The following is an 88776-nucleotide window of genomic DNA, read 5'->3' on the forward strand; positions in this document are numbered from 1 at the left end:
CGGCGCGTAGCGCCAGCGCGGGAGGAACCGCTGGGCGTACCGTACTTCCGCCAGCAGCTGTTCCGCTCTCAAGCCCGGCAGCGACCCCTCGTCCAGCAGCGAGTCCGCGTCCGGGCCCAGGGCCGCCCGGTAACCTGCCAGGAATCCCCGGCCGGCCCGTTCGGCATGGGCGAACAACGACGGCTCCGCCCGGCCGAGCCGCTTCTGCGCCACGGCCGCGACCAGGTCGAGCGAGACCAGCATATGTGCCACGTCCCGGGCGGCGGGCTCGGCGCGCCAGCGCGTGGCGGAGTCCAGCTGCGGATCCCCGTCGAAGTCGATGAGCGCGATCCGGCCGGCGGGATCCCGCAGCACCTGCCCGATGTGCAGATCCCCGTGCAGCGGGAACGCCAGACCTGGAGGCCGGTCCGCCAGGGAGGTCAGCGCCTCGCGGAGCGGTCCCACGCGGTTCTGCAGGCGAGCCGCCGCGGCGGAACCGGCCGCCGGGTCCGCCCCAGCATCATCACGGTTGTCGTCACGAGTGGCCTCCGCCAGCAGCCGTTCGGCTCGCCGGCGACGCTCTAGCGGCGCATCCTCAGGCTCCGGCCGGGCGCCGGCACCCGCGGACCCGCGGCCGGCCAGGATCGCGTGCACGCGTCCCACCGCGCGGCCCAGTTCCACCGCCCAGGCCGGTTCCGGGCCGGCAACGCCACCGGAACCGCCAGCGCCATCGGTGCCGCCGGTCCGGTGAGCGGCCAGCAGCTCATCGACCGCCCACGTCCAGCCGTCGGTGGTGCCGGGCAGGAACTCGCTGACCAGCGCGAGGGTGCCGGTGCCGTGGACCGGGTGCTCCCAGCCCACCTGCCCCGCCAGCGCGGGGACGTCGCGGCAGCCGGCATCGGCCAGGCGCGACAACAGCACCGTCGCGCGGTCGCATGCGCCCCAGTGGCCGGCGATCTTCACGACGTACCTGCCGTCCACGATCACCGAGGTCTGGGTCTGATCCACGTCGATGGCGTTCTCCGGCGCCGCGGCGCCCACAGCCGGGTCCACCCTCCTGGCGAGTTCGCGGGCGAGGCCGTCACCGGCACGGGGCCGCCGGCCGCCCGCGGTGACGCGTCCATCGACGACCTCCAGGCGGACGCCCGCGACGGAGGGGGAACTGCCGTGCAGCACGGGCTGGGAAGTGGTGGCGTGGGTCACATTCGCATACTATCGGCGTCACGACCTCGCCGCCCGTAGAGGACACCGCGCCGCTGCCACGGGCACGCACTCGCAGCGGCCCTCGCGTGCCCCCCTGCGAGGGCGCGCAGATATGGAGACATCGATGGCCGGTGAGTCCCGCACCTTCCTCTTCCTGCCCGAGAGCGCCTACGGCCCGACCAACAACTGCATCGGCATCGGCAACGAGCTCCTCAAGCGCGGACACCGGCTCGTCTTCGCGGCCGAGCGCTCCTGGGACGGCAAACTCGCCGCCCTCGGCTTCGAGGAGGCGCTCGTGGACCTCGCTCCGCCGGCGGAACCCGCCGATGGCCAGGAAGAGGAGCAGGACGCCGGGCAGTTCTGGAAGGACTACATCAAGGAGATCTCCCCGGAATTCGCCAAGCCCACCATCGACCAGCTCGAGACGGTCTCCAAACCGATCATGCAGGAGCTGATCGACGGCGCCATCCATGCCGAACCGCAGCTGAAGGAGATCATCGCGCAGCTCCGGCCCGATGTCGTGGTGGAGGACAATGTGGTCGCCTTCCCCGCGCTGGTCACGGCACCGGCGCCGTTCGTGCGGATCGTCTCCTGCAATCCGCTGGAGATCCGCGGCCAGGGCATCGCCCCGGTGCTCTCGGGCCTGCCCGAGGACGATGCGCAGGCCCACGCGGAGTTCCGCGCGCGTTACGACCAGACCCACCGCCCGATGTGGGCGGACTTCAACCGCTGGGTGCAGGAACAGGGGGCGCCGGCACTGCCCGAACTGGAGTTCATGCACCCCGGCGATGTGAACCTCTACATCTATCCCGAGGAGCTCGACTACCTCGGCCGGCGTCCTCTGCCGGGGCTGAACGAGCCCGGATCGGTCTGGCAGCGGGTGGAGTCATCCGTCCGCGAGACCGAAGCCGACGCCCAGCTGCCGCCGGGGTTCGCCGACGGCTCCCTTCCGCTGATCTACTTCAGCCTCGGCTCGCTCGGCTCGGCGGACGTGGGGCTGATGCGCAGGGTGGTCAGTGCCCTGGCCGATCAGCCCTATCGCGTGATCGTCTCCAAGGGACCCCTGCACGAGGAGATCGAACTGCCGGAGAACATGTGGGGCGAGGAATTCCTGCCGCAGACCACCATCCTCCCGCTGGTGGACCTGGTCATCACCCACGGCGGGAACAACACCACCACGGAGGCTTTCCACTTCGGCAAGCCCATGGTGCTGCTGCCGCTGTTCTGGGACCAGTACGACAACGCCCAGCGGGTCCACGAGAAGGGTTTCGGGGTGCGGCTGGACACCTACGGCTTCACGCCGGAGCAGCTGCGCGCGGCGGTGGACGGCCTCCTGGCCGACACCGCCCTCCGGGAGCGCATGGCAGGGATCGGCGAGCGGATCCGCGCCGGCCGCGGGGTGACCAGAGCCGCGGACGTGATCGAGGCGGCGGCCGGTTCCGCTGCCGGCCGCGCGGCGTGAGCGGGCGGTCCGGCATTCCGGCAGGGGATGTTTCCGTCAGATGACGGCAGGTATCTTTTTGGTTTCTTTTGCACTTCCGCCCGCCGCCGGGGCCTGCCGGCTGCGTCACAAAACGTAGGATAAAGCGCACCGCGCCTGCTGGCGCGAATCCGCACCGCTGACCCGCCCCGCCGGCCCGCACCCGAGAGTGCGGGCGTTGCACGGGACGCGCTTACCATTCAGGAGAGACACACATGATGAGGTCGATGTGGACCAAGAGGTCCCTGACCGCGGCCGGCGTCGCCGCCGCCGGAGCACTCGTTCTGTCCGGCTGCGGGCAGGCTCCCGACGAGGCCCCGGAGGCAGCCGGCGGCGAGGAGAGCGTCGATTACAAGGCGTGCATCGTCTCCGACGCCGGCGGCTGGGACGACCAGTCCTTCAACCAGTCCGGCTACGAGGGCCTGATGGCCGCCGTCGACGAGTTCGGCATCGAGCACGCCGAGGCGCAGTCCCAGTCCGACGCGGACTTCGGCCCCAATGTGGACAGCATGGTCCAGCAGGGCTGCAACGTCGTCTTCGGCGTCGGCTTCCTCCTGGAGGAGGCTCTGCACGATGCCGCGGAGGCCAACCCGGAGACCGACTTCGCGCTGATCGACTCGACCTTCTCCGACGCCGACGGCAACCCGGCCGAGCTGGAGAACGGCAAGCCGCTGGTCTTCAACACCGCCGAGGCCGCCTACCTGGCCGGCTACGTGGCCGCCGCCATGAGCGAGACCGGCACCGTCGCCACCTTCGGCGGCATGCAGATCCCCTCGGTGACCATCTTCATGGACGGTTTCGCCGACGGCGTCGACCGCTACAACGAGGACAACGGCGAGGACGTCCAGCTGCTCGGCTGGAACAAGGAGAGCCAGCAGGGCTCCTTCTCCGGCGACTTCGACAACCAGAGCCAGGGCCGCACCATCGCCGAGCAGTTCCTCTCCCAGGACGCCGATGTCATCATGCCGGTCGCCGGTCCGGTCGGCCTGGGTGCCGCCGCCGCCATCGACGAGGTCGACGACGCCAAGCTGATCTGGGTCGACTCCGACGGCTACGAGTCCACCGAGCACGGCGACATCATCCTCACCTCGGTGCTCAAGCAGATCTCCCAGGCCGTGTACGACACGGTCGAGGAGGGCGTGAACGACCAGTTCGACGCCACCCCGTACGTCGGCACGCTGGAGAACGAAGGCGTCGGCCTGGCACCGTTCCACGATTTCGAGGACGAGGTTCCCCAGGAGGTCAAGGACAAGGTCGATGAGCTCCGCCAGGAGATCATCAGCGGCGAGACCGTCGTCGAGACGGAGAACGCCCCGTAACAGGCGCCCGGCGCCTTTACTATGGTCCCGTGACGGTGGCCCGCCCCGCATGCCGGGTGCGGGCCACCGGCGGGTACAGCTATCCGACGGGCGGGGACCCCGACGCGACCACGGCGTCGCGCGGCCCGGCTCTGGTATGAAAGGGAGCACGGGCAGTGAAACTGGAGCTCAAGGGGGTCACCAAGCGGTTCGGCTCCTTCACCGCCAACGACCGGATCAGCCTCACCGTCGAACCCGGCGAGATCCACGCCCTGCTGGGTGAGAACGGTGCGGGCAAGTCCACCCTGATGAACACCATCTACGGACTGTACGCGCCGGACGAAGGCGAGATCCTGCTGGACGACGAGCCTGCGCGGTTCGATGGCCCCGGCGATGCGGTGGCCGCCGGCATCGGCATGGTGCACCAGCACTTCATGCTCATCCCCGTCTTCACCGTCACCGAGTCGGTGGCGCTCGGCTACGAGCCCACCAAGGGGCCGGGCCTGCTCGACTTCACCCAGGCGCGCGAGCGGGTGCGGGAGATCTCCGCGCGGTTCGGCTTCGACGTCGATCCCGACGCCGTGATCGAGGAACTGCCGGTCGGCGCGCAGCAGCGCGTGGAGATCATCAAGGCGCTCTCCCGCGACGCCAAGGTCCTCATCCTGGACGAGCCCACCGCCGTGCTCACGCCCCAGGAGACCGACGAGCTCATCGCCATCATGCGCCAGCTCAAGGACAACGGCACCAGCATCGTCTTCATCACCCACAAGCTCCGCGAGGTGCGCGCCATCGCGGACCGGATCACCGTGATCCGCCGGGGCAAGGTGGTCGGGCAGGCCACGCCGGACGCCTCCGAGACCGAGCTGGCCAGCCTCATGGTCGGCCGCGCGGTCAGCCTGACCACGGACAAGGAGCCGGCCCGGCCCGGCGAGGTGACCTTCGCCATCGACGGCCTGACCGTCCTGGACTCCGCAGACAAGGTCGTCGTCGACGATGTGGACCTGACGGTGCGCCGGGGCGAGATCCTGGCGGTGGCCGGCGTGCAGGGAAACGGCCAGACCGAGCTGGCCGAGGCGATCCTGGGGGTGCGGGAGGCCGTCGCCGGGACGATCGAGCTCGACGGCAAGGACCTGGGGCCGCTGAGCGTGAAGGAACGCCTGCGGGCCGGACTCGGCTTCGTTCCCGAGGACCGTTCCACCGACGGCGTCATCCCCGGCTTCTCCATCACCGAGAATTTCGTGCTGGACATGTACGACCAGCCCCCTTACGCCAAAGGCCTGGCCATGCGCCCGGCCGCCCTGCGGGAGGCCGCGACGACGCAGACCGAGCGCTTCGACGTGCGGCTGGGGACCGTCGACGATCCCATCTCCACGCTGTCCGGCGGCAATCAGCAGAAGGTCGTCCTGGCCCGGGAGATGAGCCGCGAGCTGCGCCTGTTCGTCGCCAGCCAGCCGACCCGCGGCCTGGACGTGGGTTCCATCGAGTTCGTCCATCGCACCATCGTGGAGGAACGGGACAAGGGCACGCCGTGCATCATCGTGTCCACCGAACTCGATGAGGTCATCAACCTGGCGGACCGGATCGCCGTGATGTACCGCGGCAGGATCGTCGGGATCGTCCCGGCGGACACCCCGCGCGACGTCCTGGGCCTGATGATGGCCGGCGTGCCCGCCGAGGAGGCCGTGCAGGAGGCCAGCCGGCACCAGACCGCCCTGAGCGAGGCGGACGACGCCGCCGAGGAGGAGAACCGATGAGCGCCGGTGGGACCGGGGAGAACGAACCGCGCGACGAAGCGCGCGCAGGCGCGCTCGCGCAGGCCGAGGGACGTGTGGCGCGTGCCCTGCGGGAGATGGGGCAGAGCTCCTGGCTGGTCTCCGTCCTGGCGGTGGTGCTGGCGCTGATCGCCGGTGGCGTGCTGATCCTGGCCGCCAACCGCGAGGTCCAGGCCACCCTCGGCTACTTCTTCGCCCGTCCGGTGGATTTCTTCGCCGTGTCCTGGCAGGTGCTCACCGACGCCTACTCGGCGCTGTTCCGCGGCGCGGTGTTCGACTGGCAGGCCCCCAGCGCCGTGCGCACCATCCGGCCGATCACCGAGACCATGGTCTATTCCGTGCCGCTGATCCTCTCAGGCCTGGGCATCGCCATCGGGTTCCGCTCGGGCATGCTCAACATCGGCGGTCAGGGCCAGATCATCCTGGGCGCCTCCTTCGCCGGCTTCATCGGCTACTGGATGCAGCTGCCGGTGGGCCTGCACCTGCTGCTGGCCCTCCTGGGCGGCGCGCTGGGCGGAGCCATCTGGGGCGGCATCGCCGGCGTGCTCAAAGCGCGCACCGGCGCCAATGAGGTGATCGTGACGATCATGCTCAACAACATCGCCATCTACCTGCTGGCGTGGCTGCTGCAGCAGCGCTGGTTCACCCAGACCGATTCGAACCAGCCGCAGTCGGCGGCGGTGGCCGAGTCCGCGCAGCTCTTCGGCCTGCTCGGCCCGCAGTTCCGGCTGCACGCCGGGTTCATCCTGGCGATCCTGGCCACCCTCGCGGTGTGGTGGCTGATGGAGCGCTCGACCCTGGGCTTCGAGTTCCGCGCCATCGGGGAGAACCCCGAGGCCGCGCGGACCGCGGGCATCTCCGTGGTCAAAGCCACCGCCCTCGTGCTCATCATCGCTGGTGCGCTGTCCGGGCTGGGCGGCGCCGCCCATGTGCTGGGCACAGAGCACCGGCTGACCGGAGGGATCGCCGGAACGCTCGGCTTCGACGCCATCACGGTGGCGCTGCTGGGACGCTCCCGGCCGCTGGGGACCTTCCTGGCCGGCCTGCTGTTCGGCGGCCTGAAGGCCGGCGGCGTCCTGATGCAGTCCCAGACCGGCACGCCCATCGACATCGTGCTGGTGCTGCAGTCCGTGATCGTCCTGCTGATCGCCGCGCCGCCCCTGGTGCGGGCCATCTTCTTCCTGCCCCGTCCCGGCGGCAGGCCCCCTGCGTCCTCACGGCGCGCCCGGCGACAGCGATCCGCCGCGAAGAAGGAGGTGGCGGCATGAGTACCACGCAGACAGCCGTCCATGCCGAACCACGCGAAGAGGCCGCCCACGGCACCCGGCCGATCGCGTGGAAGTTCCCGGTGACCTATGCGGCGCTCGCGCTGCTCTCGCTCCTGGTCTTCGCGCTGTTCTCCCCGGCCGGAGCGCGCACCCGCTTCCAGCTGTCCACCGGCAGCGACTTCATCGCCATCCCGGTCCTCGACCTGCCCTCGCGGCCGGCCACCTGGACGCTTGGCCTGGTGCTTGCCGCCCTGGCGGCGTTCGCCATCTGGCGCGCCGTGCAGCGGGCCCGCACCGGAGTGTGGCTCCCGGTGCTGTTCGGCACGCTCTTCGTCCTGGCGTTCCTGGTCTGGGCCGGCGCTGACCGCAACGCCGTCATCCCCCTGGTCACCGTGCTCACCGGCGCCCTGGCGCTGTCGGTGCCGCTCATCTTCGGCGCGATGTGCGGCCTGGTGGGTGAACGCTCGGGCATCATCAACATCGCCATCGAGGGTCAGCTCCTGGCCGGCGCGTTCCTGGCCGCCGTCGTCGCCTCGGTGTTCACCAGCGCTTACGCAGGCCTCTTCGCCGCGCCCGTCGCCGGGGCCCTCGTGGCGGTCCTGCTGACCTTCTTCGCGGTGAAGTACCAGGTCAACCAGATCATCATCGGCGTCGTGCTGAACGTGCTGGTGGTGGGCCTGACGAGCTTCCTGTTCTCCACCGTGCTCACCCAGAACGCGGAGCTGTGGAACGCACGCCAGCAGCTGCCCCGGCTGCCGATCCCGGTGCTCTCCCAGATCCCCGTGATCGGCCCGGTCCTGTTCAATCAGACGATCCTGGTCTACCTGATGTACGTGATCGTCGCGCTGCTGCACGTCTTCGTCTTCAAGTCCCGCTGGGGCCTGCGGATGCGCGCGGTCGGCGAGCACCCGAAGGCCGCCGACACGGTCGGCATCAACGTCAACCGCACCCGGGTGGTGAACACGATCATGGCCGGTGCCATCGCGGGTCTGGGCGGCGCGTTCTTCACCATCGGCCAAGGCCTGGCCTTCGGCAAGGAGATGTCCGCCGGGCAGGGGTTCATCGCCCTGGCGGCGATGATCCTGGGCCGCTGGAACCCGGTCGGAGCGCTGTTCGCCGCGCTGCTGTTCGGCTTCTCCACCAGCATCGGCAATGTCCTGGCCACCATCGGCACCCCCGTGCCCAGCGAGGTGCTGCTGATGCTGCCGTACATCATCACGATCTTCGCCGTCGCCGGCTTCGTCGGCCGGGTGCGGCCCCCGGCGGCGGAGGGCGTGCCCTATGAGAAATGACGAGCAGGCTGTGACCGTCCTGCGGGCATTCGGTGACGAGCAGACCGGGACCGGTGACGGGAACCCGGATCAGGTCCCACCGGCATCGGCGCCCCGTGCCGGCGGCGAGGCCGGCTTGGCCTCAGCGGTCGACTGGGAGGGGCTGCGCGCCCTCGCCCGGGAGGCCATGGCCCGCGCCTATGTGCCCTACTCGCAGTATCCGGTCGGTGCTGCCGCGCTCGTCGACGATGGCCGGCTGGTGTCAGGCTGCAATGTGGAGAACGCCTCCTACGGGCTGACCCTGTGCGCCGAATGCGGCCTGGTCTCCGAGCTGGCGCGCACCGGCGGGGGCAGGTTGCTGGCCTTCGCCTGCGTTGATGCGGACGGGCGGGCGCTCGTGCCGTGCGGACGCTGCCGGCAGCTGCTGTTCGAGTTCGGCGGCCCGGAGCTGCTGCTGGACATGCCCTCCGGCATCCGTCCGCTCAGCGAGGTGCTTCCGGAGGCCTTCGGTCCCGGTCATCTGGCCTGAGCGTCCACAGCTGCGGGGCACTGCTGCTCCGCCGGCCACGACTGCTCTGGCGCGCATCACTGACATACTGGTCGGACGGGCGCTCACGCCCTCCGGCGATCCCATCTGTTCGCGAACAGGAAGCGAGAACTCCCATGGAAGCGTTCGACGCCGTCGACATCATCCGCACCAAGCGGGACCGGGCCGAGCTCAGCGAGGAGCAGATCGACTGGGTGATCGACGCGTACACCCGCGGCGCCGTCGGGGATGAGCAGATGTCCGCCTTGGCCATGGCGATCCTGCTCAACGGCATGGGCTCCCGGGAGATCGCCCGGTGGACGCGTGCGATGATCGCCTCGGGCGAGCGGATGGACTTCTCCTCGCTGTCGCGGCCCACGGCGGACAAGCACTCCACCGGCGGGGTGGGGGACAAGATCACCCTGCCGCTGGCCCCGCTCGTCGCGGTCTTCGGCGTGGCCGTGCCGCAGCTCTCCGGCCGCGGTCTGGGCCACACCGGCGGGACGCTGGACAAGCTGGAGTCCATTCCCGGCTGGCGCGCCTCCTTGAGCAATGAGGAGATCATCGCCCAGCTGGAGGACATCGGCGCGGTCATCTGCGCGGCCGGTTCCGGTCTGGCGCCGGCGGACAAGAAGCTCTATGCGCTGCGGGACACCACCGGGACGGTGGAGTCCATCCCGCTGATCGCCTCGTCCATCATGAGCAAGAAGATCGCCGAGGGCACCGGCGCCCTCGTGCTCGACGTCAAGGTGGGCTCCGGCGCCTTCATGAAGGACCTGGACTCGGCCCGGCAGCTGGCCCGCACGATGGTCGAGCTGGGCACCGATGCCGGGGTGGCTACCTCGGCGTTGCTGACGGACATGTCGGTGCCGCTGGGGCTCACGGCGGGCAACGCCCTGGAGGTCCGCGAGGCGGTGGAGGTGCTCGCCGGCGGCGGGCCGGCAGATGTCGTGGAACTCACCGTGGCACTGGCTCGTGAGATGCTCACGGCGGCGGGCGTGCCGGACGTGGATCCGGCTGCCGCGCTGGTCGACGGCCGGGCGATGGACGTGTGGCGCAGGATGATCGCCGCCCAGGGCGGCGATCCGGATGCGGCGCTGCCGCAGGCACGGGAGACCGAGGTGCTGAGGGCAGAGACCGACGGCGTGCTCTGCCGGCTGGATGCCTACGGCGTCGGCGTGGCCGCGTGGCGGCTGGGGGCGGGCCGGGCTCGCAAGGAGGACGCCGTGCAGGCCGGTGCCGGCGTGGAGATCCACGTCAAGCCGGGGGAGACGGTGACGGCCGGCCAGCCGCTGCTGACTCTGCACACCGATGAGCCGGAGCGCTTCGGCCGTGCCCTGGAGGTTCTGCGGGACGCCGTCACGGTGCAAGGCGCCGGGGCCGGTGAGACGGGTTCAGGCGATGCCTCTGCTGGCCATGGTTCCATCATCCTCGACCGGATCGGCGCCTGAACCAGGTGCCGCGTCGCCGTGCGAAGGATGGATCCCGGGCCGGCCGGGTGCCAGCACCGGCCTGGGACGCCGTCAGTACGCCGGTCAGGACTCAGCGAGCATGCGGCCTCATCCCGGCAGGTGCACGATGAAGGGACACGGCTCGCCCCGCGTACGAGACACATTGCATATTCACACTATGAGGACGGACGACATGACCGACTACACTCGCGCCGATGTGGCCAGCCTGATCGATCACACGCTGCTCAAGCCGGAGGCGACCGCTGAGCAGGTCGGCGCCCTCGTTTCCGAGGCCAAGGAGCTCGGCGTGCTGGCCGTGTGCGTCTCGCCCAGCGCGCTGCCGCTGGTCGCGCCGGGGAACCTGATCGTCGCCACGGTGTGCGGTTTCCCGTCCGGCGCGCATGCCAGCGCGGTGAAGGCGGAGGAGGCGGCCGATGCGGCTGCCAAGGGCGCGGCGGAGATCGACATGGTCGTCAACCTGGGAGCGGTGAAGGCCGGGGACTTCGACGCGGTGGAAGCCGATATCGCCGCCGTGCGGGAGGCAGCGCCGGCACCGGTCGTGCTGAAGGTGATCATCGAGTCGGCGGCGCTGACGGACGAGGAGATCGTGGAGTGCTGCCGCCGCGCGGAGGCCGCCGGCGCGGACTTCGTGAAGACCTCCACCGGGTTCCATCCCTCCGGCGGGGCATCGGCGCATGCCGTGCGGCTGATGCGGCAGACCGTGGGTGAGCGCCTGGGCGTGAAGGCGTCCGGCGGGATCCGCACCGCCGAGGCCGCCCGGCAGATGCTCGATGCCGGCGCCAGCCGCCTTGGGCTCTCCGGTTCCGCCACGGTCCTGGAGGGCTTCCCCCAGGCGTGAGCCGTTTCCGTCACGGTGCACTTGGCGCACCGTCCGCTTCTCACGCCGCTGGAATCTACTCCGTGCGGATGAGACCCGTCCGGACTCATCCGGGATAGCGTCGCTCCAGCTGAAGGTCTCAGCGATATGGGCGTGCGGGAGCCGTGAGGATCGCGATGCGCAAAACGACCCCGCTCATGGTCGTTCTCGGCATCTCGATGTGTATCGTTTTCACGATCATGCCGGGCATTGAGCACCAGATCGCAGAGTTGCGAGGGCCAGGAGCCGCTTCCCCGGTGTGACAGGTCCCGGAAATCGCCTATTCGTACAACCCTCTCAAGGCGTATTCGAGATCGGCGGCGAGATCTTCTCGACTGGGTGTCTAACCCATGAGCCCCTCTGGATAATAGCGCTCGGAGATTCCGATGGCATCGTGTGGGGTTCGGATGCCACATGCGCGAAGGAGTATCGGTATATCAGCTGCGTCGCGGTGCCGAAGGTTGCCAAGGCTACGGGTAGGAAGCTCCATATCGGGCTCCTGTGAGCTGACCGCCCGCTCGTGCGGCGCCGGCTCATTCGAACCAGCCGGTCTCCATGTCGATGAGCCAGTGGTTCCGCAGGGTGATCGCCCGTTCGAACGCCGCCAGCACAGCCGCTGCCGTCACGGCGGTGTTCGCCCATCCCGGGAGGTTGATGGGCGAGGTGAAGGTGCCGGTGTACTGCGCCACCGCGTCGAACCCGGTGACGAACTGCACCAGCTGCGGGATGCCCACCGTCAGGGAGACCAGCAGGACGACGATGGCCGCCGCGCCGATGAGGCGGCTGGCCCGCGGGAACCGGCGGCCGAACCGGGCCCGCATCCCTTCGGTCGTCCGCGGATGTGGCTGGAGCTGCTGCGATTCGCCGTCGTCGCCGATGTAATGCATCCGCTTCAGGCCGTACGCGCTCGCGGCCACTTCGATCACGCCACCCGGTACGGGGAAGGCCGCCGGCAGCGTCGAGCCGGCGTGGTGACGTCCATCCAGGTAGAGATCGGCACGGTATTCCTCCGCGAAGTAGTTCACGTCCACCGCGTATTGGGCAGGTGCCTCACCGGCAGGTTGCGGCAGATCCAGGTGGAAGCGAGTGCCCAGCAGCGCCCTCCACCAGCGGAAGGGTCTGAGCGGCTTGCCGGTACCCGGCTGGACCTTCTTCATGGTGCGCTGCCTGCGCCAACGGCGCCACATCCTGCCCTCCTCGCCGACTGTGCCGGCCTGTACTCATCTGCCTCTGTCCCTATGCGGGGTTGTACCGGCCCGCACCCTCGTATCGAGCATGGCAGGCCGGCCGGGGACTGCGGCAGTGCGATCTGTCATCGATCCGGGGTGTGGTTCACCACGATGCGCGGTCCGCGTCGCTGCTTATCCCAGCACCCGGGCCAGTGCGGTGGCGAAGCGGTCGGCCTCCGCCGCCGTCAGCGAGGCATAGCCTACGACCAGGCCGGTGCGCGGTGGCCCGTCCGGGTGGGCGGGGTACGAGGACAGCGACGCCACCTCCCAGCCCTGCTGCCGCAGAGCGCCTTGAACCTGGCGATCGTCCAGGTCCGGCAGGGGGACCGTCACGTGCAGCCCGGCCTCGACGCCGACGGGTTCCAGGTCTGGGCAGTGCCGGGCGAGCGCGTCGATGAGCCGGTTGCGCCGGTCGTGATACACCCGCCCGGCGCGCGCCAGATGACGTGCCATGTCCCCGGAGTCCAGGAACCGGGCCATCGCCTCGCCGGTCACCGCCGGCACAGCGAGGTGCTGATCCAGGACGTAGTCCCGCGCCGGTGCCGCCAGTGGCCGGGGCGGTATGAGCCAGGCCAGGCCGAGACTGGGAGCCAGCGCCTTCGAGGCGGTACCGACGTAAGCGACGACGTCCTCGGCTCCCGGGACCGAGGCGACGGCCGGCAGGGGAGCGACGCCGTAGCGGAACTCCCCGTCGTAGTCGTCCTCGATCACGACCGAGCCTGTCCGGCGCGCCCAGGCGACCAGCAGAGCCCGCCGCTCGGCGGAAAGGCGGTGCCCGAGCGGGTACTGGTGCGCTGGGGTCAGGTACACCAGACCAGGCTCGTCCGGGAGCGATTCGACCACCAGGCCATCGGCGTCCACCGGGATGAAGCAGACCTCCATGCCTGCGCGCTGGAACTCCCGGTGCGCGGAGGGATAACACGGGGATTCCAGATAGCACCGGCGCATACCGGCGCACGCGGCGACCGTCCGGAACGCCGCATTGGAACCGGGCAGCGGCAGGATGTCACCGGCTGCCAGCCCGCGGTGACGCCGCAGATGCGTCCGCAGGGCGGCGATGAGGGCCTCGTGCCCGCTTCTCCGTGCGGCGGTTCCCGGTACCGGCAGCCGGGCGGCCTCCCGCCAGGCCCGTGACCAGGCGCGGGCGTCGATGAGCGTGGTGTCCGGGGTGCCGGGGGACAGGTCGACCGGGCGGCCGTCACCACCCCGAGCGCTCTCCGGTCCCTGCGCCGGGCCATCGGCGGCCTCCAGGGCATGTGCGGCACCGGCGCGAGTGCGCACTCCGGCCGCGGCCGCCATCGACGCCCCGGAGAGCACCCGGGTTCCCGAACCCGGGATCCCCTCGAAGAAGCCAGCGGCGATCAGCTCCTCGTAGGCACCCTCGACAAGGGAACGGGAGCAGCCGAGGTCCGAGGCCAGCGCCCGGGTGGAAGGCAGCCAGTCGCCATCGGCGAGCCGGCCGGTGGCGAGCAGGTCGACCAGGGCGGAAGCCAGCTGCCGGCCGCTGGGTCTGGTGAGACGCAGCGGAAGATGGACAGGCCGGGCGGTACGAGGCATGAACCAAGAATAGTGGCCGCTGTGAAGGGAATAAACTGGAACTTCGTCACAGGCCGGTTTGATCACGGGCTGAAGCCATGGAGACACTGCGACGCAAGCCAGGGCGCGGCCAGACTTGACAGAACGGGGCGGAACCACCGCTCAGTGACAGGACACCACCGTCTACGGTGGTGTCCTGTCACTAACCTGTCGTCCTGTCACGAACCTGTCGTTCTGTCACGAAGCGCGTCACCGGGCTCATCGCATCGCGATGCTCGCGCCGCCAGGCCGGACGACCGCCTGATCAGGTGGTCTCGGTCAGGTCCAGCTTGGGTGCGGGCCGGCGGAAACCGCGGGTGAGGACCAGCAGCCAGATGAAGCCGACCACCACCCAGCCGATGCCGACGCGGAAGGTCTCGGCGGTCAGCGAGGTCCACAGCCACAGGCACAGGCCCACGCCGATGAGCGGCAGCACGACGTACTTGACGGCGTCGTACCCGCGGTAGCGCTTCTTGTCGATGGCGTAGTGCTTGAGCACGCTCAGGTTCACGAAGGTGAAGGCGATGAGCGCGCCGAAGCTCACCATCGAGGACGCGAGTTCCAGCGGGAAGACGAGCGCCAGCAGGGACACGCCGCCGACGATGAGGGCCGCCACGTACGGCGTGCGGAACCGCTTGTGGACGACGGCGAACACGCCGCGCGGCAGCACGCCGTCGCGTCCCATCGAGAACAGGATCCGCGAGACCGAGACCTGCGAGGCGATCGCGGAGGCGGTGGCGCCGGCGACGTACGCGGCGGTGAAGAACGCCGTGAGGAACGCCCCGCCGGCCTGGCTCATGACGTCCACGGCGGCGGTGTCCGCGTCCGTGAAGGTACCCCAGTCGGGGAAGACCAGATGGCCCAGCCAGGACAGGAAGACGAACATCGCGCCGGCACCGAGCGTGCAGATGACGATGGCCCGGGGGATGGTCTTCTGCGGGTCCTTCGTCTCCTCGGACAGGGTCGAGACGGCATCGAAGCCCAGGAACGACAGGCACAGGATGGCGGCACCCGCGGCGATGGCGCCGAACTCGAAGTCCCCGCCGATGAAGGGGTCCAGCGGGCTGATCGGCTGGGCCTGGCCGAAGATCGCCAGGAAGCCCATCACGGCGAACACCACGATGAACACCGCCTGGATCGCCACCAGGGCGGCGTTCAAGCTGGCGGCCACCCGGATGCCGAGGACGTTCATCGCCGTGACCAGGACGATGGTCGCGATGATGATCGCCCAGGTGGGCACCGCAGGCAGCGCGGCGTTGAGGTACAGGCCGATCACCATGAAGTTGATCATCGGCAGGAACAGGTAGTCCAGCAGCAGCGCCCAGCCGGCCATGAAGCCCGGGCTCGCGCCGAAGGACTGCTGCGTGTAGGTGTACGCCGAGCCGGCGACCGGGAAGGCCTTCACCATGTTCGCGTAGGCGATGGCCGTGACCAGCATCGCCGCGAGGGTGAAGATGTATGCCATCGGCAGATGGCCGGCCGTGACGGTGGTGACGATGCCATACGTGGTGAACACGGTCAGCGGGACCATGTACGCCAGGCCGAAGAACACGGTGGCCGGCAGGCCGAGTGTCCGCTTGAGCGAGCGCGTGCCGGCGGCGTCAACTGCGCTGCCGGCGGGGGAATCTGTCATCCGAGGTGGTCCTCTCTATGCACCGGCTGGCCGCCGATGGTCGTCAACAGCACGCGGATTCCGGTCAGCTCATCGCCGCCGGCCTCCACGGGGTCCTGTGCCCACAGCGCCAGGTCCGCCGCGGCACCGGGGGCGATCACGCCCAGGTCGTCGCGGCCGAGCGCTTCGGCGGCCCAGCGGGTGTACCCCAGCAGGGCCTGTTCTCCGCTGAGCCTCTGATCCGGCTCGAACACCGGCGCCTGCGGGTCGCCCGGGGTGCGCCGCAGGCGGGCCCAGGCCAGCCCTAAGCGCACGTCGTTCTGCGCCACCGGCCAGTCGGAGCCCAGGGCGATGGGCGCCCCGGCCCGCAGCACGTCCCGCACCCGGAATGCGTGGGCGGCGCGCTTGGGTCCCAGCCGGACCGTCCAGGAGTCCGAGTGGTCGCCCTCGCGCCACTGCATGTGCAGGGGCTGCATGGAGGCGACGGTGCCGCTCTCGGCCAGGGCGCGGACGTCCTCATCGGTCAGCGTCTCCAGATGCTCGATCCGGTGCGGTGCGCCGTTCGCCGCCTTGCCCAGCGTGCGGTACACCTGCACGGCCTGCGCGACTCCGGCGTCGCCGCAGGAGTGCGTGGTCAGCTGGTATCCGGCGTCGTGGTAGGCGCGGCAGACCTCGGCGTAGCGGTCGAGGGAGTGCCAGAACGGTTCGGCGGAGGCGCCCTGCGTATCGGGCTCGTGCAGCCAGGCGGTGCCGGTGTCGATGACGCCGTCGATGAACATCTTGATCAGCGCGACCCGGTAGCGGTCCCCGCCGCGGCCCAGCAGGCCGATCCGCTCGGCGACGGCGGCGTCGTCGTCGCCGGGCTGGTGCCACATCGCGATGTGCAGCCGGACGGGCAGCCCGCCGGGCATGCGCTCGACCTCGTCCAGGACCTCCAGGGTGGACAGCCGCCCGTCCATCACGGCGGCGCCGGTCACGCCGGTGGCGGCCATGCCGGCCAGCTCGTCGCGGGTCCTGCGGGCGAGGGTGGCGGCGTCCTGACCGGGCGCGGCGTCCAGGAGCTTCATATAGGCCGGGATCTCCCGCAGCTCGCCGGTGGGGCGGCCCTCGGCGTCGACCACGATCTCGCTGGCATCGGCGAAGGTCTCGGTGCCGTCGATGCCCGCGGCGGCCAGGGCGGCGGCGTTGCCGACGCCGGTGTGCAGGTCGTAGAGGACGAGTGCGACGGGCCGTCCGCCGGCGGCCTCGTCGAAGAGCTCGCCGCGGATGTCGAGGGTGTCCGTGTCCTGGCGGGCGAAGACCTTGTAGTCGAGGTTCCAGCCGCGGACCCAGGCGCCTTCCGGCAGCCGGGCGGCCTCCTCGGCGATGACAGCGCGCACCTCGTCGAGGTCCGTGATCCCGCCCAGGTCCAGCCCGACGGTCAGCTCCGCACCCCAGACCGGGTGCAGGTGCGAGTCGATGAGCCCGGGAGTGAGGGTGGCGCCGCGGGCATCGACGATCTCGGTGCCGTCTCCGGCGAGGGCGAGGATCTCCGCGTCCGTGCCGAGCCGGGAGATCCTCCCCTCGCTGATCGCGAGCGCGGTCTGCGAAGCGACTCCAGGTTCGCCGGCGGTCATGGTGCGGATGCGTGCGCCGTGGATGATGAGGTCGGTCATGGTGCCTTCCGGGCTGCGTGCTGTCGTGGTCCGGTGCCCGTGCGGCGACGCGCGCGGGTGTTTCCGCGCAGGTGCGCGGCTGCCTCTCAGAGTGGCGAGTGATTCGTGTCACTGTCAAGTGAGAGACGGTGTATCCGCCATTGTTAACGGGTCATTACGCCTGAATCAGTGGAAAGTACTCCGCAGAGAAACGAAATCGGCAATGCTGGGCGTGCCCTGGCGTGCTGGCACCTGCCTCGCGGGGGCCGGACGGAAACCGCGGGCATCGTCTGGCTGCGATTTCGGTACCCTTGGGGCGTGCCGAGTTTCCGTGAGCGCCGTGAGAGCGACAGTCCCCGGGGCCCCTTCCCCGCACCCCTCATCGCCGCGGGAATCGCCGTGCTCGCCGTGGCCGGGGTGCTGCTCTTCAACGCGCTGCGTCCGCCGGCGCAGCTGACGGTGGAATCGCTGACGCCGCCGGCCGTCGCCGCCGAGCACGGCGGGTACGATGTCTTCCCCCCGCATTCGCTCGAGGCCTTCGTGGAGGACGCCAAGTTCGGTTACCTTCCGGCGCCGGCGCTGATGTCGCTCGCCGACGGGACGGTCGTCGTGGCCGACGAGGAGGACTTCGCCGCGTTTCCCGGCACTCCCGGTCCCGTGGCCGAGCTGACGCCGGAGGAGTTCGCCGGCATCGAGATCCCCTCCCCGCGACCGGGACCGCCACCCGGGCAGACCACGACCTGGGACGGGCTGCTGGACGAACTCGGCGGCGCGACCGTCTATGTGGCGCGCATCGACGATGCGGAGGTGCTCGCCGCGGCGCTCGACGCCGTCGCCGAACGCGAACTGGAGGACTCCGTCATCGTCCGCACCGAGGACGCCGGGGTGCTCCAGGCGGCCGCGGAGCGCGGCGTCGCGGTGATGGCGGCCGGCACGCTGCCGGACAGCCTCCTGGAGGGAGGCGGGCTGGAGGGCGTGCACGCGCTGATCCCCGCCGATGCCGGTGCCGAGCAGATCGGCCACTACACCGGCGCCGGTGCTCAGGTGTGGATCAGCGAGCCGGAGACCGAGGCCGCCCTCGCCGAGGCCGCCGAGCACGGCGCGTTCGGCGCCGTCGCCGGCAACCCCTTCACCGTCCTGCCGCAAGAGACCCGCTGAGAGAGGAAACCATGTCACAGCCCATCGGAAATCCATCACGCATCGGCGATCTCGATCCTTCCCGCCTGGGTCCGCAGCCAACGCTGCTGCCGGAGGACCATCCGGACGTCGAGGCCGCCGCCCGGCTGGAGCAGGGCGAGGAGGCCATCGACATCGCCGCGGCGTTGCCGGCTTCCAGCCTGGCCTGGGCGGTCCTGGCGGACGAGGCCTATGAAGAGGGCCGCAACGTCGACTCCTACGCCTACGCCCGCGTCGGCTACCACCGCGGCCTCGACGCGCTGCGGAAGGCCGGCTGGCGCGGCGCCGGCCCGATTCCCTGGTCCCACGAGGTCAACCGAGGCTTCCTGCGAGCCCTGTACGCACTGGGCCGGGCCGCGGGAGCGATCGGCGAGGCGGAGGAGGCCGACCGCGTGCGGCAGTTCCTGCACGACTCGGACCCGGAGGCGAAGGGCGCCATCGAAGCGCGTTGAAGCCGATGCGGGACCTGACTGGGCGCTCTCGCTGCGTGTGCCGCGCTGGCGATCGGCGGGCCGCCGGAGGGCATGTCGATTAGAATGGGGTGGCACGGGGCCGCGTTTCGTTCCATGCGAAGCGCGGCTTTCCCATGCGGACTGATCGACAGCGCCCGCCGGTGCGTGCCGTCGTCCCCGGTGAACCGGGACGTGGCGGCGTACGGGCGTGCCGATGTGAGGAGTACAGCGCGCTATGCCAGCAATCATCGTGGTCGGGGCTCAGTGGGGCGACGAGGGCAAGGGAAAGACCACGGATATCCTGGGCGGCCGCGTCGACTACGTGGTCAAGCCCAACGGCGGCAACAACGCCGGCCACACCGTCGTCGTCGGTGGCGAGAAGTACGAGCTCAAGCTGCTCCCTGCCGGCATCCTCAGCCCCAACGTGGTACCCGTCATCGGCAACGGCGTGGTCATCAACCTGGAGGCCCTTTTCGGTGAGATCGACGGCCTCGAGGCGCGTGGCGCCAGCACCGAGAAGCTCCGCATCTCCGCCAACGCCCACATCGTGGCGCCCTTCCATCAGGTGGTGGACAAGGTCTCGGAGCGGTTCCTGGGTAAACGCGCCATCGGCACCACCGGCCGCGGCATCGGCCCGGCCTACATCGACAAGGTCGGCCGCCTGGGCATCCGCGTGCAGGACCTCTTCGACGAGTCCATCCTCCGGCAGAAGGTCGAAGGCTCGCTGCGGTCGAAGAACGAGCTGCTCGTGAAGGTCTACAACCGCCGCGACATCGGCGTGGAGGAGACCGTCGAGCACCTGCTGTCCTACGCCGAGCGGATGCGCCCCTATGTGGTCGACACCGCCACCATGCTCAACCAGGCGCTGGACCGCGGCGAGCTCGTCCTGATGGAGGGCGGGCAGGCCACGATGCTCGACGTCGACCACGGCACCTATCCCTTCGTGACCTCCTCCAACCCGACCGCCGGCGGTGCCTGCATCGGCTCGGGTATCGGGCCCACCCGGATCGACCGGGTGATCGGCATCGTGAAGGCGTACACCACCCGGGTCGGCGCCGGCCCGTTCCCCACCGAGCTGTTCGACGAATGGGGCGAGTACCTGCAGAAGACCGGCGGCGAGTTCGGCGTGAACACCGGCCGGCCGCGTCGCTGCGGCTGGTACGACGCCGTCGTGGCGCGCTACGCCTCCCGCGTCAACGGCTTCACCGACTACGTCCTGACCAAGCTCGACGTGCTCACCGGCATCGAGCGGATCCCGGTGTGCGTGGCCTACGAGGTCGACGGCGTGCGGCAGGACGAGATGCCCATGACCCAGACCGACTTCCATCACGCCAAGCCGGTGTACGAGTACTTCGACGGCTGGACCGAGGACATCTCCGCCGCGCGGACGTTCGAGGAGCTTCCAGTCAACGCGCAGAACTATGTGCTGGCCTTGGAGAAGCTCTCCGGCACCCGGATCTCCGTCATCGGCGTGGGCCCGGACCGGGAGCAGTCCATCGTCCGGCACGAACTGATCGACTAGAAGAGAACGGCGTGATCACACCACCGCTCCAGCAGACCCCCCATCCGAGCCGCAAGCCCCCGGTCACCCCGCTCTCGGTGACCGGGAACCTCGGCCGAGGTTTCGTCATCGGCAGCGTGGAGTCGATGCCCGGCGTCAGCGGCGGCACCGCGGCGCTGGTCGTCGGCATCTACGAGCGGCTCATCGGTTCCGCCGGAAGCTTCGTCTCCGGGATCGTGCGGGTCGTGCTCGGAGGATCGGCGCCCGGGCGGACCAGGAAGGACGGGCGGGCGCGGCTGAAGCAGGTCGAATGGGGCATGCTGATCCCGCTGGCGGTGGGCATGCTGCTGGGGTTGCTCACGCTGGCCCGTGTGATGGAGACCGCCATCGAGGAGTACCCGGTCCTGACCCGGGCGGCCTTCTTCGGGATGGTGCTGGTCACCTTGTACATCCCCTTCACCCTGGCTGGCCGGTGGCGGGTGCGTGACGTGATCTATGCGCTCGCCGCCGCAGCGGTCGCCTACGTCGCCGTCTCGCTCCCGCCGCAGTCGCTGGAACCCTCGCCCCCGGTGATCGCGGTGTCGGCCGCGGTGGCCGTGTGCGCGCTGCTCATCCCCGGTGTCTCCGGCTCGTTCCTGCTGTTGTCCATCGGCATGTACCAGCCGGCCCTGCAAGCGCTCAACGACCGTGACTTCGCCTTCATCGGCTGGTTCATCCTCGGCGCCGTCGCGGGAGGCGCGACCATGCTGCGACTCCTGGAGTGGCTCCTGGAACACCGGCACCACATGGTCATGGTGCTGGCGACCGGCGTGATGGCCGGGGCACTGCGGGCGCTGTGGCCGTGGCAGGACGAGCACCGGACGCTGCAGGCACCGGCCGCCGATGCGCCGGTGGCGCTGCTGTTCTTCCTCGCCGGTGCCGCGATCGTCGTCGGCACGATCGTGCTGGAGTACCGCCTGAGCCGTTCTCGTCGTTCCTGACCGCCTCATCGCCTGATCGGCCGTCCGCCAGGCCGGCAGTTCGCGCCCGAGGCGAGGCTGGATCCTCTCCTGATCTGCCTCGGGGGGGTCCATGCCCTCTCACGGCCCGGGCTGTCTGTGCCGGGTTCCTGACGGCTCGTGCGGGTGACACTCCCGCCGCGGGCGCGTGTTCTCGTTCGGCACGTGGGCTGGCAGCGGCGCGGGAGGCACCCGTCGGCGGAGCCGGGCAGTGCGCACCGGCATCGCGGGCTTTCCGCGGTGCCCGCTGTTGACATGAAGCTCCCGCTGGTATGGGCGTATGGTGCCCGGGCTGAAAACGGGCAGCGGCGGAACGCGGCCAGGTCTGCGCAGAACGCGGTGTTGACGATAAAGCTTGTTTTGTAAATCATCTGCGTGGAGTTTACTGGCTGGGCACTGGCTAGCTCCCACCGTGTGACGCTCAGAGGGGTGGGTGGTCCTTCGGGGTGTCCGTGAGGGCGCCCTCCGGCGCGAGAGGCGAATGTGCGGATCCAGTCACCTAGTGCGCGTGAATCGTATTCTCATCAGGTGTGAGGTACCGATTCCGTATGGTTCAGGCATCATCATCACGTAATATGAAATGGATTACAGATAATCCATTTCCAGGTAAATATCTTTCGTTATCGAAGCGTGATCTTACTTCCATTTCTTGGGCACCATATGTACCCCTAATGTCAGGATCGGGAGCTCCCTTGGAAGCGCCTGGGAGCAGTATGGGTTCTTCATGACTGCGCGCGAAAGGAACCCTGCTGCCTCAGGTGTCCGTGTGACACGAGTTAGGTGGGACATGTTGACTGATGAACGAAGACTGCGTCGTGGCCGACGCATGGCCACGAGATCCCTCGCGGCCTTCGGCGCCGCGGCGCTCGTAGTTGCGTCTGGGCATGCCGCAGTCGCGCTGCCGGACGATGACTCCGAGGCGCTGGGTGAGGTGCTGGCCCTCGATGTTGCTGGTCTTGACCTGGCAGGTCTGGCCTCAACGGCAAGTGGGAACCCGAGTAGCCCGGGTCCCCATCACAACCCGATCAATGCCGACATCCTCGGGATCGGCGTGAACGCTCCGGGTCTGGAAATTCCCCTCTTCAGCGAGCCGGGAGCCGGAGGTTTGATCGAACTCGGCGAGCTGGGCCTGCTCGGCAGCTATGCCTCGTCCCCGTCGGAGACCGAATCGACGGCGAGCGCGGGTGTGATCTCCGACGATGGCGGGATCAGCGTCACCCCCGGTGACGATTCCATCAGCCCGGCGAGCGTCAACCTCACCGATCTGCTCGCTCAGCTCGGTATTGACGGCCTGACGGACGAGATCCTGGATCAGGCCAGCCTTGAACTCGGTGCCTTCGCGTCTCAGGCGGAGATCTCCGGCGAGGACGTCGAGAGCGAGTACGCGCTCGCCGACGCCCGCCTGGTGCTGAACTCGCCGGCGGTCGGAGAGATCTCCACGGGCGTGGATGGTGCGGTGACCGAACTGGGCAGCCAGCTCAACGATCTGGCGGGCGAGGGCGGCACCGTCACGGAACTGATCGAGGGACTGGCCAGCGCTCTGTCACTCTCGATCCCGACGCCCCTCGGCAGCGTGGGTACCGACTTCGAGGGCACAACGGTCTCGCTGACCGGTCTCGATGCGGCACTGGATGAGCTCAGCAACGAGCTGTTGAACGAGCCGCTGGTCGACGCCAATGGCATCGTGTCGATCGATCTTTCCACCGGCAACATCACGGTCGATCTGGATAACGCGGTCGAAGGCGGCCTCAACGGTCAGCCGGCGAACACCGAGGTGCTCACCACCGAGACGATCCAGAACATCACCGGTGCCGTGGAGGAGGCGCTCAGCTCTCTGACCACGAAGGCCTCGGACGCGGTGCAGGCGCTCGTGAACAACGTGGGCCTGAACATCGAGATCGACCTGGAAGCCAGCGCCCTGTTCCTTAGCGGCGGTATCAACGTCACCATCAATGGAACCCTTGGCGACTTCGCAGGTACCACTGATGAGGACCCGACTGTCGAACTCAGCGCGAGCGGTCTCGGACAGGTCCTGACTCCGGTCCTGAGCGCGGTCGAGGCCGTCGTGGACAGCACTGTGGTCCCGGCTGTACAGGAGCTCGTCGGTCCCATCGTCACAGAACTCGTCCCCGGCTTCGGTGACATCATCGGCAACATCATCGATCCGGTGCTCGTGCCGCTGACCGATCTCCTCGAGCCGGTTCTGGCGCAGCTGCTGAGCATCACGCTGAACCAGCAGCCGGAGGACACTCACCTGGAGAACAACGAGAACGCCTTCACGGTGTCGGCGCTGTCGGTCACGCTCCTTCCGGCTCTCAGCTCGCCGCTGCTCACTCTGGATCTGGCCAGCTCGTCGGTCCGCGCGCTCGCTGAGGCGGCGCTGGATCCGTCCATCACGGTCGATCCCACTGAGGTCGAGGCCGGCGGGTCCACCACGGTCACCGGTGCGGACTTCGCCCCGGAGTCCGAGGTGACTGTTCAGCTGACCGACGCCGCCGGTGATCCGGTGGGTGAGCCGGTCACGGCGACGACCGACGCTGAGGGCGGTTTCACGGTGGATCTCCCGATCGGGGAGGGCACCGCCGCGGGCGAGTACACCGTGGTCGCCACCGACGAGGATGCCAACTCCGCCGAGACGCCGCTGTCTGTCACGGAAGCGCCTGATGAGGGGGATGTGAACGCCTCGGCGTCCGCAGCCGCCTCGGCGAGCGCCACAGCGGACGGCGACCCGGCGGCTCAGGCCGCTGCTGAGGCTGCTGCTCTGGCAGATGCCACCACGACTGCCTCCGCCGCTGCCGATGCCACCGCTGCCGCCGCTGCGGAGACCGCCGCTGATGAAGACGCATCCTCGGATGCCTCGGCGGATGTCAGCTCTGAGGCGAACGCATCGGCCGCTGCTGCTGCTGCTCAGGCGGCGGCGAACTCGCAGGCGGATTCCGATGAGAACGCCGATGCCTCCGCTGCCGCGGAAGCCAACGCCGCCGCTGCCGCTCAGGCCGCTGCCACGGCTGACTCCTCCGCGGACGCTTCGGCAGCCGCGGCCGCGGACGCCGATGCGGCGGCTGATCCCGATGCCACCGCGACGGCTGACGATGACAGCACCGCGGATGCCACGGCCACGGCTGATGTGGACGCGACTGCGACGGCTGATGACGATGCGACTGCGACGGCTGATGTGGACGCGACTGCGACGGCTGATGACGATGCGACTGCGACGGCTGATGTGGACGCTACAGCGACGGCTGATGACGACGCCACCGCTACGGCTGATGACGACGCGACTGCGACGGCTGATGTGGACGCGACTGCGACCGTTGACGATGACGCCACCGCTACGGCTGACGACGACGCTACGGCGGACGCTGACAGCAATGTGAACGCCTCGGCGTCGGCTGCGGCATCGGCGAGCGCTACGGCTGATGGCGATCCCGCGGCTCAGGCTGCTGCGGAGGCCGCCGCCACAGCGGATGCGGACACGACAGCCTCGGCTGCCGCGGACGTGACGGCCTCGGCCGCTGCTGAGTCGGCTGCAAACGAGGATGCATCCTCGGATGCATCGGCAGATGTCAGCGCTGATGTGAACGCCTCGGCTGCGGCTGCCGCTCAGGCGGCGGCGAACTCGCAGGCGGACTCGGATGAGAACGCCGACACCAGCGCGGCTGCCCAGGGTGACTCCTCGGCTGCGGCCCAAGCGGCTGCGATCGCTGATGCGTCTTCGGACGCCTCGGCCTCCGCCGCTGCGGATGCTGATGCGGCAGCCGATCCCGATGCCACGGCGACGGCTGATGTGGATGCCACGGCGACGGCTGACGACGATGCGACCGCGACGGCTGATGTGGATGCCACCGCGACCGCTGATGACGACAGCACCGCCGATGCCACCGCGACCGCTGACGACGATGCGACTGCGACGGCTGACGCCACCGCCACGGCGGATGACGACGCCACGGCAGACGCGTCCGCCAGCGCCGACGCCGATGGCGAACCGGGGACCGAGGCTTCCATCACGGTGGAGCCGGAGACGGTTGAGGCCGGCGCAACCGTGACGGTCTACGGCGCGAACTTCGCGCCGGAGTCCACGGTGCGGGTGACGCTCGGCGATGAGCCGATCGCACCGGATGCCGAGTCCATCCCGGCGTCGTTCTCCGTCGACTCGTTCGTGGAGGTCTTCGTCGAGACGGACGAGGAGGGCGCGTTCCAGACCCTCCTCGACATCCCGGAGGATGCCGTGCCAGGCGTCTACGTGGTCGACGGCACCGACGAGGAAGGGAACAGCGACACCACCTTCGTCACGGTCGTGGCCGCATCGGATGCCGACGCAGGCTCGGATGCCGGCGCAGCCGCCGATGCGGGAGCCGGTTCGCAGGCCAACGGCAGCGCTTCCGCTGCCGGCGGTCCCGGTGACGGCAAACCGCTGCCGCGTACCGGATCCGAGGGTCTCTGGACGCTCGGCGGGCTGGGAGCGCTGCTCCTTGCGGCCGGTACTGCCGCGCTCCTGACGGTGCGCAAGCGGAACCGGATGGACGAATCGGTCTAGGGTGAAACTGCCCTAGAGCCGGATACAGCGGACGAGGTCCGGGCGCCCTGCAGGGGCGTCCGGACCTCCTCCCGTTCCTTCCCCACTATGAGGACGGCGACGATGAGCAAGAACACCACCGAGCGAACCTCCGCGAAAGACCCCGAGGCCACGGACGCGACCACCGGTGACGGCGGCTCGGCTCGGCCCGTCTGGCGCACGGTCAAACGTGTCGCCATCTACGCGGCGGCGCTCATCACCGCCTGGCACCTGTTCGCGACGTTCCTGTGGGTGGCGCCGGCGTCCCAGCTGCGGACTATCGTCCCAGGACAGGCGCTTGAACGTTACATGATCCCGATGTTCGGCCAGTCGTGGAGCGTCTTCGCCCCCGAGCCGATCAACGGGGACTATTACTTTGACGTGCGCGCCGTGCTCGATCCAGGAGACGGAACGGAGCCGGAAGTGACCGAATGGGTCCGCGCCTCGGATGTGGAGCAGTCCCACTCCCGGTACCGGCTGTTCCCGCCGCGCTCGTCCAATCTCGCGGTCTCGCAGGCGTCCGCGCTCAAGAGCGAATGGGACAGCATCAGCGAGGACCATCGCGTGATCGTGGCATTGAACTATTTCGACGGCGACGACTGGGAGCAGCGCCTGGAAGAGAAATTGCGCGAGTATCCGGACGAGGAGAACTCCCTCGACGCCTATCTCCGTGAGGAGCGCAGGGCCACGGCATACGCGACGCAGGTCGCGCTGGCGGTGTGGGGCGAGGACGTGATCCGGGTGCAGTACCAGGCTGCCCGGCAGAACGTCGTCCCGTTCGGCCAGCGGAACAACCCCCATGCCGAACGACCGGCCGTGCAGCCGGTGGAGACCGGGTGGCGCGGGCTCGTCGTGGAAGAGGGCCAGTCCCAGGAACTCTTCGCCGACTACTTCTGCAACTCGCCGGTGGAGGTGTGCGTCGAGCGATGACCGAGACACTGAGCACGCAGAAGAAAGCCGCCCCCGCTGATACCGCGGCGACGAAGGACAGCGGCCAGCCGGGTTCCTCTGAACTGGCAGCGCTCCTGGGAGAGCGCGCACGCAGGCTCGCCCGACGGATCGGCGCGGGCTTCGAACGCTTCGAGCACACGCTGACCGGCAGCTACAAAGCCACCTACGGCATCGCCGTCACCCGCATGCTCATCGGCTTCACCGGGCTGGGCCTGCTGATGACGAACTTCCTGGCGCGCCACTACGCGTTCGGCGCGGGTTCGGCCTGGAACGGGGAGCTGGCGGAACCGCGCAGCGATTTTCCCCGGATCTGGCTGTTCTCCCTGTTCCACGCGGTTGCCGGTACCCCGTGGCTGTTCACCCTGCTGTACATCCTCCTGGGCGTCCTGGCCGTGCTGGTCATACTGGGCTGGCGCACGCGGTGGGTCCTGCCGGTCTACCTGGTGGCGTGGGTGAGCTTCATCGAGCTCAACGACACCGCCGGGGACCAAGGGGACAACGCCTACCGGATGTTCCTGCTGGCGATGCTGTTCACGAACTCGTCGCTGAGGTGGTCCCTGGATGCCCGCCGGGCGCGCAGGCAGGGGCAGGAACGCACCGCCGAGGGGCACTGGATCCCCGTCACCGCCCACAACCTCGCACTCGTGGTCCTCGCTTTCCAGGTGTGCGCGATCTACATGTCCGGGGGCCTCTACAAGGCCGGCGGCGACCCGTGGAAACACGGGTACGCCATCTACAACCCGCTGCAAACCGCGCAGTTCGGCACCTGGCCGGTGCTGTCCGATCTCCTCACCGCCTGGGGGCCAGGCGTCGTCGTGGTCACGTGGGGCTCGCTGCTGTTCCAGATCGCGTTCCCGTTCATGCTGTTCAACCGGTACACCAGGATCATCGCACTGCTGGGCATCCTGTCCTTCCACCTGGGCATCGCCCTGCTGATGGGCCTGCCGTGGTTCTCGCTGACCATGATCGCCGTGGACGCGATCTTCATCCGGGACCGCAGCTACCGTAAGGTGGCGCGCGGCGCCCGGCTGGTCCGGGATGCCGTCCGGCCGCCCCGCCCGTCCTGACCTCCGCCGGCAGCGGCCCGGCGCCGATGCCGGCGTCGCCGCCGTCCTGAAGCGCTCCCGGGCCGCTCGCGTACACTTAGGGGCCGGCACGCCGATGCCGGTTCCGGCGCTCCTGACGCAGCGCGGTTCACCGGAGACTTCGTCGGCTCGCCTCAGCACGGTACCGGTAGCCGGCCGGTGCCCCGGAGACCGGAAGATCGTAGGGGACGGAAGATGAAACTTGTTGTCACGGGCGGCGCCGGATACATCGGGTCCGTGGTGACCTCGCAGCTGCTGGACGAGGGCCATCGCGTGACCGTCGTCGACGATCTGTCCACCGGGCACCGGGACGCGGTCCCCGAGGGCGCCGAGTTCGTCCAGGCCCGCATCCACGAGTGCGGTGAGCTGCTGGCCCAGAGCGGATTCGACGGCGTGCTGCACTTCGCCGCCAAATCGCTGGTCTCCGAGTCGGTCCGGGCCCCGGAACTCTACTGGGAGAACAACGTCTCCGGTACGCTCGCCCTGCTGGAGGCGGTGCGTGCCGCCGGCATCCCGCGCCTGGTGTTCTCCTCCACCGCCGCGACCTACGGCGAGCCCCAGGTGTCCCCGATCACGGAGGAGACGCCGGCGGTGCCGGTGAACTCCTACGGCTCGTCGAAGCTCGCCGTGGACGCCATGCTCAGCTCCTACAGCCGGGCCCACGGGATCGCGGCGACCTCGCTGCGCTACTTCAACGTCGGTGGCGCGCGCGGGCGGTTCGGCGAGCGGCACTCCCCGGAAACCCACCTGATCCCGAATCTGCTCCGCGTGGCCGCGGGCCTGGAGGAATCCGCCAAGATCTTCGGCACCGACTACGACACCCCGGACGGGACGGCCCTGCGCGACTATCTGCACGTGACCGACCTCGGCCGGGCGCACCTGCTCGCGCTGGAGACCTCCGTGCCGGGCACGCACCGCATCGTCAACCTCGGCACCGGGAACGGCTACACCGTCCGGCAGGTGCTCGACACCTGCCGGGCCGTCACGGGGCAGCCCATCCCGGCCGAGGAGCATCCGCGGCGTCCTGGCGACCCGACCTCCCTGGTCGCCTCCAACCAGCGCGCCCGCGAACTGCTGGGCTGGGAGCCGGAACTGAGCCTGGAGCAGATCGTCGCCGACGCCTGGGCGTTCATGCGTTCGGCAGAGTCTTCCTGAGACGTCCGCTTCCGCCCCGGGCACCCTTCTCCGGCGGCACCTGCGCATCCCTTAGTCTGGGGACATGCCTCCCCATGAGACCCAGCCGCCGCGTGCCGCGAAGAAGCCGGTCGTCCGGCGCCACCATGGACACGAGTTCATAGACGACTACGAGTGGCTCCGGCAGAAGGACGCCCCCGAGGTCCGCGCGCACCTGGAGGCCGAGAACGCCTACGCCACCGCGAGGCTGGCCGATCAGGAGGAGCTGCGGCAGGCGATCTTCACCGAGATCAAGGAGCGCACGCAGGAAACCGATATGTCCGTGCCGGTCCGGCAGGGCGACTGGTGGTACTTCTCCCGCACCGAGGAGGGCAAGGACTACCCGCTCAGCTGCCGCGTGCCCGCAGACGCCTCGGGCACCGGCGCGTGGGTTCCACCGAGCATCCGTCAGAGCGAGTCACTTCCCGGCGAGCAGGTGATGCTGGACCTCAACGCCGAGGCAGAAGGGCACGACTTCTTCCAGCTGGGGTCCTTCGACGTGTCACCGGACGGCGGGCTCCTCGCCTACGCCGTCGACACGACCGGCGATGAGCGCTACGAACTGCGGGTCCGCGATCTGACCACGGGCCAGGACCTTCCCGATGTCATCCCGGACACCTTCGCCGGTGCATGCTGGGAGCCCAGCGGGCAGTACCTGTTCTACAGCACGGTCGACGAGGCCTGGCGGCCGGACAAGATCTGGCGGCACCGGCTGGGAACCTCCCCCGAGGAGGACATCGTGGTCTTCCACCAGCCGGACGAGCGGTACTGGACCGGCCTGGACGTGACCCGGAGCCAGCGCTACCTGCTGATCTACACCGGTTCCAAGGTGACCAGCACTGTCTACGTCCTCGACGCGGCCGACCCGTGCGGGCCGTTCACCGAGGTGTGGCCGCAGCGAGAAGGAGTGGAATACGGCGTCGAGCATGCCGTCGTGGACGGTGAGGACCGTTTCCTCATCACGCACAACCGCGACCGCGCCGACTTCGATGTGGTGGACGTCGACGCCGCGGATCCGCGGGACGAGTCCCGCTGGCGCCCCGTGCTCGGTGACGTGACCGGTATGCGCATCGAAGGCATCGACGCTTTCGCGGGATATCTCGCGCTCAGCTACCGCCAGGACGGCCTTCCCCGAGCCGGCCTCATCCGGTTGCGCGCGGCCGGGCTCTACGGCGCACTCGAACCGGTGGCGATCGAGGAGGAACTCGGCAGCCTGGCCCTGGGCACGAACCCGGAGTTCCACCAGCCGGCAGTCCGGCTGCTGTACGTGTCGATGGCAACCCCCGCTGTGGTGTTCGACCTGGACGTCGCCACCGGGGAGCGCCGCGTGCTTAAGCGCCAGCAGGTGCTCGGTGACTTCGATCCCTCCCGCTACGAGCAGCGGCGGCTCTGGGCCGTCGCTGCCGATGGCACGCGGATACCGGTTTCCCTCGTCTGGTCCCCGCAGGCGGTGGGCGCCATCGCCGCCGAGGGCGCGGATGACGCCGGTACCGCCCACGCCGCCGATGCTCTGGCCGGGACAGCCCAGGGGGAATCCGCCCGGAAGCCTGCCGCGCCGGCACCGCTCCTGCTGTACGGCTACGGCTCCTACGAGGCCAGCATGGACCCGTACTTCTCCGTGGCCCGGCTCTCCCTGCTGGACCGCGGGATGGTGTACGCCGTCGCGCACGTCCGCGGCGGCGGAGAGATGGGCCGTGCCTGGTATGAGCAGGGCCGGCTGCTGGAGAAGAAGAACACCTTCACGGACTTCATCGCCGCAGCCGAGCATCTGATCGCCGAGGGCTGGACCGCGCCGGACCGGCTCGTCGCTCAGGGCGGCTCGGCCGGCGGACTGCTGATGGGCGCGGTGGCGAACATGGCGCCAGGGCTGTTCGCCGGTATCAGCGCGGAGGTGCCGTTCGTCGATCCGCTCACCACGATCCTGGACCCGAGCCTGCCGCTCACGGTCACGGAATGGGACGAATGGGGCGATCCGCTGCACGACCCGCACGTGTACGCCTATATGCGGGAGTACACGCCGTACGAGAACATCGGCCAGGTGGCACCGGGACACGAGTACCCGGCGATCCTGGCGCTGACCTCCCTGCACGACACCCGCGTGCTGTACGTGGAGCCGGCCAAATGGGTGGCGCGGCTGCGCGAGGCCGGCGCCGATGCGATCCTCAAGGTCGAGATGAGCGCCGGGCACGGCGGTGTCTCCGGCCGCTACCAGGGCTGGCGGGAGACCGCGCTCGAGTTCGCCTGGCTGCTCCGCACCGCAGGCGCCGCCTAGCCTGCCGGGGCACATCCCCGCCGCGGTGCCGCCTGGACCGGCACCGTATCTGATCAGCACCGGATAGCGAGGGGCGCCCCCGGAATCCGGTGGCGCCCCTCGGCCGTGGTGTCTGTCCGCTTCAGACGTCCTGGCGTGCCCGCGCACGGATGCGTCCGGCGATGGAGATCGCCAGGGCGATCGCCAGCAGGACGTAGATGACCACCGGGATCGGTCCCGCGACGAACACGCCGTAGTCCCCGCCCGAACTCAGCAGCGCGTCCCGCAGGCTGGTCTCCGCCAGCGGGCCGAGCACCATGCCGATCAGCAGCGGTGCCAGCGGCACCTTGTAGCGGCGCATCACGAAACCGAGCAGACCGATCGTCAGCAGCATGAACAGATCGAAGGTGGACGAGGACGTGGCGTAGACGCCGAGCCCGCAGAACACCGCGATGCCGCCGTACAGGTACGGGCGGGGGATGAGCAGCAGCTTGGCCCACAGCGGCGCGAACGGCAGGTTCAGGATGAGCAGCACGATCATCGCCAGGAAGAAGCTCGCCAGCAGGCCCCAGACCAGTTCCGGGGCGCGCTCGAACAGCAGCGGTCCCGGCTGCAGGCCGTACTGCTGGAAGGCGGCGAGCATGATCGCAGCCGTCGCCGAGACCGGCAGGCCCAGGGCCAGCAGCGCGCCCATCGCGGTGCCCGTGGTGGCGTTGCCGGCGGCTTCGGGCGCTGCCAGACCGCGGATGGCGCCCTTGCCGAACTGCGGGTCCTTCCGCCGTCGGTCCAGGGAGCGCTCCGTGCCGTAGGCGATGAACGTCGGCACATCGGCGCCGCCGACCGGCACGACACCGAAGGGCAGGCCGATCCCGGTGCCGCGCAACCACGCCGGCAGCGCTTCGCGGAACTCCGCCCGGCTCAGGAATGGCCGGCCGGCGGGACGCATCGCCCGCGCCGCCGGATCCCGGCGGATGCGTGAGGCGATGTGGAACACCTCGCCCAGCGCGAGCACCGCCACCGTGACCGTCACGAGCGAGATGCCGTCGAACAGCTGCGGCACGCCGAAGCTGAACCTCTCGGTGCCGGAGACCGAGTCGATGCCGACGGTGGCGATGCCCAGTCCCAGCACGAGCGAGGCCAGGCCCTTGAGCACCGAGTCGGCGACCACGGAGGAGGTCGCGACGAAGGCGAACAGGGCCAGGGCGAAGAACTCGGCCGGGCCGAAGTTGGCGGAGAAGTCCGCCAGCGCCGGCGCCAGGAACACCACCAGGATGCAGGAGACCATGCCGCCGATGAACGCGCCGATCGCCGCGGTCGCGAGCGCTTGGGGTGCGCGGCCGGCCCGGGCCATCTTGTGCCCCTCGAAGGTGGAGGCGATGGCGGAGGCCTGACCGGGCGTGTTCATCAGGATGGCCATCGTGGAGTCGCCGAACAGGCCGCCGAAGTACACGCCCGCGAACATGATGAACGCCGCCGTCGGGTCCAGCGCGAATGTCATCGGCAGCAGCAGTGCCACCGCCATCGACGAACCCAGGCCCGGCAGCACGCCCACCGCGGTGCCCAGCAGGCAGCCGATCATGACGAACAGCAGGTTCAGCGGGGTGAAGGCATGAGCGAAGCCCTCGAAGAGCAGACCGAGCGCTTCCATCAGAAACCGCCCCCCAGGATGCCGGAGGGCAGATTCAGGCCGAGCGCCACGGCGAAGGCCAGGTAGACGATGCTGCTGACCGTGAGCGCCACGGTGAGATCCATCAGGGGCCGGGTCGAGCCCATCCCCCGTGCCACGCACCAGAACAGGAGCGCCGCCGCGAGGATCCAGCCGAGCACGGTCAGCAGCGCCGCGAAGGCGAAGAAGCCCCCGGCGGCCCACGCCACGCAACGCCAGTCGGAGAACGTCCGGTAGGGCACCCGGGCGGCCTCCTCGGCCGCACGGCGCTCCTCATCCGAGACGTCCTCGTGCTCGGCGTAGGTCGCCGGGTGCGCCGGCTCGGGGCTGCGCAGATAGGAGACCGCCAGGAGCACGGAGATCACGTATCCGGCGATCGCGATGAGCGCGGGGAAGAACGCCGGGCCCGGCGGATCGGTGCCTTCGGGCACCCGCATGGTCAGGATGCCCACCAGCAGATAGGTGGAGAAGCCGGCCAGGATGAGCGGGACGACGAGTCCCGAGCGTCCATGCCACCAGGAGCCGGCCGCGCCCCGCGCGCCCGGGTGCCCGTCGTGTCCTTCGCCGCCGGCGGTCCGGGCCGGGGCATGCGTGCTGTTCGGATTCACAGTCCCAGCTCCTCGATCAGCGCGGTCGTGCGTGCCTGGTCCTCGTCGATGAACTCCAGCAGTTCCGGCCCCGTGAGGAATGAGTCCTCCCAGCGGTTGCGCTGCAGGGACTCCTGCCATTCGGCGGACTCGCGCGTCTCGGCGACGATGGCCTCCAGTTCCGCGAACTCCTCGTCGGTGATGCCCGGCGGCGCCAGCAGCCCTCGCCAGTTCACCAGATCGACGGCATAGCCCAGCTCGCTCAGCGTGGGGATGTCCACGCCCTCGAGGCGTTCGGGCGAGGAGACGGCCAGGGCCTTGACCCGCCCGGCGGCGATCTGATCCTCGACCTCGTTGTATCCGGTCACGGCGACATCGGTCGTGCCGGCCAGCAGGGTCTGGATGGCCTCGCCGCCGCCGGACTTCGGGATGAACGTGATCTCACTGGCCGGAAGGTCCTGGTCCAGGGCCAGCTGCGCGATGATGAGATGGTCGATCGAACCGGCCGAGCCGCCGGTCCACACGATGCCGTCGGGATCCTCGCTCCAGGCGGCGATGAGGTCCTCCATCGAGTCATAAGGGGCGTCCGCGGAAACGACGAGGGCGTTGTAGTCCTCGGCGATGCGGGCGATGGGCCGGGTGTCGCTCAAGTCCACGGGGGAGTCGTTGAGCGCGATGCCGCCGAGCATGACCGCGCCGGTGGCCATGATGGTGTTGGCCTGGCCGTGCATAGTGCTGAAGGTGCTCAGGCCGATGGTGCCGCCCGCGCCGGGGATGTTGACCACCTGGACGTTGTTCACGATGCCGGCGCCGCGCATGGCCTGCTGCTGTTCGCGGGCGAAGGAGTCCCAGCCGCCGCCCACGCCCGCGGGGGCGATCACGGTCAGCGCGGCGCGCAGGTCGTTCCCTGCGCTGGCGGACTGGAAGGAGAACACGGTGGCGGCCGTGATCGAGACCGCCGCGACCACCGCGTAGACGGCCATGCCGATCCGCCGGCCGGGGCGGCGGTTCCCGGGTGGCGCGGCCGGTTCGGCCGGGGCTGCACCGCCAGGAGGAGGCTGGTCATGCTGAGGGGACATCGATGTACTCTCACTTCCGGTTGTCACATCGTCGTGCCAGGGTGTGAATCACATCATAAGGCGCCGGACGGACGATGAGGCGCGTTCCTGCCCGGCGGCTTGGGCAGGCCGTGGGCGCGCCCGGCGCGCACATGGCGCCCTGCCGGCGGGTTAGGCTCAGGGCAGATGGCGGTCGCACGCTGTTCCGGCGTGCCGTGAGACAGGAGGGACCATGACAGTTCTGGTGGGCCGCACGACCACGCGGGAAAGCGAGGCGGCGGTGCAGGAAGCACTCGCCGAGGCGAAGCGGCGCGGGACGGATCTGGTGATCTTCGACCTCGACGGGCCGCCGGTGGAGGGAAGCCGCGAGGAGGCGGTGGACATCGACGGCGTGGCGGTGCGCTACCGCGGCAGGGACGAGCGCAACAACGATCCGGCCGGAGAGCTCCTGGACGCCGCCGTGGCACTCGGGGCCGACGTGATCGTGATCGGCATCCGGCACCGCTCGCCGGTGGGCAAGCTGCTGCTGGGCTCCAACGCCCAGGAGATCCTGCTGGAGGCGGACGTGCCGGTGCTGGCGGTCAAAGCGCCCAAAGAGTGACCGGTTCCCCGGGGCCGGGCGGAGCCGGCCGTCACTGGCTGTGGTACCTGGTCGGCGCCGCAGTGCTGACCCAGACGGCGCTCAACCTGGTCCGCCCGGTGACGAGCTATCTGCTGCTCGAACTCGGCGCCGATGCCGGGGTGATCGGCCTGACCACCGCGGCCTACGCGTTGCTGCCGGTGGTCGCGGTCATGTGGCTCGGCAGGCTGGCCGAACGGACCCGGCGCCTGTCCCGGCTCATGCTGGCCGCCGGCGCGGTGCTGGCGGCCGGCTGCGCGCTGCTGGGCCTGGCCGCGTCCATCCCGGTCGTGGTCCTGGCCAGTGTCGTCCTGGGCTGCGGGCATCTGCTGTTCACGATCGCGGGTCAGTCCTCGGTAGCGCGGTACTCCCCGCCGGAAGCGCTCGATCGGGGTTTCGGCTGGTTCACGGCGGCATTCGCCTTCGGCCAGTTCGCCGGGCCGCTGCTGGGCGGCTTGCTGCTGGGCAGCGCGCTGGCGCCGGGGGAGCGGCTGGAGCACATCGCCGGGGCGATGTGGCTCGGTGCCGGGCTCTCACTCCTGATGGTGCCCCTGATGATCCCGCTGCTGCGTGCACAGCGGCCACGTCGCGGCGCCGGTTCCGATGCGGGCGCCTCCGCCGCTACGGCCGGCGCCGGCCCTGAACGAGCGGCCGGGCAGGAGAAGCCGACGGCCTGGCGGATCCTGCGCCGTCCCGGGATCCCCTCGCACATGGCGGCCTCACTGGCGCTGCTGGCGATGGCCGATCTGCTCATCGCGTTCCTGCCGCTGGTCGGCGAGGAACGCGGGGTCTCGCCGATGTGGGTCGGCGTGCTGCTGGCGATCCGCGCCGGCGCGTCCATCGTCTCGCGCGTGCTGCTGGGCTGGCTGGTGGCCCGCCTGGGCCGGCCGCTGCTGGTCACGCTGAGCCTGCTGGGTGCCGGGACCGCGTTCGTCCTGGTGCCGCCCATGCTTGCGCAGCTCATCGTGGCGGCGGTGCTGATGGCGATCGGCGGGTTCTTCCTGGGGCTGGGCCAGCCGCTGACGATGACGCTGGTGACGAAGGACGTCCCGGGCAGCTGGCGCAGCGCCGCCCTGGCGCTGCGGCTGATGGGCAACCGGGTCGGGCAGGTCGTGCTGCCCTTGGCCGCGGGCGCGCTGGCGGCGCCCCTGGGCCCGGCCGGCGCCATCTGGTTCGGCTGCGGCCTGCTGGCGATCTGCGGCACGGAGAAACTGCTGCGCCGGTGACCGCTCGCCCGCCCGCCCGTGCTCACCGTTCGCGGTACGAACCCTCCGCCGGCAGCACGTCCGGGGAAGGGGCGCCGCGTCGGCGCGCGCTCCAGCGGCCTGCGGCGAACAGGATCACCGCCACGGTGACCGCGATCGCCGGCCAGTAGGTGTAGCGGAAATGCGTGGCCGGGATGATGGGGAAGTAGCCCACCATGTACACCGCGGCGGAGGATGTCAGCAGCGCGACCTCGGCGCGGAACGCGGGCATGAGGCGAGGCCGTGCGGCGGCGATCAGCAGGGCCACGGCGCCGGCCAGCCAGAACCACGGCTTGAACAGCCAGGGAAGCCCCTCGACGCCGATGCCGACGACGTAGAACCGCTGAGTGCGATCCGCCAGCCTGTCCTGCGCCCCCAGGCCCACCGGCTCGGCGTCGGCGCTGCCCCAGGAGAGTTCCCAGTACTCGACGCTGGAATCGGCCAGGTACTCGGCGAAGGTCGCCGCGCGGTAGCTGAGGTACCGTCCCGGCGAGGTGATGACGGTCTCCAGCCAGAGGGCGCGCAACTCCTGTTGATAGTCGATCGGGGAGAACGGACGGCCGTCCGCGCCGCGGCCGTAGCACGCCCAGTAGGCATTCCAGATCTGATTGCGCTCCCGGCAGCCTGGCCTGGCCTCGTTGATCTTGTCTTTGAGCTCCTGCGGGGCGCTGCTGGCATTCAGCTCCGAGGGCGGCACGGAGAACATGACGTCGTCCAGCAGGACCTGGGAGAGCTGGTCCGTGGGCTGGACGTCGTAGGCGCGGTCGACGGCGCTGCCAGTCAGCTGCACCCCGGCCAGGAATGCCAGCCCGGTGCCGGCCACGGCGGTGGCGTAACGCCACAGCGGCACCCGCGGCGCCCCCGCTCCCGCGGCGTTCCCGGCCCCGCTGCGTCGTCGATGCCTCTCCCGGCGGGCCTGCCACAGCTGCGCGAGCTGCCAGGCCAGGTAGAACACGACCGGCAGCACCGCGAACAGCGCGTTCTTGCGCACCGCAGCGGCATAGATCAGGAACAGCAGGCTCGGGGCGAGCAGGAGGAACGTCCACGGCCGCCGCCAGCGCACCCAGAACAGCAGGATCACGCCGCACAGCAGCGCGACGGCCATCTGGGTGTCCTTCCAGAGCGTGCCGGCCTGGGAGAGCACATGCGGCAGCAGAGGGAAGACGACGCCGGCTAAGGACCATGCCCGGCTGCCGGTGCGGTCCACGACGTAGCACGAGAGCAGCCAGCCGCCAGCGAACAACAGGAACACCTGGAGCAGCAGCAGCCCCTCCAGCGAACCGGTGGTGTCGTAGATGAGCTTCCACAGCGCGCTCATCACCGGCGGATGCCAGTCGTCGAAGGGGATCTCGCCCAGGGCCTGGCGGGCTTGGTGCGTGATGTCGACGTTCGCCCGGCCGGGCGCATTCGCCTTGACCACGAACGCCGCGCCGGGCAGCTGGAGCACCGCCAGCAGGATCAGCCAGGGCAGGCTCGGCCCGGGCGCACGCACGAAACCCGCCACCGCACGCGCCGGCCGGGAGATCCAGCCGGGCCAGATGAGACGCCCCTCAGCGCTCATCGGCGTCGCCTCCTTCGGATCGTGCGGTCCGCGCCGGCCGGCGGCTGTTTCCCCTGGGTCCCGTTCGCCCCGCCGCCTGGATGCAGTGGTTCAGGCCCGGTATCCGAACCAGGCACTACCACCGTCCGGTCGCTCGGGCGGGAGACCGGCGCAGCGGCAGCGGACTCGTCCCTCGCTTCGGCGTCATCGGCCGCGGCGTCCGGCGGTGCGGGCCGCTCCTTGAACACCCAGCTGCGGTAGGCGAAGAACCGGAACGACATGGCCAGCGCGGTGCCCAGGACGTTCGCGGAGATGTTGTAGCTGATGGGATCGCGCAGACCGAGGAGATACCAGGTCACGCCGAGCGGCAGCAGCGCCAGCCCCATGGACAGGATGTTCACCAGCACGAAGAGCGCCAGCCCGCGCAGATTCGAGCCGGTGTCCCGGTGCCCGTACGTGAACAGCCGGTTGCCCACCCACGCGACGCCGATCGCCACCACGGTCGCGATGCCACGGGCCAGCAGGGGGCCGTCGGGCATCGCGGGGCCCAGCAGGCCGGGGATGCCGTAGACGAGGAGATTGGAGATGCCCACCTCCACCACGAAGGCGATGCCGCCGACCAGCAGGAAACTTGTCACCTCATGGCCGAGGCCGCGCCGCTTCCGGGGCGGGCGGTGGGTGACGGCGGTCTGAGCGGCGGCGTCCTCGACCCCGCCGGTGTGCTCCTGTGCGCTCATGGACGTGCCTTGCGCCGGCCTCAGCCGATGCCGTGCCCGCCGGCAGCCGGACGGGTCGTCACACCGGGAACGGGCACCTGCGCGGCCGGGGTCGGCACCGGCGGCTCCAGGTTCAGGTAGTGCAGCCGGGCGCTCTCGCGGCGGGCGCGGCGCAGCCCGTCCAGGATGAGACCGACCCCGCCCATCAGGAAGGCCAGTCCCATCAGGGCGGCCGCCAGGATCGCGGTCGGCAGCCGCGGGACCAGCCCGGTCTGGAAGAACTCCACCACGACCGGTAGTCCCAGCGCCAGGGAGAGCAGCGCGAACAGCAGCGTGAGCGCGCCGTAGAACGCCGTCGGCCGCTCATGCCGCAGCAGCTGGGCGAGCAGCCCCAGGATGCGGAACCCGTCCTTGAAGGTGGACAGCTTGCTCTCGCTGCCCGGCGGGCGGTCCCGGAAGCCCACGGGATGCTCGGCGCACGGGAGCCGCAACGCCATCATGTGCACGGTCAGCTCGGTCTCGATCTCGAACTGCTTGGAGATGGCGGGGAAGGATTTCACGAAGCGCCGGGAGAACACCCGGTACCCGGAGAGCATGTCAGTGACCTCGGACTTGAACAGCCAGCCGGTGAGGCGGTTGAACATCCGGTTGCCGAACTCGTGGCCGGGACGGTAGGAACTCGTCTCGCCAGTGTCCTGCCGCACGCCGAGCACATGATCGTAGGGGCCCTCGAGCAGCAGCTGGATCATCGCCGGCAGGTCCGCCGCTTCGTAGGTGTCGTCGCCGTCGATGGTGACGTAGACGTCGGCGTCGATGTCCGCGAAGGCGCGGCGGACGACGTTCCCCTTGCCCTTGAAGGTCTCCCGGCGCAGCACCGCCCCGGCCGCGAGGGCCACCTCGGCGGTCCGATCGGTGCTGTTGTTGTCGTAGACGTAGACCGTCATCCCGGGAACGGCGGCCTTCAGATCGGCCACGACCTTCCCGATCGTCACTTCCTCGTTGTGGCACGGGACGATCGCGGCGATGCGCAGGCCGCCCTGAGCGGGCGCGTGAGGGGAAGCCTCCTGGCTAGCGGACAAGCGTTCACCTTTCCTCATGTAATACGACCGCCGCGTTGATGCTCGCTGTTGGGCATCAAGCATCTCTCTAGGCTGGGCACTTGGCATACCCGCGTAGAGCTTACCGGAGCATGATGTGCTGGGCACCGTGAAGACTCGGCCAGCGGGCACCTAGGAGAAAGACCGGCCGTGGCGGAGGGTCAGGCGCAGGGTCAGACCCGCGCCGCCGATAGTTCCGGGGGCGTGCACTAATTCCGCGTGAGTTCACCGGGAATTAGTGCACACCCTCGGAAACACGTCCGGTGGCTCTGCCATGTGAGGGCACGAAGAAGCCGCGGCCGGGAAGAATCCCGGCCGCGGCTCTGGTTCGCGTGGAAGGGGGCGCAGGACCGGACGCAAACCGGTCCGGTGACGCGCAGGAGGCTCTAGAAGGCCTGGCGAGGAGAATCTAGAAGCGCGTGGACGCCAGTTCGGCGCCGGCGACGAGCGTCTCCAGTTTGGCGTGGGCGATCTGCGGGTGGATGCGGCCGCCCAGCCCGCAGTCGGTGGAGGCGACGACGTTCTCCGGCCCCACCAGCCGGGCGAAGCGCTCGATCCGGTCGGCGACCAGCTCGGGATGCTCCACCACATTGGTGGCGTGGGAGACGATGCCCGGGATGATGTGCTTGCCCTCCGGCAGGGTGGTGTCCTCCCAGATGCGCCACTCGTGCTCGTGCCGGACGTTGGCCGCTTCGAAGGTGTAACCGGCGGCGTTGATCTGCAGCACCAGGTCGACGATGTCCGCGAAGGGAAGATCGGTGACGTGCGGGCCGTGCCAGGAACCCCAGCAGGTGTGGAAGCGCACCTGCTCCTCGGGGATGCCGCGCAGGGCGTGATTGAGCGCCTCGATGCGGATCTGGGTGAACGCCCGGTACTCCTCGACCGTGGGTTCCGGGTTGATCTGGTCCCAGTTCTCCGCGATGGAGGGATCGTCGATCTGCACGGTCAGGCCGGCCTCGGTGATGGCGAGGTACTCCTCGCGCAGCACATCGGCCCATGCCCAGATGAACTCCTCCTCGCTGGCGTAGTGCTTGTTCTCGATCCGGGCGGCCGAACCGGGCGCCAGCGAGTTGAGGTAGCCGTCGCTGATGGCGTACCCGGCGGCCTCCAGGCCCGCCTTCACATTGGCGATGTCCCGCTGCACCTGCTCCTGGCCGGTGTAGCTGATCGGGCCGGTGGCGGCGGGGAACTGCGCGGGCGGACCAGTGGTGATGCCGGAGTTCGGGTCCGTGTACGCGTCCTCGAACAGCCGGCGGTCCCGGCGGTCGCCGAAGCTGGTCAGCTTGATGTTGCCGGGCTCGGAGCGGACGGCCGGCTGCTCCCACAGCTCGGCGCCGGTCAGCTCCAGACCGCCGGTGCGGGCGAAGACGTAGTGCCACCAGGCGCCGTAGTCGATCTCATTGGCCATGGCGTGCCCGTACTCCCCGTCGTTGGGGATCGAGATGCCGAGGTCCTTCTGCCGCTTCACCAGGTCGATGACGGAGTCGCGCAGCAGCGCCTCATAACCCGGGACGTCCTGCGGGTTCTCCTTGCGCGCCGCGGTCGCGGCGATGAGCTCCTTGGTGCGCGGCAGGGAGCCGGCGTGACTGGTGCGGATGGGTGTGGCCATGTTCTAGCGCTCCTCGTGATACGTCGTCGTGCGGGGGAAAAGGGCGTTCGCGCGAGGGTCCCGGCCGGTAGCGGCCCGGTCGCGCACTCGTGTGAAGTCAATCCTCTCAGCAGTCACACGCGCACGCTCACCGTCATAAACGGCAATGCATCCACCGTGCCGACGGGTAAGCGAACGGCCGCCGGCGGCAGGGCTCCCGAAGAGTTCCCGTGCCACCGGCGGCCGTAGGCCTCGCATGCCAGCTGCCCGCTTCAGGCGGCGCCGAACGTGGCCGGCAGGGTCCGCTCGGACAGGTCCTTCAACTCGGCCAGAGGCAGGGTGAAGCGGTCCACGAACTCCAGGGCCGCATCGGCGCCGCCCGCTGTGCCCGTGCCGCCGTCCGCGGCGGCGGTGCCGGCGTCGGTGACGCCGATCCGCAGGTGAGGGAACCTGCGGGCGGTGCACATGTCGGTGAACCTGACCTCCTCGCTGCGCGGCACCGCGACGATGGCGCGGGCGGTGGACTCGGAGAACAGGGCGGTGCCGAAGCCGATGCCGTCGCGCTCCTGCAGCTCGTCCAGCCAGACCCGGGCGCCGACGCCGAAGCGCAGGCATGCCTCGACCAGCGCCTGCGCCAGGCCGCCCTCGGAGAGGTCATGCGCGGCGTCGATCATGCCGTCGCGCGAGGCGTTGATCAGGATGTCCGCGAGCTCCTTCTCGGTCTCCAGCCGGACCTTCGGCGGGCGGCCACCCAGGTGGTCCTTCAGCCCGGCCCAGGCGGAGCCGTCCAGCTCGTCCTCGGTGGTGCCCAGCAGGTAGATCGTCTGGCCGGACTCCAGCCAGCCGGCCGGGGTGCGGCGGGCGACGTCGTCGAAGACGCCCAGCACGCCGACGACCGGGGTGGGGTGGATGGCCACCCCGCCGGTCTGGTTGTAGAGCGAGACATTGCCGCCGGTGACCGGGATGCCGAGTTCCTTGCAGCCGGCCGCAAGGCCCTCCACGGTCTGGGCGAACTGCCACATGATCTCCGGGTCCTCGGGGGAACCGAAGTTCAGGCAGTCGGTCACGGCGCGCGGGCGGGCGCCCGTGGTGGCGACGTTCCGGTAGGCCTCGGCCAGGGCAAGCTGCGCGCCGGCGGCGGGATCCAGGTAGCAGTAGCGGCCATTGGCGTCGGTGGAGATCGCGATGCCCAGCCCGGACTCCTCGTCGACGCGGATGACGCCGGCGTCATCGGGCTGGGACAGCGCCGTGTTGCCGCGCACGTAACGGTCGTACTGATCGGTCACCCAGTCCTTGGCGGCGAGGTTGGGCGAGGCGACGAGCGCCCGGAGGTCGGCGGCGACGGCCTCGTTCTCCTCCGGGACGGCGAGGCCGGCCGCGGCGACGGTATCGGCCTGCGTGGCGTCCTGCCAGCTGGGCCGGGTGTAGGGGCGCTCGTAGACCGGCCCGTCGTGCGCGACGGAGCGGGGCGGCACGTCGACGATGACATCGCCGTGCCATTCGATCACCAGCCGACCGGTGTCGGTCACCTCGCCGAGCACGGAGGACTCGACCTCCCACTTGCCGGTGATCTGAAGGAACCGGTCCAGGTTCTCCGGCGAGACCACGGCCATCATGCGTTCCTGTGACTCCGACATGAGGATCTCCTCGGGAGTCAGGCTGGGATCGCGCAGCAGGACGTCGTCCAGGGCGATGTGCATGCCGCCGTCGCCGTTGGAGGCCAGCTCGGAGGTGGCGCAGGAGATGCCGGCGGCGCCCAGGTCCTGGATGCCCTCCACGATGCCGGCGCCGAACAGCTCGAGACAGCATTCGATGAGCACCTTCTCGGCGAAGGGATCGCCGACCTGCACGGCCGGCCGCTTGGAGGGCTTGCTGTCGTCGAACGACTCAGACGCCAGGATGGAGGCGCCGCCGATGCCGTCCCCGCCGGTGCGGGCGCCGAACAGCACCACCTTGTTTCCCTTGCCGGAGGCGTTGGCCAGGCGGATGTCCTCGTGCCGGAGGACGCCCACGGCCAGGGCGTTGACCAGCGGGTTGCCCTGGTAGACGGAGTCGAAGACGACCTCCCCGCCGATGTTCGGCAGGCCCAGGCAGTTGCCGTAGCCGCCGATGCCTGCCACGACGCCCGGAGCAACCCGGGAGGTGTCGGGGTGGTCGAGGGCGCCGAACCGCAGCTGGTCCATCACGGCCACGGGGCGCGCGCCCATCGAGATGATGTCGCGGACGATGCCGCCCACGCCGGTGGCGGCGCCCTGGTAGGGCTCCACGAAGCTGGGGTGATTGTGGGACTCCACCTTGAAGGTGACGGCCCAGCCGTCGCCGATGTCGACCACGCCGGCGTTCTCGCCCATGCCGACCAGGAGGTGCTTCTTCATCTCGTCGGTGACCTGCTCGCCGAACTTGCGCAGATGCACCTTGGAGGACTTGTAGGAGCAGTGCTCGGACCACATCACCGAGTACATCGCCAGCTCGGCGGAGGTGGGGCGGCGGTCCAGGATCTCCTTGATCCGCTCGTACTCGTTCTCTTTCAGCCCCAGCTCGGCATAGGGCTGATCCACCTCGGGCGTCGCCTGGGCGAACTCGACCGTTTCCTTGACCCGCTTGGTCTCGGCGGTGCTGCCCGGGGCCTGCGGCGGCTGCGTGGCGCCGCTGTCCGTGCCGGACCCTGATGCGGGCGTGCTGCCGTGTGCGGCCGTGTCAGTCATAGTGCGTGCGAGCCCTTTCTGGCGTGTGTGACAACCCCGGTCCATCCTACCGCCGGGCGCGTTGTCGTCTCGTACGGCTTCTGGGCGGTGCGCTGCCGGGCGCGCTCGGGCACGGACATCGACGGCACGGTTCGTAGAATCGTTCCATGCCCTCGACGCCCCTGAACAAGATCGTGCTGTTCTACGTGTTCACGCCCCTGGCCGATCCGGACGCGGTCATGCTGTGGCAGCGCAATCTGGCCGAGCGGCTGGGCCTCAAAGGCCGGGTGATCGTCTCGGGGCACGGCATCAACGCAACCGTCGGCGGCCCCATCGACCAGGTCAAGCAGTACGTGCGCGGCACCAAAGAGTATGCGCCGTTCCGGGGCGCGGACATCAAGTGGTCGGCCGGGGCCGGAGACGACTTTCCCAGGCTCAGCGTCAAGGTCCGCCCGGAGCTGGTGACCTTCGGGGTGCCGGATGAGATCGAGGTGGGTCCCGAGGGGATCGTCGGGGGCGGCGCGCATCTGACGCCGGGCGGCCTGCATCGGCTGATCGGAGAGCGGGACGATGTCGTGCTCTTCGACGGCCGGAACACGATGGAGGCGGAGATCGGGCGGTTCAAGGGCGCCGTGGTGCCGCAGGCTCAGACCACGCGGGACCTCGTCGCCGAGCTGGACTCTGGCAAGTACGACCATCTGAAGGACAAGCCCGTGGTGACATACTGCACCGGCGGGATCCGCTGCGAGGTGCTCACCGCGCTGATGCGCAATCGCGGCTTCCAGAACGTCTATCAGCTTGAGGGCGGGATCGTCCGCTACGGCGAGACGTTCGGCGACAAGGGGCTGTGGGAGGGTTCGCTCTACGTGTTCGACAAGCGGATGCACGTGGAGTTCGGCGAGGGCGTCGAATCCCTGGGCCGCTGCACGGTCTGCCGGAAGCCCACGGCGGACTATGTGAACTGCGCCGATGAGAGGTGCCGGCAGCAGCGGCTCCTGTGCCCGGAGTGCGCGGCGTCCGGCACCGCGGAGCTGTGCTCGGCGCACGCTGCCTGAGTTCCCTGTGGGCCGGCCGCCCTGTGCCCGGCCGAGGCGGTGCGGGTGCGCGGCAGGCGGGATCACGGGGTGCGGAGGATCTTCTCCATCGCCTTGCCCCGGGCCAGTTCGTCGATGAGCTTGTCGAGGTACCGGATCTCCCGCATCGTCGGTTCCTCGATCTCTTCGACCCGCACGCCGCAGATCACGCCGGTGATGAGGGTCCGGGACGGGTTCATCGCCGGGGCCTGGGCGAAGAAGGTCTCGAAGTCGGTGCCGTCGGAGAGGCGGGCGTCGAGTTCCTGCTGGCTGTAGCCGGTGAGCCAGCGGATGATCTGGTCGACCTCGTCCTTGGTCCGTCCCTTTCGCTCCGCCTTGGTGATGTAGTGCGGGTAGACGCTGCCGACGCTCATCGCGTAGATCTTGTGCCCGGCCATGGTGATCTCCTCGGATCGCGATGTCGCAGTCGCTGTGAAAAGCAGACGCTGCGGGTGGTGTGAAAAGCATAGGGCGCGCCCGGTTGTCGCGCGCAGAATGGAGCCGCCCAGCGCGCACCTCGCGCCTGGACGCACCGTACTGTTCCGTGGCGCAGGCGTCTAGCGCCCGAACAGTCGCGAGAACAGCCCGCGCTTCTCCTGCTTCGGCTCGTCCCGTGCGGACTCTCCGGAACCTTCGGCCGGCTGGTCCTCTGCCGGGGAGGACTCCGGCCGCTCGCCGGCGGAGTGCGCGGGAACGGACTGGTCTGCCGTCTGCTCCGGGAACTGCTCGCCCTGCCGGTCAGCCGTGCTCGGCCGCGCGGCGGTGCCCGGCGATGCTTCAGGACGGGTTTCCGCGGGCGCGCCGGTGCTTTCCGCCCTCCCGTCGTGGCTCGCCGGAGGCGTGGACGGAGCGGTCCCGGCCGGCTCGTGGGACTGCGACGCCGATGACGGGCCGCGCTCGGGTTCTACGGGCGCGGCTGCCGCCGGACTCACCGTGACGTGCAAGGGTTGCAGCGCGACCGGTGCCGCTTCGGCCAGCAGCGCACGGTCCTCGGGATCCAGCTCCACCTTGGTGAAGCTCGTGATCCGGTTCAGCTCGTCGAACTCGACGTCCGCGCCACCGTCGGCCGCGATCAGCCGCAGGCCGCCCTCGCTGCCGGGCAGCGGCCGGCTGGCCAGGCCGCGCAGCCGGATGTACGACTCCAGCGCGGCCCGGTGGTCGCTGATCTCCGTGGCCTGCAGCGACTGCGCCACGAGCGGCACGATGCGCATGATGCTCGGCTCGGACAGCGCCAGTTCCGGGGCTTCCACCAGGAGCCAGGCCTGGGTGCCGCCGCCGGCCGGCGCGGCATAGTGCGCGTACACGCCGGTGAGCGCTTTGGCTGCCAGGGTCAGGCGGAACGGCAGCTCGGAGTCGCGGGGAACCTCGATCTCGTCCTGGTTCGCCTCCGGCAGCCCGGCGCCGGCGGCCAGGGTCTTCAGCTGGCCGGCCAGCTCGACCGCGGCCGGCGGGAAGCCGTTGATGTTGTCCCAGCCCCAGTGCCAGCTGCGGGAAGGCTGCTGGGCGTAGCTGCCCAGGAAGTGCGGGCGCAGCTCCAGCGCCGGGGAGCCGTCTCCGGCGGCGAAGCGCAGCACGGGCCGCTGGAAGTCCACGTCCCAGTCGCGCTCGCCGACCAGGGTGGCGAAATGCGCCTGGTACTCGGCGGACAGGAACACGGCCTGGTCGACCAGGCGCTCCAGCGGGCCGGGGTCAGCGGACATCTGCGGCTCCCGGCGTCAGGACCCGACGAGGGCCGCGATGGCGGAGGTGAAGATCCGCTGCCCGTCCACGCCCATGCGGACGCCGGCGCGGGTGTCCGGCCCGTAGCCGGGCTCCACGGCGTGCTCCGGGTGGGGCATGAGGCCGACGACGTTGCCGCGTTCGTTCGTCACGCCGGCGATGTCGCGGCGGGAACCGTTGGGGTTGACGTCCAGGTAGCGGAACACCACCCGGCCGGACTGCTCCAGTTCGTCGAGCACGTGCTCGGGCGCGATGAAGCCGCCCTCGCCGTTCTTCAGCGGGATGACGATCTCCTCGCCCTGCTCGAACTGGCTCGTCCAGGAGGTCGAGGTGTTCTCCACCCGGAGCTTCTGATCGCGGCAGATGAACTTCTGGTGGTCGTTGCGCACCAGGGCGCCCGGGAGCAGATGTGACTCGCAGAGCACCTGGAAGCCGTTGCAGATCCCCAGCACGGGCAGGCCGCCCTTGGCGGCGTCGATGACGGCGTCCATGATCGCTGAGAACCGGGCGATGGCGCCGGCGCGGAGGTAGTCGCCGTAGGAGAATCCGCCGGGCAGGACGACCGCGTCGACCCCGCCGAGGGAGGTGTCCCCGTGCCACAGCGGGACCGCCTGACCGCCGGCCAGGGTCACAGCGCGCTGAGCGTCGTGGTCGTCCAGGCTTCCGGGGAAGGTGACCACGCCGATGCGTGGGCCCTGCCCGGAGGCCGTGCCCGGCACGGTCTCTGCGACGGGGGCGCTCATACCTGCCCCACCTGCTGCGCGCTGTGCTCGGCGCTGGCGTCGCGGATGCTGACGACGTCCTCGATGACGGGATTGGAGAGCAGCTGCGTGGCAGCCTCGGCGGCGGCGTCCAGCACCTCCTGGGTCACCGGCCCGTCCACCTCCAGCTCGAATCGCTTGCCCTGGCGGGCGCCGGTGAAACCGGTGAAGCCCAGCCGGCCCAGGCCCGTGGCGATGGCCTTGCCCTGCGGATCGAGGATCTCCGGCTTGGGCATGACCTCGACGATGACACGACCCATGGACACTCTCCTAGGAATACGAAGGGAGGGAAACCTACGCGGGCAAGTCTACCCGGCACCACGGACAGCGGCCGAAGCCAGCCCGACCACGAGGCTCTGCTCATGAGACTTCGCTCACGAGGCACCGCCCACCAGGCACTGGGCGCTCAGCGGTCTCGTGGTTCCCCCGGTTCCCCGGCGATCTCGCGGAGTTCCGCGAAGACGGCGCGCTGTTCACCGTGGTGCAGGCGCGCTCACCGTGGTCGGCGCGAGAACGGGCGGCGTGGCGCGCATGTGAGGACTTCTGCGCGCGGGTTCACCCCGGGCTCAGGACGAGCGCGGCACGTAGCCGCGTACCGGGTCGACCAGGTTCCGCAGCGGCGCGCCGGAGGTGAAGCGGCGCAGATTGTCCAGGAAGATGTCCGCCAGGCCGTCCTGCCAGCCGCGGACATCGCCGCTCATGTGCGCCGAGACGTGCGCGTTGTCCAGATCCCAGAGCGGGCTCTCCGGCGGGAGCGGCTCGGTGGCGAAGACATCCAGGGACGCCGCGGCGATCTGCCCGCCGCGCAGCGCTTCGATCAGCGCTTCCTCGTCCACATGCGCGCCCCTGCCGATGTTCACCAGATGCGCGTGCGGTTCCATCGCCGCGAGCACCCCGGCATCGATCAGGCCCCGGGTCTGCGGGGTCAGCGGCGCCGCCATCACGACGTGGTCCATCCCGGCGACGTGCTCGGCCAGCCGGGCGCTGTCCACCACAGTGCCGAAGTCGGGGTCGTCCTGCCGGGTGCGGCGGCCCGCACCGGTCACGTCCAGTCCCGCGGCCCGCAGCAGCCGCGCGGTGGCCCGGCCGATGCCGCCGGTGCCGATCACGAGGACACGCTGGCCCGCGGCCCGCCCGGTCTCCCGGTGCCGCCAGACGCGGGCCCGCTGGAGCTCCTTGCTGCCGTGCAGATCCTTCACGTGCGCCAGCACGCTGGCGAGCACGAACTCCGCGATGGGCTGGTCGAAGAAGCCGTGCGCATTGGTGATCGGCAGCCCTGAGGCGACCAGCTCGTCGAAGAGCACATGATCCACGCCGGCGGAGGAGACGTGCAGCCAGCGCAGCCGGGATGCCCGCGGCCAGGCGTCCGGAAGGGCCCGGGAGAAGAAGTCCCACAGCAGCAGGGCGTCGGCGTCGGCGATGGCATCCGGCAGGCCGTCGGCGTCGGTGAGGACGACATCGGCGAGGGCCTGGATCTCCTCAAGGTTGTACGGGTCCGCGCGCTTGTCGGAGGTCAGGATGACCAGCCTCGGTCGTCGCGTCGTGGAGAGATCCATCCTCGCGTCCTCCTCGTCGTATGGCGCGCGATCCCGGCGCCGGGTGGGGCTTCCCTGGGTCTTGTGCAGCTGCTAGAACTGTTCGCCGGTGATCCGCTCGTAGGCCTCGAGGTAGCGTTCCCGCGTCCGGTCCACGATCTCCTGGGGCAGTGGCGGGGGCGGGACGTCCGAGGCGCGGTCCCAGCCGGACTCGGCAGAGGTGAGCCAGTCGCGCACGAACTGCTTGTCGAAGCTCGGCTGCACCCGGCCCGGCTGCCACGCGGCGGCGTCCCAGAATCTGGAGGAGTCCGGGGTGAGCACCTCGTCGCCGAGCACGACGGCGCCGCCGGCATCGCCCGGCCTGCGGCCGAACTCGAATTTGGTGTCGGCCAGGATGATGCCCTGTTCCCGGGCGATCTCCTCGGCCCGGGAGTAGATGTCGAGGGTGAGGTCCCGCAGCGTCTCCGCGTCCGTCTGCCCGATGATCTCCGCAGTGCGGGAGAAGTCGATGTTCTCGTCGTGGGAGCCCAGCTCGGCTTTCGTCGCCGGGGTGAAGATGGGGGAGGGGAGCCGGTCGGCCTCACCGAGGCCCGGCGGTAGCGGATTGCCGCACACGGCGCCGGTCGCGCGGTAGTCCGCCAGCCCGGAGCCGGTCAGATAGCCGCGGGCGACGCACTCGACGGGGAACATCTCCAGGCGGGAGCAGATCATGGCGCGGCCGGCCACCGGCGCCGGGACCTCTTCGGAGACGACGTGGTTGTCCACCACATCGGCCAGCTGCGCGAACCACCACAGGCTCAGCCGGGTGAGCACCTCGCCCTTCTGGGGGATCTCGGTGCTCAGCACGTGGTCGTAGGCGGAGATGCGATCAGAGGCGACCACCAGGACGGTGCCCTCCAGCCCGGGGCGGGCTGCCACCGTCGCCGGCTCCGGCTCGTACAGGTCCCGGACCTTCCCGGAGTAGACGTGCCGCCAGCCGGGAACCGTGACCGGGTTTCCCGCCGCGAAAGCGCTCACGAGGCGTCCCCCGCCTCACCGGCATAGCCGGGCGGCACCGCGATGCCGCCCGAGGCGGCGCGTTCAGCGATGTCCCCGCGGTGCTGCTCTCCCGGCCAGTCGATCAGCGCCGTCCCGGCGTAGGCGCGCTCCCGCGCCGCGGCCAGGTCCTCGCCCAGCGCGACGACGGAGAGCACGCGCCCGCCGGCGGTGACGGTCTCGCCTTCGGCGTTGCTGGCGGTGCCGGCATGCAGCACGTCCAGGCAGGCCATCGCGGCGGCCTCCTCCAGGCCGGCGATGGGATCGCCGGTGCGGGGCGAGGCGGGGTAGCCCTCGGCGGCCATGACGACCGTGACGGCGTGCTCGTCCCGCCACTGCAGCGGGGGAACCTCGTCCAGCCGTCCCTGCGCGGCCGCCAGGAGCACCTGGGCCAGGGGAGAGGCGAGCCGTGCCAGCACGGCCTGGGTCTCCGGGTCGCCGAAGCGGACGTTGAACTCCACGACCTTCAGTCCCCGCGAGGTGAGCGCCAGGCCACAGTAGAGCACCCCGGTGAACGGCGTGCCGCGGCGGGCGAGCTCGTCGACGGTGGGCTGCGCCACCCGGGCGACGATCTCCTCCACCAGGCCCTCCGGGGCCCACGGCAGCGGAGAGTAGGCGCCCATGCCGCCGGTGTTGGGGCCGGTGTCACCCTCGCCGATGCGCTTGAAATCCTGCGCCGGAGCCAGCGGGACGGCCGTGCGGCCGTCGCAGAGCACGAACAGGGAGACCTCGGGGCCGTCCAGATAGGCCTCGATCACCACCTGCGGTGCGCCGTCGAGGCAGGACCGGGCGTGCGCCAGAGCCTCCTCGCGGTCCTCGGTGACCACGACGCCCTTCCCCGCGGCCAGCCCGTCGGCCTTGACCACATAGGGGGCGCCGAACCGGTCCAGGGCGGCGGCGGCCTCTTCCTCTGTGCGGGCGGCGACGGCCTCCGCCGTCGGCACGCCGGCGGCGGCCATGACCTCTTTGGCGAACGCCTTCGAACCCTCCAGCCGGGCGGCCTCGGCGCCGGGACCGAACACCGGGATGCCAGCCTCGCGCAGGGCATCGGCGACGCCGGCCACGAGCGGTGCCTCCGGGCCGATCACCACGAGATCGGCTGCCAGCTCCTTCGCGAGCGCGACGACCGCGGCGCCGTCACCGGCGTCGACCGGCCGGACGTCCGCTTCGAGCGCGATGCCGGGATTGCCGGGGACGGCGATGACGGCGGAGACTTCCGGGTCCTGGGCAAGTGCCTTCACGAGCGCGTGTTCCCTGGCGCCCGAACCAAGTACGAGTGTCTTCACGGTCCCCAAGCCTACTGGTGGCGCTGCGATGCGCCATCCGGACGCCGTCGAGCTCCTGCGGCTGCGGTTGTCCGCGCCGCTCGCTACTGTGGTCTCATGTCCCAGGCACTCCCCGCCACTTTCACCGCGGCGCAGGCCGCGGAACTGGCCGTCGTCACCCGCAGCGGTTTCATCGAGTCGCGCCATCTGGGTGCCGGCGTCGCGCTCTCACCGGCTCAGCCGGACGCCCCGGCGCTGACGCTGGGCGATCCGGCGGCCGCGACCGCGACGCCGGTCTTCGCCCGCTCCTGCCTCAAACCCGTCCAGGCCCTCGCGGTGCTCCGCGCCGGCGTGCCCCTCCGCGGGGAGGAGGCCGCACTGGCGATGGCCTCGCACATCGCGCAGGACGAGCACATCGCCGTGGTCCGGCGGATGCTCGCCTCCTCGGGCCTGGCCGCGGAGCAGCTGCAGTGCCCGGCCGTGCTGCCGCAGCACGGCCCGGCACGGGCACGGGCGCTCGCTGCGGGCGAGAAGCCGTCCCCGCTGTACTTCAACTGCTCCGGGAAGCACACCGCCTTCCTCATGGCGTGCCGCGCCAACGGCTGGGACGAGGACACCTACTTGGACCCCGGGCATCCGCTGCAGCAGCTCATCGCCGAGACCGTCGCGGAACTCGCCGGGCTGCCCGGGGGCGTGAGCGCGGACCACATCGGCGTGGACGGGTGCGGGGCCCCGGTCTTCGCGCTGCCGCTGGCCGGGCTGGCCCGCGCCGTCTCCGCCGTGGTGGCCGGCACGGACGAGCACACCGCGGAACTCACCCGCGCCGCGCTGGAGCACCCCTGGGGCATCGAGGGGCACGGCCGGCCGAACAGCGTCGCGATCGAGCGCCTCGGCATCCTGGCAAAGTTCGGCGCCGAGGGCGTGATGGTGATGGCCCGCCCCGGCGGGCCGGCCGTCGCACTCAAATGCCTGGACGGCTCCAGCCGCGCCACCACCCTGGCGGGCCTCGTCATGCTGCACGCCGCCGGCGGCGCCGAGCCGCAGGCCGTGGCCGAGGTCTGGGAACGGGTCGCCCCCGCCATCACCGGCGGGAACGCGGTGGTCGGGGCGGTCCTGCCCGGCGCCGGGCTGCGCTCCCTGCTCGCGCCGGAGCTGGCTGGGCTGCTGGGCGCGGATCCGGATCCGGCCGGGTCCGCGGGCGGGAAGACCGGAGAGCAGCCCGGGGCGGGCCGGCGATGATGGCCCGCCGCCGCATCGACCCCGAGGCGGGCTGGCACGCCCTGGAGACGTGGCTGGCCGGGGAAGACCAGAGCGCCGCCGCGCCGGACCGCGGCACCCTCGCCACCGCCGTGCGCTACACCCTGGAGGTCCTCGCCGAGACCGCGCCGGGCAACAGCGTGGAGGTGCGGGTGCCGCCGTTCGGGGTGACCCAGTGCGTGGAAGGCCCCCGGCACACCCGTGGCACCCCGCCCAATGTGGTCGAGACCGACCCCCTGACCTGGCTGCGCCTGGCCACCGGCCGGCTCGGCTGGGACGAGGCGAAAGACGGCGGCACTGTCCACGCTTCGGGCACGCGTGCGGAACTGGGCGCGGTGCTGCCATTGTGGACCCTGTGACCCGTACCACGGGAACAGCCCGGCCCGGCCCGGTGACACCGGACCGGTGTCCTCGAAGCACGCGGTACCGGCGGCCAGCCCGCCGCGCCGGCGGCACACGATCCGACAGATGCAGGAGTGAGCATGGGCGCTGATCAGCAGACCCTGAAGCAGACCACCTCGTACGTGCACGGACGGCATCTGCCGTCCACCCAGACCTACGACAACGTCGATCCCTCGACCGGGGCCGTGCTCGGCCAGGTCGGCCGTTCCGGCGCAGATGAGGTCGACCAGGCCGTCACCTCCGCCCGCCAGGCGCAGCGCGAATGGCGGCGCACCACGCCGGCGCAGCGTTCGGCGCTGCTGGTCGCGATCGCCGATGCCGTGCTCGGCCACCGCGACGAACTCGCCCGCCTGGAGTCCGAGGACACCGGAAAACCGCTCACGCAGGCCTACGCCGACGTCGACGTCGCCGCCCGTTACTTCCGCTTCTACGGGCAGGCGATCGAGTCCTACTACGGCCGGACGATCCCGCTCGGCCCGGACACCCACGCCTATACGAAGCGCGAGCCGTACGGCGTCACCGGGCACATCGTGGCCTGGAACTATCCGCTGCAGCTCATCTCCCGCGCCGTGGCCACATCGCTGGCCACCGGCAACACCGCCGTGGCCAAGCCCGCCGACGAGACTCCCCGCTCGACCGTGCGCCTGGCGGAGATCATCACGGAGGCAGGGGCCCCGGCCGGTGCCTTCAACGTCGTGACCGGGCTCGGCGCCGAGGCCGGCCAGGCGCTCGCGGCGCATCCGGGCATCGACCACCTGGGCTTCGTCGGCTCCACCCAGACCGGCTCGCTCATCGCTCACGCCGCTGCCGACCGCGTCATCCCGACCGTCCTCGAACTCGGCGGGAAGTCCGCCAATGTGGTGTTCCCGGACGCCGACATCGACGCGGCACTGCCGAGCCTGGTGCGCTCCGTCGTGCAGAACGCCGGCCAGACCTGCTCGGCTGGCTCCAGGCTGCTGGTGCACGCCAGCATCCGCGAGGAGGTCACCCACAAGATCGTCGGCGCCTTCGAGCAGATCACCATCGGCGCCGGCGTCGACGACCCGCAGCTGGGCCCCCTGGTCTCCGCCAAGCAGCGCGAGCGGGTCGCCGGTTTCCTCGCCGAGGTCGACTCCTCTCAGGTGCTCACCGGCGGGACCGCGCCGGACAGCCTGGACGGCCCCCTGGCCGGCGGAAGCTACTTCCTGCCCACCGTCGTCGACCGGGTGGACCCGGCCAGCCGGATCGCCCAGGAGGAGGTCTTCGGCCCGGTCGTCGCGGTCCTCTCCTTCGAGGACGAGGAGGAGGCGGCCGCGCTCGCCAACGGCACCGACTACGGCCTGGTGTCCGCGGTGTGGACGCAGAACCTGGGCACCGCGCATCGCATGGTCGACGCCATCGAAGCGGGACAGATCTTCGTGAACACCTATGGCGCCGGCGGCGGCGTGGAGCTGCCCTTCGGCGGTTTCAAGAAGTCCGGCTACGGCCGGGAGAAGGGCCTGGAGGCGCTCGACGAGTACACCCAGACCAAGACGGTCGTCATGAAGCTCTGACCGTGCCCCGAGCATCCCGCTCAAGGAATGCGCGGGGCGGACGCGAGAAGCAGACCCGGGGGACGTGAGATCGCACTGCGGACCGTCCCCCGGGCTGCTGTCTGAGCGCGGCGCCGGCCCGGCGAAGGGCGGACCGGCGGCGGCTTCCGGGTGTGCGTAGAATGTGCAGGTAGGTCCGACGCACTCGCAGCAGGGAATTCATGAGTCACACCATTGACGTCCGCGTCCGCCGGAGGCCGAAGTACTCGGTCTTCATGGGCGCGGGTGCTCTCCTCGGCCTGATCGCCGCACCGCTCGTCGCGGCCCAGCCGGTGCAACCGCTCAACCCCGCCGAGGAGTACTCCTTCTTCGCCACCGCGGGGTTCTTCGCGGCTCTGCTGGGAACCATCGGCCTCTTCCTGGGCGGGGGTGTCGCCCTTCTCGTGGAGCGGGTGACCGCCCGCCGGGAGCGGCGTTACACGGTGGGCGCCTACTACCAGCGGATGTCCGGCGACGCCCCCGCCCCGGAGGCAGCGGCTGCCGGCGACTCAGAGGGTGCCGGCGACGCGGAGAACGACAGCGTGCAGGCGACGCCGGATCCGGCGGTCCCAGCGGAGGACTCCGGGGCGCGGGACAGCGCTCCGGCGAGTGATCCCTCCAGCGGCGACGGCCCCTCGGTTCCCGGCCGGACCGCGCGGCAGGCCGACGGCCGCGATTCATAACGACAGCTAGGGAGGGCAGCCGTGGCACGGCCCGACGGACGTCTCACGCACGACATCGACCCCCAGGAGAAGGGACCGCAGGACGCCTGCGGCGTCTTCGGGGTCTGGGCTCCGGGCGAGGAGGTCGCCAAGCTCGCCTACTTCGGGCTCTACGCCCTGCAGCACCGCGGTCAGGAATCGGCCGGGATCGCCGCCTCCAACGGCAAGCAGATCCTGGTCTACCGGGACATGGGCCTGGTCTCCCAGGTGTTCAACGAGCAGGACCTGGAGACGCTGACCGGCCATATCGCGGTCGGCCACACCCGGTATTCCACCACCGGCAGCTCCACCTGGGACAACGCGCAGCCGACGCTCGGGCCCACGCCGTACGGCACGGTCGCCCTGGCGCACAACGGCAACATCACGAACTACGAGGAACTCCAGACCATGGTGGAGCAGGCCCGGGAGGACACCCGGGACCAGCGCACCGAGCGCGAGGAGCGGCGCTTGAGCCGGTCCCGGCAGCGCCGGGACTCCAGCAACGACACCTCCCTGGTGACGCAGCTGCTGCGCACCCAGCCGGGGGAGAACCTGCGCGAGAGCGCCATGCAGCTGTTCCCCCGGCTGCAGGGCGCCTTCAGCTTCGTGTTCATGGACGAGGACACCCTCTACGCGGCACGCGATCCGCACGGCGTGCGGCCGCTCATGCTCGGCCGCCTCGAAGGGGGCTGGGTGGTGGCGTCCGAGTCGGCCGCTCTGGACATCGTCGGCGCCTCCCTGGTCCGTGAGGTCGAGCCGGGTGAGCTGATCGCGATCGACTCCGACGGCCTGCACAGCTATCACTTCGCGGAGCCCCAGCCGGCCCGCTGCGTCTTCGAGTACGTCTATCTGGCCCGGCCCGATTCGGTCATCAACGACCAGGTGGTGCACTCCGCGCGCACCGAGATGGGCCGCGTCCTGGCCCGTGAGCACCCGGTGGACGCGGACCTGGTGATCCCGACGCCGGAATCCGGCACACCCGCCGCCGTCGGCTACGCGGAGGAATCCGGCATCCCCTTCGGCCAGGGACTGATGAAGAACGCCTACGTCGGCCGGACCTTCATCCAGCCCTCTCAGACGCTGCGGCAGCTGGGCATCCGCCTCAAGCTGAACCCGCTCAAGGAGAACATCGCCGGCAAACGCCTCGTCGTGGTGGACGACTCCATCGTCCGGGGCAACACCCAGCGGGCCCTGGTGCGGATGCTGCGCGAGGCCGGAGCGAAAGAGGTCCACATCCGGATCTCCTCCCCGCCGGTCAAATGGCCGTGTTTCTACGGCATCGACTTCGCCACCCGCGCCGAGCTGATCGCCAACGGCCTCGGGGTGGAGGAGATCGGGCGCTCGCTCGGTGCGGACTCGCTCGGTTACATCTCCACCAAGGGTATGATCGCCGCCACCCGCCAGAACCCCAAGGAGCTGTGCAGCGCCTGCTTCACCGGCGTCTACCCGATCCCGGTGCCCCGGGCGGAGGACCCCGGCGTCGTCTCCACCGGCTGCGGCACCCGCAGCCGGGTCGAGCCGGGCCCGGTGCCGGTGGAACTGGTCACGGGACGCGAGGCACACGAGGGCTACCAGCAAGGGGAGAGCGCATGAGCGAGGGAGTCACCTACGCCGCCGCCGGCGTCGACGTCGAGGCCGGCGACCGGGCGGTCGAGCTGATGAAGACCGCCGTAGCGGCCACGCATCCGGCGCAGGTACTCGGCGGAGTGGGAGGCTTCGCCGGACTCTGGGACGCCTCCGCGCTGAAGGACTACCGGCGGCCGCTGCTGGCCACCTCCACCGATGGCGTGGGCACCAAAGTGGCGCTGGCGCAACGGATGGACATCCACGACACCATCGGCTTCGATCTGGTCGGCATGGTGATCGACGACATCGCGGTCTCCGGCGCCACTCCGCTGTTCATGACCGATTACATCGCCTGCGGCAAGGTCGTGCCCGAGCGGATCGCGGATATCGTCCGGGGCATCGCCGCCGCCTGCAAGCAGGCCGGTACGGCACTCGTCGGCGGGGAGACCGCGGAGCACCCGGGACTGCTCGCAGAGCACGAGTACGACGTCGCCGGCGCCGCCACCGGCGTCGTCGAGGCCGACCGGCTGCTGGGACCCGAGCGGGTCCGCGCCGGTGACGTGGTCCTGGGACTGGCCTCCTCGGGGCTGCACTCGAACGGTTACTCCCTGGTCCGGCGCATCATCGCCGACCTCGGCTGGGAGCTGGACCGGCAGGTGACGGAGTTCGGCCGCACTCTGGGCGAGGAACTGCTGGAACCGACGCGCGTGTACAGCGCCGATCTGCTGGCCCTCATCGAGGAGCTGGGGCTCGGCGCGGACGGCAAGGACCGCGTGCATTCGATCTCGCACGTCACCGGCGGAGGCCTCGCAGCGAATGTCGCGCGCGTACTGCCCAAGGGACTCACCGCCGTGATGCGCCGGGACAGCTGGGAGATCCCCCCGGTGTTCCAGGTGCTCGGCGATGCCGGGAAGGTGCCTCAGGAGGATCGCGAGCGAACCTGGAATCTGGGCGTGGGCATGGTCGTGATCGCCGATGCCGGTGCCGCCGATGCCGCGCTGACAGCGCTCTCCCAGCGCGGCATCCCCGCCTGGGTGCTGGGCGAGATCGCGCCGGCGGCAGGTCCCGGCTCAGTGCCGGAGGCGCAGGGCGCCGACCTGGTGCAGGGTGCCAAGGGCGTCGACGGCGGCGCCGCGATCCTGCTCTGAGCGCTCAGGCCCGTCGCTGCGCGGGACCCCGTCGGGCACGCAAAGCCCGCCGGGACGCAAAACCCACTTCTGTTTCCAATTCCCACGGGGGTTTTTCGAAACAGCCGTGGCTTTTCCTCCGGTGGAACCGGTCGCAGGCGGCCGCTGCGGAGTGCGGGACGGCGGATCGGATGCGGGTGGCGTAGAGCTCAGGACGAGCGACCGGCATTCGGCAGCCGCGTCCGCAGACGTTCGCTCTTGACCGGTTGGCGTCACCGTCATGCGTGCACGCGGAACGACCGGCCATGTAGGGCCGCGAAGCTGGCTCACCGAGGGGTGGCGTAGCTGGCTGGTCCGCTATGACTCGCTACGCACGCACGCGAAACGGGCCTGGAGGAGCGGTGGCTCCTCCAGGCCCGTTTCGCATTTCCTGACGTTCTCTCCAGGAGAAGGGGAGGTCAGCGCTCGCCTTCGTCCTCGTACTCCGAGTTGTACCTGGCGGCGATGTCGCTGTAATCGTCATCCCCGTCGCCCGAACCCCGACGGGAGGCCAGTTCGCGCTCCAGCGCGGTGAGGTCCGTCTCAGGGGTGGAGTACTTCAACTTCCGGGCGACTTTGGTCTGCTTCGCCTTTGCACGGCCGCGACCCACAGGCGTCGACCCCCCTCGTGCTCAGTCCGGGCGGGCGCGGCCCGGAATTCACCATTGCATCGTCGACCAGTCTACGTGATGTCTACGGGGTGTTCCATTATGGACGGATACCCGTGGGCAGTATCACCCCTTCACCGGCCCCGTTCCGTGCCTGCGGGCGCCGCGCGCCGTCGTCGCACGGTCCCATCGCGTGCCTGGCCTGGGCTGCCTGCCGCGCACCCGGCTGAAGAAGGCCCGCCGCCGGGTCTACAGTGGAGGCATGTCCTATGCGCGCAGTTACCAGACCCATCTGCGGGTGTTCGAACCGCTCGCGGCGCACCCGGAGTACGACGGGATGGACGTCACGGACAACCGGGCCAGGCTGTTCGCCATGCGGGACGCCGATGCCGACCGCCGTCTGCTCGGACTGCCGGTGAACCCGGTCCCGGCGGGGATGCGTGATGCTCCGCTGTTCCTGCCGGCCGGCAAGGTGGGCGACGGCATCGACCGGGTGTGCCCGATGCAGGAGGACGTGCGCAGCTGGCTGGCCCTCGAGCAGCTGGCGGAGGACTGGCAGGACTGGTCCGCCGCCGCGATGCGCATGGTGCTGCCCGAGCGTGCGCGGCGCCGGGCCGCCTCCGCCAAGACCGCCTGGCTGCAGGAGAACGCCGATGCACGGGTCTTCACCCGCACCGCGGCCTGGGAAGTGCCCCCGACCTGGCTCGTGGCGGTCGTCGCGGATCAGGACATGGTGGGGCACGAGGGCGATGCGGTGGTCGTGCGCACGCCGATCCTGGCGGCCTCCGGCCGGGCGGAGTGGGCCGCCGAGGTTCTGGAACGCCGGATGCCCGATGACATCATCACCGCCAAGATGCGCGGCCTGGCCGAATGGCTCGACGACTTCGACCTCAATGCGGTGGTCGAACTCGACTACGGCGGGCTGACCGAGCGGATATGGCCGGATGACACCCCGGCGCTCGTGGACCACTGGATCGAAGCGGTGGACTCTGGCGACGACGAGCTGGCGCAGTCCGTGCGGCACCACTACGCCGGCCGCTGGAACGAGGTCTCGGCGCTGGCCACCAGCTCCTGAGCAGTGCGATGCAGGTCACAGTTCCCGAGGCCAAGAATATCTTGACATCAAGGTAAATCGGGAGGATCGTGGAGAGTGCAAGCAAGGTCGACCATACCTAAGGCCTGAGAGCGCGCAAGGCCCCGAACGCACCGCGATCGGAGGTCCACCATGACCGAAGTACAGCAGCTGGCCGCCTTCGCCGAGGCGGCCGACGAATCCTGGCTCAGCGACGAGGCACGCGAACAGCTCCTCGTCCGCGTCCTCGACACCATCGGCGTGGCGATCGGCGCCATCGACGCCGCGCCCGTCCGCGCCATCCGCGAGCTCACCGCCGAACTCGGCGGCAGTCCCGCCGCCACCCTCATCGGCGGCGGGCGCACCTCACCGGAACGTGCCGCGTTCTACAACGGCGCGCTCAGCCGCTATCTGGACTACATGGACTCCTACCTGGCGCCAGGGGAGACGAATCACCCCTCCGACAACCTCGGTGCCGTCCTGGCGGCGACCGAGTACGCCGGAGGCACGGGACGCGACTTCCTCTCGGCGCTGGCGGTGGCGTACCAGATCCACACCCGGCTGTCCGATGTCGCGCCCGTCCGGGCGAAGGGATTCGACCACACCACCCAGGGCGCCTATGCGGCTGCCGCGGCCTGCGCCAAGGCGCTCGGCCTGGACGCCGGGCGCATCGCCAACGCCGTCGCCATCGCCGGGACCGCGAACAACGCACTGCGCGTCACCCGCACCGGAAACCTGAGCCACTGGAAGGGCCTGGCCTATCCGAACACGGCCAAGGAGGGCATGTTCGCGGCGCTCCTGGCCAGCAAGGGGATCACCGGGCCCGAGGCCGTCTTCGAAGGCAACAAGGGCTTCAAGGAGACCATCGCGGGTGACTTCACGATCGACTGGTCCGCCGAGGACCTGGAGCAGGTGCGTCGCACCATCGTGAAGAAGCACAACGCGGAGATCCACTCGCAGTCCGCGCTCGACGCCGCGCTGGACATCCGCGCTCAGGACGGCTTCACGCCACGGGCCATCGCCGCGGTGCGGCTGAAGACGTTCGACGTGGCCTTCTCCATCATCGGCGGCGGTGAGGAGGGCGATAAGCGGATCGTCCGCACCAAGGAGGAAGCCGACCATTCGCTGCCGTACATGCTCGCCGCAGCGCTGCTGGACGGGCAGGTGGGTGTGGAACAGTACGCGCCGGAGCGGATCGTCGCCGACGACGTGCAGGATCTGCTCAAGAAGGTGGAGATCACCCCGGACGCAACGTTCTCGGCCAGGTTCCCGGAGCAGATGCCGGCAGATCTGGAGGTCGAACTCGCCGACGGCACCGTGTTCCGTTCCAGCCAGAACTCCTACGAGGGATTCCACGACGACCCGCTCAGCTGGGATCGGGCACGGGAGAAGTTCGACCGTCTCGCAGCGCCGTTCACCAGTGACGATCTGCGCGACGAGATCGCCGGGCAGATCCGCCAGCTGGGGGACGGGCCGATCACCGGCCTGACCCATGCGCTCGCCCGGGTCAGCACCGAGCGCGGGTAAGACAGAACACAGGGTCCGGCGTGCAGAGCACAACGCGATGAGCACCGAGCGAAGTGCGCAGGTGCGGCTCCCGGCAGCTACCGCAATGCGGGAGAACCCATCTACCGAAAGAACAATCAAGGAGGATCACATGTCCACCGACACCACCCAGCACGATGTCAGCTTCGACTTCGTCCCCCGGGCGCACCGCCCGGCCAAACCGCGGTCGATCGGCCTGACTGAGATCCGCGCACCGTACTACTCCACGTTCGGCACCCGGCATCTGCAGGACGTCTTCGACGTCGCCGGCCAGTGGGTGGACGGCATCAAATGGGCTGGCGGCTCGTTCGCGCTGCTGCCGCGCGAGCAGGTCCGCGCGTTCAGCGACATCGCCCACGAGCACGACGCCTATGTCTCCTCGGGCGGCTGGATCGAGACGGTCCTGCGCTACGGGCCCGATGCCGTCGACGCGTACCTGAAGGAGGCCAAGGAGGCCGGCTTCGACGTGATCGAGATCTCCACCGGTTTCATCATGCTCCCCACCTCCGGCCTGCTGCGGCTGGTGGAGAAGGTCACCAAGGCGGGCCTGAAGGCCAAGCCCGAACTCGGCATCCAGATCGGCTCCGGCGGTGACTCCACGGAAGCGGAACTCGCGGCGGAGGGGAAGAAGGACATCGGCGATCTGATCGACCGGGCGCAGAAGGCGCTCGACGCCGGTGCCGAGATCATCATGATCGAATCCGAGGGCATCACGGAGAACGTCGTGGAGTGGAACACCGGGGCCGCGGCGTCCATCATCAACGGCGTGGGCCTGGAGAACGTGATGTTCGAGGCGGCCGACCCCCTGGTGTTCGAGTGGTACGTGAAGAACTATGGCAACGAGGTGAACCTCTTCGTCGACCACTCGCAGGTGCTGCAGCTGGAGGGGCTGCGGCAGAACATCTGGGGCAATAAGAGCACCTGGGGCCGGATCATCAACCCGGCCTGAGGAGCGCTCCTCGCCGGTGAGGCCGGCGGGCAGCCCAGGTAGGCCGCCGATGCCTGCGGGCGGCGCCCGTGACGAGGGCCGGAACACCCGTGTTCCCGCTCTGTCACGGGCGTCTTCCATGCCCTGGTGGCCGTTATCCTGGACGCATGGGACGACGACCGCTGCTGGGCGGCGCCAAGCGCGAGCGGGAACGCAAGGAACGCGAGGCCGCCGAACGCCAGTGGCTCAAGCGGGTGCGACCGCCCGGAACAGGCGCCGATGCCCCTGAGCCTGCCGTGCCGGGTGACGGCTCGGGTCCGTCCGTGGGCAATCCGGGCGACCCCGGCGATCCGGTTCGGCCTGCCAGCCCTGATGGTCTTGCCGGTCATTCTGGTCCTGCTGGATCCGCCGGTCCTACCGGTCCCGGCATCGCGGACCCGAGCCGTCAGCCCGCCCAGGAGGAATCCCTGCCTCCACGCCCAGGGCAGGGACCGTCTGTATCACGCACACCGAGCCGCACATCGGCCCCGGCCCCTCCCGCGATGACGGGCGTGCCGACGGCGCCACCTGAGCCGCCACGGTCGGCCCCGGCGAAGGCAGTTCAGACAGGCTCCTCGCCCGCGCAGGGCGGGCAGCAGGAACGGCACGGAGCAGAGGCCGCGTCCGCCGCCCCGGGTCCTTGGGCGCTGGCGGATGTGCCCGCGGGCCCGCGGACTGACCCCGCTGCGCCGCCGCCCCTTCCCTCCGGCCCGCCTGGTACCCCGTCCGGGCAGTCTGGTGCCGAGACGACCCTGCCGTGGACATCATCGTCGCCGGATCCATCGAGCGGCCGGGACTCTCACGCGCAGACTCCTCCGGCAGAGCCGCCTGGCGGCCCGGGCCTGTCCTGGGTGACGGGGACCTCGGCGTTCGTGCCGGAATACGCCGCGGACGCAAGTTCAGAGGTGACAGGTGCAACGGCGCCGGATGCCGGCCCGGAACGCGCGACGGACGCAGGTTCAGAGGCGACAGGTGCATCGGCACGCGGCGCAGGTCCGGAGGCCGCCCCGGACGCCGCGATGCCCCAGCGGCGGCGGGACCGGCGCGAGGCTGAGGCGCCGAAGCGTGAGAGGCGGCGCAAGGCGAAGGGACGGAACTCCCGCCATGACGTCATGCGGGCCGGAGATGGAGACGTAGGAGCGCCGGAACACGCGCCGGAGGGCGGGAAACCGGACCGTTCGGCACGCATGGCGACGGCCGGCTGGGCGCTGCTCATCCTTGTGTGCGTGGCGGCGGCCGTCATCGCACTCGGCGGCGGACTGCGCCCTTGAAACCCCAGCGCTGAAGCCCCGCGCGAGTACAAAGCGCGAGGCACAATGCGGGAGTGTCATGCCAGGACACGACCGTCGACGGTCGTAATGCGGCGCATGATCTCGGTGCCCGGCGAAGAAGGTCGTGTCTTGTGGGCGCCAGTGCGGATCGCGCTGGTCCGCCCGGTGAAATTCCGATGCGGGGGATTCTGCTGGCTCAGCCTGCGAGCCCTGTGCGCGGGACGCTATCCCAGCTCCCGAGCGGCGGGTGAGCGCTATGACGCCGTTTCCCGCCGCTGGGCCGGTGGATGGACTGACCGCACTGTCGTGAATCACGCTGATTCAGTCGGTTCAGTCGACCAGCCGGATGTCAAAGAACTTGGCGAAGTCGTCGGGATCGTACGAAGCGGACATCGGGACCGGACCGATGTACCCGACGGTGGCCGAGCCCACACCCGGCGCGCTGCAGATGACTTCCCAGCTGATCACGGTAGGGCTTTTGGGAGGCCATATAACGTTCTGCTTCCGGCAGATGATCCCCGCCTTTGCGCGGACTTCGGCTGTCGCGGTTGCTTCGGCCTGAGGGGTACCGACCAGCCGGTCCGCGGTGCCGGAAACGTCAGTTTTCTCTGCCAGGGTGTCCACGGTGACCCGGTGCACCGATGTCCCGGACGGGAATTGCCGGTAGCTCGTCACGCTGGAGTTGTCGTTCTGCGCGGCGTATTCGTTCGCGGCTCCGCGTCCCGCGTTCATGCTCGGCGTGGAAGACGACGGGCCACGCGCCGGGCCCCAGTCGACCGGGGATTTCGGAGGCGGCTGGGTTCGCAGCCACCACCCGATCCAGCTGTATCTCATCTCTGTGGCGGCGGCGAGGGCGGCGGCGTCGGCGGCCTTCTGGGCTTTGCCGCGGGAATCGCTTGCCTGGCCGAAGATCATCAGGCCGACGCCGACCATCAGGACCACGAGAGCAAGCGAGACGACGGCCAGGGACATCTGACCGTCGTCTCGCTTGAGCGGGGATCGCATCACGGGGATCTCAAGGGGTGGGGATGATGTGCGTGAGGGACTCGATCAGCCTGCGGTCTTGCCGAAGATGCTGTCGATGACGCCCTGGATGCCGGTGCTGATCGCGTTGTTACCGCTGGTGCTGAACCAGGTGACCAGACCGGCGATGATGACGGTGATGACCACGGCGATGCCGACGTACTCGATGGTGCCCTGACCGGCCTCGCGACGCTCCTGCAGCGCGGTGGAGACGGCCTGGACGTTCTCGTCGATGCGGTTCTTCATCTTGAGCAGCTGGACCATTGTTCTACTTCCTTTACGTTTCGAAGGGGAGCTTGCGATCACCACGATGCCAGCGCCGGCCAGGCCGGACGAGGGCACCTGGGCCCATCACCAGGCCCAATCGCGGGAGTGGGCCCGCAGGCCTATGTCCGGCTCCGGAACCAGACGCTGACGGCCTCCGCTCGGGACGTCACCGCCATCTTGGCGAAGATGCGGTTGACGTGGTTCTTCACCGTTTTCTCGCTCAGGAACAGACGTTCGGCGATCTCACCATTGGCCAGGCCGTCGGCGATGAGCCCCATGACCTCGGCCTCGCGGGTACTCAGGCCGAAGGGGGAAGAACCACGCGGGGGCAGTTCGGTGACGGCGGTGACCTGGTGGGGTTCACCGGCGAGCGCCACTCCGGGTGCACCGGCGCCCTCGGGGACCGGCGCGCCACCCGGTAGCCGCGCACTGTGCTGTGCCCCTGTTCCGCCGGGGGCTTGACCGCCGGACGCGGCGAGCTGCACGGCCGGCGGAGATGCAGGAGCTGCGGCCGCAAGCCCGCTGAGCACGGCGGATGAGGCGCTGGGCGACATGAGCATGGAGCCGGCCATCACCGAGCGCAGCGCCTGGGAGAGGTATTCCACTTCCAGCTCGCTGTAGACCACATAGCCCCTGGCCCCCGCCTGGACGGCGGCGGTCACGATCTCGGCCTCCTCGCTGTGGGTGAGCATCACGACGGCACAGCCCGGAGAGATGAGGCGGGCCGCCTCGATGCCGTTCATCTCCGGCATGCGCACGTCCAGCAGGCAGACATCCGGGGACAGCTCGGCGGCCATGTCCACGGCCTGGCGGCCGTTCTCGGCGGCGCCGACGAGTTCCACATCGGGCGTGTTCGTCAGGATCTGCTCCAGGCCGAGACGGACGACGCTATTGTCATCGGCGATCAGCACGCGCAGGGGCGTCATGCGTTTCCTCCTCGGAGGCGATGGGGACTGAGAGGAGTACCCGGGTACCCGAGCCCTCCTCGGAATCAAGGGTCAGGGTGCCGCCGATCTCCTCGGCGCGCTCCCGCATGCCGGCCAGCCCGTAGTGCCCCGGCTTGCGGCGGCGCCGCAGCCGGAATCCGGCGCCGTCATCGGCGATCTCCAGACGCAGCCAGCCGCCTTCACAGCGGGCCGTGCACCTGATCTCCTCGGCGCCGGAATGCTTGGCGGCGTTCACCAGCGCTTCCTCGGCGACCTTCACCGCGGTGTAGCGCACATCCGCCGGCAGCCGGCAGCAACCGGCGGTCTCCAGGCGGACCCGGACCGGGTGGAAGGCCTGAAGCTCGGCGGCGATGTTCTCCAGCGCGCGCTCCAGCGGCGGATTGGAGGCGCTGCGCAGATCGGTCAGGAGCGTCCTGGACTCGCGGATGGCCTGCTGCGCAGATTCGCTGATGCTCCTTGCGCCCTCCGCGGGCCCGCCGGCCATCGCGAGCGCCTTCGCCTGCAGGTCGATCCCGACCAGCGTCTTCACCAGGGAATCGTGAAGCTCCCGGGCGATCCGTGAGCGTTCCTCGCCCAGGGCGGCATCGCCGGCGGCGTTCCGCACGGCTTCCATCGAGGCGTTCACCCTGTCCTGCAATGCACGCATGGAGCCGCCGACATAGGCGAGCGCGGCGAAGAGCATGAGCGCGCCGAGCACCGCCGTGGCCCCGGCGGGACCCGGCAGCGTCTCCATCACCGCCCGGTACACCTGGACGGCGGCGTAGCCGGCGCCCAGCAGCGCTGTCAGCAGCACCCGGCCCACCGCGTCGAAGAACAGCCCGATCAGCAGCGCGGTCGAGCCCAGGTAGGCCAGATAGGCTCCGTGCGCGGAGGTGCTGGCGAAGATCAGCAGCGCGACGATGATGTCCACGCCCATGATCGCCGGATGCCGGGTGATGAGCGGGGCCAGCCGATGCCATCCCAGCAGGAGGACCAGAGAGCCGAGCATGGTGGCGCCCAGCAGGATGAGCTCCAGAACGCCCGGGTGGCGGGGCCAGCTGAGCACCACCGGGTAGGCACAGAGCAGCCGGAGGATCAGCGCGATCTTCCCGCACTGCACCAGGACGTAGCCCGCCTTGGGCGGCGCGAGCCGCCTCATGGCGCGCTCCCGAACAGCTCGCCGAAGTCCAGTCCGGCGACGAAGTACATGCTCACGATGATGAGCACCATGGTGCCGGGCACCATCACGATGGTGACCACGCCGGCGATCTTGGGGGAGGCCTTCGACGCTTCCTGGCGTGCCTTCTGGGCCCGTGCCCGGCGCATGTCCAGGGCGATCTGCTCCAGCGCGTCGACCAGCGGCGACCCGAGCTCCTCCGCCTGCAGCATGGAGGTGATGAAGGCATCCATCGACGGGGACTGCGTGCGTTCCCGGAGCGCCCGGAACGCCTCGTAGCGGGAAGTGCCGACGTCCATCTGCCGCATCGCGGTGCGCATCTCCTCGGCCAGCGGTCCCTCGGTCCGTTCGGTGACCCTTTGCAGCGCACCACGGAACGAAAGGCCCGCGGAGACGGTGACGGCGAGGATGTCGAGGAAGTCCGGAAGGGCGTCCTCGATGGCCGCCTGTCGTTTGCGGCCACCTGAGATGAGCGCCAGATCGGGGACGAAGAACCCGATGGCGAGCAGCAGGAGAGGCAGATACGGTGACTGCAGCATCAGCCCCAGACCGATGGCGCCCAGACCGCAGATGAGCAGCAGCCGGGCTTTCATGGCGAAGAAGTCGCCGATGGTGGGGAACTGCGGATCCTGGGCGTACAGGACCTGGCGCGCGATGAGGTCCCGGTAGCCGGGGCCGGCCAGACCGGCAACCTCGGGCCCGAAGCGGCGTCCGAACCTGGTCAGCAGGCTTTCCCGGCGGCGGCGCTGTGCCGAGTCCTTGATCAGCGCACGGTCCTCCTGCGCCAGATGCCCCAGGGGATCGGAACGGACCAGGACGAAGCCGCGGATCGCGAAGAGCAGGATCAACGCTGCGACCAGGCCGAAGAGCAGTGCCGCCATCAGATCTTCACCCGCGTCATCCGCCCGATGAGCACCAGCCCGATCAGATAGCACACCGCGGTGAAGACCAGACCGATCTGCCCCAACACGGTGCTGGTCAGGTCGTAGAGGAGTCCCGGGGAGATCGCGTTGAGCATCAACACGATACCGACCCCGAAGCCGACCACCAGATAGCCGGTGTAGCTGGACTGCGTCATGAGGGTCTTCACCTCGCGGGCGCTCTCCTTGCGGTCCTCCAGGGCGCCCGCCATGCCGCGCAGCGCGGAGATGAGCGAGCCACCCGAGCGCTGGGAGATCACGAGCGTGCCCACCAGGACGCTGAGGTCCCGTCCGGGGACCCGCTGTTCCAGCCGCTCCAGGGCGACGTCGATGGGCGTGCCGATATTGAGCTCGTGGTTCAGCAGGGCCAGTTCCCGGCCCGCTGGATCTGACAGTTCAGTGGCCGCGATCTTCAGCGCGGTCCGGATGGACAGGCCGGCGTTCGTCGCATTGGCCAGGATGCGGGCCAGTTCCGGCAGCTGGGCCAGGAAGAGCCGGTGCTGCCGCTCCCTGAGCTTGCGCAGCACGATCAGCATGCCCCAGGCCACGCCGAAGGCGAGCGCCGCGGCGTAGAACCAGGTGATCTGCGTCAGGGCGATCAGGAAGACCAGGACGACGACGAGCAGGCCCGCCAGGGCGTATTCCACCGCGTAGACGGAGCGCAGATTCGCCTCGGTGAGCGACGTGGCCAGCCAACGGCCGAGCGGAAGGCGCTGGAAGGCACGGTCCACCGGCCGGATGACGGCGCCCCGGAAGCTGCCGCGCAGGCCACCGGACTCGGAGCGCACGATCGCGGCCTGCTCGGCGGAGCCGGCGGTGAAGAGCAGGAACCCGACCACCGCGACGACCAGCACGCCGGCCAGCAGCAGGAGGAGCAGCTCCGGGCTCATCAGGCCACTCCCGGCTGCCGGCAGGAAGCGCCGGCCTCCACGGGGATGTGCCGCGGCAGGGGGTGACCTGCCAGCCACAGCCGGTCGGCCAGAACCGCCGGGACCTCGTACTGCCGGACCCTGCCGCGTACGACGCGGTCCGGTCCCGGCGGTTCCTGCTCGAAGCGCATCAGCGGACGCAGGGTGAACTCTTCGCGCCGCTTCGAGGTCACCGTCGCGATCTCCGTCACCCGGCGTGAACCATCGGCGCCGCGGGTGAGCTGGACGATCAGGTCCACGGCGCTGTTGATCTGGTCGCGCAGCGCCTCGTACGGCACTTTCAGCTCGCTCATGCTCGCCAGGGTCTCCAGGCGGGAGACGGCGTCCTCGGTGCTGTTCGCGTGCACCGTCACGAGGGAGCCGTCATGACCGGTGTTCATGGCCTGGAGCATGTCCAGGGTCTCCCCGCCGCGGACCTCGCCGACGATGATCCGGTCCGGGCGCATGCGGAGGCTGTTGCGCACCAGGTCGCGGATCGTGACCTGGCCTTTGCCCTCGATGTTCGGCGGACGGGACTCCAGCCGGATCACATGCGGCTGCTGGAGCTGCAGCTCCGCTGAGTCCTCGATGGTGACGATGCGGTCCCGGTCGGGGATCTGCCCGGAGAGAGCGTTGAGCAGGGTCGTCTTACCGGTGCCGGTACCGCCGGAGACGACGATGTTCAGGCGCGCGCGGACGCAGGCGACCAGGAGTTCGGCGGTGGCCGCGTCGAAGCTGCCCTTGCCGACCAGATCCTGCATGGTGAACGGCGTGGGGAAGCGGCGGATGGTCAGCGCGGCGCCGTCCAGGGCGAGCGGCGGGACGATGACGTTGACGCGCTCTCCGGTGGGCAGCCGGGCGTCGACCATGGGGGAGGACTCGTCGACGCGGCGGTTGACCCCGGCGACGATCCGGTCGATCGTCTGCATCAGCTGATCGTTGCTGGAGAACCCGTACTCGAGCTTCTCCAGCTTGCCGGCGCGCTCGACGAAGATGTCGTCCGGTCCGTTGACCATGATCTCGGTGACGGACTGGTCGGCGAGCAGGGGCTCCAGGATGCCCAGGCCGAGGGCTTCGTCGACGACCCGGCGGATGATGTTCTGCCGTTCCCGGGTGGAGAGCACGGGGCCCTGGCGGGAGATGAGGTGGCTCATCACCCGTTCGAGCCGGACCCGCTGCTGGGTCGGGTCGAGCTTGGAGAGCTCGTCGAGGTCGATCTCGTCCAGCAGCAGCTTGCGGTAGTCCGCGGCGGCGCGTTCGGCGGCGCTGACCGGCTGGTTCGCGGTGGTGGCCGGCCGTGGCGCGCGCCCGTTCCCGGACGGCGCCTCGGGGGCGGGAGCGCCCTGGGTCAGGCGGTGGCTTTCGACTCTGCGGAGCAGCGGCATCAGCGGACCTCGGTCTGCGGCATCGTCGCGGAGCGGGAGACGGACATCGGCGGCATCAGCTCGGTGAGCCAGCCGATCGCGAACATGGGCACCTGGACGCGGGCCTCGCAGGTGACGTCGCTGCTCCTGTTCGTGCAGCGGACGCTGGAGCCCGCGCGCAGCGAGGAGGACAGCGCGGCCAGTCCCTCGGCCTGCCCGCTGCCGGTGGAGAGGGTCTCGGCCCGGGCGGCGTTCCGAGCGGCGGAGTTCGCCTGGCTCAGCGCGTGCATGGCCAGCAGACCCTGGAGCGCGATGAGCAGCATCACCAGGACGATCCCGATGGTGCCGACGAACTCGATGCTGATGGATCCGCGCTCGCGCGTGGTCCTGCGAAATGCGCTCATGGTTCCCTCACGACTCCTGCGCTGGCGGGGATCTTGATGGTGAAGTCCTCGGTGAACTTCACCAGCATGGGCGTGTCGAGGGTGACGCTCACGCGGTCGCCGCTGTGCTGGACGGACATGCCGTCCCGCCAGGCGCCGGGCGTCCGGTCCCGGGCCGCCGCCTCGGCGGATTTGCCCACGGCGGCGGCCCGGGCGCCCTCCGCCGCCGAATGCGAGGCGAACACCCAGGTGGCGCCAGTGAGCAGAAGCTGGAAGGCGATGACGGCCAGCGCCAGGAACAGCGTCACCAGCCCGACGAACTCGATGCTCGACTGACCGCGTTCACCGCCAGGTGTTCCCGCGCCGCTGAGCGCCGGGGTCTCCTCCGGCGCCGGGCCGGCCGCGGCGGCTTTGTCCTTCTTGCTCTTCTTGCTGCCGCGTGCGGGCTTGGTCCGCGTGCTGCGGCGCTTGCGGGGGCCATCGGCGAGCGACTCCGGGGGCACGATGTCCAGCTCGCGGCCGAGCTGCTGAACGCGCTGGGACCATTCCGGTCCCGCGGCGAGGGGATCGCGTCGGTTGACCGCCTGCTCCAGGGGCCGGTCCATCCGAGGGATGACCGCCCGGGCGGCGGAGAGGCCCACGATCTTCTTGGCCGCTTCGGGCTGGATGTCCGAGCGCTTGTCGACGGCGTTGAGGATGACCTGCACATGCTCGGACCGCCGGGCGCCGATGCGCTCCCACAGGGCGGTGAGGCGCCGTACCCCGCGCAGGGCCAGGACATTGGCCTGGGTGACCACGCAGACCTCGTCCGCCATTTCCGCCGCGGTGGCGTTCGCCTCGCCCATCACGGAGCCGATGTCGACGATGACGGTGTCGAAGCGGGAGCGCAGCATGCCGAGGATCTTCTTCGCGGCGGCCTCCGTGACGAGTTCGCCCCGCTCGCCCTCCTGCGGTCCGAACAGCACGGAGAAGCCGCCGGGATGCTCGAACAGCACGTCGGAGAGGAACCGCGGCGAGAGCTCGTCGACGACCGGGAGCAGATCGGTGATATCGCGTTTGCGGGGTGCGTCCAGGAGGATCGACTGGTCCGGTTTCTGCAGGTCCAGATCCACCAGCACGACGCGGCGCCCGGTGGTCCGCGCCGATTCCAGCGCCAGGTGCAGCGCCAGGGTGGACGATCCCGCACCGCCCTTGGCGGAGGCGAGGACGACCATCTTGCCCCCGGCGTCGGAGGTCTCCTCGTCGAGGGTGCGCCGCACGGCCCGCCGCAGGGAACTGCCCCAGGTGGTCGCGCTCTGGACCCGCGAGGCGACGTTCTCGAAGTTGAGCGGATACTCGATCACGCCGCGGGCGCCGCTGTCCAGGGCGGTCGCGTAGTCGCCCCGGGTGGGGTTGTCGACGACGGCGAGGACCGCGATGGCGGGGTAGCGCCCGGAGACCTCCGCCGAGAGGTCCCACATCGGCATCGGCGAGCTGGACTGGTCGATGACCAGGACGTCCGTGTCCGCCTCGCCGTACTGGGCCAGGCCGGCCAGCAGCGCCTGCGTGGAGGCGTACTGCCGTGTCACTTCCACTCCCGCGTCGGAGAGCGCCTGGCGGATCTCCCAGCCGCGCTGTTCCTCGGCGCAGCAGAGCACAGCCTTGGTCATGGTCATCCGTCCTCGTTCTCGTCGGTCTCGCCGCCGGACTCGTCACTGTCCTCGCCGCTGTCGCCGGGTACGGTCTCCTCCGGCGGGCTGTTGAAGTTGGGGCCCAGGTCCGGGTCCTGGAAGGACTTGTCGTTCTCGTCGAACGCGGTGCCGGTCTCGTTGTTGCCCGACCGGATGATGCGCATGGAGATGGCGAAGGATTCGCCGTAGGCCAGCCGGTTGGCGTCGGCCACCGAGACCGCGAAGGTCACCGGCACGACCATCGAGTCCTCGCCTCCGCCCTCGGTGGCGGCGCCGGCGGCCGCACCGGCGGGAACCGGCTGGCCGACCGAGACGACGAGGGCGTTCTCGACCAGGATGCCGGCCACGTTGTAGGGGATCTCGGCCCGGCGGTAGGAGGTGTCACCGACCTCCGGGCCGCCGCGGTCCCGGGCGAAGGAGGCGACGACGTCGACGATGTCGCCAGGCTGGACCCGGCCGTTGATGCCCATATCGCCTTCGAAGTTGACCGAGATCTCCCGCTCGCCGTCGGCGAGGGAGGAGGCCGCCTCGATCATGTCGGACTGCAGCCACGAGCCCGCCGTGATGTGGGTGGAGGCTTTCTGACCGGCCAGATCGTCCCGGTTGGTGATCATCTGGGCGTTCAGGTACTTGTCCGGGATCTCTGCGGCCTCGACCTTGTCGAAGTCGATCGCCTCGTGCACGGCGATGTCCTCGGTGGCCACGTAGACCTCCGTGGTGGGGCCCACCTCGGCGCGGACGGAGCCGACGTAGGCCACGACGCCGAGGAACACCGCGATGGCGCCGACCGCGGCGATGATCAGCGTGACCACGCCGCGCAGCTGCTTGGGATTCACGTACTTGCCTCCTGGGGCGGAGCCGGCGGCGTGCACAGCACGGCCACGGGGATATCAGCGGGAACGGGCGTCTCATCGCCGGGGTGCTTCAGCGCGACGCTCAGATCGGCCGGCGCGAGCACCAGCTGGGCGCAGCGGGGCGAACCCCACCAGCCGGGATCCGGATTGGGCCGGGCGAGGACCTGGGCGGGGCGCAGATGCCCGATCAGGGCCTCGGTGGCGGCGCCGATGCGGGATCCCGCCGGGCCCTCGTCGGAGGAGGGCGCGAGCGCGGCAACGGCGCCGGGGGAGGCCAGCGCGATCCGGTCCAGGGCCTTGCCGGGCTTCTTCGGGGAGTAGGCGTGCACGCCGCCACCGAGCTCGGCCAGGTAGGTGCCGCCGGGAATCCAGCTGCGCGCGTGGGTGAGCAGTGGCGTGCGCGGTTCGTTCATGGACACGACCGTGTCGGTGACGGTGAAGCACCGCATCTGCGACTCCAGCGCCGCCAGGGCCGGCAGCAGCCGGTGCGGAGGGAGCGTGGTCAGCAGGGGCTGGGCCATCTCCGTCAGGATCGCCGCGCCCAAGGGGCTCAGATCCGTGACGTGGAAGGCGACCAGCGTCTCTTCGCGGGCGGCCCGGGCCTGGTAGACCAGCCTGCGGTGCTCAGCGTGTTCCCGGCGCGGGCTGATCAGCACGGCCCAGGCGTCGTCGGGCAGGCCGTGCACGACCGTGAGGGCGTCCTCCAGCGTGGTGGGGACGGTTCTCACGACCGCAATGGCCGATTCTGCGCGTGTCGCCATCGGATGCGTCCTGGGTGGGGTACTTGAGGGGACAAGGGGTGCTCTCAAGACGGCGCCGTGGCCGGGCGCGGGGGAGACCCTGGGTACGGGCGCGTCCGGTGCCGATGACCGTCTCGTCGACCAATGATAACCACGTCAAGGTGACGAATGAGAATACTCGGCCGTTACCTTCGTGTTGCCGGATCGGAAACCGATCGTTACCGTGGTGCGCTACGCTGACCCACTATGGCAGCATTTCCCCCTCCCCAGAATGCCCAGTCCCCGAAAGAACCGCACGACGCCGTCGCCCCCGCCAACCCGCGGATGCGGCCCCTCCGGCGACGGTTCCTGAGCCGGCATGGCGCCCTGCCGGCGATGGTACTGGCCGGCGTACTCGCCCTGGCCGGATGCACGGGAGTGGACGCCAACGGGAACGAGGGCGCGGACGCTGACGGGCAGCCGCAGGAGACCAGCGCCCAGGCGGAGCCGGCGATCGTCGAGGAAGACGGTTTCTGGCGCGCCAACACCCTGCCGGAACCGCTGGCCGAAGCGGTCTTCACCCTCCCCTCGGCGCAGCTGGACGGCGAGGTCGCCAGCGCGCAGCTGCAGGTGCTCTCCCTGGACAGCGACGGCGAGTTCGCGCGGATGGTGCTCGCCTGGCTGCCGCCGGCCGATGGCGCCTTCCTGGGTTCCGAGCGGCTCGCCGCCCATGAGGCCATCGCCAGCGGCGTACCGTTCGTGCGGCTCGTCGACACCGAGAACGGCGAGCTGATCGAACCGCTCCGGTCCGAGCACGGCGGGAACTTCGACGCCTCGGCGGCGCCTCAGGTGCAGGAGGCCGGGGACAGTGACGCGGTCAATCGCGCCGGCTGCATCTGCTCCTACTCCGCCGGTAGCGACGAGGCCGCGGCAGGGCAGCCGGATCGGACCGAGCTGATCTTCCTCGACTTCCCCGCCCCGCAGAGCGCGGCAGTGGAGGTCTTCGCCGGGGAATGGCATGAGCCGCTTCCGGACGTGCCGGTCAGCCAGAGCCAGCCGTTCGAGTTCCCCGATGACGGGCTCTCGGGCTTCACCATGGTGGATGTGTCCAGCGACCGTCCCGGTGAGGTCTACGGCGGTGGTGCCCGGTACGCCCGCACCACTGCGCTGACGGGCCGCTCCGAGAGCCTGACCGGCGTGAGCACTGCCCGCAGCGGTGAGACGCAGGAGGTCAGCCTGCCCTCGGACGTGCTGTTCGAGTTCGATTCGGACGAACTGGACTCGGATGCGCAGCGGATCGTCGGCGAGGTGGCGCAGAAGCTCAACGCCGAGGCCGCCGGGCAGACCGTGGTGATCGAGGGGCACACGGACAACCAGGGCGCGGAGGACTACAACCAGGACCTCTCCGAGCGCCGTGCGCAGTCGGTGGCCGAGGAGATCTCCGGTCAGCTGGACGACGGCATCACAGTGGAGACCGAGGGGCACGGCATGTCCCGTCCGCTCGTGCCGAACACCGATGCCGCCGGTGAGGCGATCCCGGAGAATCAGCAGCGGAACCGCCGCGTCGGCTTCCGCTACACGGCCGTGGAAGACTCCGGCAACCAGATCGACCTCGGCTTCGAGGGGCTCGAGGAGCTTCCAGAGGCCGAGGAGACCGAGACCGCCGAGGGTGCCCAGGCGTCGTTCCTGCTAGCCGCACCCGAGGGAGACTCCTCGGGCACCGAGGTCAGGTTCGATGTCCTGGACGCCTCGTCCGACGGTGAGCACGGAACCCTCCGGGTCGCCTTCGCCGATCCTGACGGCGGGACGGCCACCGAGGTGTTCCAGGGCAACCCGCTGGAGCAGGACAGCGCCCACTTCGGCCGGAACCCCTTCGGATTCACCTCCGCACCGGGGATGAACAACATCAGCATCGTGGACGTGTCCGGGGAGACCATGTACTACCCCGTCAACGCGGGCGCCGAAGGCTGCCTGTGCACCGAGGTCGCCGGCACGGGGCGCGATCTGTTCGCCGAGGGCTCGCCGATGTTCGCCCGCTTCCAGCTGCCCGAGGCAGTGGAGGGGCCGCTGGTCCTGCGCGTGCCCGCCGCCGGGCAGTTCGAGCTTCCCGAAAGCGTGGTGCAGCAGCTCACCGGCGGCCGGTGAACGGCGTGCCGCGTCAGCCGTGCCCCAGCCGGGGCGGACGATGAGCATCCTCCGCTTCCGCGGTGCCCTCGCAGCGCTGCTGGCGACGGCGTTCCTGCTCTCCGCCTGCGGTGCCGCCGATGAGGAGAACCAGGCGGAGGGAACACGGGAGCCGGTGCCGCTGACCGCGCCCCCGGCCGATCCGCGGATGCAGGAGACGCAAGGCTTCTGGCGCGCCAGCACGCTTCCCGAGCCGCTCGCTGCCGCTGAGTTCTCCCTGCCGAGCGAGGCCGCCGGCGGTGAGAGCGCCTCGGCCCGGCTGGAGGTGCTGTCCCTGGACTCCGACGGCGAGTTCGCCCGGCTCGTGCTCGCCTGGCTGCCGCCGGTGGCCGAGCCGGCGCTGGGGGCGCAGACGCTGACGGCGCAGAGCGCCCGCGCCGGCGGGGTGCCCTGGGTCCGGCTGGTGGACACGAGGACCGCGCAGGTGCTCGAGCCGCTCCAGGGGGAGTCCGGCTCCTTCGACCACGAGGCCCCGCCGCAGGTGCGTGATGCCGCCGCGGCGGAGACCACCCGCGGCGCCTGCATCTGCTCCTACGCCCTGGGCGAGGACGCATCCCGCTCGGGGAAGCCGGAACGCACCGAGCTGATCTTCGTGGATTTCCCGGCACCGGAGGGCGGCCGGGTCGATGTGTTCGCCGGGGAGTGGCACGAGCCGCTCTCAGATGTGCCCATCAGCACGGACGAGCCCTTCATGCTGCCGGACGACGGGCTCGCGGGTTTCCGGATGCTCAGTGCCGCCGCGCGCCAGCCCTCACCGGTCTACGGCTCCGGTGCCCGTTACGCCCGCACCGAGCCGCTGAGATCCCGCACCGACCATCCCGGCGGCCTCATCGTCACCGGGCACGGCCGGGTGCGGGAGGTACACATCCCGGCGGGAGCGCTCTTCGGCCAGGACTCGTATGAACTGGACGCCGACGACGACCTCCTCGGCGGGCTGGCCGGCATCCTCGACGCGCAGGCGGCCGGCGGTACCACCGCCGTCGTCGAAGGCCACACCGCGCAGCGGAACGACCAGGACCGCGCGCTGGACCTCTCGGAGCGCCGGGCCCGCGCCCTCGCCCGGGAACTCGAATCGCGCCTCGACTCGGATCTGCCCCTGGAGGCCGAGGGGCACGGCGCCCAGGCGCCCCTCGTGCCGCACGCCGACCTCGGCGGCGCGCCGGTGGAAGAACACCGCGACCTCAACGAGCGGATGACGCTCCGCTACGTCCCGGCAGACGGCGCGGACGCCGCGGAGCTGCCCGATGCCGGCGCACCGGCGCCCCCGGAACTCCCGGAGGCGGAGGAGACCGAGACCGCTGAGGGCGCCGCGCTCTCCGTGCTCCTCCCGGTCCCGGGAGAGCCAGGCGCCGCGCCGGGCGACGAGGCGGGTGAGGATGCGGCGGAGAGCGCTGACGAGAGCGGCGGTGAGCGCGGTCATGACGACCATGACGATGACGACGAGAGCGACGACGCTGAGGACGGTCCCCGGTCGCTGCGGCTGGATGTTCAGGACGCCGAGCGCGAGGGCGATATCGTCACCGTGCGGTTGGCGTTCGCCCTGACCGGAGAGGACGAGACGGACCCGGAGGCGTTCTCCGGTCAGGACCAGCGGGGCGGGTCTTTCGGGCCGAACCTGTACGCCGCGCCCAGCCCCGCCGTGCCCGGAGCTGCGAACCTCGCGCTCACCGCAGGCGGGCAGCAGCACCGTCCCCTCGCCATCGGCGCCGCGGGCTGCCTGTGCACCGAGGTGGCCGGCACCGGGACCGCGCTGAGCACGCAACCGAGCCCGATGTTCGCCCGGTTCCGGCTGCCCGAGCGGACCGAGGGCCCGCCGGTGATCCGCATCGCCGGGACCGCGCAGTTCACGCTCCCGGAAGAGCTGACCGAACGGATCATGGAGGACTGACGACCATGGCAGAACTGAGCGGCTTCCCGGGGGGCATGCCCGTCATCCGCATCCGCGTCGGCGCGGGCACGGATCGCACGGTGGACGTGCCCTTCGCCGGCACCGCGCTACGCCGGCTCCGCGGCCTGCTCCTGGGCGGCGACCAGCTCCTGCTGCACCCCTGCACCTCGGTGCACGGCCTGGGCATGCGCCGCGCCCTGGAGGTCGCCTACATCGGGCGGGACGGCACCGTGCTGGACGTCGCGCCGCTGCGCCCCTGGACCATGCACCTGCCCCGTAAGGGCGCGGCGGCGGTCTGGGAGACCCTGCCGGGCGAGCTGACCGCGCTCGGCGTCCGCCCCGGCACCGTCCTCGGATTCGAGACGCCATGAGGCCCGGCAGCGTGATGGGTCGCGGCACCGGCGCCGTGCTCGTCCTCCTGATGGTGGCCGCCGCCCTGGTCCTGGCCACCGGCCGCGAGCTGGGACACCGGATGACCGTCGCGGTGTGCAGCGGGGCGGGGGACTGCGGCACATTCCCCGAATCGCCGCCGGTGTGCCAGTACTACGGCCGGGACCGGGTCGCGGCGCAGGAGACTTTCGCCTTCGCCCAGCAGCAGGCCGCGCCCGGAGCACGCCTGATCCAGTTCGGCGACGGCTCAGCCGAGGTCCTGGTCAGCCGGGCCGGTGCCCCCGCCGACGTCTACGGGTTCCTCCGCTACCAGGACGCGCAGCACTGGGTGCTCGACCATTCCGCGGAGCTGGGCAGCGTCGCCGACGCCGCCGCGGGGCCCTCCGGCCAGGGGATCCGGGACGGCTACCTGACGCTGCTGCGCCGGATCGGGCTGGAACACGAGAGCACGGTGGTGCCCCGCGCCGCCGCTATCGCCCTGGCCGACGACCCCCTCGGCGGCAGCATCGGCGCCTACCGGCAGAGCCCCGACGGCGAGGTCTCCGAGCTGACCGTGCTGATCCCCTTCGACGCCGCGTCCCAGCAGCTGAAGAACCTCGCCGAACGACTCGGGCTGTGGGACTTCATCGGCTACACCGTCGAGCTCGACGAGAACCGCGAGCCGGTCAAGCTGACGCTCAGCGGCCCGGCGGCCGAAGGCTGGTCCGTGGATACGCTGCGCGCCGCCACCCCCGGGGACGGGCGGTTCCTGCCGGCTGACCGGCGCGGCCCCTCGGGCCTCGCCGAGGGGCAGGTGCTGGTGCGCAGCTATTCGCTGGATCTGCGCCGACAGGCGAACGCGACGGTGTACCGGGAGGCGTTCTCCCTGGGCAGCGTGGCCTCCACCGCCGGTCCGGTGCTCAGCGCCGAGGAGGACATGGACTGGCTCGACCGCGGCGAGCTGTACGGGCGGCTGGCGGACCGCATCCGCACCGACGCCGTCTTCATCGAGGCGGCGCACGCGGTCCCGGGTATGGCCGGAGACGAGGACGTGCTGCGCCGGGCCGCCGAGGGGCTGGTCATCCGCCTGGGACCGGAGGACGCGCCGGACACCAGGATGGCCGATGCCCGCACCGCCGATCTGTCCATCGCCGAGAGCCAGCCGGAGCCGCTGCTCAGCTGTGATCTGGACGCCGCAGGGCAGGAGGGCGCATGAGACCGCACTGGCTCGCCTACTGGCCGGCGTTCCGCGCCGGGCTCCTGCTGCATCTGGCCTGGGGGACGGTGCTCCTGACCCTCGCCGTGATCTTCGGGCCGCCGCTGGCCTGGATCCTCGGCCAGCAGCCGGCCGCGGCGCTCATCGCGGTGCTGGGGCTGGCCGGACGCGCCGTCATCGGCGTGGCCAACGCCAGGCCGCTCTGGCAGCGCGCGGCCAGCGCCGGTCTGTGCCTGCGGACCACGCTGCTGGCGGCATGTGCCGGTCACCTCCTGGTGTTCGGCCCGCTGGCGCTGCTCGGCGCGGACAGCGGGGCGCTGCTGACCGCCCAGCGCGGCGCCGTGATCGTGCCCTTCGGGGCGGATCTGGCGCTGGCGCTCGCGGCCACCGCGGCCGGCACCCTCATCGGCGCCCGCGCCTCCCGGCGGAGACCCGGCCGCAGCCCCCGCCAGCGGCTGCTGCGCCGCCTGGGAACGGAGGCGAATGGGCCCAGAACTGGGTCCCGGAGCCTATGAACGCAGGTACATGACGACCCTACGCTTAGGCGCATGGCACTCCCCGAAGACTCCCCGCGGCGCATCCCCCACGAGCCGCCTGTGAGACCCGAGGCCGTCCGGTCGCGGGCGCTCCCCACCCCCCAGGGGTCCCCGGCCGGCATATCCCCGGCGACGCCTCCGGCAGCTGCCCGCCCGGCCGCTGTTCCCCCGGCAGCGACGCACCGGACCGGCGTGCGGTCGCTGCTGCGCAGTGCGCGCGGCGGCAGCGGCGAGCGCGGCGCCGGAAGCCTGGAGTACGTCGGCCTTGCGGTCGTCGTCTCGGTCATCATCGCGGGCCTGGTCGCGGTGCCCTGGATGCCGCGGGTCACTACTGGCATCCAGGGCGTGATCTGCTCGATCCTCTCGCATATGCCCGGCGGCAGCTCCTGCGCCGAGGGCGACGACGTCGCGATGACCGACGAGGACTTCGTCCCCGAGTGCACCATCGGCAGGAACACCGTCTCCCGCGACTCCTCCATCATCATCGGCCCCGGCAACGGCGGCAGCGGCGTCACCCTGATCACCGAGCAGATCGTCGGCCCGGACGGGGACGAGAGCTACGCCGTCACGGTGACGGACGACTACCACGCCGGCGCGGAGGCCGGGAAGAAAGTCGGCGAGGGCGACTACGAGGCCGGCGGCACCATCGGCGTGGACCTGCGGTACGGCAACGGCGACACCTGGTACTTCGACAACGAGGCCGACTACCTGGAGTTCAAGGAGAAAGCCGAGGAGTACTTCGGCTCCAACTGGAACTACGTGCCCGGCAGCCAGCTGTTCCGCGATCTGCCCGACGATGTGCCCCGGCCGCGGGTGAGTCATCACCAGGTGGACCTGGAGTTGTCCGCCGAGGGCAGCGCGAAGGTGAAACCACCCACCATCGGCGGTGACGAGGAGGGCGAGGGCGGCGTGCAGCTGCCGGGCGACTGGATGCCGTCGGGAAGCGCGGGCATCGAGGTCGGCGGCTCGGTGCGCATCACGACCGACCGTGGCGAGAACATGGACGATCCCTCCGACGACCGCACCCAGTACACCGTCGGCTTCGAGGTCTCCGGCGAGGCGGACATCAGCGGCGGCGGAGAGAACGCCGGGGTGAACGGCGGGTACCGGGGCAACTACACCGTCGAGACCGACGCCGACGGCAATGTCACCAAGCTGATCTTCGAGACGACGCACAACTTCGACGCCGGAGTGGGCGACGACGCGAACCAGAAGAACCAGACCGTGACCCGCACCGAGCTGGACATCACCTCCGATGAGGACCGGCGGATCGTGGAGGAATGGATGCAGGATCCGATGCAGCAGTTCCCGAACTCCGAGACCGCGATGAATCCCTCCGAGCACCCGCACGACCCGCAGCGGAACTTCGAGAACCTGCTCTACGAACAGGGCATCGTCTCCCGCAGCGAGTACGAGGGCGAGTTCGGCAGCGACGGCAGCAACTGGATCATCTACGAGGAGAGCTCGGAGTGGCTCGACGAGTCGCTCGACCAGGCCGAGCACCTGGAGCCGCCGGACGGCTCGGGCGGCTCCCGCGAGTTCGTCCCCACCGACTGCTGAAACGAGGCTCTAGGATCATGACCATGAAGCGAATGCACGCCCTGGCGGCGATCGCGGCGATCGGGCTCCTGCTGGCCGGTTGCGGGGAGGACCCGCAGGTGGCACCGGAGTCCGGAGCGGAGGAAACGGTGCAGCAGGACGAGAACGGCGCAGGTTCCACCGGTGACGAGAGCGGTGAGCAGAGCTTCGGCGCGATCACGCTGCTGGTGCCCGAGGGCTGGACGCCGATCGAGGTGACCGGTGAGATCGAACCCGGCGACTGGGCCGCGGGATTCATGGACGACGCCGAGGACCCCACGGCGTTCCTCCGGGTGATGCCGGAATCCACGGCGCCCCCGCACGCCGATGCCGCCGCCAACGAGCTGATCGCCGCCGGGCAGTTCACCGATATCTACGGCGACAGCTTCGAGGTCACGGGGCGTGAGCCGGTCGAGCTGGACGGCGCGGAAGAGGCCTATGAGGTGCGATTCCGTTACCTGGAGGGCAGCACCGAGATCCGGGGTCGATGGTGGGTGGCCGCGGACCGCCGCAGTGGTCTGGTCTCCGCCGTGGAGTACGCCGGCAAAGACGTCACGGACGAGCAGTTCGACGCCTTCGCTGAGACCATCGAGTTCGACCCGCGGCAGGCGGGCTGACGATGGACCTGGTGCGCAGCTGGGTGCTCGCCGCGGCGGTCTATCTCGCGCTGAACTTCACGCTGAGCGTGACGGTCGGCTACGGCGGCTGGACGGCACTGCTCTACGCGCTGTGTCCCTTCCTGGCGGGCATCGCCGCCAGCGCCTATCACGCCGAACGGGGCACGGGCGGCTGGGGCAGGCATCTGCTCGCCGTGCTCCCGGTTCCCCTCGGGCTGGAGGTCTACGGGGTGCTGCTTCATCTCATCCCGCGCGATCTGCGCGACTGGGGGCTGCTGCTGGGGCAGCTGGGCACTGCGACGCTGGCGACGGCGGCCGGGCTCGGCGTCGTGATGCTCACCCGCCTGCTGCTGGCCTCGCGCTCGGAGCACGAGCCGTACGCCGGCTGATGCGGCCGCTGCTGCTTGACGGCCCTCCACCACGCTGGCTGTGGCCGGTGTGCGCCGGGGTCGCGCTGATCCTGGTGGTGCTCGCCTTCGCCGTCCCCGGGGAAGGCGGGCCGGCGCGCGGGGCCTTGGCGCTCCTGGCAGCGGCGGCACCGTTCCTGACCGCCGTCGATCTGCGCGAGCGCCGGCTGCCGGATCTCATCACCCTGCCGCTTGCCGCGGGCTGCGCGCTGATCCTGCTCGTGACGGCTGCCCTCGGCGGCGAATGGTCCCGCGCGGGGCTCGCGGCGCTGTGCGCGCTGGGCGCCACCGCGTTCTTCCTGGTGCTGTTCGTGCTGGCGCCTTCCCAGATGGGCTTCGGGGACGTGAAGCTGATGCTGTCCCTCGGCCTCGTGCTGGGCTGGCAGGGACCTTTCGTCACGATCGCCGGGGTCATGCTCGGCCTGGTCTCCGCGCTGGTCTTCGGGCTCGTCGCGATGGCACTGCGGCGGGCCGGACGGCGCTCGCACCTGGCGCTGGGGCCGCATCTGATCGCCGGCGCCCTCGTGCTCGCGCTGCTGACCGCCTAGTCGCAGGAGCCGCTTGCGGCGCCCGGTGGAGGTAGCGACAGGGCCGCCGGCCGTACGCTCGGGTGAACGTCAGCCGGCGGCCCTGTCGTCATCGGGCAGGCGATCCTGCGCGCTGGCGCGTCATCTCCTCGGCGGAAGCGGCGCGTCTGGTTGCCGGTTGCGTTTCCGGCGGTGTGGCAGCGGGATCAGGCTTCGATGTCGTTGTCCTTGGTCTCCTTGGCGATGATGAGGGAGATGAGCGTCAGCAGCGCCATCGTGGACAGGTAGACGCCCACCCAGACCGGGCTGCCGCCGCCCAGCGACCACAGCCACACCGCGATGAACGGCGCGACGGCGGCGCCGAGGATCGACGACAGGTTGTAGGACATCCCGGAGCCGGTGTACCGCACTGCGGTGGGGAACAGTTCCGGCAGCAGGGCGCCCATCGGGCCGAAGGTCATGCCCATGAGCGACAGGCCGATGATGAGCCAGGCCATCACGCCGATGTGACCGGCGGCCGTGAGCGGTGCCCAGGTGAGGCCGAACAGCAGGATCGCCGTGGTGACGATGATGAGGGTCCGGCGCCGGCCGAACCGGTCTGCCCACGGCCCGGAGAGCATCGTGAACACGCCGAAGAACACCACGCCCACGATCAGCATGATCACGAAGGTGTTGTAGCTGTAGCCGAGTCCCGGGACCGCCGCATCGGCGGGGGTGCGGCCGTAGCTGAGGGAGAACGTGGTCATCAGGTAGAACAGCACGTAGGTCGCCAGCATGAAGAAGGTCCCCAGGATCACTTCGCGCCAGTGCGACTTCAGCACCGCGCCCAGGGGGAGACGGTGGATGGAGCCGGTGGTCTTGGCCTTGGAGAAGGCGTCGGACTCGACCAGGTTGAGCCGCACCCACAGGCCGACGATGACCATGACGGCGGAGAAGAGGAACGGGATCCGCCAGCCCCAGCTCAGGAACGCCTCCGAGGGCTGGGACGGGTCGTCCGAGGGCAGCAGTGCGGCGATGATCAGGAACAGGCCGTTGGCGATGATGAAGCCGAGCGGAGCGCCGAGCTGCGGGAAGGTGCCGTACCAGGCACGTTTCCCGGCGGGCGCGTTCTCGGTGGCCACCAGTGCGGCACCGGACCATTCGCCGCCGATGGCGAAGCCCTGGGCCAGCCGGAGGATCACCAGCATGGCCGCGGCGATCCATCCGATCTGCCCGTAGGTGGGCAGCAGGCCGATCAGGAAGGTGGCGATTCCCATCGTGAGCAGCGCGGCGACCAGCGTGACCTTGCGGCCGTACTTGTCGCCCATGTGACCGAAGACGATGGAGCCGAAGGGACGGGCGAGCATCGCCGCACCGAAGACCGCGAAGGACGACAGCAGCGCGGTCGTCGGGTCTTCGCTGGGGAAGAAGAGGTGCGGGAAGACCAGCACCGCGGCCGTGGCGTAGACGTAGAAGTCGTAGAACTCGATGGTGGTGCCGACGAGGCTGGCCACGAGGACGCGGGAACGGGGATTGGCGGGTTTCTGGGCGGCGGTCGCCTGTGCCGGAACGGACATGTCTTTAGGCTGCGGACTCTCTTGAGATTCGGGGCGAGGCCGCTCCGGGCTGGAGCGACTCGATGACTATACGCCTGCTCTCAAAGCTGTCCAATATCAGGACCAGTGCTGTCCGTTATTCGAGATGGCTAGCCTGCGCCGGGGCCACGTCGCTTGTGCCAGGGGCGCTGCGTGGCTCGCGCGCAGGCTTCAGTGCAGGTCCAGCGAAGGCGGGGATATGCCGGCGGCGCGGCTTCCCAGCGATCCTTGCGGAAAGGTCTCAGCCGTCCTGCTGGGGCGGGCGCAGCGGCGGCGGCATGAACTGGCCGCCGTGCTGCGGGAATCCCTGTGGCGGCATCTGCCCCGGCTGCGGGGGCAGCTGACCGGGAACCGGCCCGGGTCCCTGCTGGTGTCCCTGTGCCTGGCCGGTACGCGGACCCTGGCCGGTGCTGGCATCCTGGCGGTCCCGGCGGCTCCGTTCCCGGCTGCGGTTCTCGTCGTCGGACGTGCTCTCGCGGTCTCCAGGTCCGGCCTGGCCGTCGTGCCCGGCGGCGACGTCGGCGCTGCCGTGGCCGGTGATGATCGTATTGCGCAGTTCCTCGTACAGCGTGCCCAGGGCGCCGGGATTGGAGGGCAGGAGCAGCACGTTCGAGCGGCCGTTGCGGGCGACTTCCTGCATGGTGTCGAAGTACTGCGTCATGAGCAGCAACTGCTCGGCGGTGTTGGAGATGCCCGCTTTGCGGAGCATCTCGTACTGCTCGGCGATGCCGTGGGCGATCTCCTTGCGCTGCGCGGCTACGCCGACGCCCTGCAGGCGCTTGGACTCGGCCTCCGCCTCGGCCTGGGTGACCCGCTTGATCTTGTCCGCCTCGGCCAGCGCCTGGGCCGCCTCACGGTCGCGCTGGGCGGCGTTGATGGAGTTCATGGAGTCCCGGACCCGCTGGTCGGGGGAGATGTCGGTGACGAGGGTGTTGACGATGTTGAAGCCGTACTCTTGCATCCGCGCCGCGAGCGTGCGCTCCACGGTGGTGGCGATGTCGTCCTTGGACTCGAAGGCCTCGTCCAGGTTCAGCGTGGAGAGGGCCGAGCGGACGGTGTCGAAGACGTAGGAGCGGATCTGCGCCTCCGGGTCGGAGAGCTTGTAGTACGCATCGACGACGTTGTTCTCCCTGATCACGTACTGCACCGCGACCGGGACGGTGACGAAGACGTTGTCCTTCGTCTTGGTCTCGATGTTGACCTCTAGCTGCTGCACGCGCAGGGAGATCGGCTTGGTGATGGACTCCACGAACGGCAGCTTGCGGTTCAGGCCGGGGCTGGCCACCCGCTGGAACTTGCCGAACCGCTGGACGATCACGTTCTCCTGCGTGTGCACCGTGAAGAAGATGCTGGTGCGCAGGCCACCGAAGAGCAGCACCCCCAGCAGGAACACACCGCCGATGACGACGACGGCGATGACGAGGAACACGATCACGATGGGGTCCATGGGCCCATGGTAGGCAGACGCCACGGACAGTGACCAGGGGCCCTGTTCCCGCAACGGGCCCTCGACCCCACAGGAAGCACCCGGAGACTGAGCGCGACCGTGACCGGTGTGGCCCCTCTACGATGGAAGAGCCGTAGTCCAGCGAGAGGCCTCCGATGACCATCGATCACCACTTCTACGAGCCCAAGGACGGGCACGGCCTGCCCCACTCGCCCTTGAACGCCGTCATCGCGCCGCGCCCCATCGGCTGGATCTCCTCGCAGGACGAGCGGGGTGTGCTCAACCTGGCGCCCTACAGCTTCTTCAACGCGTTCAACTACACCCCGCCCATCATCGGCTTCGCCAGCAATGGCGCTAAGGACACGCTGGCCAACGCCGAGGCGACCGGCGAGTTCTGCTGGAACCTCGCCAGCGAGGACCTGGCCGAGCAGATGAACCTCACCTCGGCGGAGGTGCCGCCGGACGCCGACGAGTTCGCGCTGGCCGGACTCACGCCGGCCAAGTCCCGGGTGGTCCATGTACCGCATGTGGCCGAATCGAGGGCGGTCTTCGAGTGCCGCACGACGCAGATCGTTCCCTTGCTGACGGCTTCAGGTGAGGAGACGGTGACCAGCGTGGTGTTCGGCGAGGTAGTCGGGGTGCACCTGGACAAGACGCTGCTCAGGGACGGGATCTATCAGACCGCGGCGGCCAGGCCGCTGATCCGCGGGGGCGGACCCACCGCCTATTTCACCATCAGGGAAGAAGGCCGCCTGGACATGCGCCGCCCGCGCCCCGAGGACGTGCTGCCCGCCGCGGAAGACTGAGTCGTATCGCCCCGCAGGCGATTGAGCCGTGAGGCCATTGCCCCTGACGGGTCGCTGCTATCGTCTGTCCCCTTTCCGTTGATGGTGACAGACGTCCTCGTCGGCCCGACAGGGCACGGCACAGGCAGGCAGCGCTCGGCTCGCAGGCCTGTCCGATACGGTGCACAGAACGCTGTGCGGGCGCGGAACTGTGCTGGCCGACTACGCCCCGCGGAATAGTTCGTTGCGTTCGACGAAGCCGCCTCACTCGTGCCTAGGGGAGGCTGAGGGCATGGGATTGGGTGAGGATACCTACCTGCTCGGCGGTCGCGCGCTGCTGCCCGGTGGCGAGTTCGCCGCCGCCGATCTGCGCCTGCGCAACGGTGTCATTGCCGAGATCGAGCCGGGCCTGCGGCCCGCATCGGGTTCTGCGGTGGTGGAGGTGACCGGCTTCGTGATGCCGGGACTGATCGACGCGCACACGCACGTTTCCTGGGCGGGACGAGAACCGATGCCGAATACCTGGGCAGGCGTCGTGGGCCGTGCGAGAGGGAACCGCTTGCGGATGCTTGCGGCGGGCGTGACGACGATCCGTGACGTCGGCTCGCTCGACGGCGTCGCCTTCGAACCGTCCGGAGGGCCGGCTTGCTTCTGCGCGAACCAGATCGTCTGCGCGGTAGGGGGACACGGCACCGAGACCGCCGAGGCGTGGGCGGGACTTCCGAAACTTGCCCGGGAGGCCAGGGGCGCCGATGCCTTCCGTGCCGCCGTCCGGTACCAGGCCGACCGCGGCGCGCATCTGGTGAAGCTCACGCTGAATGCGGCCGAGCTGGAGGTGACGCCGGAGGAGGCCGCGGCCGCCGTTAATGAAGCGCACCGGCTCGGCCGCCGGGTGGCGTGCCACGCGTCTATCCCGGACGCCATCGACATCGCGATCGAGGCGGGGGCAGACACGATCGAGCATGGCAATGGTGCCACGCCTGCGCAGCTGCGCAGAATGGCGGCGGCGGGGATCGTGCTCGTGCCGACCGCGTGGATCTTCGAGCGGTTCCTCGACGAGGCACGCCGCGCCGACGCAGGGGCAGTGGGGGAACGCGCGTGGCCGCCGCCCGTCGAGATCTGGGAGGCGCGCGTCGCCGCCCACCGCGAGGTCGTGAGTGACGCCGTCGCGGCCGGTGTCGTGCTCGCGGCCGGCACCGATGCGATCGAGGGTTGCGACCCCGACTCGCTGGCGGATGAGATCCTGACACTGCACCGGCTGGGCCTTGAACCGATCGATGCGCTGCGGGCGGCGACTGAGGGCGGTGCGGCTGCGCTCGGTGACCCCGGTCGCGGGGCACTGCGGGAGGGAGCCGCGGCCGATGTAGTGGTATTCGAAGCGTCGCCGCGTGATGTGGTGAGGGACCGAATCCGGCCCGCGATGGTGTTCCAGGGCTACTGTGGACATGTTAAGGCGTACTTTTATGTGCAGGCCTGATCACCAGCAGGGAACGGCTCCTACTTGAACAGTTGAGAGCCTCCAATGCCGCAAAGCTGGTGTCGCTCGATCGACAGACGGATTCAAGGCAGTCCCTTCCGCAGCAAACCTCCAAGTCCTTGTCGGCGCTTGATTCGAGCGCGATGTCGGATCTCTGCGTCACACTGATTTACGATGGGCAAGAGCTTCATTGTGGTTGGAGACGGTAGCTCCATAGCTCTACCGAGAGACGGAGTTGCACCATGGCTGTGGGATACCGGTCGATTCTGAGGCTGAATAACGATGAGGATGCGGTCCGCGTTGCCAAGGAACAGTTCCGATGGAGTGACCCCCTAGATTCGGTCCAGTAGT

Annotated in this window: 74 protein-coding genes (1 of these 74 running past the window's edge); 40 read left to right on the forward strand and 34 right to left on the reverse strand. The window is 70.0% G+C overall.

What is annotated here, in order from left to right:
* Window positions 1-1182 carry the 5' portion of a hypothetical protein gene (locus IEW13_RS07370; RefSeq protein ID WP_188550299.1) on the reverse strand. Its footprint begins 90 nt before the window's first position, so the window shows 1182 of its 1272 coding nt (coding positions 1-1182); its start codon is at window positions 1180-1182; the stop codon falls past the left edge of the window.
* 112 nt (window positions 1183-1294) lie between these two features.
* Here IEW13_RS07370 and IEW13_RS07375 point away from each other — a divergent pair, with 112 nt between their 5' ends.
* The 8 genes from IEW13_RS07375 (at window position 1295) to deoC (ending at window position 11107) form a co-directional block, all read left to right on the forward strand.
* Window positions 1295-2644, forward strand: coding sequence for a nucleotide disphospho-sugar-binding domain-containing protein (locus tag IEW13_RS07375; RefSeq protein WP_188550300.1), 1350 nt, complete (start codon window positions 1295-1297; stop codon window positions 2642-2644).
* Window positions 2645-2877: 233 nt separating this feature from the next.
* Window positions 2878-3981 carry a BMP family lipoprotein gene (locus tag IEW13_RS07380; protein ID WP_229744990.1) on the forward strand — a complete coding sequence of 368 codons (1104 nt, stop codon included), beginning with the start codon at window positions 2878-2880 and terminating at the stop codon, window positions 3979-3981.
* 155 nt (window positions 3982-4136) lie between these two features.
* The gene (locus tag IEW13_RS07385; RefSeq protein ID WP_188550301.1) at window positions 4137-5714 is read left to right on the forward strand and encodes an ABC transporter ATP-binding protein; all 1578 of its coding nucleotides are present in this window, start codon (window positions 4137-4139) and stop codon (window positions 5712-5714) included.
* Complete coding sequence (locus tag IEW13_RS07390; protein WP_188550302.1) at window positions 5711-7000, forward strand: ABC transporter permease; 1290 nt, start codon at window positions 5711-5713, stop codon at window positions 6998-7000. The genes IEW13_RS07385 and IEW13_RS07390 overlap by 4 nt, the downstream gene beginning before the upstream one ends.
* Window positions 6997-8292 carry an ABC transporter permease gene (locus IEW13_RS07395; RefSeq protein ID WP_188550303.1) on the forward strand — a complete coding sequence of 432 codons (1296 nt, stop codon included), beginning with the start codon at window positions 6997-6999 and terminating at the stop codon, window positions 8290-8292. The genes IEW13_RS07390 and IEW13_RS07395 overlap by 4 nt, the downstream gene beginning before the upstream one ends.
* Window positions 8282-8800: a cytidine deaminase gene (locus tag IEW13_RS07400; RefSeq protein WP_188550304.1), complete on the forward strand. Its 519-nt coding sequence runs from the start codon at window positions 8282-8284 to the stop codon at window positions 8798-8800. Before IEW13_RS07395 ends, IEW13_RS07400 begins: the two co-directional genes overlap by 11 nt.
* A 134-nt stretch (window positions 8801-8934) precedes the next feature.
* Window positions 8935-10248, forward strand: a complete 1314-nt coding sequence (locus IEW13_RS07405; protein WP_188550305.1) for a thymidine phosphorylase — start codon at window positions 8935-8937, stop codon at window positions 10246-10248.
* Window positions 10249-10441: 193 nt separating this feature from the next.
* Window positions 10442-11107 carry a deoxyribose-phosphate aldolase gene (gene deoC, locus IEW13_RS07410; protein WP_188550306.1) on the forward strand — a complete coding sequence of 222 codons (666 nt, stop codon included), beginning with the start codon at window positions 10442-10444 and terminating at the stop codon, window positions 11105-11107.
* A 551-nt stretch (window positions 11108-11658) separates the two neighbouring features.
* Here deoC and IEW13_RS07415 read toward each other — a convergent pair.
* The 4 genes from IEW13_RS07415 to IEW13_RS07430 form a co-directional block, all read right to left on the reverse strand.
* Complete coding sequence (locus IEW13_RS07415; protein ID WP_229744991.1) at window positions 11659-12282, reverse strand: hypothetical protein; 624 nt, start codon at window positions 12280-12282, stop codon at window positions 11659-11661.
* A gap of 204 nt (window positions 12283-12486) precedes the next feature.
* Window positions 12487-13911, reverse strand: a complete 1425-nt coding sequence (locus IEW13_RS07420; protein WP_188550308.1) for an aminotransferase-like domain-containing protein — start codon at window positions 13909-13911, stop codon at window positions 12487-12489.
* 283 nt (window positions 13912-14194) lie between these two features.
* Window positions 14195-15562, reverse strand: a complete 1368-nt coding sequence (locus tag IEW13_RS07425) for an APC family permease (RefSeq protein ID WP_188550309.1) — start codon at window positions 15560-15562, stop codon at window positions 14195-14197.
* Window positions 15559-17196, reverse strand: coding sequence for an amidohydrolase (locus tag IEW13_RS07430; protein ID WP_188550310.1), 1638 nt, complete (start codon window positions 17194-17196; stop codon window positions 15559-15561). The genes IEW13_RS07425 and IEW13_RS07430 overlap by 4 nt, the downstream gene beginning before the upstream one ends.
* Before the next feature lie 297 nt (window positions 17197-17493).
* Here IEW13_RS07430 and IEW13_RS07435 point away from each other — a divergent pair, with 297 nt between their 5' ends.
* From IEW13_RS07435 to IEW13_RS07475, 9 genes are all read left to right on the forward strand, one after another.
* Window positions 17494-18333 (forward strand): hypothetical protein, encoded by an 840-nt coding sequence (locus tag IEW13_RS07435; protein WP_188550311.1) that lies wholly within the window; start codon window positions 17494-17496, stop codon window positions 18331-18333.
* A gap of 11 nt (window positions 18334-18344) precedes the next feature.
* Entirely contained in the window at window positions 18345-18803 is a 459-nt protein-coding gene (locus IEW13_RS07440) for a DUF3151 domain-containing protein (RefSeq protein WP_188550312.1), read from the forward strand.
* A 235-nt stretch (window positions 18804-19038) separates the two neighbouring features.
* The gene (locus tag IEW13_RS07445) at window positions 19039-20325 is read left to right on the forward strand and encodes an adenylosuccinate synthase (RefSeq protein ID WP_188550313.1); all 1287 of its coding nucleotides are present in this window, start codon (window positions 19039-19041) and stop codon (window positions 20323-20325) included.
* 11 nt (window positions 20326-20336) lie between these two features.
* Window positions 20337-21284, forward strand: a complete 948-nt coding sequence (locus IEW13_RS07450; protein ID WP_188550314.1) for a DUF368 domain-containing protein — start codon at window positions 20337-20339, stop codon at window positions 21282-21284.
* Window positions 21285-22128: 844 nt separating this feature from the next.
* On the forward strand, window positions 22129-25839 hold the full coding sequence (locus tag IEW13_RS07455; RefSeq protein ID WP_188550315.1) for a choice-of-anchor G family protein: 3711 nt from the start codon (window positions 22129-22131) through the stop codon (window positions 25837-25839).
* A 102-nt stretch (window positions 25840-25941) separates the two neighbouring features.
* Window positions 25942-26787 (forward strand): DUF5819 family protein, encoded by an 846-nt coding sequence (locus tag IEW13_RS07460; protein ID WP_229744992.1) that lies wholly within the window; start codon window positions 25942-25944, stop codon window positions 26785-26787.
* A complete protein-coding gene (locus IEW13_RS07465; RefSeq protein WP_188550316.1) occupies window positions 26784-27875 on the forward strand; it encodes an HTTM domain-containing protein in 1092 nt (363 codons plus the stop codon). The genes IEW13_RS07460 and IEW13_RS07465 overlap by 4 nt, the downstream gene beginning before the upstream one ends.
* Window positions 27876-28088: 213 nt before the next feature.
* Complete coding sequence (gene galE, locus IEW13_RS07470; protein ID WP_188550317.1) at window positions 28089-29048, forward strand: UDP-glucose 4-epimerase GalE; 960 nt, start codon at window positions 28089-28091, stop codon at window positions 29046-29048.
* A 64-nt stretch (window positions 29049-29112) separates the two neighbouring features.
* Window positions 29113-31338 carry a S9 family peptidase gene (locus IEW13_RS07475; RefSeq protein WP_188550318.1) on the forward strand — a complete coding sequence of 742 codons (2226 nt, stop codon included), beginning with the start codon at window positions 29113-29115 and terminating at the stop codon, window positions 31336-31338.
* 121 nt (window positions 31339-31459) lie between these two features.
* Here the strand turns inward: IEW13_RS07475 and IEW13_RS07480 are convergent, their stop codons facing one another.
* Genes IEW13_RS07480 through IEW13_RS07490 form a run of 3 tightly spaced genes read right to left on the reverse strand, consistent with a single transcriptional unit; the run spans window position 31460 to window position 34649 of the window.
* On the reverse strand, window positions 31460-32965 hold the full coding sequence (locus IEW13_RS07480; RefSeq protein WP_188550319.1) for a tripartite tricarboxylate transporter permease: 1506 nt from the start codon (window positions 32963-32965) through the stop codon (window positions 31460-31462).
* The gene (locus IEW13_RS07485) at window positions 32965-33591 is read right to left on the reverse strand and encodes a tripartite tricarboxylate transporter TctB family protein (RefSeq protein WP_188550387.1); all 627 of its coding nucleotides are present in this window, start codon (window positions 33589-33591) and stop codon (window positions 32965-32967) included. Before IEW13_RS07485 ends, IEW13_RS07480 begins: the two co-directional genes overlap by 1 nt.
* The gene (locus IEW13_RS07490; protein ID WP_229744993.1) at window positions 33588-34649 is read right to left on the reverse strand and encodes a Bug family tripartite tricarboxylate transporter substrate binding protein; all 1062 of its coding nucleotides are present in this window, start codon (window positions 34647-34649) and stop codon (window positions 33588-33590) included. The genes IEW13_RS07485 and IEW13_RS07490 overlap by 4 nt, the downstream gene beginning before the upstream one ends.
* A 211-nt stretch (window positions 34650-34860) precedes the next feature.
* Between IEW13_RS07490 and IEW13_RS07495 the strand changes: the two genes are divergently transcribed.
* Window positions 34861-35229: a universal stress protein gene (locus IEW13_RS07495; RefSeq protein ID WP_188550320.1), complete on the forward strand. Its 369-nt coding sequence runs from the start codon at window positions 34861-34863 to the stop codon at window positions 35227-35229.
* On the forward strand, window positions 35226-36473 hold the full coding sequence (locus tag IEW13_RS07500; protein ID WP_188550321.1) for an MFS transporter: 1248 nt from the start codon (window positions 35226-35228) through the stop codon (window positions 36471-36473). Before IEW13_RS07495 ends, IEW13_RS07500 begins: the two co-directional genes overlap by 4 nt.
* 22 nt (window positions 36474-36495) lie before the next feature.
* Here the strand turns inward: IEW13_RS07500 and IEW13_RS07505 are convergent, their stop codons facing one another.
* The 5 genes from IEW13_RS07505 to purL form a co-directional block, all read right to left on the reverse strand.
* Window positions 36496-38052, reverse strand: a complete 1557-nt coding sequence (locus IEW13_RS07505) for a hypothetical protein (protein ID WP_188550322.1) — start codon at window positions 38050-38052, stop codon at window positions 36496-36498.
* Window positions 38049-38768, reverse strand: coding sequence for a GtrA family protein (locus IEW13_RS07510; protein WP_188550323.1), 720 nt, complete (start codon window positions 38766-38768; stop codon window positions 38049-38051). Before IEW13_RS07510 ends, IEW13_RS07505 begins: the two co-directional genes overlap by 4 nt.
* 20 nt (window positions 38769-38788) lie before the next feature.
* Entirely contained in the window at window positions 38789-39826 is a 1038-nt protein-coding gene (locus IEW13_RS07515; protein WP_229744994.1) for a glycosyltransferase, read from the reverse strand.
* A 427-nt stretch (window positions 39827-40253) separates the two neighbouring features.
* Window positions 40254-41453, reverse strand: a complete 1200-nt coding sequence (locus IEW13_RS07520; protein ID WP_188550325.1) for a cobalamin-independent methionine synthase II family protein — start codon at window positions 41451-41453, stop codon at window positions 40254-40256.
* Between the two features lie 251 nt (window positions 41454-41704).
* The gene (purL, locus tag IEW13_RS07525) at window positions 41705-44137 is read right to left on the reverse strand and encodes a phosphoribosylformylglycinamidine synthase subunit PurL (protein ID WP_188550326.1); all 2433 of its coding nucleotides are present in this window, start codon (window positions 44135-44137) and stop codon (window positions 41705-41707) included.
* A gap of 146 nt (window positions 44138-44283) precedes the next feature.
* Here purL and trhO point away from each other — a divergent pair, with 146 nt between their 5' ends.
* Window positions 44284-45171 carry an oxygen-dependent tRNA uridine(34) hydroxylase TrhO gene (gene trhO / locus IEW13_RS07530; RefSeq protein WP_188550327.1) on the forward strand — a complete coding sequence of 296 codons (888 nt, stop codon included), beginning with the start codon at window positions 44284-44286 and terminating at the stop codon, window positions 45169-45171.
* Between the two features lie 62 nt (window positions 45172-45233).
* On the opposite strand, the gene IEW13_RS07535 is transcribed toward trhO, so the two are convergent.
* The 7 genes from IEW13_RS07535 to purD all read right to left on the reverse strand — a co-directional run bounded on the left by IEW13_RS07535 (window position 45234) and on the right by purD (window position 51525).
* On the reverse strand, window positions 45234-45587 hold the full coding sequence (locus tag IEW13_RS07535; protein ID WP_188550328.1) for a DUF2200 domain-containing protein: 354 nt from the start codon (window positions 45585-45587) through the stop codon (window positions 45234-45236).
* Between the two features lie 159 nt (window positions 45588-45746).
* Window positions 45747-46889: a DUF6882 domain-containing protein gene (locus IEW13_RS07540; RefSeq protein ID WP_188550329.1), complete on the reverse strand. Its 1143-nt coding sequence runs from the start codon at window positions 46887-46889 to the stop codon at window positions 45747-45749.
* 15 nt (window positions 46890-46904) lie between these two features.
* Complete coding sequence (gene purQ / locus IEW13_RS07545; protein ID WP_188550330.1) at window positions 46905-47651, reverse strand: phosphoribosylformylglycinamidine synthase subunit PurQ; 747 nt, start codon at window positions 47649-47651, stop codon at window positions 46905-46907.
* Window positions 47648-47929 carry a phosphoribosylformylglycinamidine synthase subunit PurS gene (gene purS / locus IEW13_RS07550; RefSeq protein ID WP_188550331.1) on the reverse strand — a complete coding sequence of 94 codons (282 nt, stop codon included), beginning with the start codon at window positions 47927-47929 and terminating at the stop codon, window positions 47648-47650. Before purS ends, purQ begins: the two co-directional genes overlap by 4 nt.
* A gap of 306 nt (window positions 47930-48235) precedes the next feature.
* A complete protein-coding gene (locus IEW13_RS07555) occupies window positions 48236-49225 on the reverse strand; it encodes a D-2-hydroxyacid dehydrogenase (protein WP_188550332.1) in 990 nt (329 codons plus the stop codon).
* 72 nt (window positions 49226-49297) lie between these two features.
* The gene (locus IEW13_RS07560; protein WP_188550333.1) at window positions 49298-50221 is read right to left on the reverse strand and encodes a phosphoribosylaminoimidazolesuccinocarboxamide synthase; all 924 of its coding nucleotides are present in this window, start codon (window positions 50219-50221) and stop codon (window positions 49298-49300) included.
* A complete protein-coding gene (purD, locus tag IEW13_RS07565; RefSeq protein ID WP_188550334.1) occupies window positions 50218-51525 on the reverse strand; it encodes a phosphoribosylamine--glycine ligase in 1308 nt (435 codons plus the stop codon). Before purD ends, IEW13_RS07560 begins: the two co-directional genes overlap by 4 nt.
* Before the next feature lie 96 nt (window positions 51526-51621).
* On the opposite strand from purD, the gene IEW13_RS07570 reads away from it, so the two are divergent.
* The 6 genes from IEW13_RS07570 to purM all read left to right on the forward strand — a co-directional run bounded on the left by IEW13_RS07570 (window position 51622) and on the right by purM (window position 58128).
* The gene (locus tag IEW13_RS07570; RefSeq protein ID WP_188550335.1) at window positions 51622-52743 is read left to right on the forward strand and encodes an asparaginase; all 1122 of its coding nucleotides are present in this window, start codon (window positions 51622-51624) and stop codon (window positions 52741-52743) included.
* The gene (locus IEW13_RS07575; protein ID WP_188550336.1) at window positions 52740-53120 is read left to right on the forward strand and encodes a sterol carrier family protein; all 381 of its coding nucleotides are present in this window, start codon (window positions 52740-52742) and stop codon (window positions 53118-53120) included. The genes IEW13_RS07570 and IEW13_RS07575 overlap by 4 nt, the downstream gene beginning before the upstream one ends.
* A gap of 123 nt (window positions 53121-53243) precedes the next feature.
* On the forward strand, window positions 53244-54695 hold the full coding sequence (locus IEW13_RS07580) for an aldehyde dehydrogenase family protein (protein WP_188550337.1): 1452 nt from the start codon (window positions 53244-53246) through the stop codon (window positions 54693-54695).
* A gap of 200 nt (window positions 54696-54895) precedes the next feature.
* Window positions 54896-55396: a hypothetical protein gene (locus tag IEW13_RS07585; protein ID WP_188550338.1), complete on the forward strand. Its 501-nt coding sequence runs from the start codon at window positions 54896-54898 to the stop codon at window positions 55394-55396.
* A 21-nt stretch (window positions 55397-55417) separates the two neighbouring features.
* A complete protein-coding gene (gene purF, locus IEW13_RS07590) occupies window positions 55418-57007 on the forward strand; it encodes an amidophosphoribosyltransferase (protein ID WP_188550339.1) in 1590 nt (529 codons plus the stop codon).
* Complete coding sequence (gene purM, locus IEW13_RS07595; RefSeq protein ID WP_188550340.1) at window positions 57004-58128, forward strand: phosphoribosylformylglycinamidine cyclo-ligase; 1125 nt, start codon at window positions 57004-57006, stop codon at window positions 58126-58128. The genes purF and purM overlap by 4 nt, the downstream gene beginning before the upstream one ends.
* Before the next feature lie 437 nt (window positions 58129-58565).
* Here the strand turns inward: purM and IEW13_RS07600 are convergent, their stop codons facing one another.
* Entirely contained in the window at window positions 58566-58709 is a 144-nt protein-coding gene (locus IEW13_RS07600) for a DUF3073 family protein (RefSeq protein WP_373283558.1), read from the reverse strand.
* 307 nt (window positions 58710-59016) lie between these two features.
* On the opposite strand from IEW13_RS07600, the gene IEW13_RS07605 reads away from it, so the two are divergent.
* The 3 genes from IEW13_RS07605 (at window position 59017) to IEW13_RS07615 (ending at window position 62320) form a co-directional block, all read left to right on the forward strand.
* Window positions 59017-59829 (forward strand): DUF8083 family protein, encoded by an 813-nt coding sequence (locus IEW13_RS07605; RefSeq protein ID WP_188550342.1) that lies wholly within the window; start codon window positions 59017-59019, stop codon window positions 59827-59829.
* A gap of 150 nt (window positions 59830-59979) precedes the next feature.
* Window positions 59980-61353 (forward strand): MmgE/PrpD family protein, encoded by a 1374-nt coding sequence (locus tag IEW13_RS07610; RefSeq protein WP_188550343.1) that lies wholly within the window; start codon window positions 59980-59982, stop codon window positions 61351-61353.
* 130 nt (window positions 61354-61483) lie between these two features.
* Complete coding sequence (locus tag IEW13_RS07615) at window positions 61484-62320, forward strand: phosphosulfolactate synthase (protein WP_188550344.1); 837 nt, start codon at window positions 61484-61486, stop codon at window positions 62318-62320.
* A gap of 1619 nt (window positions 62321-63939) precedes the next feature.
* Here the strand turns inward: IEW13_RS07615 and IEW13_RS07620 are convergent.
* The 11 genes from IEW13_RS07620 to IEW13_RS07670 form a co-directional block, all read right to left on the reverse strand.
* Window positions 63940-64614: a pilus assembly protein TadG-related protein gene (locus IEW13_RS07620; RefSeq protein ID WP_188550345.1), complete on the reverse strand. Its 675-nt coding sequence runs from the start codon at window positions 64612-64614 to the stop codon at window positions 63940-63942.
* 45 nt (window positions 64615-64659) lie between these two features.
* Entirely contained in the window at window positions 64660-64896 is a 237-nt protein-coding gene (locus tag IEW13_RS07625; RefSeq protein WP_188550346.1) for a hypothetical protein, read from the reverse strand.
* Between the two features lie 122 nt (window positions 64897-65018).
* Window positions 65019-65825, reverse strand: coding sequence for a response regulator (locus IEW13_RS07630; protein ID WP_188550347.1), 807 nt, complete (start codon window positions 65823-65825; stop codon window positions 65019-65021).
* On the reverse strand, window positions 65794-66984 hold the full coding sequence (locus IEW13_RS07635; RefSeq protein WP_188550348.1) for a sensor histidine kinase: 1191 nt from the start codon (window positions 66982-66984) through the stop codon (window positions 65794-65796). The genes IEW13_RS07630 and IEW13_RS07635 overlap by 32 nt, the downstream gene beginning before the upstream one ends.
* Complete coding sequence (locus IEW13_RS07640; RefSeq protein WP_188550349.1) at window positions 66981-67883, reverse strand: type II secretion system F family protein; 903 nt, start codon at window positions 67881-67883, stop codon at window positions 66981-66983. The genes IEW13_RS07635 and IEW13_RS07640 overlap by 4 nt, the downstream gene beginning before the upstream one ends.
* On the reverse strand, window positions 67883-68812 hold the full coding sequence (locus IEW13_RS07645) for a type II secretion system F family protein (protein WP_229744995.1): 930 nt from the start codon (window positions 68810-68812) through the stop codon (window positions 67883-67885). Before IEW13_RS07645 ends, IEW13_RS07640 begins: the two co-directional genes overlap by 1 nt.
* Window positions 68812-70215 (reverse strand): TadA family conjugal transfer-associated ATPase, encoded by a 1404-nt coding sequence (locus IEW13_RS07650; protein WP_188550350.1) that lies wholly within the window; start codon window positions 70213-70215, stop codon window positions 68812-68814. The genes IEW13_RS07645 and IEW13_RS07650 overlap by 1 nt, the downstream gene beginning before the upstream one ends.
* A complete protein-coding gene (locus IEW13_RS07655) occupies window positions 70215-70598 on the reverse strand; it encodes a TadE/TadG family type IV pilus assembly protein (protein WP_188550351.1) in 384 nt (127 codons plus the stop codon). Before IEW13_RS07655 ends, IEW13_RS07650 begins: the two co-directional genes overlap by 1 nt.
* On the reverse strand, window positions 70595-72226 hold the full coding sequence (locus IEW13_RS07660; protein ID WP_188550352.1) for a CpaE/TadZ family protein: 1632 nt from the start codon (window positions 72224-72226) through the stop codon (window positions 70595-70597). Before IEW13_RS07660 ends, IEW13_RS07655 begins: the two co-directional genes overlap by 4 nt.
* Before the next feature lie 2 nt (window positions 72227-72228).
* Window positions 72229-73083 (reverse strand): Flp pilus assembly protein CpaB, encoded by an 855-nt coding sequence (gene cpaB, locus IEW13_RS07665; RefSeq protein WP_188550353.1) that lies wholly within the window; start codon window positions 73081-73083, stop codon window positions 72229-72231.
* The gene (locus IEW13_RS07670) at window positions 73080-73829 is read right to left on the reverse strand and encodes a hypothetical protein (protein WP_188550354.1); all 750 of its coding nucleotides are present in this window, start codon (window positions 73827-73829) and stop codon (window positions 73080-73082) included. Before IEW13_RS07670 ends, cpaB begins: the two co-directional genes overlap by 4 nt.
* A 258-nt stretch (window positions 73830-74087) precedes the next feature.
* Between IEW13_RS07670 and IEW13_RS17760 the strand changes: the two genes are divergently transcribed.
* From IEW13_RS17760 to IEW13_RS07715, 9 genes are read left to right on the forward strand one after another with little or no spacing between them, the layout of a single operon-like run.
* Window positions 74088-75965 (forward strand): OmpA family protein, encoded by a 1878-nt coding sequence (locus IEW13_RS17760; RefSeq protein WP_272905576.1) that lies wholly within the window; start codon window positions 74088-74090, stop codon window positions 75963-75965.
* A gap of 40 nt (window positions 75966-76005) precedes the next feature.
* A complete protein-coding gene (locus IEW13_RS07680) occupies window positions 76006-77892 on the forward strand; it encodes an OmpA family protein (protein ID WP_188550355.1) in 1887 nt (628 codons plus the stop codon).
* A gap of 5 nt (window positions 77893-77897) precedes the next feature.
* Window positions 77898-78263, forward strand: coding sequence for a DUF192 domain-containing protein (locus IEW13_RS07685; protein ID WP_188550356.1), 366 nt, complete (start codon window positions 77898-77900; stop codon window positions 78261-78263).
* The gene (locus IEW13_RS07690) at window positions 78260-79477 is read left to right on the forward strand and encodes a hypothetical protein (RefSeq protein WP_188550357.1); all 1218 of its coding nucleotides are present in this window, start codon (window positions 78260-78262) and stop codon (window positions 79475-79477) included. Before IEW13_RS07685 ends, IEW13_RS07690 begins: the two co-directional genes overlap by 4 nt.
* Complete coding sequence (locus tag IEW13_RS07695) at window positions 79474-79992, forward strand: hypothetical protein (protein WP_188550358.1); 519 nt, start codon at window positions 79474-79476, stop codon at window positions 79990-79992. Before IEW13_RS07690 ends, IEW13_RS07695 begins: the two co-directional genes overlap by 4 nt.
* A 33-nt stretch (window positions 79993-80025) precedes the next feature.
* A complete protein-coding gene (locus IEW13_RS07700; protein WP_188550359.1) occupies window positions 80026-81573 on the forward strand; it encodes a hypothetical protein in 1548 nt (515 codons plus the stop codon).
* 23 nt (window positions 81574-81596) lie between these two features.
* A complete protein-coding gene (locus tag IEW13_RS07705; RefSeq protein ID WP_188550360.1) occupies window positions 81597-82208 on the forward strand; it encodes a hypothetical protein in 612 nt (203 codons plus the stop codon).
* A 2-nt stretch (window positions 82209-82210) separates the two neighbouring features.
* Complete coding sequence (locus tag IEW13_RS07710) at window positions 82211-82597, forward strand: hypothetical protein (protein WP_188550361.1); 387 nt, start codon at window positions 82211-82213, stop codon at window positions 82595-82597.
* The gene (locus IEW13_RS07715) at window positions 82597-83163 is read left to right on the forward strand and encodes a prepilin peptidase (RefSeq protein WP_188550362.1); all 567 of its coding nucleotides are present in this window, start codon (window positions 82597-82599) and stop codon (window positions 83161-83163) included. The genes IEW13_RS07710 and IEW13_RS07715 overlap by 1 nt, the downstream gene beginning before the upstream one ends.
* 185 nt (window positions 83164-83348) lie before the next feature.
* Here the strand turns inward: IEW13_RS07715 and IEW13_RS07720 are convergent, their stop codons facing one another.
* A complete protein-coding gene (locus tag IEW13_RS07720; protein WP_188550363.1) occupies window positions 83349-84698 on the reverse strand; it encodes an MFS transporter in 1350 nt (449 codons plus the stop codon).
* A 259-nt stretch (window positions 84699-84957) separates the two neighbouring features.
* Window positions 84958-86163, reverse strand: coding sequence for an SPFH domain-containing protein (locus IEW13_RS07725; RefSeq protein WP_188550364.1), 1206 nt, complete (start codon window positions 86161-86163; stop codon window positions 84958-84960).
* Between the two features lie 155 nt (window positions 86164-86318).
* On the opposite strand from IEW13_RS07725, the gene IEW13_RS07730 reads away from it, so the two are divergent.
* Both IEW13_RS07730 and IEW13_RS07735 read left to right on the forward strand, forming a co-directional pair.
* Window positions 86319-86969, forward strand: coding sequence for a flavin reductase family protein (locus IEW13_RS07730; RefSeq protein ID WP_188550365.1), 651 nt, complete (start codon window positions 86319-86321; stop codon window positions 86967-86969).
* Window positions 86970-87240: 271 nt separating this feature from the next.
* Window positions 87241-88425 carry an amidohydrolase family protein gene (locus IEW13_RS07735; protein WP_188550366.1) on the forward strand — a complete coding sequence of 395 codons (1185 nt, stop codon included), beginning with the start codon at window positions 87241-87243 and terminating at the stop codon, window positions 88423-88425.
* The last annotated feature ends 351 nt before the right edge of the window (window positions 88426-88776 follow it).

This window comes from Sediminivirga luteola (genome assembly GCF_014639315.1).
GTDB lineage: Bacteria > Actinomycetota > Actinomycetes > Actinomycetales > Brevibacteriaceae > Sediminivirga > Sediminivirga luteola.

Bases quoted from the DNA above. Each gene is read 5' to 3' on its own strand.
- deoC (WP_188550306.1), top strand. From the start codon at position 10,442: ATGACCGACTACACTCGCGCCGATGTGGCCAGCCTGATCGATCACACG.
- IEW13_RS07465 (WP_188550316.1), top strand. From the start codon at position 26,784: ATGACCGAGACACTGAGCACGCAGAAGAAAGCCGCCCCCGCTGATACC.
- IEW13_RS07720 (WP_188550363.1), bottom strand. From the start codon at position 84,698: ATGTCCGTTCCGGCACAGGCGACCGCCGCCCAGAAACCCGCCAATCCC.
- IEW13_RS07585 (WP_188550338.1), top strand. From the start codon at position 54,896: ATGAGTCACACCATTGACGTCCGCGTCCGCCGGAGGCCGAAGTACTCG.
- IEW13_RS07430 (WP_188550310.1), bottom strand. From the start codon at position 17,196: ATGACCGACCTCATCATCCACGGCGCACGCATCCGCACCATGACCGCC.
- purM (WP_188550340.1), top strand. From the start codon at position 57,004: ATGAGCGAGGGAGTCACCTACGCCGCCGCCGGCGTCGACGTCGAGGCC.
- IEW13_RS07625 (WP_188550346.1), bottom strand. From the start codon at position 64,896: ATGGTCCAGCTGCTCAAGATGAAGAACCGCATCGACGAGAACGTCCAG.
- IEW13_RS07700 (WP_188550359.1), top strand. From the start codon at position 80,026: ATGGCACTCCCCGAAGACTCCCCGCGGCGCATCCCCCACGAGCCGCCT.
- IEW13_RS07730 (WP_188550365.1), top strand. From the start codon at position 86,319: ATGACCATCGATCACCACTTCTACGAGCCCAAGGACGGGCACGGCCTG.
- IEW13_RS07680 (WP_188550355.1), top strand. From the start codon at position 76,006: ATGAGCATCCTCCGCTTCCGCGGTGCCCTCGCAGCGCTGCTGGCGACG.
- IEW13_RS07615 (WP_188550344.1), top strand. From the start codon at position 61,484: ATGTCCACCGACACCACCCAGCACGATGTCAGCTTCGACTTCGTCCCC.
- galE (WP_188550317.1), top strand. From the start codon at position 28,089: ATGAAACTTGTTGTCACGGGCGGCGCCGGATACATCGGGTCCGTGGTG.
- IEW13_RS07490 (WP_229744993.1), bottom strand. From the start codon at position 34,649: ATGTCCCCTCAGCATGACCAGCCTCCTCCTGGCGGTGCAGCCCCGGCC.
- IEW13_RS07570 (WP_188550335.1), top strand. From the start codon at position 51,622: ATGTCCCAGGCACTCCCCGCCACTTTCACCGCGGCGCAGGCCGCGGAA.
- IEW13_RS07455 (WP_188550315.1), top strand. From the start codon at position 22,129: ATGGCCACGAGATCCCTCGCGGCCTTCGGCGCCGCGGCGCTCGTAGTT.
- IEW13_RS07715 (WP_188550362.1), top strand. From the start codon at position 82,597: ATGCGGCCGCTGCTGCTTGACGGCCCTCCACCACGCTGGCTGTGGCCG.
- IEW13_RS07415 (WP_229744991.1), bottom strand. From the start codon at position 12,282: ATGAAGAAGGTCCAGCCGGGTACCGGCAAGCCGCTCAGACCCTTCCGC.
- IEW13_RS07650 (WP_188550350.1), bottom strand. From the start codon at position 70,215: ATGCCGCTGCTCCGCAGAGTCGAAAGCCACCGCCTGACCCAGGGCGCT.
- IEW13_RS07695 (WP_188550358.1), top strand. From the start codon at position 79,474: ATGAGACCGCACTGGCTCGCCTACTGGCCGGCGTTCCGCGCCGGGCTC.
- IEW13_RS07705 (WP_188550360.1), top strand. From the start codon at position 81,597: ATGAAGCGAATGCACGCCCTGGCGGCGATCGCGGCGATCGGGCTCCTG.
- IEW13_RS07580 (WP_188550337.1), top strand. From the start codon at position 53,244: ATGGGCGCTGATCAGCAGACCCTGAAGCAGACCACCTCGTACGTGCAC.
- IEW13_RS07635 (WP_188550348.1), bottom strand. From the start codon at position 66,984: ATGAGGCGGCTCGCGCCGCCCAAGGCGGGCTACGTCCTGGTGCAGTGC.
- IEW13_RS07400 (WP_188550304.1), top strand. From the start codon at position 8,282: ATGAGAAATGACGAGCAGGCTGTGACCGTCCTGCGGGCATTCGGTGAC.
- IEW13_RS07475 (WP_188550318.1), top strand. From the start codon at position 29,113: ATGCCTCCCCATGAGACCCAGCCGCCGCGTGCCGCGAAGAAGCCGGTC.
- IEW13_RS07460 (WP_229744992.1), top strand. From the start codon at position 25,942: ATGAGCAAGAACACCACCGAGCGAACCTCCGCGAAAGACCCCGAGGCC.
- purS (WP_188550331.1), bottom strand. From the start codon at position 47,929: ATGGGTCGTGTCATCGTCGAGGTCATGCCCAAGCCGGAGATCCTCGAT.
- IEW13_RS07655 (WP_188550351.1), bottom strand. From the start codon at position 70,598: ATGAGCGCATTTCGCAGGACCACGCGCGAGCGCGGATCCATCAGCATC.
- trhO (WP_188550327.1), top strand. From the start codon at position 44,284: ATGCCCTCGACGCCCCTGAACAAGATCGTGCTGTTCTACGTGTTCACG.
- IEW13_RS07510 (WP_188550323.1), bottom strand. From the start codon at position 38,768: ATGAGCGCACAGGAGCACACCGGCGGGGTCGAGGACGCCGCCGCTCAG.
- IEW13_RS07395 (WP_188550303.1), top strand. From the start codon at position 6,997: ATGAGTACCACGCAGACAGCCGTCCATGCCGAACCACGCGAAGAGGCC.
- IEW13_RS07505 (WP_188550322.1), bottom strand. From the start codon at position 38,052: ATGAGCGCTGAGGGGCGTCTCATCTGGCCCGGCTGGATCTCCCGGCCG.
- IEW13_RS07645 (WP_229744995.1), bottom strand. From the start codon at position 68,812: ATGAGCCCGGAGCTGCTCCTCCTGCTGCTGGCCGGCGTGCTGGTCGTC.
- IEW13_RS07375 (WP_188550300.1), top strand. From the start codon at position 1,295: ATGGAGACATCGATGGCCGGTGAGTCCCGCACCTTCCTCTTCCTGCCC.
- IEW13_RS07660 (WP_188550352.1), bottom strand. From the start codon at position 72,226: ATGACCAAGGCTGTGCTCTGCTGCGCCGAGGAACAGCGCGGCTGGGAG.
- IEW13_RS07575 (WP_188550336.1), top strand. From the start codon at position 52,740: ATGATGGCCCGCCGCCGCATCGACCCCGAGGCGGGCTGGCACGCCCTG.
- IEW13_RS07420 (WP_188550308.1), bottom strand. From the start codon at position 13,911: ATGCCTCGTACCGCCCGGCCTGTCCATCTTCCGCTGCGTCTCACCAGA.
- IEW13_RS07495 (WP_188550320.1), top strand. From the start codon at position 34,861: ATGACAGTTCTGGTGGGCCGCACGACCACGCGGGAAAGCGAGGCGGCG.
- IEW13_RS07710 (WP_188550361.1), top strand. From the start codon at position 82,211: ATGGACCTGGTGCGCAGCTGGGTGCTCGCCGCGGCGGTCTATCTCGCG.
- IEW13_RS07640 (WP_188550349.1), bottom strand. From the start codon at position 67,883: ATGGCGGCACTGCTCTTCGGCCTGGTCGCAGCGTTGATCCTGCTCTTC.
- IEW13_RS07540 (WP_188550329.1), bottom strand. From the start codon at position 46,889: ATGTCCGCTGACCCCGGCCCGCTGGAGCGCCTGGTCGACCAGGCCGTG.
- IEW13_RS07535 (WP_188550328.1), bottom strand. From the start codon at position 45,587: ATGGCCGGGCACAAGATCTACGCGATGAGCGTCGGCAGCGTCTACCCG.
- IEW13_RS07480 (WP_188550319.1), bottom strand. From the start codon at position 32,965: ATGGAAGCGCTCGGTCTGCTCTTCGAGGGCTTCGCTCATGCCTTCACC.
- IEW13_RS07445 (WP_188550313.1), top strand. From the start codon at position 19,039: ATGCCAGCAATCATCGTGGTCGGGGCTCAGTGGGGCGACGAGGGCAAG.
- purL (WP_188550326.1), bottom strand. From the start codon at position 44,137: ATGACTGACACGGCCGCACACGGCAGCACGCCCGCATCAGGGTCCGGC.
- IEW13_RS17760 (WP_272905576.1), top strand. From the start codon at position 74,088: ATGGCAGCATTTCCCCCTCCCCAGAATGCCCAGTCCCCGAAAGAACCG.
- IEW13_RS07380 (WP_229744990.1), top strand. From the start codon at position 2,878: ATGATGAGGTCGATGTGGACCAAGAGGTCCCTGACCGCGGCCGGCGTC.
- IEW13_RS07725 (WP_188550364.1), bottom strand. From the start codon at position 86,163: ATGGACCCCATCGTGATCGTGTTCCTCGTCATCGCCGTCGTCGTCATC.
- IEW13_RS07440 (WP_188550312.1), top strand. From the start codon at position 18,345: ATGTCACAGCCCATCGGAAATCCATCACGCATCGGCGATCTCGATCCT.
- IEW13_RS07425 (WP_188550309.1), bottom strand. From the start codon at position 15,562: ATGACAGATTCCCCCGCCGGCAGCGCAGTTGACGCCGCCGGCACGCGC.
- purQ (WP_188550330.1), bottom strand. From the start codon at position 47,651: ATGAGCGCCCCCGTCGCAGAGACCGTGCCGGGCACGGCCTCCGGGCAG.
- IEW13_RS07520 (WP_188550325.1), bottom strand. From the start codon at position 41,453: ATGGCCACACCCATCCGCACCAGTCACGCCGGCTCCCTGCCGCGCACC.
- IEW13_RS07405 (WP_188550305.1), top strand. From the start codon at position 8,935: ATGGAAGCGTTCGACGCCGTCGACATCATCCGCACCAAGCGGGACCGG.
- IEW13_RS07690 (WP_188550357.1), top strand. From the start codon at position 78,260: ATGAGGCCCGGCAGCGTGATGGGTCGCGGCACCGGCGCCGTGCTCGTC.
- IEW13_RS07555 (WP_188550332.1), bottom strand. From the start codon at position 49,225: ATGGATCTCTCCACGACGCGACGACCGAGGCTGGTCATCCTGACCTCC.
- IEW13_RS07630 (WP_188550347.1), bottom strand. From the start codon at position 65,825: ATGACGCCCCTGCGCGTGCTGATCGCCGATGACAATAGCGTCGTCCGT.
- IEW13_RS07605 (WP_188550342.1), top strand. From the start codon at position 59,017: ATGTCCTATGCGCGCAGTTACCAGACCCATCTGCGGGTGTTCGAACCG.
- IEW13_RS07685 (WP_188550356.1), top strand. From the start codon at position 77,898: ATGGCAGAACTGAGCGGCTTCCCGGGGGGCATGCCCGTCATCCGCATC.
- IEW13_RS07620 (WP_188550345.1), bottom strand. From the start codon at position 64,614: ATGCGATCCCCGCTCAAGCGAGACGACGGTCAGATGTCCCTGGCCGTC.
- IEW13_RS07735 (WP_188550366.1), top strand. From the start codon at position 87,241: ATGGGATTGGGTGAGGATACCTACCTGCTCGGCGGTCGCGCGCTGCTG.
- IEW13_RS07610 (WP_188550343.1), top strand. From the start codon at position 59,980: ATGACCGAAGTACAGCAGCTGGCCGCCTTCGCCGAGGCGGCCGACGAA.
- IEW13_RS07390 (WP_188550302.1), top strand. From the start codon at position 5,711: ATGAGCGCCGGTGGGACCGGGGAGAACGAACCGCGCGACGAAGCGCGC.